The organism is Clostridium porci, from assembly GCF_009696375.1.
Classification (GTDB): Bacteria; Bacillota; Clostridia; order Lachnospirales; family Lachnospiraceae; genus Enterocloster; species Enterocloster porci.
Window position 1 is genome coordinate 1 of sequence record NZ_VUMD01000008.1, and the last position, 115,343, is coordinate 115,343.

The window sequence follows — 115,343 nt, forward strand, 5'->3', positions numbered from 1 at the left end:
TGTGAAGTCCCAACGCCTGTCAGATTTAATTGTTAAATGGTGTATCTGCCCTGTCAACCGGCTGGAATCCATGCAGATAATCAGTAGTGTCATATTCCTGCCATTCACCGGGAGCCGTGTATATCCTAACCTTATGAATACGCCGCATAAGGGCATTCCATGTCACTGTCTGCTCCAAGCGGATATTATGATACTGGTCTTCTAACTTCCAGTTAGAAACGACATACACGAAGTTATAGCAGGCCTGCCGGTTGTTGTACCTTGCAGGGAGTTGCAGAGGGTAAATGTCAAGATAGTTCAGCATATTGCCTATTGGTAAATCACTTCTAAATTCTTCAAAAACTATCACATCTTCCCCGGAATAGGTGTCGAATGGGTGCTTATAATCCGTTACCCGGTATACATTGGAATCGCCGTGATTATCAAGGATATATCTGGACTTTCCAAAGCCGGTTGCACCGCTCACATAGGTTACTAATAGGTTCATGCGCCGTTCTGCCTTGTAGCGGCTGGAAAGTATCTCTAAACGTGCCTTATCAATGTGCTGTAGGTTCAGCAGGTTGTCAGGATTAATTTCCAGAATCTCTACATTCGAATAGCCGTCCTTAATCATCTGGTATAAGTTGGCTAAATCGCTTCTTCGCCCCTGTCCCGTTTGTGGCATGGTTCCCCATTCCTCAAAGGTATCCTTTAAATTTGTGGTTCCCTTTTCCGTATCTTCCCACTTGCCCTCTTTGCGGATATATGCCCGGTTTTCTTCTGCCGTTCCTTGCGCTTCCTCGATATGGGCAGATGGAAAAGCCTTCTTTATGCTGGAAAAATAAACCGGATTCTTAAATTGTGCAAACAGGTGGGTATGCGGGGCTTTTGCGATCTCATCACACATACACCAGTAAATAATATTCTCCCAGCTTGACAGCTTTTCTTTAATCGCCTGATGGGAACAGTTCTTGTGCTTCTCTGGGTTGTTAAATGTTAATTGGTACTTTCGGCTACGCCGATTATTAGTGGTATTTTTCTTTTTGGTTGTCATGATATTTCCTTTCTATGTTCCGGCACAGAGCCGACACAATCGGGGGTATGCCGGAACCATTGATTTTAAAGGATTTTTTGTAATTTTGACACTGACACCGAAGTTGTGGTAATACTAACAACTTCGGCATGGGAGCAGGGGATTGCCCCTGCTCCACGTCCAGAACGCCTTACGCTTCGCACGGCGATCTGGACGCTTCATAGCGTGTTACTCCTGCGATAATATCCGATTCCAGTAAGTCCATGCGGTTAATTGCAGGAACACGGATAGCATGGAAATCAGAGCCATTGGAAAGCATGTAGCCGGTTCCTCTAATGCGGTCTGGGAGCATTTCAGAACGGAAGTCAGAGAATAACATTTGCTGACTTTCCTTGGACATGTTTCCAAGACCGATAGCAAGATTGAAGTTGTCTCTGGCGGTTCCAAAAGTGCTGGCATCTGCCCTTTGCTGACTAATGATAACTTGCAGGTTAAAACTGCGCCCCATCATCAGAAGCCTTGATAGGTCTTGCATGGCATTTGCGGCGGCTTTTTTGTCGGTACTTAAAGAACTGATGAACGAAGCCCATTCATCAAAATATAGTATAGTAAAATGCCGGTCAGAGTTTCCCTGCTGTCGTTCTGAGAGCATGTTGCTGATTTTCTTTAAGCCATCCGCACAGTCCATGAATCGGTAATAATTATCGGCTTTCTGCAAAAACGAATAGTCGTTATCGGCTTTCATATCGCATACAATCAGTTCGCTATCTGAGCAATATCTGGATATTTTCCCTAAAATTAGTTTGCATAAATATGTCTTGCCTGAACCTGTTGCACCCACTACGATAATATGTGGAGTGCGTTCTGGCTTCCAGATGATTTCTTTGCGCAAATTTAATAGGCAAAAAGAATCATCAAGTACAATAGGAATTTCAATATCAATACCCATAGGTGCTATCGTTGAACGTACTGAATACCGGTGCTGCGCTATAAGAATCGTTAATTTTCTCCTCATCATAATCAAGACAGAACGTAACATACGTATGACAGTCTGATGGTTCTCCCATTACATGAAGAAACGTATTCTGCTTTGGCGGACACAATCCATTGATTCCATAGGATGTAATCCTCTGGTTAATGGCTCCCTGCAATACATCCCGGATAGTCAATATATGCTCCGGGATTAAGTTGGTAATTGACAATTTGTTGGCACGATATGTCAGCAGATAGCCGGTGCCGTCCGGCTTAATCTGTATCCGTTGTGCTGGGTTTTCCATAATAATATTGGAAAGGTTCGATGGATTTGCGAGGTTAATCAAGGACGCAAGGCTTTTATCCCGTAAAATATCACCCATAAAGCCGCCCACCTTTTCATAAACAGCATTTGCTTTTGGCATTAAAGCCTTGTACTTCTCTTCAAGAACCTTGCGCCGTTTTGCTTCTCTCTGTTCCCTACCGGACTGAATCCATGCGAAAAACATAGCAATAGAAATACCAATAATCGCTAATTCGCCCATGTGGTTGTCAATAAAGCGGTAAACCGAGAGAAACAGAAAACCAGTCAGTCCTAGAACGGCGGCTATTAACAGTAGGACGATGATAATAGTACCTAACTTCTGAATGGAATTCTTATCCTGAAGTGCGGACTGGGTTTTCTTTGCAGCCTTTTTAATAGATTCATTAGCTGAATGATACAATTCCTGTAATTTCTTAAACATAAGTTTTCCTTTCTGCCCCCGCCATTGGCGAGGGCATTTGATTTCTTTAGGCTTTGGACGGGGTAATATCTACCACCCGTAAATATCCGCCGTTTTTACCTACGCCAAAGTCTGCGTTGACAATATATGATTGATTGACTTCCAACATATTATATTGCTCTTGCGTCAGCCGGAGCGTATCAATAATTTCCCCGTTGTTCTGAACAATATTTCCGACAAAGGCTGTGTGTGAATTTCCGTTGGCGTCTTTCCAGAGTTTCTGGACTTTCCCCAAGAGAAGTACTTTTGCTGTAACTTGCATATCAATTCTCCTTTTTTGTTTTAATTTGTTTATGTCATCATGTCGCGCGTCATGTTGATTTGATGATGTTATCATACCAATTTTGAGGACTTTAGTATCAATGCTTTTGGACTATTTTAGACCATAAAAACAGCCTTGCAACAAATGCAAGGCTGTTACTTTAGATGGTACTTTTTTTCTTAATGGATTCAATCTGCCATTTCAAATAGGAACATATTATTTGTGCGTCTGATTGGCTGAGAGTATATTCCGTACTATCAGTGTTGCCGAATAAAATATAGTCAGCCGTGACCCCGTAAAATTGGCAGCAAGCCATTAAAATCTCCGCGCTCATAAAGCATTCAGCATTTTCAATCCGTTTATACTGCGATTCTGACAAAGTGACGCTTATGTCGTTTTTTCGCCCGCTGGTTAGTTGAGCAACAAGTTGACGAATGCTAAGATTTTTTTCCTGCCTTAAATGAGCCAACGTATTGCCTATTTCATAGGCTCGGTTCTTGTAAATGCTTTCTGCCATTCTATTTTTATAGTTGCTTTTTGCCATTATTTGCTTCCTTTCTGTGACTTTCATATTTTTCATATATTTAAAATCCACAGGGAAACAAAAAAACCTATTATCCCCGCTGGAAAACTTCGTTGATTTAACTGAATCAACGCTAAATTCGAATAAATCGAACCAACAATTTCCACGGGCCAATAGGCGCGCAAGCATATATGCAGGAAAAAATCATCTGCTGTTAATTAAATTTAAATTTTACAAATATAATCACCTCACTGTTTAATAGGTCTATATTAGCACATTTTCAGTATAAAAGCAAGAACTATTTAAAAAATCTATCAATATTATCTATCAATATCCCCTCAAAAATCATTAGTAACTTATCGAATTTCCTGTTCTAATGCGTCAAAAAGGGGGTGGGTGAAGAATTCTCCCAATGTAATCTCAAAGCCATCACATATTTTTTTAATTGTGGATAAAGTAATATTCTTTCGTCTTGAATCAAAGATACTATAAACAGTAGATGGTGTTAGACCGCATATATTTGCAAGCTCATTATATGCTATACCTCTTTCTTTACAGAGTAGTTCAATTCTTTTTGCAGTTGCGTCTTTTACATTCATTTTATTATATCCTTTCTGTTTTAGTTATAAAAAGGATATAATTTTATACGCAATATCGTATACGCTGTTGCGTATATTTAAAAAGTGTGGTAATATGTATCTTAAAGAAACAATAAAATAAAAGGAGGATTTCAAAATGAAATTCACGAAGTTTGCAGTTGTTACCGCAATTTTATCAGCAGTAATGGCGACAAATGTTTTTGCCGGAACATGGAGCACTGGAAAAGGAGAGAATCAAAACAACTGGTGGTATGATAACGGAGACGGTACATACGCAAATAACGGCTGGCAATGGATTGATGGGAATAATGATGGGATAGCAGAGTGCTATTACTTCGATACGAATGGTTGGTTACTGACAAATACTGTGACGCCGGATGGATTTAATGTAAATGCTGATGGAGCATGGGTAAACAATGGACAAGTTGAAACAAAAGTCACGGAACAAACGCCTAATAATGAAACTTCAAATATAGATGGGAAATATACCCATATAGGTTTTTACTATAATGGCGATTTTATAGAGTGGAAACCAGAAGAAGCGGACGCAACTGTAGAATATTATATTTTAACTGAAATTGACCAAAATACAGTAAAAGCAGAGATTTGGGGAGCAGAGGTTCAAGGTTCAGAAGCAATACTTAAAAAAGATGGGGATTCCTATATATTTGAATCTGGTAAGTTAAGTGATTCAGATATCTATTCTGAGTTATATAATGACGGCGCAGACTTACAGCAGTATATTTGTGAACTACGTATTGAAGGAGATACACTTAAAGTAAAAGGAGCAACTTCAGCATCTACCATATGGGATGGTACGCCAACTCGCTGGCAAAAAAACGATAACACAGTCAGTATTTTTAAACGATAAAAGATAAGAAAATAAACAAGAGGTTGATAGAGAAAAACTGTTCTATCAACCTCCTTTACAATTTTGAAACATTATCAACCTCTATAACAAGCAGTAAAGGGGTAAAATGTATCTGCTCCGCAGACCCCTTGACAGCTTTCCTCTCCGATTTCTAAGTTGTAGACAGCCTGTAGACACACGTTAGACAGTATGCGTTCCTCCTTGATTTTATTAGCTTTCCCGACATTGGGAGAGTTCGAATCCCGTCTCGCGCTTTTTTTATTTGTTACCAGTTCCTTTTTTATCGGAAAACTGGTGTAAAATTAGGAACGGTATTGCTCGGCTCCTAAAGCTGTTTCAATAAGTTCTACAGTAATTTTTTTACTCGGCAACAACTGTTTCAGAATATAGAGATATAGAGCACGCTTTTCTGGAATATTTGCAATAACTCATTTTGTTTATTTCTCCAGATCCTTCCTTAAATTGCTTTTCTTGTATTGGTAACAGTATTTTTTACACATCAACAGTATGCCCACTTGCAGCCGAAACATTATAATCGAAATACTATATATTCAAGATATATTTCTTTATTACGAATTATCCTGGAGTTATATCAGTATACATAAAATCAGACCAGACATGAATATCGATCACAATATCCAACGGCTAAGACGTATTGCGAATAGGATATGTCATGAACCAGTCCAAGAGTCCCTTAGTTCTTTTGAATTGTCTGGTTTATTTGGGTGACTGTATTTAAATACTCCATAATCCCAATATGTATGGTCCAAGCCAATTTATCCTGGTAATCCTCTTGTTCCAGCTGCGCCGCTTCCTTATAATTGCTTAAAAATCCGCACTCGACTATTACAATAGGCTCCTTCACATGAAGGAGAAGGTAATAATTGTCATTGGACTTGGCCATCCTCCTGTTGGCATCTCCCATAACATAATCAAAGCGTTTCTGCAATAGCTCCGCAAGTAATTTCCCCTTCTGCGAGTTCTTATAATAAAATACCTGACCTCCTGACACATACTCCTCATGATAGCTGTTCTGGTGGATACTCACCACCAGATCCGGGGCAGCTTCCGTTATAATATCACACCGTTTTCTCATATCTGCCATTTTTTTATAGCTACCGCCGGAGCCGTGAAGTCCCACATCTCTATCCCGGGTGAGAATCACCTTTACATCGGAGGCTTCCAGGTACGCCTTCAACCGTTTAGCGATTTTCAGATTAATATCCTTTTCCAGCTGTCCGTCGATTCCTACTTTGCCTGGATCGTTCCCCCCATGTCCCGCGTCTATGACTACCACCGGTTGCTTCCGATCCGCCTTTGCTCCCTGGGTCTGAACCGTTACCAGTGTTCCTGTCTGCCAAGATATTAATGCCACGATACCAAGCAGCACTATCCCCATAATGGTCTGCCATGCTGATTGCTTCATCAATGGACGCTCCCTAATAACCTTTAATCCAGTATATTCACCCCTTCTCTGGAAAATGAACCTGGTTTCAGTCTACGGTCAGATGATTATAATCCATCACTGCGTCTTCTACAATATATTCCAGATATTCATAGGGAATAATGGGGTAGCAGTACTCCTGCCACAACCTATATCCTGGCTGCTTTACCACCTCCTCCACCACCTCAAAAGCCCTTCCTCCATAGCAAGCTTCATTCATATCTGCATAGGCCTTGGACATCTGCTGCTTCTCTTTCTCTGTCAACTGTACGAAAATCTCTCCTGCTTCCTCCTCTCTGGAATCTTTCATAGCGTCATAGGACTGATTATAAAAAATACGATTCAGAGTGGAAAGACTGTATGTATTAAAATTAATTAGGTTCTTATCCCTTATTTGGCGCTTCTTGGCCCATTTTTCTATATTTACCTTATTTGTATTGTAGGCAAATGTCTCATCCTCCATATACTCCAGCACTCCGTATTGGCATGGAGGCGTAGACAAGGAGCTGGTTACAATTTCATAAATACCTATATCGTTGTTTTGCATAAAATGCTGTACATGAAGGTGACCGCTTAAAAACAATGATATATTATCCCCCTCCAGCATGTCGATGAGCTCACTGCTATGCTCGATGGTACAATCATCTACATAAACCTTGCTCTGATCCAGCAAATTGTGATGAGCCACAGGCAGCAGGATAACTCCCTGGTCTCTGGCTTCTTCAAGCTGCTTCTCAATCCACTGATAGGTCTCTGTTTTAATCATTCCTCCTACCCGGCTCCTGGGAGTATACTGGCATGTATCCAACATTAAGAGCCGCATAGACGGTCCTAAATCGTAGCTATAGCTGAGAGATTTGCTGTCTCTGCTATAAGCCTCCTCATATCCGAAATCCTTGTATATCCTTTCAAAATCTTCCGGTGACGTAGGCTCTGCCGGATATCGGTCTATTCCGGAATAGGCGGCTGCACTATGATTATTTATATCGTGGTTACCAGGAATCACTGCTACTGTAATTCCAGCCTTCTCCACTTCCTCCAGCTTCTTAGCCAGCTCCACATGACTTAGTTTTTCTCCCTGAAGGGTCAAATCCCCGCTAATAACCAGAACATCAGGGCTAAGAAGCTGTATCTCCTCCAATGCCGCATCTGTAATTTCCCGCACATAGTTGGTCAGCTTTCCATCCCCATGGTCTACCATAGCCTGGAACATGTCCCCTTTATCAGTAAGAGAGGCTGCAAGATAATGAATATCTGTCATAATCACGATCCGCTTCCCTCCCTCTAAGGGTTCCGCCTTAACCTTCTTCCCTCCAGAAAATGGCTCTATCTCCGAAGGAGCTGGCTGGGTAGGCTTTAGAGTTTCCGGTTCAGTCAGGGTTTCAGTGACTGGTTCCTTGAAGGACAGGCATTGAGATTCTCCCCCTGTCTGGACGCTGCAACCTGCCATCATCCAGCACCAGACTGCCGCTAAGATTGCGCCTACACTCCTGTTCCATCTTATCATGCTTTTCCCTCTGCTCTTAGTTTGGTAGTGTCAAGTTTTGGACTCTCTATATTGATGTAAGCCTTGTAAAATCGAGGTTTCCAGGCATTTTTACATCCAAAAAGCCTATTCCCCCTCTTGTGTCCTTTTGATGATCAATTATTTTGCTTGCGAATCCCTGCCATGTCCGGGATGAAAGCCCGTTAAATTCAGGCTGTACAGGGATTTCCATTGTTTGGCAGCCCGATCGCTTGATGTCTGCTGCCTTGAAAAATCCAACTATTTTACAGTGGAGATAATATCCCAGATATCCGTGGGTTCAAACCCAAGTCTCCAGCAGGCAACTCCTGCCAGATCCGCATCCCTGACAGCCTTGATCTTAAGACTCATGGACTCCTCCTCCTCCATCCAGATATACTGCTTTCCATCGTTGCCGTCCAGCCCTCCGCGGTAAAGCCCCAACTCATCATCCCAAGTGAGCTCTACATTATTCGCCTCCACCCATTGTTTAGCCTCCTGGATTCCATAAGCTCTGGAAGTGGTGGTATCGCCCGAAACCGTCCATACTCTGGTATAAAAGGGAACTGCATTGATTACCTTCTCCTTTGGTACCTCCTTCAGCGTATCTTCTATGGCTTTTTTTACGAACGAAATAGAGGATACTGGGCCGGCCTCTCCGCCTGAGTAGTGCTCATCATAGCCCATAATAATCACATAATCCGCTACTATTCCCTGCTCTCTTCTGTTAAAATGAGCGGAATAGGAAGAGGGAACCGGATTGTCCACCGACAGCACCAGCCCTTTCTTCCTACAGGATACTGACAATTCTCTGATAAACTGTACATAGTGAGGGCCTGCTTCCGCTTTAAAGCTTTCAAAATCCAGATTAAATCCGTCAAAGCCGTAGGTGTCTGCCTCCTTCATCAGATTTTCTATCAGTTTTTTTCTGGTACTGGTAGAGGACATAAGCGCCTCTGTATCCAGATTTTTAATGCTTTCCTCCGTACTGACATTTTCCACCATAGCCCACACCTTAAGTCCCATATTATGGGCCTTATCTACATATTCCTTACTGGCCAGAGAGGTATAGGTTCCGTCATTGGATTTTACATTAAACCAGGTGGGCACAATTACATTCATATCCCTGGTATTTTCTACAACATTGACCAGATTGGCATTGGCAGCTTCTGTTGTTACCATATGAAATCCCAGACGTACCTTCTCCTCCATAGACAGATTGGTATATACTGGCGCTTCAAATTGACTTTCAGGTGTCACTGTTCCTGCTCCCTCCAGCCTGCGGTTTTCCAAATATCCCACATAACCGTCTTTGGTTCTGACTCTGGCCCACTTATCCATAGACTCCAGCACATCCACCTGATCCCCCGCATACACATCTGTAATAACGGGGCTTTTGATTCCTCCCTTTTCCCTGAGCCGTCCCTCCTTTTTCACCACTGATGTCTCATAGGGCTCCCAGCTGGTATCTACAAACACTCGCTTAATCTGGCTGGTAACAAAAGCCTCTGTCCGTATATCTGTATAATTCAGTACCAACCCCAAAGACAGGAACATCCCCTCTGAAGTTACCTTAAGCAAGGGGCCCTTCTCTCCCATGGCATTCTCATCTGCATATACAATGGTATCCGGCAGGGTATATACCAGAAGCCGCTCTCTCTCATCCCAGTAAAAACGCTGATTGAGATGTTCATTAACCCACTTCACCGGCAGATAGACCTGACCATCCTCGTAAATCCCTCTGGCATCCTGTAATTCATTATCTAAAAGCAAAGCCACTCGACCGTCCTGTATCCTGAATATCTTCTCTTTATCTGCCAGTTCATTGCTTGGCATATACCGTTTTACATATACAAATCCGACGACTCCCCCTGCCAGTACAAAAAGCAGCAGAACCAGCGCTATCATTCCGCAGCCTCGGTCTTTTTTTCTTCTGCTCATTCTTTCCTCCGTCATTATCTGATGGTATTTATTCTATCACAAAATACAGTGAATGGGGCATTTAATTATTTACAATTTGGTTACGGCCAGCATATCTCTTCTGGCACATCCCTCTGCAACCATCCGGCAAAGCATATTTATTTACAGCCTTAAAACTGCTGGGTATTTACCTCTGATAATAGCAAGCCAGGCGACAAGCCCTATGTCCGCCTGGCTTGCTGATGGGGGCAAACGCTCTGCCGGCTTTGGCTGCACAGGCTGAGATGGTACTCATGGCAGCGCATTTGCTTTATCCCCTTATTTTATCATTTCCTTTTCTTGTTGGTGGAAGGCCCCCACAAATTTACCTTATTAAAATGAATTTCATCTAGGCATCCTGGAGAGGCGCCTATGTAATCACCCATATAGCAGCCCCCGTCCTCCCCCATTTCAAATATCCGCTCCCAATCCGATTCTTCCGCCTCCTCTCCATCGACCAGAATACGTCCTCCCTTTTCCTGATACTGCCTTAGCGCTTTCATAAAGGCCTGCTGACGCTTCTTGCTGTCAGCATATTCGCTTTTTGTCATCATACTTTCATCCTCTGGTTACTTACAGGCTCCGACATCAGCTGCCTACAAGGAGGCATATCGTGACATATCTTATAAGCAGCCTTGCCCTATCCCCTTGCTTTTCTTCACAAAATTCGTTCAAACCACTCCATAGCCCTTCTGTCGACTGAAAAGGCATCTACTGAAAGCGGAACCCGAAGCAAAGAAATCCGAAACCGCTTCTCAATCTCTCTTCTGGTGTCCTCACTGCCAAAGGCAGCCGTATATATCCACCCCCTTCTGCGGTTCTCCTCCTCTGCTAAAAGCTCCAAAAATGCCCCCAGCTTCCATTCGTTTAAAGATCCAGCTACCATCTTCACCGTGCATCTGAGCCATTCCGCACGTACAGATGGCCGCATTTCTCCAAAATCAATGATAATCTCATCATAAGTGCCATCCATGCAGGCTGCCAGCACATGTGAGTTCCCATTTTTGTAGTACGTAACCCCAAAAAATGTGTACCTTGTATCTGGTGACTCTACATTCCTTCCATAGGTGCGGCTGAGAATTTCCTCTATCCTTCCAAGGCTTCCATGACCATTCCATTCAATGAACGCTGTCCTGCGCTGAAGGGAGCTGGCCAGATAATTAGCCATCCAAAGGGCCAGGTGTGTTACTCCTGTTCCCCGTCCTGCTCCTACAATTCCAATGACCCTGTATTGGTTTACGGCTTTTTTGCCGCGGTTATAAAGGCCGCCCATCCTTCTCTGATTTTTTCTGCCCAGCCTGTTCTCCCGCCTTTCCTTCCTGAGTTGCCGGCAGCGGCTTCCCAGACTGTCTGCAAACATTGCTTTGCCTCCTCTGTCAGACAAAAAGGGTCTGCAAACTCAGGTACTCCGAAAACCTCCATCCCTGGCCGTTTCCGAATCAGCCCTCTAATCCTGCCTTCAAGTCCCAGCATCTTAAAACGTCCACCGTTCATATGTCGAAGCAGCAAAAGCATTTTTATTCCTTCTTCCTGCTCCTCCTCCAGGGCTTCTGACATTCCCACCACCTTTTCCTGCTCCCACAGGCTTCCGGCCGCTACCGCAAGCAAAGCCACCCCTCCTTTTCTGGCTTCTGCCTTTGCCAGCTGCCAGTCTGTTCCGCAGTCTTTTAATACCATCTGAAACCCTTCCGGTTCTCTGAGTCGAACTGCGGGCCCATACCAGGGTTTCATAAAACACCGTTGCACATTATAAATTCCATAAGCGTCAGGCCGCAGGCTACCAAGCCGTGCCAATGCATGCACTGCCTGAGAACGGTTACATTCTTCATATAATACCTTATACCCCTGTGCTGTAAGATACCGGCACAAGCCAAAGGCAAGATGGGTAGCTCCGGCGCCGGGCCTGCTTCCTGTCAAAACTACATTGAGAGACGGTATTTCCTTAGATTCTTTTTTCACTGGCACTCCTCTGACACAGAGCTGCTCCAAAGCACGTCCTGCTTCCTTGGCGGCGCTGTAACGCTTCTCTCTGTCCGGGTCCATACATTTTCTGATAATCTGCATAAATGCTTCGGTCAAATCTGCCTGGCTTTCTTCTCTCTCCCTTAGGGTTCCTTCTGTCATGAATCGGAGGACTGCACCAATGGCATAAATATCAGTCCTTTGGTCTAATATCTGGTCAGAAGTATATTGTTCAGGAGCTGCGCATCCTACGGTTCCATACCGTTTACGGCTTTCATTGGCCTCCGGGCTCTCTGCTGCGTGATCAAAATCAATGAGCCTTACAGTTCCATCACAGATTATCAGGTTGTTTGGTTGTAAATCCAAATATAGAATTGGGTATTCACCTGCTGAGTGCAGGTATTCTACCAGTCCGCAGATCTGCATACCATAGCGGGCTGCGTCTGCTTCCTGCAGAGTACCCTGACGTGTAATCAGGGTATAGAGAGAATCCCCTTTCAGGTATTCTTCGATTAAATAGAAATACTGGTCGTCTTCCTCTAAATCGTAAATCAAAGGAATTCCAGGATGCCGCAGTTCTTTTAAAATGAGGGCTTCCCTGCGAAAAGCTTCATAGTCCCCATTCTTTCTGGACACACACTTGACAGCCCTGTATTCCTCCAGGCCCAAATGCTCTGCCAGCCATACGGTTCCTGTCCGACCGGTTCCTAAGATATGCAACAGGCGGTATTTTCCAAATAAAACGGTGCTCCTGACTCACCCCTCCTTTGTAGCAATACCATCTCTCATGGCAAGTTTACCCTAATTGCCTCATCTTGTCTATAGTCGATTTAGCATCTATATATGGGGAAGCGATATTTCAAAAAATTAGTCTTCCATAATTTTTTCTTACAATTTCATCTTTATAATTGATATTTTCCCCTGTAATGTAGTATATTTAAATTGTAGAAGTCTATCTTCTGACCTAGTGTCAGATGGACGTCGCCACAGATGACACAGAACAGGAAGTGATCCGATGAAAATAGAACGTATTAACGAAAACCAAATACGATGCACCTTAACCAGCTTTGATTTAAGTGTAAGGAATATCAATCTGGCAGAACTTGCCTACGGTACAGAGAAAGCCAGGAAGCTGTTCCGCGAGATGATTCAGAAAGCCTCTAATGAGGTTGGCTTTGAAGCTGAGGATATTCCTCTTATGGTGGAGGCCATTCCTTTATCCAATGAAAGCATTATGCTGGTGATCACAAAAATTGAGGACCCGGAGGAACTGGATACCCGCTTTTCCAAATTTTCCCCCTTTGCAGAGGATAACCAGACTTCTCTCCTGTCCCAGCTTACCAGCGAATTTCTGGAGGGAGCTCAAAATTCTCTGAACTATCTGGAACCGGATACAGTAGAAGATGCGCGGCAAAAAGAAAATACGCCTGCTGCCAATGCCTCCTCTGCCAAGGCCCAAAAAATGGTAAGCAGCAGCCGTCTCTTCCGCTTTGAAAGTCTGGACCGCGCCAGTGAAGCAGCCAAAGCTGTTCAGGGAATATACGAAGGTATTAATACCTTGTACAAAAAGCCAGGAACACGCCAGTATTATCTGATTATTAAACGCCAAAACTGTACTGACTTGGATTTTTCCAGAGTCTGCAATATTTTGGCAGAGTACAGCGTAAAACTTCCCTATGGGTCTGCGGAGGAGGCCTATTTTAAAGAGCATTATGAAGTCATTATCAGAGAGCGGGCCCTTCAGAATCTGGCACAAGTTTAGGAAAACAGCATAAAGCCTGCTTTCTTTAGAAAAAGCTGCTATGAACCGCAGCGCCCCCGGAAATCTCCGGGGGATTTTTCTGTTCGTTTCTTTTTAATCAGCATTTAAATCATCCGTCTCTTATCCTGGACGCGTTTTCCATTTCTTAATATATTTTGCATCTTCTCCCTGAGATACTATCATGTCTCGTCCGCTGGTTCAAGCCATAATAACACTTTAATAATTTATTGTAAACAAACAGTTCTTGAGAAATCGATAAAGTTCGGTTATCTATCCTGCCAATGCGTTTGTATCTGGACAAATATCCTGAATCATCCGCCTCGGCAAACTCATGCCCGAAACTCTACAGGGCAGAAAAAAGAACGCTGCCCCGGCCCGAAGCACATACACTCCGGCTGTCGGAACAGCGTCGCATTTTTATTTGCCTGCCAGAATCTCATTAATCTGAGAAACCAGAGTGTCACAGTCAATTCCATGAACCATGCAGGCCTCCTCCAGAGATTCTCCTTGAGAAGCAGGGCAGCCCAGACAATGCATGCCCGCACGCATCAGAATCGGGGCAATAAGGTCATCTACCTGAAGCAGCTGACCAATCAGCATACTCTTATCAATCGTCATAAACGATTACCTCCTTAATAAACTGCATTACAGCTTCCATAAAGTAATAGCTGCGCTTCTACCATCATAATACCTAATTCCGTTTTTGACAAGCCCTTCTATCTGGCTTACCACAACAAACCTATAGAATGAACAAACGTTTTATTTATTCGCAACTGTTTGTTCATAAAAAATTCTCACATGCCTTTGTCCTGCCAACTTGCCCTGTCACAATTTCAGCGTCTTTAGCAAAATCCACGGACGAACCATACTCTAAGGCTTGAGCTTCTTCATGACACGCCCCTAGCAAAGAGCTCCCAAAGGCAGATGTCCACTTTGAGAAGCATCACTTCCAACCGGCTGTGGTACGGAATTAAAATTATACCACGCCCCATCAATAAACTGGCTGCCGGTCCTCATGACTCCACTCTGAGGATCAAGATAATACCAAAAACCGTCTTTTAAATCCTTATGCCATCCAGTCTTCATACCAGAATTTACATCAATATAGTACCAGCATCCAGAGGCATTATCGATCACCCAGCCTTCCTTCAAATAACCATTTGCGCCAAAGGCCCACCAGACACCGTCTATCTGCTTCCATGAGATATATTCTATAGCATTTCCCTGACTGTCTGCTAAAGTTTGACCCGTTTCGCAATTTCCTCCTGCGTAGCAATAGCGCCAGCCAGCTTCATCCTTCACCCATCGTCCTGAAGCTGCAGCAGCCGGTTCTGGAACACCGGGCGCCTTGCTGCCGGATACATATCCTCCGCCGCCGGATGTTCTGCCTCCACCGCCGGATGTTCCGCCTCCACCGCCGGATGTTCCGCCTCCACCGCCGGATGTTCTGCCTCCACCGCTTCCGCCAGTTGTTTTATCCCCGCCTCCATCGGACATACTACTGTGATCGGGCGCTTCACCACCCTGCCTCTCTGCTTTCCATGCAATACCCACAGGGGACAAACCCTTTACAGTAAAGCGTATCCCCGCTTCTGTTTCCGTCACCTCAGGATACTCCAGCTGACCCGCCGCAAAGCCGTTTACAGAATCGTCAAACATATGAGTCACAATAAAATCATGGGTGGCTCCGCTGACCCCTGACGGAGCAAAATCTCCATACATAAGTTCGATCGTAACGCCGTCCTTTGGGAAATTATCATTGGTGGCGTCCGTCCACGTACCACCCTTATCGGCAGAGAGCTGGAGCTTCATATCAAAGGTTTTTGTGTTCTCCTCTGTATAGCCGCTTCCTCCCTTAGCTACAAGCTGCTTCTTCAGCGTTTCTGTAAGCTCCGATATAGTAGGATAGATGTTTTTCAGCCTCTCCGGCACTTGGGTAACGGGCTCCTTCACTATCTGCTCTAAAATGGTAATATCAAATGTAATTGTAGTCTTGCTGGGAGCATAGTTAGTATCACCACTATAATCTGCTTCAAAGGTGTACTTCTGCTCTGACAAATCCGTCTGTGTATAAATCGCCCTGCCGTCCACAAGCGCCTGACTGAAGCCGCTGGCTGGCGGATTACTTCCAGTAATATTGGTAAACACTACAGTTCCAGTGGGGCTTACTCCGCCGCCTGCCTTGTCCACTACAGCCGTCAGCGTAACCTGTGGATTTTGGCCTGCTTCAGAAATAGCCTCGGTTATTCTGAGCACAGAGGCTGCTCTCTCAATCCTAAAGTCAGCTGTTGCCTGACCAGTGTAGTCTCCCTTACCCCGGATCTCAACGGTCACAGTGCCTGCATTGGTATGCTGTCCAATTCCATCCTTGCTATGCTTGTAAGCTTCTATCGTATAGTCGGTCATTTCCGTCAGCGCCTTCCCATTGGCTATGATAGCTGGCTTTTGCGCACTGCCATTATAGGTGTAAACGCCTTCTATGGTTATATTCATACCGGCAAGATCCTGTGGCTGTGAAGGCTGACCTCCCGTGCCCTGCTTTAAGGAGGTGATCCATTGATTGCCTACAAGAGTCAGGGTCATTCCCGTCTGGGTCATGTAAGGATGGAAGGTAAAACTATCTGACGGACTGCCTGCCGGAACTGCAATATAGGGCCAGCCATCCTCTGCATAGCCGGAAGTGCTTTTATCCATTGGTCTTACCCTGTCTGTCTGGAACTCCGTTACCCCGCGGATCGTTCCGGTAATTGCCAGCTTATCCTGATCCTTCATTACCAATTTACCGCTTCCATCGCTTCCGGTAAAATCCTTGACTAAAAAGGCATAGTCCTTCTGTATCACTGCAGATAAATCCAGCTCCGCTCCGGCTTCTATGGTTATATCTGTATTTCCGCTTAGCTGAGCAGGCTTTAAGGAGCCACTGCCCACTGTTAGAGAACCAATCTCTACAAGACTGAGATCCCCTACAGAAAAGCTTGTATTAAAAGTAACCTGGGCCGTTCTGTCCACGCCGCCGTATACTTGCTTAACAAAGCTGCCATTCAGGTTAATATCCACCGTGCCCTGGATTTTAAATTTTGAATCAATGCCGGTCCACATTCCATTGGGATTCCCCCCTCTTCTGTCCTCCCTGGCTCCACAGGCATTAATCCTTCCCACATTCCCCTTTGTACCAGGTTCTATCGTAATTGTGGCATCTCCTGTAAAATCACTCTCTACCGTTTCATCATAGGCTCCCAAATCCAAAAAATTACCTGCGTAGATATTTCCAAGATCGTTATCTGTCCCCCGTATCGTAATCTCTCCATGGCCTCCGCCCGCCGGCACCTGGTTCTGAGACTCTGCTATATGCCCGCAGAAAAGATGGATTTCATTGGGCTCTCCCCATGAGGAGCCCTTATATTTTTTAACATTCTCCAATGTAAGGCTGTACCCATTGGCAATAATTGCGTTTCGAACGGAATTATTAAACTCTATAGTAATATTCTGAAAGGTTACATCCGCACCCAGAACAATTCCCGCCGTCCGGAGGTTCAGATGCCCCCCCCCCCTCCACAGTCACAGGCTTGTCAATAATCAGAGGAATGTCGCCTGACGCACCTAAGACATCTACCATAACACTACCCTGTACAATAATCCTGCCATCCTCCGCCACTTTGCTTACAGCAGTCTGGAAATTTTTATAGGGACGCTCCTTTGAACCGTCACCTGTCGTATCTGAGCCTGTTTCAGATAGGTAAACCGTATCACTTTCAACCGCGTCTATGCTGCGGGCCTTCCTTCTGACAGCGGTTGAAGGAGAGGATAGGTCATGCATAAAACCGCTGGGAGGCTCCAGAGATGGTAACGTATAGCCACAGGAAGCATCATGCAGATGGGCACAGTTAAGAGTCTCCTTCTCTTTGGGCGAAGCTGCAGGCCTTGCATTACTTCCGCTGGCGATCTCAGGCTCATCACCATAGCAATCCTCAGTATGGATATGAGAACAGGCAGACACCCCGGAAGATAAACTGCCAGAATCACCATCTTCCTTGTGGTATTCATACTGTCCATCTGAAACGGCGGCATGAGCCGGCCATGGCGCGGCAACGCAGAACAGGCCAACTCCCAGCAGAACGGTTAACAGATTTCGTTTCATAATCATCTTATGGATTACCTCCTATCCTTTCTCTTACTTGTACATCTTGCGCATCGGAACATAACTAAAAGAGTCCTGACCATCCCAGAAGAGCATAGCTGAAAGCGCAAGCTTTAAGCAGCACAAAATGCAGCAGAAAATAGAGAAACCTTGCCCTAATCTCATCACAACCCTATATCCTCTACCAAATTTTCTCCTCCAAAATCAGAAGCGCATCGTATTTCCATAATGTGGATATGATACCATATCAGCCCCAAAATTTCAATAATACATTGCGTTTCTAAGCACCCTTAGCTTTCTTTCTCAGGCAGGCTCCTGTGGTTTGCGCCAGCTTTCCCTCCAAGCAGCAGATCAGAGGACAGCTTTTCTACTTTAATAACCTATAACCAACATTTTAACCAACATTATGAAGGATTGTTAAAAAATATTATCATTAAAAACTATTGACGTGTATACAATGTGCATAATATAATATTTGTTGCAAAAGCAACAGCGTAAACCAACAATTTACAGTAGACTGTAGTTGCCAGAAGGAAGGGCGAAGCACCAAATATTCTTCTGACTGGTATTACTGTGAATGATTTGGTTAACAATAATTTTAATATCAACCCATCAACTCACCTTATGTCACAGGAGGAAAGTCAATGAGAACAGAATGGAACACATTTAAGGGAGGCACTTGGCAGAGAGAAATCAATGTCCGAGATTTTATCCAGAAAAATTATACTCCCTATGACGGCGATGATGCATTCCTGGAAGGCCCCACGAAAAACACGCTGGAGCTTTGGGATCAGGTAATGGATCTGACAAAACAGGAGCGGGAAGCCGGAGGCGTTCTGGACATGGATACCAAGATCATATCCACTATCACCTCCCATGGCCCCGGATACTTAAATAAGGAAAAGGAAACCATCGTAGGCTTTCAGACTGATAAACCCTTCAAGCGTTCCCTTCAGCCCTATGGCGGTATCCGTATGGCAGTGAAAGCCTGCCAGGACAACGGCTATGAGGTTGACCCGGAAATCGTAGAATTTTTTACAAAACACAGAAAAACTCACAACGCAGGCGTATTCGACGCTTACACCGATGAAATGAGAGCCTGCCGCTCCAGCCATATCATCACTGGACTTCCTGACGCTTACGGACGCGGACGCATCATCGGCGATTACCGCCGTGTAGCCCTCTACGGCGTGGACGCCCTCATTGCTGAGAAGAAAGAGGAAAAGGACTCCACCCGTACTACAATGTACTCGGATGTTATCAGGGAGCGGGAGGAGCTGTCCGAGCAGATCCGAGCTTTGGAGGATTTAAAGAAGCTAGGCTCCATCTACGGCTTTGACATTTCAAGACCTGCCGCAGATGTTAAGGAGGCAATTCAATGGACCTACTTTGGATATCTGGCTGCCGTAAAGGAACAGAACGGAGCCGCCATGTCTCTCGGCCGTACCTCTACCTTTATGGACATTTACGCGGAGCGTGACTTAAAAGAGGGCCGCTATACGGAACAGGAAATTCAGGAGTTTATCGACCACTTCATCATGAAGCTGCGTCTTGTAAAGTTCGCCAGAACCCCTGAATATAACGAGCTGTTTTCCGGCGATCCTACCTGGGTAACAGAGTCTATCGCGGGAATCGGCATCGACGGCCGCCACATGGTAACCAAAATGTCCTTCCGTTACCTGCACACCCTTCAGAACCTGGGAACCGCACCGGAGCCGAACCTAACGGTTTTGTGGTCTACGAAACTGCCTGAGAATTTTAAGCGCTTCTGTGCTAAGACCTCCATCCAGTCCTCCTCCATCCAGTATGAAAACGATGATCTGATGAGAGTGACTCACGGAGATGATTATGCCATCGCATGCTGCGTATCCAGCATGAGAGTAGGTAAAGAAATGCAGTTCTTCGGCGCAAGAGCAAACCTGGCCAAGTGCCTCCTCTATGCCATCAACGGAGGCGTAGATGAAATTTCAGGCAAGCAGGTAGGGCCAAAGTACCGTCCGATTACCAGCGAGTACCTGGACTACGAGGAGGTTTTAGACCGCTACAAGGACATGATGAAATGGCTAGCCAAGGTATACGTAAACGCCCTGAACATCATCCACTATAACCATGACCGCTACTGCTATGAGCGGCTCCAGATGGCCCTTCACGACAAAAAGGTTACCAGATGGTTTGCTACCGGAATCGCCGGACTTTCCGTTGTGGCAGACTCCTTATCTGCCATCAAGTATGCAAAGGTAAAAACAGTCCGCAATGACAAGGGCATCGTGGTAGATTATATTGTAGAGGGAGATTTCCCCAAATACGGAAACAATGACGACCGTGTAGACGAAATAGCTTCCAAGCTGGTACACATTTTCATGAGCTATATAAAGAGCAACCACACCTACCGGGGCGGTATTCCAACCACCTCTATCCTGACCATTACCTCCAACGTGGTTTACGGTAAAAATACCGGCTCCACACCAGACGGGCGCAAAGGCGGGCAGCCATTTGCACCTGGAGCAAACCCAATGCATCACAGAGACAGCCACGGAGCTGTGGCCTCCCTGGCATCCGTCGCTAAGCTGCCCTTCAGAGATGCTCAGGACGGTATCTCCAATACCTTTTCTATCATCCCAGGAGCCTTGGGCAAGGATGAGCAGGTATTTATGGGAGACTTGGAAGTGGAATTATCCGGCTGTGCCAGCTGTCAGACGGGAGGCAATCTTGTTGAGGGCCTGGACTCTGAGACTGACATTGAAGAATCCTAAATCCGGCTGCCATAAGCATATGTACTATGAGCCTGCAGGATTACAGTCACTGTATCAACCAGTTATCTAAGAAAGAGAGGACAAAACTATGATAAAAGCAAGCGAATCACAGATCGACAACCTGGTAGCACTCCTGGACGGCTACGCTCAGGAGGGAGGGCACCATCTGAATGTGAATGTATTCAGCAAGGAAACCCTTCTGGATGCTCAGGCCCACCCTGAACAATATCCTCAGCTGACCGTAAGAGTATCCGGCTATGCCGTTAACTTTAACAAGCTGACCAAGGAGCAGCAGGACGAGGTAATTTCCAGAACCTTTCATGGCTCCATATAATTGGACGCAAAAGGCTCCTGTCAGTTGAAAGGAGCCTTTTTTAATGATAAACCAGTGAAAGCATCTTCTGCGCCATCTTAGAAAGGAGCGCTGCAAAATGATAGGACGCATTCATTCCATAGAAAGCTTTGGCACCGTTGACGGGCCAGGAATCCGCATGGTGATTTTCTTAAGCGGCTGTCCCATGAGATGCCTCTACTGCCATAATCCTGACACCTGGGATCCCAAAGGCGGTACTCCCATGACAGTCCCAGATATTTTAAGCCAGTATGAAACTGCCCGGCATTTCTATAAAAAAGGCGGCATTACAGTCAGCGGCGGAGAGCCGCTTATGCAAATTGGCTTTGTTACAGAGCTCTTTGAAGCTGCCAAACAACAGGGCATACACACCTGTCTGGATACCTCCGGCATCACCTTTAATCCGTCCTCTGACGCTCTTATGGCTCGCTTTGACCGTTTGGTTGCATCCACCGATCTGGTGCTTTTAGACATCAAGCACATTGATCCAGAGGAGCACCTTAAGCTTTGCGCCCAGCCTCAGGACAATATTCTTGCTTTTTCCAGATATTTGGAAAATAAGGGGATTCCTGTTTGGATCCGCCATGTAGTTGTTCCCGGCTATACAGATCATCCTGACTATCTGCTGCGCCTGGGGCATTTTCTGGGGACCTTAAAAAACGTTAAGGCTCTGGACGTGCTTCCTTATCATGATATGGGAAAGAAAAAGTACAGGGAAATGGGCCTGTCCTATCCCCTGGAGGATGTATCCCCCCTCCCGAAGGAAAAGGCTCAGGAAGCCCGCAGAATCATTCTCAGGGGAATGAGGGAAGCCAGAGCAAATTGCTCATAAATTAGTGCAATTTTCAACACACCAGGCAGCATTTTCCTCTTGAATAATTAACTGTTATCGTTTAGAATGAAAGAGACAATGTATATCAATCATAAGGAGGTAATCTATCATGGCATATGTAATTAATGACTCTTGTGTAAGCTGCGGCAGCTGTGCTGGAGAATGTCCAGTCAGCGCAATCTCCGAAGGAGACGGAAAGTACGTAATCGACGCTGATACCTGCATCGACTGCGGCACTTGCGCGGCTGTCTGCCCAACCGGAGCTATCGAGGGCTAAGCAAGGTACATAAAGAGCTGCTTCCTTCTGAAATATCTCATAAGGAGGCAGCTTTTATCCAAGAACCGGCATGGTAATATCACACTATTTTTTAAGCAGAGTACCTCTCAGGCATCTATTTTAATGTTTTTGCGGCACTCTCTTAACAGCCTGAATCACAAAAATTATATTTCCTGTATCTCTAAAAAATCTTCTGCTTTAACTCTTGAGAAAGAACCCTTGCCAACAATAGAGCTACCATCCTGTTGATCATTTTTTCACAGCTTTAGTTCTTTCTTATGTTTGTGTGAATAGAAATGGAACTATAAACTAAATTAGATGATCTCAGACTCAAACTGTTTTTATAAAACATCAGAAAAATGAGGCCGCAATTTCATATATATACGTAAATTGGCAATTAGCAGAAGAACCGTTACTGCCCAAAAATAAATTGTATTAAGTGGTCTTTGCCAAAACAAGTCATTAGTAAGTAAACTATCCCTGTAACCATTGACAATATAGTAAACAGGATTGATTTTTAAAACTTGCTCCAGCCATTTTGGATGATTTGGAAACATTTCGGGCGCCCACATGATTGGTGTTAACCACATACCAAACTGCATTAATATACCTACAATTTGTGCCATATCTCTGAAAAACACATTGATGCCTGAAGTAAAATATACAATCGACAAAGAAAATGTAATTGCTGCAAACGAATAATAAATTAATTGCAGCCAACCAAACGTAGGTATTCTTCCATATAACAAAAAAACAATCAAGGTAATAGATAGAAAAATAACATGAACCAAAAAACAGGAAAAAGTTTTTATTACGGGTAGTAATTCAACATTAAAGACCCTCTTTTTTACTAGAAAGCCATACTCAAACAAACAATTTGTTCCATTATTTACGGTTTCATTAATAAAAAACCATGGGGCTGCTTCTATTTTTATACCCTGCGGCTTCGGCTAATTCTCCAATACCAAACTGCAGTAAATCACAAAACCCAACTCCCTTGCTCTTTTTTCATTACCGGCGAATATACTATTCCATGAATACTTCATTTCAAACTATGATTTGATTCCATTTAGAGGAAACGTATATGAAGAAACCCGTTATCTGCATTACTCCATCCCACAACACGGAAACGGATGATTTAAGCCTGCGTCCCACCTATGTTCGCGCTATCTCCTCTGCCGGGGGACTGCCTATTGTCATGACGCTGGAGGCTGAATCAGAGGATCTGGACCAATTAGTAAGTCTTTGCCACGGCTTTCTCTTTTCAGGAGGCCCCGACCCCCACCCCTTTCTCTTCGGCGAGGAGACTCAGCTTCACTGCGGCAATGTATCTGTCATCAGGGATCGTCTTGAGCTGGCTCTGCTGAACAAGGCGATGGCGGCCAGAAAGCCCATCCTGGGTATCTGCCGGGGAATACAGCTTATTAACGTAGCTCTGGGAGGAGATATCTATCAGGATATATCAAGCCAGACCAGCAGCCGCTTTCCCATCGCACATCAGCAGCCCTTTGCCTATACAGTTCCTTCTCACCACGCAAAAGTGACAAAGGATTCCCTTTTGTCTGCAATCGTCTGTGGACAGCAGGAGCTGGAAGTCAACAGCATGCACCACCAGGCCTGCCGCCAGGCCGCTCCCTGTCTGACTGTCAGCGCTTATGCTCCCGACGGCCTTATAGAAGCTCTTGAAATGCCAGAGTACCCTTATCTTCTAGGGGTTCAATGGCACCCGGAATACCTGTGGCAGACAGATAAGGGAGCAGCCAACATATTTAAAAGTTTTATTAACGCCTGCAAAAGCTAAGTCTCCCGAATACACCTTTAAGCCTGCCAAGCTTATCCTTTTACGTAAAAGAAGCACAAAAGACGCCGCTCCACACACTGAATCCAGTTTATGGAGCGGCCTTTGTGCTTACCGGACCTTATAAGCCCATCTTATTTATTATCAATGATCTCACCGGCCATCTGTACCAGCTCCTCAGCCGTCATGGCATTGTCTTTGGACATCATGATGTAATGTACTTCGCCCTCTGTCCACAACACAAACTGTATCCGGCTGTCCTCTACCTGGGCGGAACCGTAAGATACATACAGATCCCCTGCATCCACCAAAGCCTGCTCTTCCTGAGATATCTGGTAATCCGCCGGAACAAAACGGTAGTTGTCACATCTATAGCCCAGGGTAATTTCTCCATGGCTGAAGGTCTCGTCTGCCGTTGTCTCTCCGTCATAAAATCCCCAACTCTGGATATCGATTGTGATGTCAGGCATACCATCCTTTTGGTAGGTCAGACCTAGGCTCTCCGCTGTTCTGATCACATTTTGCTCCTCATCCATCTCCTTATTAGAGACAGGCACTCCATACTCAAAGGTATAACCGTTGGAAAATGTCTCCGGAGCCTTCGTGGCAAAGCCAGCCTTCTGCTCCATATCCTTCAGCTGACCGTAGGCAAACCGATCCTTATGGCTGGATGCGGCAGACATATATGCTGCCTTTCCTGCGGCAATGCCTGTAACTGTACTCAGCATGCAGATAGCTGCTGCTGCGATAATGATATTTCTTGTGCTCCATTTTTTCATTCCTGATTTCTCCTTTATTCTTTCATGAACTAGACGCAGTATCCCTTCCGTATCGGATGAAGGGACCTCTAATAATTCCGCCCGGCGGTTTAAACACTGGTTCAACGCCTCCTCCAGCTTATCTTCTCTGCCCATAGGGCTACCTCCCTTCCAAGGCCTGAGCCTCTGCCAACGCTGCTTTCAGATTCTTTCTCGCTGTATGCAGCCTGGACTTAACCGTCCCCTCCAGGCACCCGGTTGCTTCTGCAATCTCCCTTGTAGACATCTGGTTAAAGTAATACAGCACTACTACCGTTCTCTGCTTCACAGGGAGCGCTTTTACTGCCTCATACAGCATCTCGTCCCTGCTTCGGGCCAGAGTTTCCTCCAGAGGGGAGGCTCCTTCCGGTTCCCAGGTTTCGAACACCTCCTTAACAGGCTGTTCCCGCCCTCTCTTCCTGCAAAACCTCCAGGCTTCCCTAGAAAGGATTTTGTACAGCCATTTGGAAAAATGCTCCGGCTCTTTAAGCTTCTTTCGGTTTATCCAGCAAATTACAAAGGTCTCCTGTACAATATCCTGGCTGTCTGCATAGCTTCCGGAAATGAGATAGGCCATGCGTAAAATCTTAGGATAAAATTCTTTTACCAGCTGATCAAAGGCCTGGCTGTCGTCCTCCATCATCCGGAGCACAAGTCTGCTGTCAAGCTCCTCCATGTCTATCTCCTTACATAATAAATTTAGGTTAATAAAAGCAACCTATAACCCTTTGTTAACTGTAGATTTATACAGAGTATTCCTGTATAAAAGCTGTATTAGATAGAATGTCATCTCCTCTCCTTGAGGCATGTTTTATGACCTTGTTATAGAAAGATTGATGCCTCTGTCTTTCTGTTGTAAATATAGCTTCTGTTATATGTTTCAGCATTCAAAGGACAGGCTGCTCCCACCCATAACGCCGAAAGTCCTCCCGGCAGCTGCATCGGAAGGACAGTTAATCGGTGCACCTGTTATATAGAGGAAGGAAGGTGCGATTTGGTTCATTTTTATTTCAATTTATTGAATCAGAAGTCCGATTTCTAAGAGGTCGCTAATCGGCCGTTTCTATGGCAGCCTTCATCTCACGGATATAGCTGCACACAGGCTCCAGACAGCCTGCGCCATACCGTGCTACCAGCTCTACAATGGCGCTTCCTACAATCACTCCGTCAGATACCTGGCTCATTGTCCGGGCCTGTTCGGGAGTTGAGATTCCAAAGCCAACGGCGCAGGGAATATCGTTCCCCTTCTTAACGGCATCTACCATCTCCTTTATATTGGTGGTAATTTGGCTGCGTACTCCTGTGACTCCTAGGGAGGATACGCAGTACACAAACCCCTGAGACTCCCTGGCAATCACCTGGGCCCGCTCCCTGGAGGTAGGAGCCACCAGATAAATCAAAACAAGCCCATGCCGTCTGCATGCGGGCAGCAGCTCCTGCCGTTCCTCAAAGGGCATATCCGGTACAATCAAAGCATCTATTCCACAGTCTGCGGCACGCTTCATGAATGTATCCACACCGTAGGCGTAAACCGGGTTGATATAGGTCATAAACGCCAGGGGCACCTGAGTTTTCTTCCGTATCCGCTTCACGCTGTCAAAAATTTTGTCAGTAGTGGTCCCCGCAGCCAGAGAGCGCAGATCCGCCTCCTGAATCACCGGCCCCTCCGCCACAGGATCGGAGAAGGGGATACCAATTTCTATCAGATCTGCCCCTGCCTCTGCCATGGCAGGAACCAGCTTCTCCGTCACGCTTAGATCCGGGTCTCCTGCTGTGATAAATGGTATAAATGCTTTCTTATTCTCAAATACCTTCTGAATTTTATTCATGGATCTCTACCCCCCTGTATCTGGCAATTGCCGCCACATCTTTGTCTCCCCTTCCTGAAAGATTGATAACAAGGATCTGGTCTTTTCCCATAGAGGGCGCTGTCTTTCTTGCATAGGCCACAGCATGGGCGCTCTCCACTGCCGGAATAATTCCCTCTGTCCGTGACAGGTACTCGAAGGCGTCCACTGCCTCCTCATCCGTTACAGGCACGTAAAGTGCCCTTCCGCTGTCATAAAGAGCCGCATGCTCCGGCCCGATGCCAGGATAATCAAGCCCTGCGGAGATGGAATATACAGGTGCAATCTGACCGTACGCATCCTGGCAGAAGTAGGATTTCATACCGTGGAAGATACCTACTCTGCCGGTTGTTATAGTCGCTGCATTCTTCTGTGTTTCTACTCCCAAACCTGCTGCCTCGCAGCCCACCAGCTTTACGCCGTCATCCTTTATAAACTCGTAAAATGCTCCGATCGCGTTGCTTCCGCCTCCTACACAGGCTACCACCATGTCCGGAAGCCTTCCTTCCTTTTCCTTAAGCTGCTCCTTAATCTCCCTCCCGATAATACTTTGGAAATCCCTGACCATCATGGGAAATGGGTGAGGCCCCATAACAGAACCGATCACGTAGTGTGTATCCGCAATACGGCTGGTCCATTCTCTCATAGTTTCATTTACCGCATCCTTCAAAGTCTGTGTGCCGCTGACCACAGGGTGAACCTTCGCCCCAAGCAGCTCCATCCGGTATACGTTCAGGGCCTGGCGCTTTGTATCCTCCTTTCCCATGAATATCTCACATTCCATTCCCATAAGAGCTGCTGCCGTGGCAGTAGCCACTCCGTGCTGACCTGCCCCTGTCTCTGCTATGACCCTTGTCTTTCCCATTTTTTTTGCCAGAAGAACCTGGCCCAGGGCATTGTTAATTTTATGAGAACCGGTGTGGTTCAAATCCTCACGCTTCAGGTATATTTTAGCCCCTCCCAGATCCTTTGTCATCTTCTTTGCATAATAGAGCCGGGAAGGCCTGCCCGAATACTCCTTCAGCAGACTTGTAAGCTCGGCTTTAAATTCCGGCTCTTTCTTATATTGTTCATAGGCTGCTTCCAGCTCTGTCACGGCGTTCATCAGAGTTTCCGGTATGAACTGACCGCCGTGTATTCCAAATCTTCCTTTTGACATAGTTGTTTGCTCCTTATCATTTACTGAAACAGGCTTCTGACCGGTTCCAGCGCTCAATTCACTCCGGCCCGGCTTCAGTCTTAGCCATTCCTTCTGTCTTTGTATATTCCGGAGTCAGCTTCCGCAGTGTTCTGACCATCTTAAGTATTTTTCCTCTGTCCTTTCTTCCCTCTGTCTCCACCCCGCTGCTTACATCAACGCAGTAGGGATGACGGGCCACAGCATCTTTTAGATTCCCCGACTGGATTCCTCCTGCCAGAAAGTAAGGCTTTGACAGCTCCGGAATCAGCTCCCAGTCAAAGGAGCGCCCGCTTCCTCCGTATTGTCCTTTTGTATAGGTATCTAGAAGCAGATATTCACAGGGCAGCCTGGCAGCCTCAAGTATCTGCTCCCGGCTTCTGGCTCTTACTGCTTTTATGATGGGAAGGCTGGTATAGCCCTTAAGACGGCGTATATACCCTTCGTCTTCATCACCGTGAAGCTGAATCATGTCAATCACAGGGCCGCCATCCTCCCCTGCCAGCCGGCGTATCTCATGTATCGTTGCATTAACAAATACACCCACTGCCTGAATCCCCGGCTCCAATTCTCTTTTTAGCTGCCGGGCTTTATCTGCTGTAACCTGGCGGCTGCTTCTGGCAAATACGAAGCCTGCGTAATCCGGCATGGCCTCGTTAACAGCCATAATATCTGCAAAGCGGCTAAGGCCGCAGATTTTAATTCTGCATGGTTCCATGTCACTCTCCTTATTACTGACTCAGGCCCTCTGCCGTTGCTTTCAGCGCTGACAGTGCCTTTTTCCTATCTGCTGCCCGCATAAGAGCTTCTCCCACAAGTACCGCATCTACTCTGGCCTCAGCCAAGGCCCTCATATCCTCCCCGCTGTGTATCCCGCTCTCCGCCACAAAAATCGTATCCTTATCCACCAGCCGCCTAAGACGCAGGGCATTGGAAAAATCCACCTCAAAGGTTTTTAAATTCCGGTTGTTAATTCCAATGATCCCAGCTCCCGCCTCTGCCGCCACCGCAACCTCCTCCTCAGAATGGGCTTCCGTCAGCGCGCTCAGCTTAAGCTCCCGGCAGATATTCAAAAATTTTTTTAATTCCTCCTTTGTCAGCAAGGACACAATCAAAAGAACCGCAGAAGCTCCTAGCAGCTTGGCTTCATAAATCTGGTAGGCATCGATGGTAAAATCCTTCCTCAAAAGCGGAAGGCTCACTTCCCTATGGATTTCCTCCAGATACCGGTCATTCCCCAGAAAAAACTCAGGCTCTGTCAATACCGATACAGCATCCGCCCCGGCCCTTTCATATTCCTTTGCAATGTCCACATAAGGAAACTCCGGGGCGATAAGCCCCTTGGAGGGAGAGGCCCTTTTCACTTCACAGATAAAAGAAATTCCCGGCTTTTTAAGAGCCGCCTCGAAGGGAAACCCCTCTGCCTCCTCCTTCTCTTCTGTCTCACTGCAGGAGGCTGGTATTCTTTCACTTCCCCCTTCCCTGCCCATTCTCCCTTCCAGGCTTTTGTAAGCACGCCTTCGCAGCTCTGCTTCAGGCACTTCCCTTTTCCTTTCCTCCACCCGTTTTCTCACTGATGCCGCTATGGTATCCAGTATCATGACTCCTTCCCCTCTCCTGCCTTTACCGGCTCTCCTTCCTCCACTGTATTCGTGGCTGCCACAAACTCCTCCAGCTTCTTTAGAGCCGCTCCCGTATCAATCAGCTCCTGGGCTTTCTTCACACAATCTTTTACGGTACAGTTATCGATTCCCAGATACAGGCTAAGCGCTGCATTTAACACAGTCACATCCCGTTTTGGGCCAGTCATGCTTCCTGACAGTATATCCCTTGTTATCTCAGCGTTCTCCTCAGGCGTCCCTCCTAGAAGCTCCTCCAGCCTGCAGCAGGCCAGACCTACCTCCTCCGGTATCATATCATAAGAGCTAAGGGTTCCGAATCGGATCTCACACACATGAGTCGGCCCTGTAAGAGTGGCTTCATCCAGTCCGTCTCCGCCGCATACTACCATCCCCCGCGTTACTCCAAGATTAGCCAGCACCTGGGCCAAGGGCTCCACCAACGCCCTGCTGTAAACGCCCAGAAGCTGCATTGAGGCTCCTGCTGGATTCGATAATGGCCCCAGAATATTAAAGATGCTTCTGATTCCGATTTCCTTCCTCACAGGAGCTGCGTACTTCATGGAAGAATGGTAAGAGGGAGCAAACAAAAAGCACATTCCTGTTTTCTCCAGAACCACCTCTGCCTGCTCTGCCGTCAGGGCCAGCTTTGCCCCCAGCCGCTCCAGAACATCCGCCGCACCGCTCTTGCTGGATACGCTGCGGTTCCCGTGCTTTGCCACATAAATCCCGCCTGCAGCGGCGATAAAAGCGCTTGTAGTGGAGATATTAAAGGTTCCCGCCTCGTCTCCTCCCGTTCCCACAATATCCATCACAGGAAAAGGAGGCGCAAGCTTCACTCCCTTATCCCGCATCACCCCAGCACAGGCCGTAATTTCGTCGATGGTCTCACCCTTCATTCTAAGAGCGGTCAGGAAGGAAGCTATCTGAGCCTGGGTAGCCCTGCCGCTCATAATTTCCTCCATCACTATCCTCATGGTGTTAAAATCCAAATCCTGCTTTTCTACCAGGCTATGAATTGCTTCCTGAATCATAATCATTCCTCCTACTACATTTTTAATGACAATGCCTTAAATATCTATAAAGCAATAAAATTTTCAAGTATCCTCCTGCCCTCTGGCGTCAGGATGGACTCAGGATGAAACTGAAGCCCATAGACTGGATAGTCCCTGTGCTCTACCGCCATCACTTCTCCCTGCTCGCAATCTCTTGCAACCACCTGAAGGTCTTCTGGAAGATCTGACTCAGACACAACCAGGGAATGATACCTGGCTGCCTCTATAACAGAGGGAGGCCCTTGAAACAGCCGGCTTCCTTCCTTAATCTGAATCTGGCTCTGCTTTCCATGCATCAGTCTTTTTGCATGAACAATACTTCCCCCAAAGGCTTCACATATCCCCTGATGCCCCAGGCAAACGCCCAGAATCGGCATTTCCCCTTTCAGCTCCTGTACCGCTTCCTCCAAAATACCTGCATCCTTTGGATGTCCGGGGCCAGGAGAAAGGATCAGATGGCTGGGGGACATTTTGCGGATCTCCTCTACTGTAATCCTGTCATTTCTCACCACCCGCATTTCCGGCCCCATACTTCCAATTATCTGTACCAGATTATAAGAAAAGCTGTCATAATTATCTATAAGCAGTATCATCTGTCACTTACCTCCCCTGCGTGGATGATGGCGTTCATCACTGCCTTCGCCTTGTTAGCCGACTCCTCATATTCCAGCTCCGGCACGCTGTCCGCCACAATTCCCCCACCTGCCTGAACCGTGACCCTTCCATTCTGCTTTACTGCCATACGGATGGCAATGCAGGTATCCAGGTTACCTGTAAAATCCAGATAGCCCAGGGCGCCTCCGTACACTCCTCTGGGAGTTCCCTCCAGTTCCTCAATAATTTGGCATGCCCGGATCTTAGGGGCTCCGGAGAGTGTTCCTGCCGGAAGGAGAGCTTCCACAGCCGAGCAGCCGTCAAAGCCGTCTCCTATCTCTCCCTCTACCTGAGAGCAGATGTGCATGATCTTGGAATACTTATGAACCATCTGATATTCCGTTACCTCCACAGACCCCATTCTGGCAATCCGCCCGATGTCGTTCCGTCCCAAATCCACCAGCATATTATGCTCTGCCAGCTCCTTCTCATCAGCCATCAGCTCCAACTCCAGCCTTTTATCTTCCTCCTGCGTAGCTCCCCTTGGTCTGGAACCGGCCACTGGAAAGGTTGTAAGCCGCCCGTTATTTAGGCGTACCAAAGTTTCAGGGGAAGTGCTTATAATCTCATCCTGATCGATATTCATATACACCATATAGGGGGAAGGGTTGGTGGTTCTAAGCACCCGATAGGCATTTAGCAGGCTGCCCTCATATACGCTGGTAAACCGTCTGGAAATCACTGCCTGGAAAATATCTCCCTCCAAAATGTACTCCTTCGTCCGTTCCACCATCTTACAGTAATCCTCTTTTGACACGTTGCAGGTAAACACAGGCTTTTCTATAGACGTCAGCTTTTCCAGAGGGCTGGTTTCATTGATCAGAGAAGCAATGGTTTCGATCTCTTTGCAGGCTCCTCCATATTCCTTCATCAAATATTCCAGCTTAAGAGACTCCTTTCCTTCCTGCTTGAACGCACCTGTCTGTCTCTGCCCAGAACGCCTTACCAGTCCTGGCTCAAACGCTCCTTCATCGCCTATCCTTCCTGTTTTCATATTTACCACAATGGCTATTTTCTGTTTCAGATGATCGTAAGCAATCACCTTATCAAAAAGCATCAGGTCGTAATCGTTAGCCTCCCCTCTGGAAATTTGCAGCGCCGGCTCTCCATATTCAATCATAGCATAGGCGAAATAACCTACAAAGCCGCCTGTAAAGGGCGGCTGACCCTTTAGCCTTGGAGCTTGATAGCAGCTCAGAATTTCTCTGAGAACCTGCAGAGGATTACTGGTTGTAATCTGCTGGGAAGGAATCTCCTCCGCCTGACTGTCCAGGCTTACCTGACCACTCTTGCAGGTTACCCGCATCACCGGGTCATATCCCAGAAAGGAATAGCGGCCCCATTTCTCTCCTCCCTCAATGCTTTCCAGAAGGAAAAACCGCCTGCTTTGCCGGGCCAGGCGTCTAAGAAGGGTGATGGGCGTCACTACATCCGCATAAACCTCACTGCTGAGGGGGATAATATCGTATTGGGACGATATATTTAATATTTCTTCACAGCTGGGAATAATCATATCTGCTGGCTCCTTTCCAGATTATTTGCTTGTATGCGTGATTTTTCAGGCTCATTGGCTTCTGCCCTTCATGCCCTAGGGCGAAAAAAGAAAAGCCTCTGTCCCTGCTGACTACCTACTATGGTAATCAGCAGGGACAAAAGCTTTTCAAACAGCTTCTGCGGTACCACCCTGATTGACATCCATCCTGTCCAGTGAACTAAAAAAGCATCAAGTTATCTTCTAACCTGATGCTGTGTTATCGAACAAGAATTAAACATATGTCCGCTTTGTAACGCACCATCATGCGTCCTCCCTGGTAACGGCGGGATACCCGTCAGCCCATACTCCCGATAAAAGCCTTTATTCGGTTTCCAGCTGCCCTTACAGGTCCATTCAAATTATATCCCAACGCTCCCTTACACCAGCCGGAAGCTCTCTGCGCCTGAAACTATAATCCTACTTACTCCTGCTCAACAGTTTTGCATGTTTAATTATCAGTTGTACTCATTATAATCATATCATTTTAAAATGTCAACCTTTTTTTAATATTCAGGCAATATTTTTAAGCTTCATTCAATGCCAAAATACACGCTCCGTCAACCTTCCATTTCCTGCCTGGAAGGGTTTACAGCTTTCTGCCGCATTTGGGACAATATTCAAAGGCCTCCTCTGTCTCATATCCGCAGCCAGGGCACCTCTTATGGGGCCTGAATGTTCCTTGCACCCAGGAATCCCCCCGTCTGCCCTCCTCAACCAACGTCAGATCCGCAGGATCAATGTCCACCTGCCGGCCGTGCAGTATGGCCTTCCCCTTCTCCGGGTTCAGCTCATACAGCGAACCGCAGCAGGTCATTTTCACGTAGAACCGTCTGTTCCACTTAAACAGCGGGACGAAGAAAAAGCTGAAGTACATATAGGTCATAAAAATCTGATAACGTCCATAGCCTCCACATCTGGAGCATATAACTGTCTTTACATAGTCCAGAAGCCTCTGCCCCTGGCTGATTCCTCCTATGAATATCAAAAGCTGTTCTCTCCTTTCAGCCATATAGAGTGCCTCAAACGTCATACAAGGAGACCTTTAGGACACCCTTATAAGGCTGCCACTCATTAACCCTTTACATGTATGCCTTTTTAAGAGCCTTCATAAGAATCTTAGGCTGCCTGTTGTATGGGGTGACAGGACAGATTTTCTTCTTCATATCCATAAGTCCGTATACGGCAATCCTTGCCGCACGGACAGAATACTCCTCTGTAAATACCATATCGTCTGGAATCTCCACGAACTGGCTTACCATTGCAAAGTTGGAGGAGCCTGCCGGGATAACCGGAGGCCTGTCACTGTATTTGCGCGGCTGGAACTGCGCATCTACATATGGCATATAGCAGGGTATGACATTCACTACCGTCTTCATCAGCTCAGCAATCTGCTCCTCCCCAATATGCAGATGGTGAAGGTATTCATTTAAAAGCTCCTGTCCGGTGCAGTCCTTCATAGGCTTCTTCACGTAGTCGCCCAGGGCTTCCGTGTATAAACCATAGCCCCAGAAAATAGTCACATCCTCAGGCTGGTTTACAAAATGAGGCTGGGCTGCCACTACGCTGCTTAAAAGCCAGCTGGAATCCTTAAAGGTCATAAGAGCGCCGCTGCCCGGTTTATTTCCTGTAAAGCTCTCAATGGTTTTTAGGATGGCCTCTCCCTTGCAGGTCACGGTAAAGCTAAGCCAGTTGCTCTCCTCAGGCTTAGAAAAGAAGGGCTCCGGATTCCCAAGCCCCGGCCTCTTAGCTGCAACCTTGGCCCACAGCTCGCCGCTGATTGGCTTCTGAACCGGAACAGGAGCCGGTGTATATAGATCTCCTAACGTAGCGCTGTCTGTCATGCAGGCATTGGTCATAATGCAGATATCCGTACGCTTTAGCTCTACTGTCTCATATAGCAGCCTGTCCTTAGCCGGAGCTCCCGTTTCTCCAGTATCATCTGCATTCTCCACCTTTCGTTTCAAATACAAGGTCTTGGCTGTAATCCCGTGGCCTTCCTCAAAATCAATATCAGTTACCTCGCAATTCTCCACAAACGTGACCCCGGCCTTTCTCAGATAGGACTCCAGAGGCCGGATCACACTATCATACTGATTTAGGGGCGTTCTTGTAACTCCCTCCAACGTTTCAATCCGGCTGAACTCAAATATCATACGGTTCATATAGCGGCGGAATTCAAACAGGCTGCTCCACTTCTGAAAGGCAAAGGTCGTCTGCCACATATACCAGAAATTTGTCTCGAATATGTGAGGCGTCTCCTTGAACCAATCCTGAATCGTCAGATTGTCCAGCTTTTTCTCGTCTGTGGTCAGAAGCTTCAGAAGAGCCATACGATCCGCCTGATTAAAGCCCATTGACTTTACAGGGAGAATCCTTCCATCCTTATCTACCAGCCTTGCCTTGGCGCAGGTGGGATGAGCATGGTCAAACTCCAGAATTTCCTCTGTAACGCTGCGTCCTGGCTGTGCAATGGAGGGAATGGAATCAAAAAGCTCCCAGAAATTCTCATAGGTTTCCTCATTGAGCATACGTCCTCCGCGGCACACAAAGCCCCTCTCAGGAGTTCCGATTCCATCATTGCTGCCGCCTAAAATATGCATTCCCTCATAGATGGTAATCTGCTTTCCCGGAAATTTGCAGTCCCTCACAAGGTAAGCAGCAGCCGCCATGGAAGCCAGACCGCCACCTATCAGATAAGCCTTCCTGTCTCCGTAATCACGGTTATTCATCACCGCTTCCTCGATTGCTGTTATCCGCTTATTCTCCTGCTCCTTTTGGCTGTCCCGCAGCTTCTTCACTGCAATTCCCGCTGCAGCCGCAGCTGCTGTAACTGCCAGGGCTTTCCCTAATTTTCTGTTCATTCACGTACCTTCCTTTCTGTTTGATTATAAATTTTCTAAATTCAGGAAAATCATTCACATTCCAACATCCATAAAAAGTATTGCCCTTACGCCTCTTTTTCAGGCATACCTTGAAAAATAATTGGCAAGCAGCCCAAACTGCTCCAGCGTCAGAGCCTCTCCTCTCACCGAGGGCGGCATACCCAGGCTCTCAATGGCAGCCATAATCGCTTCCTTAGAAAATGACACCTCTGGTGAATTATTCAGACTGTTTTGGAGGGTTTTTCTCCTCTGGTTAAAGGAAGCCCGGATAAGCCGGAACATAAGCCGGGGCTCGTCCACCTGAATGGGAGGCTCCAAATACCGGGTAAGCCGGATCACTGCCGAACCCACATTTGGCCGGGGTATAAAGCAGTTGGGGGGCACATTTGCCACAATGTAAGCCTCGGCATAGTACTGCACAGCCAGAGATAAAGCACCATAATCCTTAGAGCCAGGCCCTGCCTGCATCCGCTGCGCAACCTCCTTTTGCACCATCACCGTAATATTGTCAATGGGAGCCTTGCTTTCAAAGAGGCCCATAATAATAGGCGTGGTAATATAGTAGGGAAGGTTGGCCACTACCTTGACAGGCCTTCCATTATTATACTCCCGAATCAGCTGGTTCATGTCTACTTTTAAAATATCGTTGTTGATTACCCTTACATTAGGGTAGTCCTTCAGGGTTTCCTCAAGAATTGGGAGCAGATTGGCATCTATCTCTACTGCCACTACGCAGCCTCCGCACTCGGCCAGATACTGGGTCATCGTTCCGATACCTGGACCGATTTCCACTACACAGTCTTCTTTTGTAATCCTAGCCGCAGCTATGATTTTATCCAGCACATGAGTGTCGATAAGAAAATTCTGTCCAAATTTTTTCTGAAAGTTAAATTTATGCTTCTGTATGATTTCTATGGTATGTTTGGGATTTCCCAGCGAGCTGTACATATCGTTTCATCCTTATTATTTTCCTTTTGGAATTATGGTATCCCATTCAGATAAAAAAGTCAATTAATTAATGAACGCCCCATAGCATCAAAGGCTCTATATTCAGTAGATTTTCCGGAAGATAAAATACAAGAGTTATTCCAACGGGTAAATGCGATAGCAGATTAAACAAACATCATCCCCTCTAAAGAAAAAACACGATTCCAGCTGCCTTTACAGCCACAGGAACCGTGTTCTATTATGGAGCAGATTGGTAAAGGCCCCTTTTTCAACAGCCTCACTAAGCGCGCTCTGTTTCCTTATCTCAGCTCCTGCAGTCCATATAGCTTAAGCCCATTCTCCCATGTAACCCTTATCACCGTATCCCGATCCACTCCCTTGATCTGGCTGATCGCATCCGCTACATAAGTGAGATTCAAAGAAGAATTCCTCTTTCCTCTGTTAGGCACAGGCGCCAGGTAGGGACAATCAGTCTCCAGAACCATGGATTCCAATGGCGCATACTCCACCACCTCCCTCAGCTTCCTGGCGTTATGAAAGGTTACTACCCCTCCGATTCCCAGATAGAACCCCATATTCAGATACTCCCTTGCCATCTCCTTTCCATAGGAAAAACAGTGAATCACACCTCCCATGTCCCCAGCCTTCTCCTCCTTCATAATATCCAGGGTATCCCTGGCGGCGTCCCGGCTGTGGATAATCACAGGCAGTCCCGCCTCTCTGGCCAAATCCAGCTGACCAACAAACCACTTCTTCTGAATGCCGGTCTCCGGCTCCTTCCAATAGTAATCCAGGCCTATCTCACCCACAGCCTTTACCTTCCTGTGGCTGCACTGAACCTTAAGCCAAGCCATTCCTTCTTCGGAAAGCGTTTCCGTCTCGCTGGGATGGACGCCCACAGCCCCATATATCCACTCACGGCCTTCCGCCAGCCTGAGAGTCGTCCTGCAGCTTTCAAGGCTGGCCGCCACATTCATCACAGCAGCAACTCCGGCCTCCTTTATACTATCTAAAAGAGCCTCTCTGTCTTCGTCAAAGGCTTCGTCATCATAATGCGCATGAGTATCAAATATCATCAGTCTTAAACTCCTTTAGCCATCTATGGCTCTCTTTTAAGGGCTATGAACCAGTCCCAATTCCCAGGCGCACAATCCCATAAAGCAAAATCAAATGCGCCGGGTAAAACACATAGAATAAATATTTTAACTGCATAGCTCCGCGCCTTCCATTGTACAGCACAATGGGCACATAGGCCAAAGCCGATATACAGTAATAGCTGACGCTCTCCACCGCACAGAGTACAATTCCCCCCGCAAGCTGGGCAATATCATTGTGACGGAACCAATACATAGTCACAATGAGAAGTATCCCCACCACATTGTAATCTGCCTGGATAGCCCAGGATAAAACACAGCCGGCAACCAGAGCCGCCCCTCTGGCAGCCGTATTTCTGGTATGCTCCATCACCATCATTACCATCATGCCCAAAAACAAAGTAAAAAGCATATTCTGATAATGGAAATAGAAGGGCGTATGATAAACTGCCAGATCAAAAGGAATCTCAGAAATCACAGCAAAAGCAAGCATCCGCATAGTATAACCCCACCGGTTCCTTGCCCGTACAAATTCCTCCGCCACCAGAAACGCAAAGATAGGGAATGCCAGACGGCCGCAGTAACGGCAGACCTGTCCTGCCACCACCCACATATGCCCCGAAGACGTAGCGATAATGGTCTCGTACATAGCCCGGTTCGTGCTGTGGAGAATTCCTCCCTGAATCACCACAGCCCCTATATTATCCATGAGAATCGCCGCCATGCCAATGAGCTTTAGCTGGTTTCCTGTAAGTCCATGGGCCATCGTGTAGCTTCCATATGACTTGTGGCTGCTTTTTCTTCTGTTCATACTCCATTCCTCTTAAAACAGGCCCTATAATGCCTCTGGTACTTTCATATTTCTCCATCATACTCCAAAATGGAAAAAAATGCAAGTTTCTCCCACTTTCTCCTCTTTTTTGATAGAAAACCGGCTTTGTACACCCATTTATTACAGAAAATTCCATATGAGAGCAGCTTTTATCAATTTCTCCACCGAACCGCCCTTATGCCCATGCAGCCCGCATTCACTCCGGCTTTAAAAAGCCAGACAGCTCTAAAAAGGGAGCAAACCTGCCTCCGGCTGCTCCCATTATACACTACTAAATCAATTTAAGCACTGTTCTTCTTTCACTTAACAAATCTCGGCTCCGGCAGGCATATCCTTCTCCGGCGTCAGCAACGCCAGATTTCCTTTTGCATCCTCCGCACAAAGCAGCATTCCCTCAGACAGCATTCCGGCCAGCCTGGCAGGCTTCAGATTCGTCACAACCATCACCTTCTTGCCAACCATCTCTTCAGCAGAATAATATGCCTTAATGCCGCTTATAATTTGCCGCGTCTGGCTTCCAATCCTTACCTGGGAGCACAATAGCTTCTTGGACTTTGGCACTTCCTCACATCTGACGATCTCTCCTACCTGGAACTGAAGCTTTGCAAAATCATCATAGGTGATTTCCGGCTTTGTCTCAATATCAATTACACGTTCGTCCTCAGCACCTTCTCCCTCTTGACCTGTTTGTACGTCCTCTTCCATATGCATTGCCTCAACCCTTTCCAGCACCTCTTTCACATCCATACGGGCAAAAAGGATCTCCGGCTTATCCGTTACTTTACTGTCTGAGGGATATAAGCCAAACCGGTTCATCTGACTTAGCTCACGCTTATCTGTATTCAGCTGGGTCAGGATCTTCTCTGCAGTTTCAGGCATAAAGCTGGCAAGAAGAGAGGCGCCGATTACAATGGATTCGGTCAGGTTGTAAAGCACTGTTGACAGCCTGTCTTTCGCAGACTCGTCCTTGGCCAGAATCCATGGAGCCGTCTCGTCAATGTATTTATTACATCTTCTGAAAATGTTGAAGATTTCCGAGATTGCGTCGGCTACACGAAGCTGCTCCATCTTGGAATCGACCCTTGCCGCTTCCTCCATAACCACCGTCTTAAGTTCCTCGTCTACCGGCTCTGCGGCGCCCTTATCGGCCACTAAACCGCCAAAGTATTTATTGCTCATGGAAATGGTTCTATTCACCAGATTCCCAAGAATATTGGCCAGATCTGAATTCATACGCTCCACCATCAGCTCCCAGGAGATAACCCCGTCATTATCAAAGGGCATCTCATGAAGCACAAAATAGCGAACTGCATCTACCCCAAAGAAATCTACCAACGTATCCGCATAAAGCACATTTCCCTTAGACTTGCTCATCTTGCCGTCACCCTGAAGAAGCCAGGGATGTCCAAAGATCTGCTTTGGAAGGGGCATGTCCAGAGCCATCAAAAAGATCGGCCAGTAAAGCGTATGGAAGCGGATAATATCCTTACCGATCAGATGAAGCTCCGCAGGCCAGAGCCTGTTGAATCCCTCGGCGCATTGACCATCACAATCATAGCCGATACCGGTAATATAGTTGGTCAAAGCATCCAGCCACACATAAATAACATGCTTGGGATCAAAGGATACAGGAATTCCCCATGAAAAGGTTGTCCTGGACACACACAGATCCTGAAGGCCCGGAAGGAGGAAATTGTTCATCATCTCATTCTTTCTGGACACAGGCTGGATAAACTCCGGGTGTGCGTTGATATGGTCAATGAGCCTTTGAGCATATTTGCTCATGCGGAAGAAATAGGCCTCCTCCCTGGCAGGCTTCACCTCCCGCCCACAGTCCGGGCATTTGCCGTCCACCAGCTGGGATTCTGTAAAAAAGGACTCGCAGGGCGTACAGTAAAGCCCCTCATAATGTCCTTTGTAAATGTCCCCCTGGTCATAAAGCTTTTTAAAAATCCGCTGTACCTGGGCCTCATGATCCGGCTCTGTAGTGCGGATAAATTTATCATAGGAGGTATTCATCAAATCCCAGATCCTCTGAATCTCGGCGGCAGCCTCGTCCACAAATTCCCTGGGGGTTACACCGGCAGCCGCTGCCTTTTCCTCAATTTTCTGTCCATGCTCATCTGTTCCTGTCTGGAAAAACACCTCCCGGCCCTGAGCCCTCTTATATCTGGCAATGCTGTCCGCCAGTATAATTTCGTAGGTATTGCCAATATGAGGTTTTCCCGACGCATAAGCAATCGCCGTGGTAATATAATATGGTTTTTTACAATCCTGACACATCTTTCATTTCCCTCGTTTTCTTTCCGGGCAGCGGCCCAGCAAAGCTCTGAAAGCCCTTTACCCTGGCTGGTTTCGTAACCTTAAGTATAAGCGTTTCCCAGATGTTCGTCAAGACATGAGCCCTGTTTTTTCCAAGAATCGGGCATTTCTGCCATACGCCAGCTCATATCCTCCCTTTTTCCATCATATACTGATACTATGTCAGCATAACCGGCAAAGCGCAACGGAGGATTGATGTAAAAATGAGACAACGGAAACAGACCTGCCTATCAATTATATTAAGCCTGCTTCTGATTGCAGGCCTTCTCACCGGCTGTAAAGGTACGGGGCAGCTGCCGAAGCTCTTACCAAGGTCTGAAACCTCTGCCCAGACTGAAGCTGCTGCCTATGAAAGCTATAGGGAAAACACCCTAAAGGTTCAGCAAGACTTTGACAAGAGGATGGAGGAGCTCTTCCTCAGCGAAGTGGATAATTCCCTCATCACTCTTCACTATACTCTGGCGGACCCTTCTGCCTTGGGAATCACGGACTATGACAGAACTTTAGGCTCCTATACCGTGGAGGATGCCAAAAATGCCGTCAAGGACGCAAAAGCTGTCAAGGTACAGCTGGATGCCATTGACAAACGGCTTCTGCGGGAGGATCAGCTCCTTACACATACAATTTTGTCCTCCTATCTCAATACAATGATTTCCAGCGAAGGAATGGAGCTTTACGACCAGCCCCTGTCCTCCTCCCTGGGGATACAGGCACAGCTTCCCATCCTTCTCTCCGAGTATGCCTTCTATACCAGACAAGACATAGAGGATTACCTCTCCCTCCTCACCTCTATTGACACCTACTATGCTTCCATTGCAGCCTATGAGAAGGAACGGTCTGATGCCGGACTGGGGCTGTGCGATATCAGCCTTGACCGGATTATCAAGTCCTGCAACGCCTATCTCATCGACGCCAACCACAGCTTTATGGCTGAAACCTTTGCAGAACGGCTCAATCAGGTAGAAGGGTTGACCCAGGAGGAGAAGGACGCCTACATAGCTAAAAATCTGGCTGCCATCGACGGGCATTTCGTCCCTGCCTACAAAAGCTTAATTGAAAGCCTCACCTCCCTAAAGGGTACTGGCCTCAACGATAAGGGACTTTATCACTACCCGGAGGGTAAGAAATATTATGAATATCTTGTAAACTCCTACACAGGAACTTCCTTTCAGGATATCCCATCCTTAAAAGCAGCCATCAACGCTCAGATGCTGGACGATCTCACTTCCATGGATAAGCTGCTGGCAAAAAATCCGGAGCTGGCAAAGCAGATGTACTCCTACTCCTTCGCCCTCACGGAGCCCCATCAGATTCTGGAAAATTTAAAAAGCCAGTGCCAGATGGATTTCCCTTCCATTGATGGGTATGAATGTAATATAAAACGTGTACCAAAAGCCCTGGAAAGCATCTTAAGCCCGGCCTTTTACCTCACTGTCCCCATTGACCGGCCTCAGGATAATTCCATCTACATCAACAACGGCATTACCAGCACAAATAAAAATCTGTACTCCACCCTGGCCCATGAGGGCTATCCAGGCCACATGTACCAGACCCTCTATTTCAACAGCCAAAATACAGCTAACATCCGAAAGCTCCTCAGCTTCAACAGCTACTCCGAGGGCTGGGCTACCTATGTGGAATACTACTCCTATGGTCTGGATAACGGCCTGGATAAGAATTTGAGTCAGCTTTTAAAGCACAATGCTGCCTTCACCCTTTCCCTTTATGCCATGCTGGATATCTCGATCCACTATGAAGGCTGGGATTTGAAGCAGATGGCGGAGTATTTAAACCACTACTTCCGCATAAGCGACGGCTCGGTTATCTCTACCATCTACTACGATATTGTAGAGAACCCGGCCAACTACCTGGAATACTATGTGGGTTATCTTGAAATTCTGAATATGCAGAAGGACGCCAAAAAAGCCCTGGGCTCCAGCTATTCCGACATGGAGTTTAACCGCTTTCTCCTGGATCTCGGCCCCGCTCCCTTCAGCGTTATCAGACCTTACTTTAATGAATGGCTGGTCAGGCAGAACAGGCCTGCAGCAAATGGACAGTAAACGAAAAAGCAGAATTTTCATTACAGGAGAATTCTGCTTTTTCTGTATTTATAACGTTCCTCTTAAGCGGTAAGCTCCGGCACCTCTAAAATCCCCCCTTTCCCCTCCCGCACAACCAGAGGAACCAGTTCATCAAAGGAATACAGCTCCCGTCCGTACATAGCCTGGACGACAGCTGCCATATTAACACCCGCCACCAGCCTCATCCTTTTTCCCACCCCCTCTGCCATTAGCTGAACTGCCACATTGAAGGGAGAACCGCCCAAGATGTCAACCATAATCAGAATCTCCTGAGCCTCCAGGCAGGTAATGGCCCATTTTAAATTCTCCCTGAGCTCCTCCACGCCCTGTCCCTTTGTGAAATTCACCCCTTTTATCTCCTGGGGCTTTCCTGCCACCAGTTCGATGGCGCTTAAAATACCGTCTGCATAAGAGCCGTGTCCGGCTACTACGATTCCTGTCACTTAAAAACCTCCTTTATGAGCAGTCATATTTATCCGTAAAAGCCGGTAAATGTCCCCATAGCTGTCAGCATAGCTGCCAGAGCCAGAATGAGCCCCATCAGCTTAAGCGGGGACCACTTCTTCTTAGCATAGAGATAGTATACGCCAAGAGTCAGAAGAAGCGGAAGAAGCCTGGGGAAAATATTATTAATCACTGTATCTGCATCAAAAATAACTTGGCCTGCCAGAGTCTCCCCTGTAGCCGGGTCAAAAACATCCTTTACAATCTGAAGGGGTATGGAGCAACTTACAAAGGAAGCCGTAAGAGCTCCCACTACCAGAAGCCCCAGAAAGTTCATGGAATTGGTAAGTATGTCCATCTTTCCCGTGGCCATAAAGCTGGACATTCCTTCTAATCCGGACCTGTAGCCAAAATAAAACAGCTTTCTGGATAGGATACATGTGAGAACCGGATATGCCAGAAGGTACAGCAGAGCTCCCGTCCACGCCATGGAGGCCTCCACCCCCTGGGAAATAGACAGACAGATAGTCAGCAGAATGGGAAGGATCGTAGCCACCCATAAGGAGTCACCAATAGCCGAGGTAGGGCCGATGAGCGCTACCTTCACACTGCTTATGACCTCAGGAGTACATTTTCCATTGGCATTAGCCTCCTCCATGCCGCATATAATGCCATTGCAGATAGAACCTACCTGGGCCTCCGTGTTAAAAAGGGTTATGTGCCGGGACAGGGCCTCAGCCTTCTCCTCCTTGGTATCATAAAGCTCTTCCACAACAGGAGCTATAGACTGTCCGAATGCCATTCCCAACATACTCTCTGCCTGCTGAGAACAGCCATTCCAGAAAAACCAGCTCCAAAACGCCCTGTTTAATGTCTTCTTACTTAATGTTTTGCTCATATCTGTCCCTCCTTCTGCTCTATCTGATATACGTAATAGATAACTGCCAAAAGAGCTGCAATCACTGCAACTGCCATTGTATTCAGACTAAAATAAGTCACCAACACAAAGCCCAGCAGGAAAATGCAAATCTGCCACTGCTTCTTTAACAGGAAGGAAAGAATAATTCCCATTCCCAAAGCAGCCATCATACCGCCAAAGGTTCCAAGAAGGGTAGTCAGCCATCCGGGAATCATCGACGCGAAATCTCCCTGTGCGGAGGCGGCTGTCATGGATGAAAGCAGAATCACCGCCGGTATAAAACGGCAGGCAAAACCAATTAGCTGCCCCAAAACCAGATTGGGGATATACATTTTCCTGGTCTCACCCTCTTGCGCGTAGCGGCTGGCAATACGGTTTAAGGGAAGGTTTAAAGCGTAGGACAGATTCCACACCATCTGCCCTACCAGTCCTCCGATTCCGGGAAACACAACGGCAAGACCGATGGTCTCAGCTGCCTCCAGTCCCTTTCCAAACACCAGCGCGCCTGCGGCTCCAATATAAGTGGCGTAGGATAAATCCCAGGCTACGGCTCCACCAGGGGTAACATTTCCCATGTACATAATCTGCAGTGGAATGCCTACGAGCATAGCTGTCTGTACATCCCCTATAATGAGACCAACCATAAAGGCAGCCACCAGAGGTCTGCCCAAAGTATACCATCCAATTGTATTTCCTACAATGGAGCCAATGGAGCCCAGATAAATAAATAATGCTACGGCGATTATTTGAATTATGCTCATATCATACTCTCCTTTCATTCACACCTGACAACGGTTCAACCTGACACACTCAGCACAAGATTTCTAGATTGTTTTTTTAAAGGCTTCCCAGGTAGTTTTCAATGATGTAGGCAGCTGATGAAAAAACACCTGGATACCCTTATCCGCAAAATGGTTCAAAGTCTCCACATCACTGTCGCTTAAGTAAAAGATACCTGTAGCCCCATCCAGCTTATGGACGGCATCTGCCTGCTTTGCCAGATTCCCCAGTATAATAGCCTTAGTGTCCCTTATCTCATCCTCAATATCCAAAAGCCGATCCGGTCTCTTTATAATTACCAGACGGTTCCCGCTGCCAGGTCTGCTTAAGACCTCCCTTGCCTCCTCTATAGAAACGATATGAGTTCTATACACAGACGGAACTCCCATTGACATAATGTTCTTAAGCATAGGATTTTTCGCGCTCACATCATCAATTGCCACAATCTCTTTAATCCCCAGTGCAGGGCACCATGCTACAATGGTCTGCCCGTGAATTAACCGGTCATCAATTCTTACATATAAGTCTGCCATCCCTTATCCCTCCCGTTATTAATTAAAATCCTCCGCCTTCCATGTCTGCAAGCACCTTCTTACAAAGCCATTGTTCAAGCTCAGCCGTCGCTCTGCTTCCTCCAGGGAAATCCCAGTCTCTATCATAACAATAGCTGCCTTTATATTCCCCTTTGCCTTGGTAAGGGCTTTCTCCGCTGTTTCTTCCGTGCATTCGCAAGCCATCTGTACAATCCTTCTGGTTCTGTCCTCCAACTTTAAGTTAGTCGCCTTCATATCCACCATCAGGTTCTTGTATACCTTACCGATACCAACCATAGCCGCAGTAGATATCATATTCAGTATCAATTTCTCCGCAGTTCCGGCTTTCAGTCTGGTGGAGCCGGTAAGAATCTCCGGCCCTGCATCCACCTCAATTGCAATGTCAGAGTATGCCGACAGCACTGCAGGCCGGTTGCAGGAAAGACCTACACAGCAGGCTCCATTTTTCCTTGCGTACTCCAGAGCGCCGATACAGTAAGGAGTTCTTCCCGATGCAGAAAGGGCTACCACCACATCCCTTTCACAAACATTGATAGCCTCCAAGTCCCCGGCCCCATCCTCTCTGGAATCCTCAGCCCCTTCTTTTGCCCTTACAAATGCTTGCTCACCTCCTGCTATGATCCCCTTAACCTCGTCCATCGTAGAAAAGGTAGGCACACATTCCACTGCATCCAGAATTCCCAGCCGTCCGCTGGTTCCCGCTCCTGTGTAGATCAACCGTCCCCCCCTGCCAAGAGCATCCACAACTGCATGAACAGTCTTTTCAATCTCAGGTATAACCTCCTTCACAGCCTTATAGACGTTTCTGTCCTCCTCATTCATCACAGTCAGCAGCTCCCGGACGCTCATCTTGTCCAGCTCCAGGGTCTTGGGATTCCTGCTCTCTGTCTTAAGTTCTGACAAAACCGCTTTCTCACCTTCCCTTAATCTTACCATAATCTGTCCTCTATCTGACTGGCATACATATATCCTACTGTTTTCATGGTATTTCCCGACTCAATTTCCCTCACCTTCATATTGACGGTGTAATATGGGATATAAGGGAAATCATTTATCTCCCCCCTAAATACCTGATACTCTTTCAGTGCCTTAAACCACTGGTCAGCCTCCTCGTCCGTAAGACTGAAATATGCCTGAGGAATAAAGCCCTGCAAATCTTCAAAGGTCTCTCCGTATATCAGCCGGATGGGATTTCCTCCCTTTCTTAAATTCTTCACAGCCAGGGTCACGGCATCATGTGTATTGATATGTCTGGGATGCATAGATCCTCTCCAGTGGGTAATAACCAGCTCCACCTTCTCCTCTGCAAAATATCCGGCCAGCTTTGCTGCAAATTCCTCCAGAGAAGGCATATTAGAGGATACATACCCCAGCCATATAGTATCTCCTCCCAACACTCTGGCTGCTCTCTGGTTCTGATCCAGAAGGGCTTTGAGGTAGGCAGTCTTGGCCTCCTCCGTTGCATGGGAATCCTCCAGCCGTCCCTGGGTCACATGGACTAAGGTACAGTGGCTTCCGGCTTTTGCATATTTTAATATCAAAGGCCCTCCCATAAGCTCCGCATCCAGTGAATGAGCGCCGACGCTGACTACACGTTTTGCAACACCCATATCCATTACCTTCCTTTCATTTTTCTCAATTAAATATCCTTTCTGTAATCCTTAAAAGTACGGAATACATGAACTCCATGGCGTTCATAGAACCTGCGCCCCGGCTCATCGGTGGATACAAAATACAGATGGTAAATTCCTCTTTTGGTCATCTCCAGCTGTGCCAAATCAAAGAGAACGCTCCCCACTCCCTTATTTCTCAACCGCTCAGCCGTGCCGATGGGTCCGAACCGCATGGGATTCTCATCGATCATCCGGGTACAAAAACCGCAGATTTTATTTTCCTGATCCAGAGCCAGGAGAATACAGTCCTCCGCCCGGTCATGCTGCATGGTCAGCATACAGTTGCGCTTCCAGCCGCCTCCAAACTCATCCCTTGCAAAATTAAGGAGTTCCACCGCATAGCTGTAATCAAACATTTGAAAACGAAAGCCCGCCTCATTGACCTTTTTAAGCCGTTCCTTTGCCTCCAAGGAAAGCTGGTAGCCGTGAAGATCCTTGCACATAGAATAGCTGATGTTTCCTCCCTTATACCCTTTAGACTGAAAGAAGGCTGCGCTGTCCCTGTAGTTCTCCACATCCACACCAGGAAAGAAATAGCTTGGACTGTAGGCCGCCAGGGTAACGTTCTTTGCCCCCCTGTTTCTTAAGTCTGTCTCTGCCCGGTTCACAAGTTCTGTTCCAATACCTCTGCGCCTGTACTCCTCCGCCACAAACATCACGTTTATCCAGCCTCTGTCCGGTTCAGTTCCCCGCTCCAAATAGGGAAATTTTCTCTTGGTTGCCAGAAGAAATCCAGTGAGCTTCTCCCCCTCAAAAGCTGCATAGCAAAGCTCTGAATCAAAGTTGTCATCCAGCAAGGCCTGCTGCCTGAATTTATGTACGGTAATTGGGTCTGCCGGCAGCGTCTCATTCCAGAGCTTTACCACCTCTCTTTCATATGTTTGGTTATAGGTTTCAATTCTCATATTGACCTCCTTTGCTCTCCATAGTGGGTCTTTGTAATTCTGGCCCATTATAGCCTGGCATCTTTACTTATAAGGTTTCTTCTAAGCTGCTCCATATCGCGCTCATAATTGCTCTTTACATAAGCTGTAAAAAGTATGTCAATCATGTTTAATTGTGAAATTCTGGACGATGTGGCCGCTGTGCGGATAAGCAGCTCCTTGGATGACACATAAAGCCTGTAATCTGCCAAAGCCGTCAGAGCTGTCTCTGTAAACCGCGTTATAGCAATAATTGGTACATCCCTCTCCTTCAGAACTCTAGCACAGGTAATCATCTCTGAGGTAATGCCTGAATAGCTGATAATAATGGCTGCATCATCAGCCGTCATATTCCTGGCACACACCAGCTGGAGATGCCAATCATCATTGCAGGTACTGGGTTTGTTTAGACGCAGCAGCTTCAAATACATATCCCTGGCCGCCAGCAGAGAGGAACCAATGCCAAACAGGCCAATATTTCTGGAACGTTCCAGAACCTTCACCACCTGCCTCAGCACCTCTACATCAACCAGCTTCCTGGTATCCTCCATAGCCTGGATGCTCCGGTAAGTTACCTTATCCACAATATCCTCCAAACTGTCCTCCTTTTGAATTTCTGCGGAAATATCTTTCCGGTTCTCGCTGCGAATAGCATTTTCATAATTAAGCGATGCCAGAAACTCCCTGTATCCACCAAATCCAAGCTTTTTACAAAACCGTATAACAGTGGAGGCTGAGGTATATGCTTTCTCTGCCAGGGCATGGATACTCAGTTCTCCTGCCTCTTCAGGGTATTCCAACAAAAACCGCACCAGATTCCGTTCCGCCCCATTAGCCTGGGGCATGTACTCTTGAAGCCTTACCATTACATTTTTCATCTTCCACCTCGTACTATCTTCATTATATTTTTAGAAATAAAATAGTCAATATAGTCATTGTATTATGAAATATTGTTTCAATCAATGATTTCATTTTGAGGATTCAGAGCCATAATTTGAAGCTTATTTTTGCCATAAGACAAATAAAGCGCGCTGTCCCCCGTCATAAGGACAACGCACTTTAATCTCCTGTCATCACCTGTAATGGCCTTCTCTTATTAGCCCTCCATCTGCCTGCCCAGAAACCCGGCGGCAGTGGAGGCCAGCTTCATTTCCATATCTCCGAACTTAGCCCTTGCTTCCCGGCTCATGAGAGCTACCGCGCCGATAGCATCGCCCTCGCAGATGATAGGAGCTACGACCTGAGCCGTAATCCCCTCCAGCTCCTCGTCCACCAGCTGTATAAACATTTTATCATCCTTTCCTGCCAACACGGTCATTCTCTCATTAATGGCAATCTCTAACTGGCGGCTGATATTGCGCTGAAGCAAATCCTTCTTTGCCCCTCCTGCCACCGCAATCACCTGATCTCTGTCTGTTATGCATACCAGCAGCCCGGTAGACTGAGCCATGGCTTCTGCATACTGAACCGCAAAAACGGTAAGCTCCATCATGGGTGAATATTTCTTAAGAATAATTTCTCCCTCTCTATCGGTAAATATCTCTAAGGGAGTACCTTCCCTGAGCCTTAAGGTACGGCGGATTTCCTTCGGAATAACCACACGCCCCAGGTCATCAATTCTTCTTACTATTCCTGTAGCTTTCATAACAAAATTCCTCCATTAACTGTACTATCCGTTTCTGGAAATAGTATCTGTAGTATGGAGGAATTTATACCTTTATGCTAATACATATTTTTAATTAGCTGCTTACAGCCTAAGCTTTAAGCCTCTATTTAAAACCATGCTATTTCTTATAGTCAAAATCTGGAATATGGCTCCATCTCTCTTTAAAGTAATGAGCGGCCAGCTTGGGCTTTCTGTCCCTGGTAAATAAGCCCTTCTTATTGCCCTGAACCCGCAGAAGACTCTGGCTGGTTGCAAAATCAGCAAAGTTCCAGGCCTGCTCCCCTACTACAAAATCATACGCATCAAATACCCTGTTGTTCATTTTGTAATATTCTACTTGAAATTCCTCTGTATACATAACCGGAGTGGTATCATGGAGCCCCATTACTGTATCAGCTCCGTACTCAGTAAAGACCACCGGCTTTCCTATTTTGCGCCATGCGTCCAGTTCTCTGCGCAGGGCTTTTTCCGGCTCTTCCAAATCCGGTCCGCCAAAATACCATCCATAATAACGGTTTAAACAGATTACATCGCTGAGTTTGGAAGAACAATCTGTCTCCGGTCCGCCTCCCATCTGTACGCTCACCAAGGTACAGGGACGTTTCTGGGGGTCCAGGCTGCGGGCCAGCTCATAGAGGGGCGCAAAATACTCATATGCCCCCTCAGAGTAGGAATCCGGCTCATTGGCAATGCTCCACATCACTACGCAGGCATGGTTCTTATCCCTTGCAATCAAATCACGGATAACCTCCTTATGATGCTCTTGCGTCTTAACTCCATGCTCCTTATCAAAGGTTTTTATCTTCTGTCCGTTGAAGTTAGCGCCTCCCCCAAATTCCAGGTTCACTCCCACTGCCGTGGTCTCGTCAATTACCACGATTCCCTCTTCATCGCACAGACGCATCATTTCCTCACTGTAGGGGTAATGGCTGGTTCGGAAACTGTTTGCTTTCTGCCATTTCATAATGGATATATCCTTTGTGTTCATAGGGAGATTGATGCCTCTTCCCCCAGGAAAGGTGTCCTCATGCTTGCCGTAGCCCTTAAAGTAAAAGGGCTTCTCATTAATCAGGAACCGCGTCCCTTCTACCCGTACCGTCCTTACGCCATAGGGAAGGGTATATACATCCTCTCCAAAGGTTACTCTTACATTATAGAGATAGGCCTTAAGGGGCTGCCACAGCGTTACATCCCTTATGGTTAGAATTCCCTCCTGCCCCTCTGCCCTGGCTGCCAGCCTGCTATCACGGTCAAAAATCTCTACCAGACATTTTCCCTCTCCCTCTGTCTCAATATGGTAGGAAAGCTTTGCATCCTTTCCCTTTACCTGAGCCGTCAAACTAATGTCCTTTATATAACGCTTTGGAGTTGTGTAGATTTTTACCGGTCTTGTGATGCCGCAGTAATTAAAAAAGTCAAAATTGGGGTTGTTCTGGGGCTTTCCATTTTCATTACCGCCTCCAATACCTGCAATCCCAGACAGCATATTGCTCTTTCCGCCTACAGGCAGGGTCGTATAATCAATGATATTGTTCACCGCAACCGTCAGCAGGTTATCTCCCTCTTTCAGAATATTGGTCAGCTCTGCTTCAAAGGGAAGAAAGCCACCCTTGTGTTCGCAGATCAGGCTGCCGTTTAAATATACCTTTGCCTCATGGGTTACGGCCCCAAAGCGCAGCACAATGCGCTGGCTTTTTAAAAACTCAGGCAGGGATATCTGTCTCTGGTAGAAAACCCAGCCATAATGGTCTCTAAAATCCAGTCCTTCCTTTAGATCATTGTAGGAAGCAGGCACCGGCATAGTCATTGGCGCCTTAAGGGGACGTTTAAACCATTCATCTGAAAAGCCTGTGCCGTCATCCAGCTTAAAATCCCAGACGCCGCTTAAATCGCTTAATAATCTTGATGGTGTTAAAACAGGGTATAGCATATCTTTATTCTCCTCTCTTTTCCTTCAATATCTGAGCGTTTTTCTCAACCGTATTTTTATTCAGGGGATATAAGAACCTAAGCCCCAGAGCCAGAAGCAGAAAGCCTGCCGCCGGTACAAGACAGGTAATATTATAAATTCCGTTCACCACACTTGTGTCAAAGGCGGTTGCTGCCGTATAGCCGGCTAGGCTAAGAAGCCCTCCTGTAAGACCGGCGGAAGCCGCCTGTCCCAGCTTTCTGGCAAATGAATACACTGCATAGATCGTTCCATCGGATCTTGTCCCTGTACGTATCTCATCATCATCAATTACATCTGTAATCATACTCCAGCATAGCAAATTAAAAAACGCGAAACCCAGGGTGGCTGCCATGTAAAGCCCAACAAACACCCACACATTTTTCGTATGGAGAAAGAACGCAAGCAGCATAGCTCCGGCTCCCACAAGGGCTCCCATGGTGGACAGCTCCCTCTTGCCGTATGCAGAGGCCAGCCTTACGATCACAGTAGAAAGCAGAATTGTTATAAGACTGGAAAGCATGGTAGCTACTGACATGGCCTCCCGATTGCCAAAATAATTAGGGTATATAAAATTTCCCATACCGCTAAGTGTAAGCTGCGCCAGAAGCAGAAGGAGAGCAGCCACAACAATTCCAATCAGGGCTCTGTTTCCTATCAGAACCTTGAGAAGCTTCTTAAAGGAAAATTTCTCAGTTACCTTCTCCATCTTTACACGTTCCGTTGTCATGACATAACACAGAAGATAGCAGATAACAGCGCCAATGGAGCATGCCAAAGCAGCAGCAGCCATTTTTTCGCCGGAAAGAACTGTATTTCCGTTTGCGTCCTCATAGTAAACTACTAAGGGCAGAACTACACCAATTACGGTACTTGCCAACGTTGCGCCTACGGTACGGAAGCTGGATAAGGAGGCTCTCTGGTTAGGCTCTGCCGTAATTGCAGAAGCCATGGAGCCATAGGGAATATTAATGCTTGTATAAAAGATGCTTCCCCAAAGCAGATAGGTAAAGAGCATCCAGAAGATCTTAAAGCCCATAGGCATATTCTTAAACCATACCGCATACATAAGGAAGGAGGCAAGAGCCACCGGGCCGCACATTCTTCGAAGCCAGGGCGCAAACTTTCCCTTTTTACCCGGCCTGCTTCGGTCACAGATCTGTCCCATAGCCACATCTGTAAAGGCATCCACAACTCTGGCCAGCATCATCATAGCCCCTACCAGGCCTGCGGCAACATCCATTACATCTGTATAAAATTTCATAAGAAACATAGATGACAAAAGAAAAGTGAAATCATTTCCAAAGTCTCCAAACATATACCCCAGACGGTCCATCATGCCAAATGGCCTTGTGGGGCCTGTATTTCTAACCATTGTAAACTCCTCCTTCTGAATCAGCCACTAGCTGTTTGTGTAAACAGTATATACGTTTATATTATCCAGTGTTAGATTAATATTTATTTTAATTGTTAATATTTTTATATTGTTTGTATTTAAAATATATATTATACTATTTAAAGTAAATATTATACTAATTATCAGCACAGAGGAGGCTACAGGCTGATGACAACACATAGCCTTTTAGATTTTACTATAAGCTTTTTTGAAGAAATGCGCATCCACACTTATTTTACAGATGCACCCTATACATGGATGGATCAATATGACCTTGGGCTGCGCTCTACTTTATTGAAAAAACAGGACTGTCTGGCGGCTACCTTTCCCGAACTCGATGAAAATTTTCACACGCAGAATCATGTCTATATAATCCGCGACCTGTTCCAGTGCTATTATCTCTCAATACCTGTTCCCTATACGGAACACAAAACAGTTTTTTTCGCAGGCCCCTTTGCCTTTAAAGCGCCTAAGCGGGACCAAATCCAGCAGCTGATGGAACAGCTTCAGATTCCAGAACAGCATTCCACCTTTCTGATCCAATATTACAGCTCTCTCCCGGTAATCCATGACAAAGGCTGCCTGCGCAGCTTCCTTCACTGCCTGTGCAGCCGCCTATACGGGAAAGAGGGATTTTCTATAAGCTCTCTGAGTCAAACGAACCACATCGCTCTCCATTATGAAACACAGGAAAGCACCGGAAAAAATAAAAATGTTACAGAGAGCATTGAAAAACGCTATGATGCGGAAGAGGCAATGATGGACGCCATCGCTCACGGAGATTATGAAAAGGCAAAGGAGAACATACATGCCCTCCTTAGCTCCGCCCCGGAGCAGCGTCTGCCTGATACCATCCGGGATCGTAAAAATTTTTTAATTATTCTCAATACTCTGTGCCGAAAGGCCGCTCAGAGGGGAAAGGTGCATCCTGTCTATCTGGACGAGCTTTCAAGAAAGCTTGCTTTTAAATTGGAAAATCTCAACACCCTTTCCCAACTGGACGCATTTCCCCATGAGGCGCTGCGCAAGTACAGCCTTTTAGTCCGGAGCTATTCCACTCAAGGCTATTCCCTAGCAGTACAGAAGGTGGTAAACTATATCTCCCTAAATCTTCAGGAAGACTTAAGCCTTGACCGGCTGGCAGAGATATTTTCCTTAAACAAAAGCTACCTGTCCTCCCTTTTTAGGCGGGAAACAGGGCAAACCCTGACGGACTTTGTAATTCAAAAGAGGATGGAGCATGCAATCTGTCTCTTAAATACTACCCCAACTTCCATCCAGGAGATCGCCGCCCGCTGCGGCATCCTGGACTTGAGCTATTTTACCAAGCTGTTCCGCCGCACAAAGGGTATGACCCCCAGCCAGTACAGAAGTATGGTAACCAAAAGGAGCGGAGTATGAATTACCCCGCCCTCTATGCTCTATATTACAGCAAACTGCTCTTTATACGGCTGGAAAGCCATTTGGGGCAGATGAAGAAATGCCAGCCCACCATCAATTATTTGATACAGAAGAACTAAGGGCTGAAAAAGGGTCAAGTACGGGACGGCGGCCATCACCTTTGGCAACCTAAAAGCAGAGCTGAACGAGAAGAATACAGCATATGAAAGACTGTGGAACAAAGATTCTTTTTAAATTTTTAAAATTATCATCTTTACTTTACCCTGATTCCCGTGATATTATAACTCCAAATTAATCATCAAACAGGGAGGCATACATTATATGGAGGACCGCCTGGCTGTCATCAGCTGCATCATAAGCAATCCCAATTCTGTAGCAATTATAAACCATAAGCTTCACCAGCAGTCCAGCCTTATCATCGCCCGCCTGGGAGTACCCTGCAGGGAATACGGCGTATCTGTCATCAGCCTTATAATGCACGGCACCCAGAATCAAATCAGCTCCTTTGCAGGAGAGTTGGGGAAGGTGGACGGCATCAGGGTCAAGTCTATCCAAGTCCCGGTAAACCAGTAAAGAAAAGAGGTATATATATGGAGCACATGGAATTCCTGCTGTCTCTTGTAGCCAATGGCGCCATTATTATTTTTGAGTTTATAGGAGTGGGAATCATCATCTGCTCCGGCCTTATGGGCTTTGTCAAATATGTAAGAAAGGCCCCGGACACCCGCGTCTATCTGGCCAAGGGCCTTGCAATGGGCCTGGAATTCAAGATGGGAAGCGAAATTCTTCGGACAGTAGTTGTACGGGAATGGAAGGAAATCGGAATTGTAGCCGGCATTATCGCATTAAGGGCTGCCCTGACCTTCCTGATTCACTGGGAAATCAAGCAGGAGGAGCAATATTCTTAGAAGATTGGCTTTATTTATATAAAGCGTAAAGGCCGTATCACAGGCAGGCAAGCTGCCTCATGATAGGGCCTTTGTCATTCTCCTGTCTCTAGCTCCTTAGCTTCTCCAGCGCTTCCAATATCTCCTTTGCCTTTACCATCATACACAGACTGTCCTGATTCTTATTCCTTCTGTCAATATAGAGAAAGGCCGGCGCCTCACCCTGAATCAGCTTTAAAGCGCCATAAAAGGAGCTTACAAGCTCCGGCAGCTTCTCTACCTGAAGCCTTGCCTTCTGGTACATGGTAAGTCTTACCTCCTGGCGGTTGATGATCACCTCTGTCACATAAGCCCTGTGGGCCAGCGCCCGTAAGGCTGCAATGCTTAATAAATTATCTACACTCCTGGGAATATCCCCAAAGCGATCCATCAGCTCATCCTGCATATCCATATACTCATCTCCAGTCTCAATGGCAGAAATCCTCTTATAAATATCCAGCTTCTGGTACTCATTTTTAATATAAGAGGCCGGGATATAGGCGTCAATATCACATTCCACCACTGTGTCATAGGACTCGCTCTCAACCTCTTCGCCTTTCAGAGCGCGAACCGCATCATTTAACATTTTACAGTAAAGATCATAGCCTACAGCCTCCATGTGTCCATGCTGCTGGGCTCCAAGAACATTCCCCGCTCCGCGGATCTCCAAATCCCGCATAGCTATCTTGATACCTGACCCCAGCTCCGTAAACTCCCGGATAGCCTGCAGGCGCTTCTCAGCCTCCTCCCTCAAAAGCTTATCCCTTCGATACATAAGAAATGCATAAGAGGTCCGGTTAGAGCGTCCTACCCGCCCTCTCAGCTGATAAAGCTGGGACAAGCCCATCTGGTCTGCATCATGAATAATCATGGTATTTGCATTGGAAATGTCCAGTCCAGTCTCAATAATGGTGGTGGATACCAGCACATCGATCTCCCCATTGATAAAGTCCGCCATAATCCGCTCCAGCTCGTGCTCTCTCATCTGCCCATGGGCAAAGGTTACCACCGCATCAGGCACCAATGCCTGAACCCGGCCTGCCACCTCGTCAATGTCCGTTACTCTGTTATATACATAATACACCTGTCCGTCTCTTGCCAGCTCCCGGTTAATAGCCTCCCGAACCATCTCCTCATTGTACTCCATTACATAGGTTTGAATGGGCGTACGATCCACAGGCGGCTCCTCCAATACACTCATATCCCGGATTCCCGCAAGGCTCATATGGAGAGTTCTGGGAATAGGCGTGGCCGTCAGAGTAAGGACATCCACATTTTCCTTCAGCTGCTTAATCTTCTCCTTATGGCCCACCCCAAACCTCTGCTCCTCGTCTACAATGAGAAGGCCCAAATCCTTAAACTGCAAATCTTTAGATAGAACACGATGGGTACCAATGACAATATCCACCAGCCCCTTGCGCAGATCCTCCAATGTTCTCTTCTGTCTGGCAGGGGTGCAGAACCGGGAAAGCATATCTACCCGCACAGGAAAATCCTTCATTCTCTGTACAAAGGTATTGTAATGCTGCTGCGCCAGTATGGTGGTAGGCACCAGATACACCACCTGCTTGTTGTCCTGAACCGCCTTAAAAGCAGCTCTCAACGCAATTTCTGTTTTGCCATACCCCACATCCCCGCAGATTAGCCGATCCATAATCCGTCTGCTCTCCATATCCTGCTTCACAGCCTCAATAGCATCCAGCTGATCCTCTGTCTCATCATAGGGAAACAGTTCCTCAAACTCTTTCTGCCACACCGTGTCAGAGCCGTACTGGTAGCCCTCCTTCTCCTGACGGGCTGCATAGAGCTTAACCAGATCTTTGGCTATCTCCTGAACAGCGCCCTTCACTCTGGTTTTAGTCTTATTCCACTCCGTTCCTCCCAGGCGGTTAAGCCTGGGCTTTTTGGCATCAGCCCCCGCATACTTCTGTATGCTCTCCAGACGGGTGGCCGGCAGGTACAGGTTTCCTCCGTCCCCATACTCCACCTTGATATAATCCTTTATAACCTTATCCCGCTCAACCTTTTCAATCCCCCTGTAGATTCCCAGTCCGTGTTCCTCATGAACCACATAATCGCCTACGGACAGCTCGGAGAAGCTCTGGATTGCCTTTCCCTGGTAATTTGTCTTTTTCCGGCGTTTTTTCTTCTTCTCTACACCGAACATATCCCCCTCTGTAATAAAGACAAACTTAAGAAGCGGGTATTCAAAGCCTCTGTGAAGATTCCCGTAGGTAACTAGAATCTCTCCCGGCTTTACAGCTTGTTCATTGGCACCATTTTCCTCTGGCATGCCTTCTTCCCGGCCGGCGCCGCCCATTCCCTCCACCCTGTCCGGGCAGTAGGCCCGCAGATCATACCCCCTCAAATCACCTGCCAGACGGCTTGCCCTTGTTCTGGAAGCGGACAGGAGAATCACCCGGTAGCCTTCCTTCTTCCAGCGGGTCAAATCCTTTATCAGCATTTCAAAGCTGTTCTGATAGGAATTCACATTTTTTACATCAATGCTGAACTTGTGATTTATCTTCATTCCGGCCAGCTTTTGATCTAACCCCGTAATCATCACCGTAGAAGGCTTCTGAATCCTGGCCAGCACCTCTGATGCAGGATACAAAAGCTCCGTCTGGCCAGGCAGCAGATAGCCCTTCTCCAGCCTGTGAACCATGCTCTCCCGAAATTCAAGCTCTACCGCTTCCCCCTTTTCCTTCAGCCTTCCTGGCTCATCCAGGAAAAAAACGCTTTCCTCCTTAGGGAAATATTCCAAGAATGAGACCGTTTCAGGGCAGAAATACCTGATATACCCATCCAGCTCCCCTGCTCCCAAACCCTGCTCCAGACCATCACAAAGCTCCCCGATAATACTCTTAATCCGTTGGGCCTCCTCTGGCTTATGCTGTTGCCTTAGCGCCTTCTCATAAATCTTTTCTTCCTCCCTAAGCCTTCGTATCCCCGTTTCCTTCCAGCTCTCGTAAAGAACTGTCTCTGTGGCCGGATAAATCACCGCTCTCTCTAACTGCTCCACCGAACGCTGGCTTTCCAGATCAAAGGTACGGATGGAGTCTACCTCATCATCCCACAGCTCAATTCGTACAGGCACATCCTCTGTAAGGGGAAACACATCTATAATGCCTCCCCGAATGGAATACTGTCCCATGCCATCCACCTGAGCCACCCTCTCATACCCCATAAGGGTCAGGCGCCTGCCCCATGCCTCCAGATCAATCACCTGTCCGTTCTCCACGGTAATTTCATAAGTCTTAAGGCTCTGCAAGGGCAGAAGATGATCCATAAGCCCGTCCATGGTAGTAACCACTACCCCTCCCCGGCTCTCCATCAACTGACGCAGTACCTGGATTCTCTGCCTTGTCAAAAGATTTCCATGAATATCTGCACTATAAAACAGGAGATCCTTCGCCGGATACAGCCATACATCCCTGGTAAAGCTTCGAAAGTCCTCGTAAATCTCCTTGGCTCTGGAATCATCATAAGTTACCACCAGCTTCCAGTTATATCCCCGCTCTTTTCCCAGATAGTACATAAGATGCACCTTCTGGGAATCCAGAGCTCCCGTCACCTGAAGAGGCCCCTGCCCTCTTCTAAGAGCCTCCTCCAGATTATGATACTCCTGTAGCTCCAATAATGGATTTTCCATCCCTTTCCACGCCCTTCCTTGGCTTTCAGCCTCCTGGTAAAATGTCCGTTTAATCTCCCCGCTATGCCCTATGCCCGTTAAACCGGTTCATAGCCTTGTCAGCTCCCTGTGAAATCATCATCTCCACAGCCTGTGCCGCTTCCTCAAAGGCCCCCTCCATGACAGTCCGATCCTCTTTGGAAAACCGGCTCAGCACATAGTCCGCCAGATCCATCTTCTTCGGCTTATCTCCTACACCCACTTTAATCCTTGGAAACTCCTGGGTTCCCAGATGTTCAATGATATTTTTGATCCCATTATGCCCCCCTGCGCTTCCCTTTGTCCGTATTCTCAGCTGCCCCACATCCAGACTGATATCATCATACACAATAATAATATGTTCCCGATCCACCTTATAGAAATCGGCTGCTGCCCTCACGCTTTCTCCGCTCAGATTCATAAAGGTCTGGGGCTTGAGCAGAATCACCCTCTCACCGCCAATCCTGCCTCTGCCGTAGTATCCCCGGAATTTCTTCTCCTCCACCATGATGCCCAGCCGGTCCGCCAGCACGTCTATAACCTCAAAGCCTACGTTGTGACGTGTCTTTTCATATTCCTTTGTGGGATTTCCCAAACCTGCTACAATATACATTGCCCTTCCATCCTCCTCTATCTCCTGCTTCCCTGCGCCAAAGCCAGCTATCTTCTTTAGTATATCCCTGATGCCGTCCATATTCCTGCCCATCCGCCTTCCATTTCATTCCTGATTTTAGTATCCTTCACTCAGACACGCCTTAAAGCGTTAGATATGCCCTGTGGTCATATCTAACGCTTTTTTATGTCTCATCATTTTATCAGATTCTATATAAAAAGTAAAGAAAATAAACGTAACCAGCCAACTACCAGTCAATTTCCGCAGCCAAAGTCTCATGCGCTCTTTCCTCAGTGAAATATCCGCATTTTACCATACGGGCTACCACCTGAGCCTGGCGCTGGGCCGCCAGCCTGGGGCTGACTGTAGGCGCATAGCAGGAAGGCGCATTGGGCACGCCCGCCAGAAGGGTGCTTTCATAATCTGTCATGTCTTCAGGCTCTTTTCCGAAATATCCCTGGCTTGCATCCCCCACACAGTAATAGCCGTTTCCAAAATAAATTGTATTTACATACAGCTCAAGGATTTCATTTTTACTGTAAGACCGCTCCAGGTCAAAGGCCAGAAACATTTCCGCTACCTTGCGCTCCAGCTCCTTTTCCTGAGTAAAATACAGATTCTTTGCCAGCTGCTGTGTCACTGTACTTCCGCCCTCCACAAAGGCGCCTGCCCTTATGTCGTTAAAGGCAGCCCTTGCAATGGCAATCACATCAATCCCTGGATGGCTGTAAAACCGGTGATCCTCTACCGACAGCACTGCGTCCACATATATTTCAGGCAGCTGGTCAAAGGCGGTGTAATTCTCTTTTGCCTGAATGGCAGAAACCTTGTCCTCAAGGCAAACTTCCTCTATGGCTGCCCGGTACATATAGTAGCCCTTGATAAGCGCTCCGCCGCAAAAGCACAAGGCTGCTGCCAGAGCACAGGCTGCCAGGCACTTGAGCATTCTTCTCACCTTCACCCAATCTCCTTCTTTCTGAATATTGATAACCATGAGCAACACTCTGTGTTGCGAATTGCCCAGCACATAAATTGCGCATACCATGTCCCAACAATGCGGTACATTGCGTATTATTTCTCCAAATTTTACGTTTTGCTCATTTCTAAGCATTTACATAATAATCATAACATATCTCCTTTTAATAGTCTTTGAAAAAGCCTTAACTTACACTGACTATTCTCTGACTATTTATGAAAAAATATCGAAAGGGAGCATTTCTTTTTCTTAAGAATTATGCCCCTATCCAGAGGAAAATGCTGCACAAAAAACACGGTTCCAATTGCTATATAGCCCTTTAGAACCGCGCTTATTTTAGAGAGGGGGATTTTTATTCAATTTGCCAGTGAATTTCTATTTTGCGGCATCTCCTTCTCCTTACTTGTCTTCTCTTTCCTTCCAGGCTTACCTCTGACCAGAAGCCTCCGCGGCTCCATTCTCCAAAAGCTCCCTTTCATATTTGTTAAGAATGACCGTCTGAATCATATCCCTGGCGCCGGAGTTAATGGGATGAGCAATATCCCGGTATTCGCCGTCTGCGGTCTTGCGGCTTGGCATAGCAATAAACAGCCCCTTCTCTCCTTCTATCACCTTTATATCATGGATAACAAACTCGTTATCCATAGTGATGGAAACGATGGCTTTCATCTTCCCCTCTTTTTCTACCCGTCTCACTCTCACATCTGTAATCTGCATGCTTTTACCCCCTCTGCCTTATCCCGGCGCCCTCATGGGAAACCGCCTCTGCGCCACAGCCCTTCACAGCTGCGTTCCCCCATGCCTATGAACGCTCTTACAATGTATACCTTTCGTTCTTTTCTATCACAATTTTGATGTTTTCCGGTGATCCGATATGGGTCGTGTTGGCCCGGATGGTATCTCTGCTCTCAACAATACAGTTCTCAATCACTGTATTATCTCCGATATAGACATCATTCAGTATGATAGAATTTCGAATCACACAGTTATTGCCCACATAGGCTTTCTTAAACAGAATGGAATTTTCCACTACACCGTTTAAGATGCAGCCGCTGGATATCAGGCTGTTCCTCACAACCGCTCCCGGATTATACTTAGCCGGAGGAAGATCATCAAGCTTGGTATATACATCTGGATACTCCTTAAAGAAGTAATCTCTTACCTCTTTATTCAGGAAATCCATATTGGTCTTATAATAGGAATCCACAGAAGCGATATTGCTCCAATAGCCCCTCAGCTTGTATGCATAAATCCTCTTAAGATTCTTATAACGCACTAAAATATCATTCACAAGATCGTAGCGATCCTCTGCCGCGCACCGCTCTAAAAGCTCGATGAGCTGTCTTCTTCGAATAACATAGATTCCACAGGATATGGTTGTAGCGTCGGAGGCCATAGGCTTCTCCTCAAAATCCATGATCCGTCCGTCCTCATTCAGCTTTACGCATCCGAATCTTGTAACATCCGTTCCTTCCTCCATATCCTTGCAGACAACCGTGATGTCCGCTTTCTTTTCGATATGGTATTCCAGCACCTTGCTATAGTCCAGCTTGTACACGCCGTCGCCTGCCGCAATTACAACATAAGGCTCATGGCTGTTCTTTAAGAAGGTAAGGTTCTGATATAAGGCGTCTGCCGTACCCCTATACCAGTCCCCGTTCTCTGGAGTAATGGAGGGAGTAAATACGAACAGTCCCCCCTGCTTTCGTCCAAAATCCCACCATTTGGAGGAGCTTAAGTGAAGGTTCAGTGACCTGGAATTGTACTGCGTAAATACTGCCACATTCTGAATATGGGAATTGGTCATGTTGCTAAGTGCAAAATCAATGCTGCGGTAGCTCCCTGCAACAGGCATAGCAGCTACTGCTCTCTTATTCGAAAGCTCCCGCATCCGTTTGCTGTTCCCTCCTGCTAATACGATACCGATCGCTCTCATTTTACGCCACCTGCCTTTATAATGTAATTTCCGCTGGCCAGATATCCCTCCGGATAGTCGCCTGCCTCTGTCTCGCCTGCAATGGCTGTGTTCCTGCCCACCTTAACGCCGTCAGGTATAGTTGAATTTTCACCAACAGTTACAAGGTCAAACTGGTATACCTTGGGGGAATAGGTACTTGGGGCATACTCTCCTACCCCCAGCTCCACCCCGGCTCCAATGGTGACGTGCTCAGCTACAATGGCTTTGTCCACCACCGTTCCAGCTCCAACGGAGCTTCCCTGCATAATAATGGAATCCCGCACAACCGCTCCTTCTCCGATGGTAACGCCGGCTCCAATTACAGAATTGCGAACCTCACCGTAAACCTCTGTGCCTTCTCCGATGATGCTCCTCTCAATATTGGCATTTGGCGAAATATACTGAGGAGGAATCACGTCGCTCTTGGTATAAATCTTCCAATATTCCTCATAAAGATTGAACTCAGGAATAATGTCGATCAGCTCCATATTAGCCTCCCAGTAAGAGCCCAGAGTTCCTACATCCTTCCAGTATCCATTGTACTCGTAAGCAAACTCCCTGTCTCCTCTTGCATGGCAGTATGGGATAATGTGCTTTCCAAAATCACAGCCCGGCTCGTCCTTCATCTTAATGAGGGCTTCCTTCAACACAGACCAGCTGAATATGTAAATGCCCATAGAGGCCAGATTACTTCTGGGAGCCGCAGGCTTTTCCTCAAACTCTATAATGCGGTTAGACTCATCCGTAATCAGAATACCGAAGCGGCTGGCCTCCTCAATGGGAACGGGCATGGCAGCAATGGTGATATCTGCATTGTTCGCTTTGTGATAATCCAGCATAACCTCGTAATCCATCTTGTAGATATGGTCTCCTGACAAAATAAGCACATATTCAGGATTATATGCCTCCATATATTCCAGGTTTTGATAGATTGCATTGGCAGTGCCTGTGTACCAGTCGCTGCCCTTGCTGCGCTCATAAGGAGGCAAAATAGTTACTCCGCCCACATTTCTGTCCAAATCCCACGGAATCCCTATACCAATGTGGGCATTTAAACGCAGCGGCTGGTACTGTGTCAAAACTCCAACTGTATCTACTCCTGAATTAATGCAGTTACTCAGCGGAAAATCAATGATTCGATATTTTCCCCCAAACGATACCGCTGGCTTGGCTACCTTCTGTGTCAAAACTCCAAGCCGGCTTCCCTGTCCACCAGCTAAAAGCATGGCAATCATTTCTTTTTTAATCAACGTTATCACCTCTTGCTGTTGTAATTTTTAGTAATTTTAATTATAGCACAAACTTCATGAATAGTATATAAATTTTTACTTATATTTCAATATTTTTGTGCATTTTTCCGACATTTCCTTTCCGCTCTCTCCATTTAACAATGGATTCTTCGTGAAATAGCATGTCACTCCTTCCTCACCTCTGCTATCGACTCCCCTCCCCCTGAAAAAATCCGGCATTCAGAACAAACTATCATCTCAAACATTGTATCAGAATCACCCCCTTAATATGACTTCCAAATTATCCCATACTTCGACACGAAGATCCTTTTTTCAGGTTTTGTACAGGGCAGATAAGCCTTGAAACATTGAGGAAAATATCTTATAATCACGTTATATGTATTTACCGTTAATTTCCTGTGGAATGGGAGATACTGTAATATATTTTGAGAAGAGAAAAGGAGAATATCAGCCATGGATTTGATTACCGTGAGAGAGCTTTACAAGCATTCAGAGGAATATTTAGACAAAGAAATCACGGTCGGAGGATGGATCCGCAGCCTGCGTGATTCCAAATCCTTCGGCTTTATCGTAGTAAGCGACGGAACCTGCTTTCAGACTCTTCAGATTGTCTACCATGACAACCTGGACAACTTTACCGAGGTTTCCAGGTTAAATGTCGGCACCGCCATCATCGCAAAGGGAACGTTAGTTGCCACACCCGAAGCAAAACAGCCCTTTGAAATCCAGGCTTTAAGTATAACCGTGGAAGGAGCCTCCGCTCCTGATTACCCGCTTCAGAAAAAGCGTCATTCCTTTGAATATCTGCGCACCATCTCCCATCTGCGTCCCCGGACCAACACCTTTCAGGCCGTGTTCCGTGTCCGCTCCCTGATTGCCTATGCCATTCACCAGTATTTTCAGGAGCAGGATTTCGTCTATGTGCATACGCCGTTAATCACAGGCAGTGACTGTGAGGGAGCTGGAGAGATGTTCCAGGTTACTACGCTGGACTTAAGCAATGTTCCCAGGACAGCTGACGGACAGGTGGACTTCAGCCAGGACTTCTTTAGCAAGCCAACAAACCTGACTGTAAGCGGCCAGCTGAATGTAGAAGGCTACGCCATGGCTTTCCGCAACGTATACACCTTCGGTCCTACCTTCCGGGCCGAAAATTCCAACACGGCCCGTCACGCAGCCGAGTTCTGGATGATCGAGCCAGAGATGGCATTCGCGGATTTGAATGACAATATGCATCTGGCTGAGGGTATGCTCAAATACGTGATCCAGTACGTACTGGATCATGCGCCTGAGGAAATGAACTTTTTCAACCAGTTTGTGGACAAAGGTCTTTTAGACCGTCTTCACAATGTATTAGGCTCCGAATTCGGCCGCATCACCTACACCGAGGCAATAGCGCTCCTAGAGCAGCACAACAATAAATTTGACTACAAGGTATCCTGGGGCTGCGACCTTCAGACTGAGCATGAGCGCTTCCTGACTGAGCAGCTTTTCAAAAAGCCTGTATTTGTAACAGATTATCCCAAGGAGATTAAGGCCTTTTATATGAAGCTGAATCCGGACAACAAAACCGTAGCGGCGGTGGACTGTCTGGTGCCAGGCATCGGTGAGATTATCGGCGGGAGCCAGAGAGAGGACGACTATGACAAGCTGGTTGCCCGAATGAGGGAGATGGGTCTGTCCGAGGAGGACTACAGCTTCTACCTGGATCTAAGAAAGTACGGCTCCACCCGCCATGCAGGCTTCGGACTGGGCTTTGAGCGCTGCGTGATGTACCTCACCGGCATGTCCAACATCAGGGACGTAATCCCCTTCCCAAGAACCGTCAATAACTGCGATCTGTAGGCGCCGCAGCAAATACGAACAGGAGGCAGATATGAAATTCATCCATACCGGAGACATTCACTGGGGTATGTGTCCCGACGCTGGCAAGCCCTGGAGCAAGGAGAGGGCCCAGGCTATTAAAGATACCTTCCGTACCATTACGGAAAGCGCCAGAACTATGAATGTGGATTGTCTTTTTGTCAGCGGCGACCTGTTTCACCGGCAGCCTCTGGCAAAGGACTTAAAAGAGGTGGATTATCTCTTTTCCACGATTCCCGATGTGAAGGTCATCATTATTGCGGGAAACCACGACCGGATTCGGGAAAATTCCGCTCTCTTAAGCTTTACTTGGAGTCCCAATGTAACCTACCTCATGGATGAAACCCTGACCTCTGTCTATTTTGAAGATATTAATACTGAGGTTTACGGCTTTAGCTACCACACATCAGAAATCAAGCATCCGCTTCTGGAGGACATCCAGGTTCCTCTGGGAAACAGGATTCAGATACTTATGGCCCATGGCGGAGACGCCGCCCACCTACCCATCAGCTTTAACAGCCTTGAGCTTTCCCCCTTTTCCTATATCGCCCTGGGCCATATCCACAAGCCTCAGATTCTGTCCGAGGAAAAGATGGCCTACTGCGGCTCTCCGGAGCCCCTGGATGTTACGGAGACAGGCGTCCACGGCTTCTACTACGGTGAAATTCACCCTGTAACCAGAAAAGTCACCATACTTCAATTCATTCCTGCGGCACAGGTTCAGTACATTCCACTGGCGGTCAATGTAACCAAAGAAACTACCAATGGAGAGCTGTTTGATCGGATTGCCAGGGAGATTGAAAACAGAGGTGAGAAGCATATATACCGCTTCCGTATCAAAGGCATGCGAGATCCTGAGATTGAATTTGACTTAGAGCAGCTTGCTTCCCGTTTCCGAATTGCCGAAATTATTGATGCTTCTGAACCACAGTACGATTTTCCCGCATTGTTCGCAGAGCACTCCTCAGATATGATCGGCTTCTTCATCCAGGCCCTTCATAAGGACTCCATGAGCCCGGTAGAGAAGAAAGCCCTGTACTATGGGGTCAATGCGCTGCTTCACACCACGGACGAAAGGAGCTGATTCCATGAAAATCATAAGTTTGCACATCGACGGCTTCGGCAAACTCCGTGACCAGGATATGGAATTTCAGGACGGGTTAAATATCGTATACGGCAAGAACGAAGCAGGAAAGTCGACCATACATACCTTTATCAAGGGCATGCTTTTTGGCATCGACCGCCAGAGGGGACGGGCTGCCCGAAACGATACCTACTCTAAATATGTACCCTGGCAGAACAGCGGCACCTACGAGGGATGGATGCGCCTTGAAAGCGAAGGCCAGATCTACCGCATACAGCGCAGATTCCAGAAAAACAATAAGGAGCTGACAATTATCAACGAAACCCTCGGCAAAGAGGAAACGCCCACCAAGGCTCTGCTGGATCAGCTCCGTTGCGGTTTGTCGGAAACCGTGTATGAAAACACCATCAGCATTGGACAGCTAAAATGCGCTACGGAAGGCGGCATGGTGTCAGAGCTGAGAAACTACATCGCCAATTTAAACACATCAGGAAGCATGGCCTTAAATATTACCAAGGCCACCGAATATTTAAAATCCCAGCGCAAAGAGCTGGAAAAGCAGCTGGTGCCTGAGGCGGCCCGCAGCTATACCGCCCTTTTGGGAGAGATACGAAAAATTGAGCAGGAAATATCCTCTCCCCAGTACGCCAACCAGCTGCCTGAATACCGCGTCAAAAAAAGCCAGGTAAAGCAGCAGCTGGAAAGCCGTCAGAAGGAAAAAGAAGGGCTTCTGGAAAAGGCTGCCAAGGGCCGCCAGATTCTGGAGGGCAGCCAGTTTACAGACCAGGAATCGGTTCAAAGCTATGTAAATGAGACCAAACAGCTCTACAGAGAATATGAAAACGCCGCTCAAACCTGTGCAAGAAAATCCCCGGTTATGTGCGCCGTTCTCATGTTCCTTCTCGCAGCTCTCAGCGGAACAGGCGCTGTACTGCTTTTGTTCGCTCCTCAGCTTATAAACTCGTTGAGCCTGCCTGTTCCAGCGCCCGCCGCTGCCGGTGCTCTGGGTACGGCTGCAGTGATTGCTTTTGTTATCGCCATTGCTGCCCTGAATAAAAGGGTAAGCTATAAGAAAAAGCTGGACACCAGCGCCCGCCTTCTTCAGGAGATATTTGCAAGGCATCTGGGGGACTCCTCCATATCTGACAAGGCAATGAACAATCTGGAAGCCAGGATGACGGAATTTCTCAGGCTTAGCAAGGCCGTAACTCAATCAGAAGACACCCTGGCTAAGATTACAGGAGAAATCCAAACGCTCCAGGCCTCTCAGGAGCTTTTCGGCGAGGAAATGGAGCAGCAGCAGCGGATTCAATGGGAGCTGGAAAAAAAGCTGGAGTATTTGGCAGACTGCAAAAATAGGGCCGACTCTTTAAGAAAGGTTCAAACAGAAAACCAGCGGATTCAGGAGGAGCTGGATGCCATTGATCTTGCCCAGGATACCATGACCGCCCTGTCCACCACCATCCGCGATTCCTTCGGCTTGTATCTGAACAAGGCCGCCTCCGAATTAATCGGAGGCATTACCGGAGGCATCTATACCAGTATGAGCATTGACGAGAACCTTGACGTATTTATGAATACCCCTGGGAAGCTGGTTTCCATCGATCAGGTAAGCAGCGGCACCATGGATCAGATTTATCTTGCAGTCCGCCTGGCCGCCGCAAGACTGGTGCAGGACGGCAGAGATCGTATGCCTCTCATATTTGACGACAGCTTTGTACTCTATGATGAAGACCGTTTAAAAACAGCCTTAAAATGGCTGGCAAAAACATATGATAATCAGATTATCATATTTACCTGCCACCAGAGAGAGGCTCAGCTGCTCACAGCAAATCAGGTGAAATACAATCTGATAGCAATATAGCATTATGACCGCATTGATAGGATACTCCTAAGCAGGACATCCAATTATAAAAATCTGCTTAGGAGTATTTTTATGTCCATCTAAAATACATGAAAGCAAAGCGAAAAAAACACGGCTCTGCTTTTATAGACCGGAACCGTGTTTTTATTATACAGCATTTTCTAAATCCTTTGGATAGCAGTCAAGGCGCTTGATGGAACATTTGGGCACTCCCACTTATTGCTATACTGTGCTCTGTGCCCGCTTATATAGCTCCATAGCCTCCGTCAGATTAGAGGCAGACCCATTTTGGAAAAGCTTCAGCAGCTCAGTCAGACGATCCGGCTTCAAAAATTCATTTCCCAGATAGGGGCCGTAGGTATCTGTAATGTGAAGGTTTTGTTCCTTAATACTGCTTTCCAGCTTTTTAAGCGCCTCAGCAGCCTCCTCACAGGACGTTTCCAATTCATCCAGGCGCTTCCTGTTATTCTCCATAATCTCATCGGAGATAATATTCTTTGTGACATTCTCAAAGGTTATGAGGGCATCCCGCTTCTTTGATACGAGCTCGCTTAGCTCCTGCTCCGCCTGGGCAATCTCATCATCGTATTTTTCAAGATCATAGAAAGCCTCATCTCCATCCCTCTGAATGCTTCTGGTGATCACCTTGATTTTCTTGCGGTTCGATCTTAAGGTATTGCGAATATCCCGTCCCCGCTTTAATGTATCCTGATAACGAAGCCTGGTTCGGTTCCCTACCATCACGTAGGCTCCCCCTATTAACAGCACATCCGCGAAGTATATAGCTGCCAGCATCCACATCTGCCTCTGCTGTATCAGGAGGAAATATATGCCGCAGGGAACTGCCAAAAAACACAGCACCAGCGTCAAAAGAAACAGCCCTATCTCCCTAAGCCCTCTGGGATAATAAAGAGCATAATAAAAGGTACTTCTGCAAAAGGCCGGCGCCTGGTTCTTTTGAAACAAAGTTCTCATCTGCACCTTCAGCTCCCGGTTGTGCTCCCGAAGCTGGCTGGTCTCCTCAGCAATCCGCTCCTTCATCCCCTGGCTCTTGGCCTTTTCTCTCTTGACCCTCACCCTTTTAAGCCGCTCCTGACCCTTGCCTATCTCCTTGTCATAGCTGGAATTAATCTCATCCAGACGCTTTCGGATGGTCTGCTGAATGGAATCCTCCACTTCCTTTCTGGCCGCCGCAAGCTCACTCTCCCGGCGCACCTCCTCGTCTGACAGCTGTCCGGCCGTATTCTGGTCACAATTCAGACGGTACACTGCATCCCTGGCATCTCCCAGAAACTTTGTATAGTCAGTAATAGCCTGTCCCACCTGTATATCCTCCGTTATTTTTCAAATAGTTTGTAAATTTTCACTCTCAATTAAAGTATATCTTACTACAAATAGTCATAAGCTACAAGATATGTTACAAAAAATTCAATTATGACTAAAATATGTCCTTTTAAATCTTGCCATTCAATGATATACTAGACCATATTTATACGCAAAAAGGGAGACGGAGCATGTTCAGAATGTGGGGAAAACTAATAAAAGACAATCATCTGCTGAAGGATACCATCATTGAACGTTGCAGCGATTCCTTATCCAGAACCCAGATGGTATTCGATGCGTTAGAGACTATTTGCTATGAGCTCGACCTTAGTAAGCCTCTGTGGCTGGATGCCAATGTCCGGGAGTTTAAGCGCCATAACAAGACCCGGTTCACACAGGATAATTTTATCGAACAGCTTGACTTTGATTATCTGGAAATTCATGTAATAGAGGAATAGCCTTCCAATACCTCTTAGAAGAGGATGTGGTCAAACAGGTCTTTACACAATACTTAACTAAAAAACACGGTTCCATCTCTATGAATCACCTGGAACCGTGTCTTTCTGTTTCTGAAAGGTTGATTTTTATTTATTCTGCTATTTCGTTTCTATTTTACAGCAGTCCATTCTAATCTCCTTATAGTTTGCTACAGCCTTTTAAGCAGTTCTTCTCTCTGATCCTCATATCCAGGCTTTCCAAGAAGCGCGAACATATTCCTCTTATAGCTCTCCACACCAGGCTGGTTAAATGGATTGATTCCCAGTATGTATCCACTTACCCCGCAGGCAAACTCAAAGAAGTAGAATAGCTCTCCCAGATAAAACTCATTCTGCTCCGGCACCTTAACCATCAGGTTAGGCACATTGCCGTCTGTGTGAGCCAGGATGGTGCCATTCATGGCGCTCTTATTTACAAAATCAACACTCTTCCCTGCCAGATAATTCATACCGTCGGTATCCACGTCCTCTTTATTCAGGAGAATCTCAGCAGGAGACTCCTCCACATTAATCACTGTCTCAAACAGTATACGTGCTCCGTCCTGGATGAACTGTCCCATAGAATGAAGATCGGTGGTCAGATCCACAGCCGCCGGGAAAATTCCCCGCTGATCCTTTCCTTCGCTTTCGCCGTAAAGCTGTTTCCACCACTCGGATACATAGTGAAGGCTTGGCTCATAGTTCGCTACAACCTCCACAGCCTTCCCTTTTCTAAGAAGGATATTGCGCACTGCTGCATAGAGAAGGGCCGGGTTAGACTCATAAGGAGCCTCCAGAGCTTTCTTTCTGCCAAAAGCCGCACCCTCCATCAGCTTATCGATATCTGCTCCGCTAACTGCAATCGGAAGAAGGCCTACAGCGGTCAATACGGAAAAACGCCCTCCTACATCGTCAGGCACAACGAATTCCTCATAACCCTCTTCGTCTGCCAGATTTTTAAGGGCTCCCTTTGCCTTGTCTGTGGTTGCGTAGATGCGCTTGCCTGCCTCTTCCTTTCCATATTTTTCAATGAGCATTTCCTTAAATACACGGAATGCGATAGCAGGTTCTGTCGTGGTGCCTGACTTGGATATGATATTAACTGAAAAATCCTTTCCATCCAGTACCTGCTTTAAATCCCTTATGTATTTACTGCTGATGCTGTTTCCCACAAAATAAATCTCAGGTGTCTTACGAACGCTTTTAGGCAGTACATTATAAAAGCTATGTGACAAAAATTCAATGGCTGCTCTGGCTCCCAGATAGGAACCGCCTATACCTACCACCAGCAGAACGTCTGAATCCCTCTGAATCCTGGCCGCTGCCTTCTTAATCCTTGCGAACTCATCCTTATCATAGTCTACCGGTAAATCAATCCATCCCAGAAAATCGTTTCCGGCGCCAGTCTTATTCAGCAAGGTGGCCTTTGCAGCCTCCACTGTAGCTTTAAAATTCTCCATTTCCTCCGCGGACACAAAGCCTGCTGCCTTGGAATAATCAAATGTTACTTCCTTTCCCATATTCGCGCTCTCCTTTTCTTCAGTTCACAGATTTCCGTCATCTGCGATGCTCTATAATGATGCGGTAAAGCCGCTGATCGATTAAATTATATCATAAATTATGGTTTAATACCATTTTTTTTACAGCACCCGGCAATTTTTAAGAAATAAACTCCTTCAGCAGCTCTCCCAGCACCCGCTTTTGCTCCGGGTTTAAATCCTGCAGCCAGTTCTCCTTGCTGTTCTTGTCTCCGCCATACTCTCTGCTTGCAGCCATCTGCTCAAGGCTGCGCCTGCTATTTGTATTATTTGAACGGCGATCTCTTGCAATGGAGCGTACAGCCGCCGGTTCTCTGCGCTCCTCCTCCGCTGTAACGGCAGGACCATGCTCTGTCGCGCCCTCCCGGTTCATTCTCGGCCACATCACATTTTCCAGGTAATCCTGGAGACAGGTAAGAAGCTGCTGGCGTCTTGCTTCCAAATTCACCCCATAGTCCACCAGCATGGTAAGCATGCCTGACAGGATACCGATGGTGCCGTAGAGCACTATATAATAATTATCACTTCTATACCAATAGGAGAGGAAGGCTGCACCGCCTCCTGCCAGGAAGCAGAGAAGTGTCAGCTGCCCTGACAGGTTGTCCATGCCTCTAACGGACATTCCTCCCATCCGAAGCCCATATAGCTGGCGTTCCAGATATACACGTGTGTTGCTCATTCCCTGATTGATTCGGTATGTATCCTCCGCGTTCTGTTTTAATGTACGCAGACACCTGTTTTTGGTCAATGCCATATTAGCGCTTTCTTTAATTAGTCGTTTGTAGAAGCTTCCCGCCATGAGTCTGGAAAATACTCCAGCCAGGCAGATGGCTGCCAGCGCATAGAGCGCATGGCCCGTTTGCAAAAAGCTCATCATAGTATAATTCCCCTTTCTTCCCGGATTCTATCCCGTATCTATATATGATATTTGCCGCGGACTTTGCCGCTTGCAGGGAAACACCCCTGCAGTCAGGCGTCTCCCAGTAAGGACAATTATAGCAGGGGATTTTTATTTGGGAAGTTGAGAATCCCTAGAATCGTTCGTCAAATTCTCCTAAAAATCGATTATGAGGCGTAAGAATCTGCCTTAAAGGAAAAGGAGCAGGTGCTTGCTTTCCTTGTTTAAGCCTATTAGAAAAATAAACCTCCCGGAATTTCTTCCTGAGAGGTTTATCTGCCATTTAAAAGGTACGGATCATTTCGGTCACAAGTCTCACTGAATGGATGATGGCCTGAGCCTCAAAGGCAGGATAATCCATGACCGCACTGTCATCCGCCTTGTCCGAGATCGCTCTTATAATAAGAAATGGAATATGATTCAGATAGCAGGCCTGGGCGATTGCGGCCCCCTCCATCTCAGTACAGCAGCCTCCAAAGGTTTCCGACAGCCATACTTTTTTATTCTGCTGGGATATGAACTGATCCCCTGTCACTACCCTGCCTGTAAAAACCTGTATATCTGGATTTACTTTCGCACAGCATTCCTTTGCGTGGCGAAGTAAATCCTCATTTGCTTTAAAGGCCAGTGTATCCAGACGAGGCACCTGACCCAGCTCATAGCCGAAATTGGTGGCGTCCATATCGTATTGCAGCGCGTCCTCTGAAAGGACAATATCGCCGATGTCAATCTCAGCCTTTAAAGAACCAGCAATCCCTGTATTAATCACAGCATCTGCCTTATATAAATCTGCCAGGATTTGAGTACACATGGCGGCATTGACCTTGCCAATGCCGGATCGGACAACCACTACGCCTCTTCCCCCCAGCTTCCCCTTATAGAAATCCATAGAAGCCCTGGCTTCAACCTCTATCTCTGTCATCTGGTCTTTTAATTGAACCACTTCCTCGTCCATGGCTCCGATAACTCCTAACATAACGCTCTCCTTCCCACCCTATCGGGCTTGTATATCCACTATTATAACGAAAGAACAGAGATTTTCAAGTGGAAACCCTGTTCCTCTTGACATTCTTTTTATCATAGGGCATAATCTCATATACATTGTTAAATTTAGGAGGCGCATTTACATGAAATATAAAACACAGGGAGTCTGTGCCCGGGAAATATCCTTTGAGGTAAGGGATAATAAGCTTTATAACGTAACCTTTACAGGCGGCTGCTCCGGCAATACCCAGGGCCTTGGAAGGCTGGTTGAGGGAATGGATGTGAAGGAAGCCATTCAGAGACTTGATGGAATCCACTGCGGCCCCAGGTCTACCTCCTGTCCGGATCAGCTTGCTAAGGCATTGAAGCAGTTTAACACGCACTAGCGGCGGAACGGATACAGGGTTAAGAAAAAAGCCGCTTCCTGGCATTGCATTGATATGCTCCCTTTAGGTAAACAGTTAAAATCTGCTTAACGGGACGTACACCATTGCATATCAACCGGGAACTGGCTTTTTTCTTAGTGAAACTGACTTTCATTTATTTTTCAAGCTTAATGCCTGCTGTTGTCGGACTAAACCCTTCCACTGCTCCAAGAGAGTATGCGGCGAAGGCGCCTCTTAATCTGTAATACTCACCTTTTTTCTGCTTCTGAAAGACTATATCCACTGACGGCGTTATCAGGCCGTCAGGAAAATCCTTTTTATAAAACTCTGCGTCATAATAAGTCACTTGCCTCCAGCGTTCATCTGATTCGTCCCAATGATCTAAATAGATAGAAATATAAACTTCATCCACCGGATATTGCATGTATGCAACAGCAAGCGCCCCAATGTTTCCGTCTCCCTTATCTGTTATCAGCAAGTCAGCAGACACGAAAAAATCCCCTCGAAAAACTGCATGCTCCGATGCTTTGCTCTGGGACACTCCTTCAGGCAATAATTCTGAATGTTCATCTACCGACGTATAATCAGCCGGGTTAAACGGCTTAGCAAAGGCATTTACTGATATTGTCATAACTAATATAAAGCTTATGATTGACAAACATAATTTTTTCATCCGATCCTCCTGAAAACATTAAAAGCTTAATCGTTCAACTATTTTTATAAACTCCTCTTCCTCTATCGTTGCATACAATCCATAATAACCTCCGTCTATAACGATAGAGGTTTCATATCTTGTCATGCCATTTTTTAAGGCTTCCTGCTTAACAGTAAATTTTTTATTCAGCCATTTATTAAAGATAACCATATCGTTTTTAAATTCAGATTTATGATCATACGAAACTGCTCCGTCAAACTTCGTCTGTGTAAAGCCAACCGTTGCTCCTTGATAATCAAATACCATGAAAGCATATCCATCGTTTATTTCCAAGGACTTAAACTTCATGCCCTCAGGTGCATATGACATCATTAATGGTTTAATCCCTAATTTACTTTCAATTCTTGTATATGCATCATCTTCACTATTTACATCAGCCTTGTAGGAGTCATTAACCAAAACTTTTACTTGTCCTCTTCCAATATTAACCTCCCGGTAAAAGTAAGACTTCGTCCCCATAGCCACAATACATCCTCCGCCTGCCAGGACGGAAGCGGTTAGTCCAACCGCCGCCACCTTCTTCCAGCCGAATCTTTTTCCCACAACCTTTCCTGTACCCTTTTTCCGCTCAGCGCCTAAGCGCTCCTTTAGAATTCTGTTCCAGATAATGTCAGCCTCTCCGTCAGGCCCCTTGGGAATCACGGAGTCATCCAGCTGACTTGCCGCCTCAAATTCTTTTAAAAGCTTCTCATCCGGGCAGTTACACAACTCCAGAATCTGAAAGACTTTGGAGCTTTCATTCTCTGAATCGTTTATATATTTTTCCACTTGACACCTCTGTTATCAAATCCCCTAAATTTTCCTCATACTTTAGGGTTGACTTTTTGCGCTTTATGCTTACTATAAATAGTAAACGTTTATAAACGGATTTTTCCCTGCTATGAAATAACACTCAGGAGGTTTTTATGAAAAAAATCATCTTAACCGGCGGCGGCACAGCCGGTCACGTTACTCCCAATCTGGCACTGCTCCCTTCTCTTAAGGAGGCAGGTTATGATATCCGCTATATTGGTTCTTACCAGGGCATAGAACGCAATCTGATCGAAGGCGCAGGCATACCCTACGACGGCATTTCCTCTGGAAAGCTTCGCAGATACTTCGACGTTAAGAATTTTTCCGACCCATTCCGGGTTCTCAAGGGCTATGTGGAAGCACTCCGGCTCATCAAACGCTATAAACCGGACGTAGTATTTTCTAAGGGCGGCTTTGTTGCTGTACCTGTGGTACTGGCTGCCAAACATTTTAAAATCCCGGTAATCCTACACGAATCTGACATGACTCCAGGACTGGCTAACAAGCTCTGCATCCCTTCCGCCACGAAGGTCTGCTGTAATTTTCCTGAAACCCTGAAATATCTTCCTGAGGACAAGGCTGTCCTTACAGGTTCTCCTATCCGGGCTGAGCTATTACAGGGCAACCGGCTTTCTGGCCTATCCTATGCCCACCTCTCAGCTAACAGACCGGTTCTCCTGATTATTGGCGGAAGCCTGGGCTCCGTTGCTGTAAACACTGCTGTCCGCAGGATTCTTCCTGCCCTTCTTTCAGATTTTCAGATTATACATATCTGCGGCAGAGGGAATCTGGACAAAAGCCTTATAGGTACAGCAGGATATGTACAATATGAATATGTAGACGCCCCCTTAAAGCATCTCTTTGCCGCCGCGGACGTGGTTATATCCAGAGCAGGGGCTAATGCCATCTGCGAATTGCTGGCGCTCAGAAAGCCCAGCCTTTTAATTCCGCTATCCGCCCAAGCCAGCCGGGGGGATCAAATTCTCAATGCCAACTCCTTTGCTAAGCAGGGCTACAGCAAAGTTCTTGAGGAGGAAGCTATCACAGATGCTTCCCTGTATGCTGCCATAAAGAAGCTTTATGACTGCCGAAGCGCCTTTATTCGGGCTATGGAGCAAAGCCCTCAGGTCAATGCAGCCGCAACCGTTACTGCCATCATTGAAACCTGCGTTCAATCGTCAAGGCCAATTCTCATTTGAAATAAGCTGTTCCAGATATTTTCGAATACGACTCACTCTGGAGTAACACGCCTTTTCCGAAATATCCAATATGGCGCAGACCTCCTTAGTGGGCCGGCCCTGCAGCATCTTGAGAACTGCCACTTCACGCCAGCTCTCAGGCATATTATCAATTTCATTCATAATAGCCTGACATCTTTCCTTGCTGGAGACATAGGACGCCAGATTCCACGCCTTGTCCCGTTCTGGATAATCCTCGCTGTTATACGTTTTCTCATCCAGCTCCCCATAACTTCTGCACTTCATCTTCCTGTGAAAATCCATACAGCGGCTTTTCAGAATCTTTATCAGAAGCATCCTCATATTATCCAGAGGCAGACTCAGAGAATAATCATAGCGGGCGTATGCCACAAATGTATCCTGCACCACATCATCAATATAGTCTACTGGTACATCATTCACATAGGCCATCTTTCTCAGCGGTGTCTGAAACTCACGGTACATTGCATCAAACCGCTCTCTTTCTTCCGTATCCATCCTTTTATCCATTATATGCTCTACTCTACAGACTTTTTTTTATTGTTTCTGCAACTTCCTCTAATTCCTCTGACGTAATTTCGCCCGGAATCCAGCTTACCATCGAAGGGCCATCCTCATATCTGGGAATGACATGCATATGAAAATGAGATACTGTCTGCCCTGCTGCCTTTCCATTATTCTGAACCAGGTTGAACCCTGCACAGCCCAGAGCTTTCTTCATTGCAGCTCCAATTTTTGCTCCCAAAGGCAGCACCTTGGCCGCAATTCCTTCATCTAGCTGGCATACATCTTCAAAATGCTCCTTAGGCAAAATAAGAGCATGTCCCCTGGAAGCAGGCCCCAGATCCAAAATTACCCTGAACTGCTCATCCTCATACAGAGTAGCAGAGGGTATCGTTCCGCCTGCAATCCTACAAAAAATACAGTTGTCATCTGTCATCTTGAAAATCCTCCTTTACTGTGGTTCATCTTGCCATTCTCCTACATTTCACCTTCTTCCCAGCCTTCCTCTCCCTGGCTTGCGGTACATAACAGCAGCCAGAAAAAAGCCTGCAAGTAAACCGCCCAAATGCGCAGCATTGTCCACGCCTTTAGACGTAAAGCCATGATATAATGTAAGTAAAACCATAAATCCCAGCTGACGGCTGGTAAGCCCCCCAAGCTGTCCATGGTTCACAGCAACTGCATAGATAAGGCCGCCTGCTGCCCCAAATATAGCTCCGGAAGCTCCCGCAGACACATCTGCCTGTTTGTATATATGCTGAAACTGGACACAGGCAGAGATAATATTCGCCAATAAGCCAGATAGAATATAAAATACCAAATACTTTATATGTCCTAAAGCCATTTCAAGACGTTCCCCAAGAACGGACAGAACCAGCATATTGTTCACCAGATGACTCGCGCCAAAGTGCAGAAACATAGCAGTTAACAGCCTGTAATACTCTCCTTTGGAAAGCACTAAAGGCAAATAAATAGCGCCCCATTTTACCATAAAGCCGGCATCTTCCGTAGAGCCAATCATTTCGAGAAACACAAAAACGAGTACATTAAGCGCAATCAGCATTACATTAATGTATGCCCTGCCATTCTCCCTGTAAGCGTTCATCTATTTCCCCCAAAACTGCCAATAATACCCTATATTACCACATTTACCAAGTTTTGTTAAGTGGGTATCACGCAATATAGTTAAATTTATATCAACCTCTTTATTATGTAGCAGGTATTTGTAATTTTCTGAATTTAAAAAAATACATAACCTATTTCCGCAATATAAATTTCATCTCCAGGCTTTATCTCAACTGTTTCATTTGCCTCCAAACTATAATTATTAACTCTGGTACCGTTTGTAGAATTCAGATCTGTGACCAAATATCGTTCCTCCTCTTTGTCGATACGAAGATGAAACCGGCTTACTGTATCCTTTGAAAGGACATAATCAGCCAGCTCCTTATTTTTTCCTATAACGAAAGGATAGTATCCTATAAGAATATCCTCTCCCCCAGGCTGGAGAGCTGTAAGCCGGCAAAGCGGGGAGCTGTATGAAGGCTCTGATAAAAGAGCGGTTTGAAATGTTTCTTCGGTATTCTTATTCAGCTGATGCTCTGGAACAGGGCCCCGCTCAGGCGATCCCCAGGATTTTGGCTCATTCTCAATATGCTGGATATACATATGGCTGGCGGGAGCCGGCGGGCTTTCATCTACATCCTCATAAAGAATTTTCCAGGAGCTATCCTTTCTTTCTTCCTCCAACACACAGAGCTTTTCTTCTTTCCCCTGCATAAGGCCAAATTTTACCATAAGCACATCTCCCAACATCAGAAGGGACAGCAGTCCAATGTCTATTGCCAGAAGTATGTATCTAAACTCCAAAAGAGCCTCCTTACCTTTCATTGCCCAGATAAATGCAGGAAGGAAAAGCACTACCGGCAGCCATAGCAGAAGCTGCTTTTTAAAAGGCAAACAGGGCTTTTGAATGTCCACAGCGGAATCTGATAAATCTGCGGCCATCCCTGGAGGCTGAACCAGGCTCCCGCTGCCGCAATATTCCCTGCTCTCTCCCTCTTCCTTCTGATTATCCACTGCGGCATCCCAATCTCCTGCTGCATAACTCTCCTTCATTCCCTCTGCCGCAGTAAGACGAAGCAAATCCTCCATTGTAACGTTCTCCTTGAGGCTCTCCTGATACAATCCATAGGCCAGAACCACACACTCCCTGTCCTTATGATCAACCCTCTTAAGAATGTACTGCAGAAAGTGGCTTAGCTGATCCTGAAAATCTCCCTCATTCTCTGGCGCCAGGCATACTCCCAGCCGGAAAAGCTCTGGCTCCATATAGATATAATCCGGCTCCAGAAGGATTCCTTCCTCTCTCAAAAGAAACGCTTCCATCCGTGTCAATGTTGAATGCAGCTGCATCAGAATTGTACAGATCTCATTTTTTGTAATAAACCGTTTTTCCAGCAGACGGCTTAAGGGCTGCCTAGATGTTATGTCATAATAGTATAAAGGCTGTCCCTCCTGATACTTAATCCTCATCTTCAGCAGCCCTTGAATATGATTTTCTTCCAGCATCCGGGCTTCATAACCGGCTGCTTCTTTATTCTCTGGTTCCACCACCAGATAATTGCGCTTCATCTCCCGTCGATAGCTTATCTCCATCTTTATCCCCCAGGCTTTCAATCAATGTAATCTGCCGTAGAAACCGCTCCGGCCGAAATTCCCTGCTCTCTATTCTTTTCCTCCAATTACTGCCCCGGCCTTCTCCCTGTATCCGGCCAAAGCTGTTCTTCAAAGAAATTTGGCAGGAGGGAAAGGACATACGCAGTCCCATATTCTCCTCTGCCTCTAAACCAATCACTTCTATATCCATATACCGTTCATGTCTGCCTTTTTCGACTGCCTCGTGAAGATTCATAGCGCCTTTGGTTTCATCATGAAGCCGTCCCGCCTCATGGAGCGTCACAGCCACAGACAGAAGCACTACAACCATTACACCAGCCGCCTCCACCGTAAGGCTGCCTGGTAAGCCTTTTCCTTTCCCACTCATAAAAGCATCACCCCCAATCCTGCCGGTACCGCAAAAGCCAGAAAAGGGAGGGACAATTTTCTTATATTGGCGCTCCCCTCCCTATCCCTTACTAAATTCAAGGCAGCAATCACGCCTCCAGCTATCAGGCAAAGAAAGAGGCTTGCCCAAAGCAGCTCCAGATTGCGCCAGAATCCAAGATAAATTCCAGATACTACAAAAAACCAGCCATCCCCCCTACCCACCGCCTCTCTTGTAACGGCAGACAATATCAGCAGGAGAAGGCCTATTCCCATCGCCGCCCCTATGTCGGCCCAATAGCTTCCCAGAAGGAGCCAGGCTCCCGGCACAGTACAGCCTTGAAACGGTTTTTCCATAACCAGCCCCACTCCCCGAAGAATACCTCCAAATATACCAAAGCCCAGAAACACATTAACTTTTATCCTCCGATACTTATAATCCTGCCAGCCAGCAACGCCAAGCAGCAGCAAAAACCCGGCTCTTAGCAGCATAACCAATATTTTTATTCCTGTCATGTTTTCCTCCAACTTACTTACCTCCGCAATAAGAGCATGCTCCCATATGATCCACCTGAGATAGAGGCACCTTTTGGACATAAGCGATAATAGAGCTGCAATTTCTATAAGCATGGTAGCTTTTCCCATAAGGCATAACGTATACCATACCTATGCCCAAGCCAGCTCCACATCTCCTACAAGGCACATATCTTGCTCCCGACTGGTTTTGCATCTCTTGTGCGGAACCTGCCGGTACTGCCTTCAGATTATTATAAAGGTAATGGCAGGCTCTCTGTCTGTGGTAACGGGTAGAGTTCTTTCCTATGAATACCATCTCCTCCTGCTCTCCAGTGCCTCTATGCCCCCCTTTATGGCTCCCTCCCTCGGCCCCTGTCCACATCCTACGGCTGCACACCTGCGTTACAGAAATGCTGTCTAGGCCCAGAACAGCAAATGGGAGCCTCATCTTATAACTCATCTCAATATGTACCATATCATCTGTTCCTATGTCCGTACCCTGGAATGATACATGCTGCATCCAGCTTTTATCTATTTGCGCTAAAATTCTGGAAGCTGCATAGGCCGTTCCTAGAGCAGCGGCCGCAGCCTTTTTGTCTGCTCCCTGGAGATCCTCTGTCCCATTTACCGCTCTCTCAGTATCTACCACATCTTCACCTATATTTCTAAAGCAAGCATCTACGTAGGCAAAAAGGCTCAGCTCTTCCCCTACGGATTCCATCACCGCCTGAATCTGTCTCTGCCGATCCATGATCCGCAAAGGCATGATGAGGCATATACTTGAGAATAAAAATAACGATAAGCACATGGCGGCTTCCAGAGTCAGGCTTCCCCTAAAGGTCCGGGAGGCCCATGATAATGCTCTTTTTCTGAAGGTTATTTTAATATACAGACAACGCGGGCAGCTTAGCCGTACTTGGAGAGGTGCGGTTTTTATACCTGTTTTATTTGTCCTATGAGCGCACGTATTTTCTTTTTTATATTCCTTCTCAAAAAAGAGCATCATCATAAGCCTCCCTTCTTCTATTTCCCTTCTAGGTAGCTCCCGGATACCTCCATATTCGTATCATATCTCAGCCCACCGCTTCCATCCTGGCTTTTCCACAATCCCGCTGCCAAAAAGACATGTTTTCCACTGACCTTCACCTCCATATCCACCATGCAGGCACATCGTTCCAATCTAAATCCAGGCTGACTTCTTCTAATGTTCATCTGCATCACATCCATCATGCGGTAGACCATCTCTGTTGCATATCCTGCCAATATCAGCATTCTCAGGTATCCCTTATAATCCGTCCCCCTTCCCTTTCCTCCTGCTTCTGCCGGCTCCTTATCTCCCAGCACGTTGCTTCTTCCTATATCCAGAAGCCCTTCCAAACCCAGGTTCCACTCTTCCCTGGTTTTAAAAAGGGGAACCTTTTCCTTATTGAGCAGATTTCTCACATCCAAAAGCGCTTCTCCCAATGCCCAGACTGTCATAATAAAAAAGGATACAACCGGAACCAGAGGCATAAAGCCTGAAGCGCCTACAATTACCATTGCCAGCATCCTGGCTTCCTGGCGTTTTTCGGAATCGGAAAGAATATGTACCAGGTTCAGCCCCTGACGCACTGCTGTCAAAAGGGTCAAAACCCCGGCCAGATTATCCTTATCTCTCTCCTTTCCCTGCAGGATATATTCCAGCTCATACAAGGTATCCTCTGGCATTTCCTTCTCAAATGTCCGAAAAAATCGTAAGGCATATTCTCCAATCAGCAGGCGGTCTACAAGGCTGCGTACACCGCTGATCCATCTGCTGTCTGAGCTGCCCGATCTGAACATTCCCCTGGCATCACCGCCTGAAAAGCCGCTGCCAGCAGGCTGATCCCCTCCTTTGGGATCGGTTTCTTTTCCAGCTCCCCTGCCTTTAGAGGGCGCTGCTTCAAGCTCTATTTTTTCCCCGGAAATAACCGTTCCCTCTGGAAGAACCAGCTCCATCAGGCCTCTGGACACCAAATCCCTAATTTTTTTCAGAATACCCTCTGTCTCCTTATCCTTTACACCAAATTCAACGCCCAGAGAAAGGATTCCATATTCGCTCCACATGGAAGATACCGGCTCCCACAGCTCCTCCTCTAATTCATCATCCTCATCCTCAGGCTCCCAGCCATCAACATACTCTATTACAGCTTCAGCATCCTGCATCACCCCCTCAATCCACTGAATACGGGCAGAGCTCAGGACTTTAAGCTCCGCGATTGCTTTTCGCCTCTCACCTCCGGCAGATACATATGACTCATACTGCCGTATTTCATCCTCCAGGGCTGCCCTTATCCCCTCTCCCAGCTCCTTTTGCTCTTCCTCAAATCTTTTCCGGCTTTCCTTAAGATTTCCGCTTAACTGATCTGCCTGTTTCTCATAGGCATCTACCAGCCTCGGCAGGTTCTCAAGTTCCTTTATGATATTCCTAGCATGGGCTATGAACCTATCCCCGTCCAGCTCCTCCAGACAGTCCCGCCCCCTTTCCCATTCTTCCGTTTGAGCCTCAAGCCTCACATTAATATCCTCCAGCTTATGCTCCAAACGTACCGCTTCCTTTGTATGAACTGAATACAGCTCAGATATACGACTGACGCTATCTCCTTCCTTACAGGACTTTAAAAGGCTCTCAGCCTCTTTCTCTGTCAAGGCATCCCATACAACCCCTGCAAGTCCATATTTCATATACTCCAGTATCTCCTGCTCCATATAGCGTCCGTTTCCTTCTGTGAGAGCTGCCAGATCCCTAACCTGGGCTCCCTCTATTATCATGGGATACCAGTTCTTTCCCTTAAGGCATCCCTTGAGAAACCCCTCCATCTCCCTCTCCAGGCCTTCCGCCTCTTCATACTCTAGTCCCAGTATCCGGTACTCCCTCCACAGCTTCCTGTGGTACTGGCTCATGAGAGAATCCATGGACGCATTGACTGCCATTCTCTGACTGCATCTGGCCCCTGCGGTTCTGGCCGATTCAACCAGACCGCAGAGAAGCGCACACACACTAACCAGAATCATCGCCAGGAATACGGTGATTTCCCCCCTCCTGTCCATTAGTACACCTCTTTCGACTGGCTGTTAATCTCCTTGAAAATATTTTCAAGCAAGACTGTAATCTGCTTCTTAAAGATGATCACTAAACCGATTAGAACCACCAGAACTAAAACCAGCTCAATAACGCCGACTCCATCCTCCTCCACAAAAAAAGCTTTCAGCTCCTTTCTCAATTTCATTTCTCCACCTCCTTTCCTGTATCAACAGCCATGAACAGGTTCCGATCCTTACCGAAACTCCATCAAGGCCGGGACTGCAATCATGATCATAACAACAGTCAGCATCATAAACAGGGGCAAAAGAAGCTTAGTTCCCGCCTCCTCGCCAAGCCTTCTGGCCTGGTGCTTTCTCTGTTCAAACGCCTCAGTCATCTCTATTTTCAAGGTATCTCTTAAATTTCTGCTCCCGTTCTTTCTGTTCTGCTCCAAAAGTCCGGAGAGCTTCATGTAATGCTGTAAACCACAGCGCCTTCCAAATTCCGAAAAGGCCTGTCCCTCGGACACACCGCTTTTCATCTGGCAGGTGGTCTCATACATTTCCTCATATACAAATCTGCTCCTGCGCCTACCTGCCTCCACCATCTGCCGGTATTCCAGGGCAATCTTATCCCAGGCAGTCCGTATACTCATACCTGCTCCCAAAAATATAATCAACCGTGACAATACCTCTGAATAGTCCATAAGCATCTGCTGCTTGCGTTTGGTTTCCCTCCGCTTCACATCCTGCTTTTCCTTAGCCTTCAAAAGCACAGCACCGGCAATCCCCAGGGCTGCCATGGGCCAGAAGGCTGATTCCCGGCTGCTTTGGTAAGACAGCTCCCTTCCCTGAAAAAACCGAGGCAGCTCCATATGCCCGGACGTATTCTGGCGGGTATCCTCACTCCTTAAAAGCTCCAGAAATTCTTCCGTCCGCATTTCATCCTGAGCCAAGCGAGGCGGCTTTACTACTATCTCGATCAAATAGTCCTCCGGCCATCTGCCGTCTGTCATCCTTACCTCCAGATGGAGCTTCCTTCCTTCTTCCCCAAGTCCGGCTCCATTGACCTTGCCAAAGGAATCCAGAATTTCCGGCTCCTCTGATTCCCACCGCAAACGCACACCATAGTCGCTGAGACTGGTAATTAGATTTAAGTCCTTTCTTACCTCCTGGAGGGATGTATTTTCTCCCAATATATAGGAAGGGAGCTCTTCCAATATTCTTTCATACATCTGGTGAGCCTCCTTTCTGGTATACACCCTCTCTCCCAGCTCAACTCCCAGAAGCACCGGCTCATCCTTCAGCCCTTTTACAATAAGCTCATAGGCAACCTCTCCCTGGCCATACCCCTTTCGTTCCAGGATATAACCGTCATTTAAAGGCTGCTCCATTCTGGCTGCGGCCTCTGCTCCAGCTCCCAGAAGAAGGCCCAGAACAATACAAAGAATCTGCTTTACAGGGAGAACAGGAGACCTTTCCTTCCTCCATTGGGAGAACTGTTTCCTTGCCATCTGCCTTCCCCCTTTCTCCTAAACCTCAATGTCCAGTATCCTTCCTGCCAGAACAATCGCTCCTGCATACAATACCAGGCAGAGGCTCATAACTGCCCTCCCCATCCAGGTGCTGTACATCACATGAAAAAATCCAGGAGAAGATACATCAATATACAGGACAATCACAAAAGGAATACCATTCATCAACTTCTGTTCAAATACCTTGGAGGACGTCATTGTATGTATCTCCTCCTGAACCTGAACCTTGTCCCTTATAATTCCTACTGTATAATTAATAATTTCAACTAGCTCTCCTCCACTTCTTCTGGCTGCTGAAAAGACCTGAGCAAAATTGTCCACATCCTCCAACCCGCTCCGTGCCCCCAACTCCATTAAAAGCTGCTCCACAGGCCGGTTCATCCTGACCCCTGTGCAAAGAAGCCTGAACTCCCTGACAATCATACACTGGCTCCCATAAAGCAACTCCAGCTCCTGAACACTCATGGTCAGTCCATTCTCCAAGGAATATCCAGCACTGAGAAAGGAGGCCAGAACCAGAATCCCTTCCTTGAATTGAAGTCCAAGCTGCCGGAAACGCTCTTTTTTAAGAGCCTCCCGCTTATACAGAGGATATAAGGCTCCCAAAGGCGCCAGTACAATAAATATGGCAACGCTGCGGTAGAAGGTATAGGCTGCCAGGCCGCAGGCCCCTAAGCCCAAGGCTCCGTACAGTCCCCATTCCTTAATGGAAAGCCTGTAGTCTCTGTAATCCTTAATTTCCAAGGCTTCAGAAGGGTTCTTCCAGCCAAGGGCTTTCCTTATTCCTCCTTTTTTTCTAGCAACACCCTGCTGCCGCCAGCTTTTCCCTGTCTTTAAGCTCTCCTGTTTGTTTGAGCTTTCCTTCTTTCCTCTCATACTCAAATAGTGGTTCCAGCTCCACCGCTCCATGCCTGCACCCTCCGATTTCCTCGATTGAAAGCACCCTCCGGCTGCCATCCCTAAGACGGCCAAGATGAATACTAATATCCAATGCTGATGCGATCTGATTCCTGATTGCCTCCAAAGGCAGCCTCGCAGCCATAAGAACCATCGTTTCCAGACGGCTCATCATATCCCTGGGACTGTTTCCATGGCCTGTAGACAGAGATCCTGCATGCCCGGTATTCATGGCCTGAAGCATGTCCAGGGCTTCCCTGCCCCGTACCTCCCCCACTACAATTCTGGAGGGATTCATACGGAGAGCCGCTCTTATCAACTGACTCATGGTAATCTCACCTTCACCCTCTGTATTGGCATTTCTGGTTTCCAGACGCACCAGGTTGGGTATCTGGGTAATTTGCAGCTCCGCTGAATCCTCAATGGTAATCACCCGTTCCTGAACCGGAATATAGGAGGAAAGAGCATTTAAAAAGGTGGTCTTACCTGAGTTAGTGCCTCCGCTTATAAATATGTTATATCCAGACTCCACCAGCTTTTCCAAAAAAATCGCCGCCTCCTCTGTCAATGCTCCAAACCGGATTAGCTTCTCCATGGTAATAGGCTCCGGAAATTTTCGTATGGTAACTGCCGGACCATCGATAGCGATGGGAGGCAGCACCACATGAACCCTGGAGCCATCCTCCAGCCTGGCGTCCACAATAGGGGAGGACACGTTTACCACCCTGTTTACACGGCTTACTATCTGCTGAATAATATCTTCCAGCTGCTCCTGCCTCTCAAAATGACGATCCCACAGCTCTACTTGTCCCCGCCGCTCTACAAATATATTTCCCGCTCCATTGACCATAATTTCCGAAACTTCCCTGTCATCAATCAGTTCCTGCAGTATATCCAGCCTCCGGAAGCTGTCAAAAAGGCTTCCCCTAAGCCAAATCCGCTCCTTAAGGGGCAGAAAGCTCTCTCTCCCCTGCTCTCTGATGACAGCATCAATACGCTCCAACAGCTCCTCATCCTCCATATGGCAGCGATCCTGCATTTCCTCCATAAGCCGCCCCCGAAGCAAAGCCCGGTCATTTTCTCTGCGTTCTCTCTTCTCACCTTCCATACCCTTTGCCTTCCTCCCCAGTCCGGTCTGCTTCACATATCTCCATCTGCCTCCCCTGCAGCATCTGCCGCACATAATCCCCCAACTCTCCCCATAACAGCTGCTCCAGATAATTTCCCTGCTTTCCAAAGGCACTGTTGTAAGGAAGCTTAAGCCTGTGAATCCGCTCCATCACCACTCCCTCATCTGCTGTCTTTAGGTACTCCTCAAACTCCTCCAGCTTTGCCCTGGACACACAATCATTCCTAACCGGCATGTAGATCACATCACAGATCTCCAGCAAAGGAAGGGCCTCTCTGCCCATATGTCCCATATCTAAAAGCACCTTATCGTATCCGCTTTCTCTGGCAATTTTTTCTATCAGCAGAGCCATATCCTGGGACGTCACCTGATTGAGATCCTCCCCATACCGAACCGGCGGAATATACTCCAGCTTCTCCCAGCTGTATATCATAGACTTAAGCTTCATCCAGTGATATTCCCCTTGGCGGTACAGGTAGAGCACGTCTGATAAATCTCTCTCATGCTCTTTCCCCATCAGCTTAGAAAGCCCCGAATAAGCCTCCAGGCTCAGATACAGCACCGCCTCCCCCTTAGACAGAAGCTGCCCCAACGCAAGAGCAAAGGAGGTTTTCAAACACCGGTTTACAGGAGAAAATATACCCAGCACTGCAGCTTTCCCCCCAAAAAGAGCCAGGTCAGGCGCCATGGCTCGATCACAATAGCAAGCCATCACCTCTCTCATAATCCCATCTCCTGACTGGTATTTGTAAATCGAAGGCCGGTTCTCCTTCATCTCCGCCGCATCTCCCTCACACAGCTGAATCACCTGCCTGGCTCTCACGCTGTCAGCTAAATCTCCGGCCTTCTCATCTACCAGCAGTATCTCTATTTCATGATCTGTTCCATAGCCAACAAGCCGTTCCCTGTCAGAAAATGCCATTGCCGTGAAAGGCACCTTCACTTTTTCATTTACATAATCCGCAAATCTGGTTGCAAAATCAATATCTGCATCAAAAACTGCCATTACCCGAATCATCCTACTTTGCTCCCTCTTTTATCCTTAGCTGCCACCTTGCAGCCTTCTTCCCCTGCCAGATGTTAAGCTGATAAGCCACCCTGCCTCCATTTATCCCATCCACAAAATTGTAATTAAGGCTCCCATCCACAGGCAGGCCCCCAAAGGAATCACACACCCTGTCCCATCTCTCTCAAGCAGATAATATGGCTCTGGCCTTTTGCTCTGAAACACATCCCTGATATAGGCGAATAAATACAAAAATCTCTGACAGGTACTGCCATACCGCAGCATCCTTACAAGGGCCAGAACAGCCCCCAGACATAACCCCACTCCGATTGCCACGGCCCCTCTCCTTCCTCCCATGGCCGCAGCTATAACTGCCATCAGCTTGACATCTCCTGCTCCTGTCATACGCAGCAGAAAGAATGGGAATCCCAGCGCTCCTGTAAGCATCAGCCTCATCCAAAATCCTACGGCTGCCAAAAGGGCAGCCGTCCAGCCGCTGCCGCCCCAGGCTTCCCAAATCAGGCCTCCCAAGGCCATCATACCTCCTATAGCTAAACCACCGTTCGGTATACGATGCTCCTTCAGATCGCTGACAGCGCAAACTGACAGACATGTAACTAAAACAAATTCAGAAAAGCCCGACGCTGCTACCTCCCTTCATCACTTTTTTATCTCTCCAATGGAAAATCCTGCCTGAATCAGGCCATTTACTATTACCCTTGATATTATTAAGCCTTATGATAAGACTCTGTGAATGTTTCTTTATTATGCCTTATAATTTTCAAAATGTCAATAGCATGTAACAAAATAATTTCCCCCCTGCTTTTAAAATAATCTCGATTACCATATTTCCTTGACCTTTCTTGCTTACAATGGTAAAATATATTTGGTTTATTTTTTTAAACGAATGGAGAACTGACAGATGACCACAGCCCAGGAATTACAAAAGAAATTTCATATCTGCATGCCCCTGTTTATTGCTCTGGGAGATGAAATGCGTCTGTCCATTATAGAGGCTCTGACTGAAGCTGCTCTGGACGGCAGCAAACAGCCGGGGCCTATTGAATTTGACCATCATGGGCTGAATGTAAATGAGATAACCAGGCGAACCAGCCTTTCCAGGCCTGCCATCTCCCATCATTTAAAGATTTTAAAGGATGCCGGGCTTGTGGGCGTGCGTCAGGAGGGCACAGCCAACTACTATTACCTGACGCTAAGGGAATCCAACCGAAAGCTGATGGAGCTGGGATACCGTCTTGAAGAATTTATATATTAAACGAATAAGATCCCATTTTCCAGATATACTATTTTTATCAATATCTGGGAGATGAAATTATGTTTGATTTTTTAAAGGCAGTGAAAGAGACAGCCGCTGCCAGAGCCGTTGGCCTTCAGATGCAGCAGGCTCAAAAACAGGCGGTTCCTGCCAGAGGCATTAAGGCTTTGACAGCAGCCGGAGCATATCGGATCAAGCCGGAGCAACTGCATCTAAGGCGGGAGATCCATAAGAGCCAACGGGCCATAGATGCAGCCAGAAATCACTTTGAGGAGGCTGTGGACCCAACGCTCATTGACTGCTACATTTATGAGCTGAATGCGGCCCAGCTCCGCTATCAGTTTCTGCTTCGGAAATTCAAAAGCCAGGAGGAATAAGCCCTCCTGGCAAATACGATACTACATAAAAGATTGGGAGGAAAACAATATGAGCGCTTGGTATGAGCGGGGAATTTTCTATCATATCTATCCCCTTGGAATGACCGGGGCCCCAAAGCACAACAATGCAGCAGAGATAACCAATCGTTTCAAAGAGCTGAGCCTATGGATTCCCCATATAAAGAAGCTGGGCTGCAATGCTCTTTACATAGGACCTCTCTTTGAATCTACCAGCCACGGCTACGACACTAGAGATTACAAAAGGACAGACCGGCGGCTGGGAGATAACGAAAGCCTTAAAGACTTTGTTAAGGAGTGTCATAAAGAAGGCATCAAGGTTGTGGTCGACGGGGTATTCAACCACACCGGGCGTGAATTCTTCGCTTTCAGGGATCTTCAGGAAAAGCAGGGGAGCTCAGCCTACAAGGACTGGTACAAGGGCGTAAGCTTTGATTGGCAAAGCCCTCTGGGAGATCCCTTCGGCTATGATGCCTGGCAGGGGCATTTCGAACTGCCCTGCTTAAACCTTTCAAACCCAGAGGTAAAAGAATACCTGTTTGATGTTATCCGCTTCTGGGCGGAAGAATTTCATATTGACGGCATCCGTTTGGATTGCGCCAATGTCCTGGACTTTACCTTCATGAAGGAAATGCGCCGGGTAACAGAAGGCATTAAGCAGGACTTCTGGCTGATGGGAGAGGTTATCCATGGAGACTACAGCCGTTGGGTCAACAGGGAAATGCTTCATTCAGTTACCAACTACGAACTGCACAAAAGTCTCTATTCCGGCTTTAATGACCACAACTTTTTTGAAATTGCCCACAATGTACGGCGGCTGGAGGCTATCCACCAGAAGCTTTACACCTTTGTGGACAATCACGACGAGGATCGGATTGCCAGTAAGCTAACTAATAAAGAGCATCTATTTCCCGTTTACCTCTGTCTTTTTACATTGCCTGGAATTCCCTCCCTCTACTATGGCGGGGAATGGGGAATTGAAGGCCGGAGAACCTGCACCAGCGACGAAGCCCTGCGCCCGGCCATTTCTGTTACTGACGAACCCAGGCTCCACTGCCCTCTGACCGGCCTGATTGAAAAGCTGGCACATATCCACGCTAAGTACCCGGCATATCAAAATGGCCGTTATCAGGAGCTTCTGCTGACGAACCGGCAGTATGCATTTGCCCGCCAGGGCGAAGGGCCGCTGATGATCACAGCCGTTAACAATGATGACAGGGAGGCCCATCTTTCCATCCCTGTACCGGTTTTTGGCAGGCAGGCTGTGAATCTTATGGCTGAGGCAGAGGAAGCTTCCATTCTCCCAATTACAGACGGGAAGATTCACATGAAACTTAAGGGCAACTGGGGAACCATCCTGGAAATAAAGGGGGAAAACTGATATGGCTGTAAAGAAACGAAAAACTACCAACGAGGAACCATTATCCAAAACCAGGAAACCAGACGCTCAGACCGGCTCTATTTCCCAGGAGTTAGGCAAAACGCAGACCACTGGCTTTATCTCCGGCCTGGACTGCTACTTATTCGGCGCAGGCACTCACTATGACATCTACCAGAAGCTGGGAGCCCATCCCAAAACCTACCAGGGAAAGGAGGGGATCTACTTTGGTGTCTGGGCTCCTCACGCTAAAGCCGTACATCTGGTAGGCGATTTTAACGGCTGGAATCCAGAGGCCAATCCTATGAGCAAGCTGCCTGACTCCGGAATCTGGGAATACTTTAACCCTGGTATGAAAACAGGTGAGCTCTATAAATTCGCAATTACGACTGAGACAGGCAAAATTCTTTACAAAGCGGATCCCTTCGCCTTCAGAGCAGAATACCGTCCGGGAACCGCCTCTGTCACAACTGACATCCGGGGCTTTAGCTGGACAGACCAGGCCTGGCTGTCAGCCCGCAGGCAGGCCGACCTGAGAAAAATGCCCATAAGCATTTACGAGGTTCACCTGGGTTCCTGGCGGAAACAGGACAGAGAGGAAAAAGACGGCTTCTATACATATGGAGAAGCCGCCCATGAGCTGGCGGCTTACGTAAAAGAGATGGGTTACACCCACGTAGAGCTAATGGGCATTGCGGAGCATCCTTATGACGGCTCCTGGGGCTATCAGGTGACGGGATATTTCGCTCCCACCTCCCGCTACGGCACACCCAAGGACTTTATGTACTTTGTAAACTACCTTCACAAGCACGGTATCGGTGTGATTCTGGACTGGGTACCCGCTCATTTTCCAAAGGACGCACATGGTTTGGCCGACTTTGACGGCAGGCCCTGCTTTGAGTATGAGGATCCCAGAAAAGGCGAGCACCCGGACTGGGGCACCAAGGTTTTCGACTACGGCAAGCATGAGGTGAAGGATTTCTTAATCAGCAATGCTCTCTACTGGGTGGAGCAATACCACATCGACGGCCTTCGGGTAGATGCCGTGGCATCCATGCTCTATCTGGACTATGGCCGCCAGGAGGGACAATGGGTTCCCAACAAGCACGGCGGAAACCAGAATCTGGAAGCCATTGAATTTTTCAAGCACTTAAACAGCGTTGTACAGGGACGCAACCACGGGGTTCTGATCATTGCCGAGGAATCCACAGCCTGGCCCAGGGTAACGATGCCGCCTGAGGAGGACGGCCTGGGCTTTACCTTCAAATGGAATATGGGCTGGATGCATGATTTTCTGGAGTACATGAAGCTGGATCCCTACTTCCGCAAGTACAACCACAATCGGATGACCTTTGGACTTACCTACTTTACCAGCGAGAACTATATTCTAGCGCTTTCTCATGATGAGGTGGTTCACCTGAAATGCTCCATGATTAACAAGATGCCCGGACTAGGCCAGGATAAGTTCGCCAACCTGAAGTCTGGCTACACCTTTATGATTGGACATCCCGGCAAAAAGCTGCTATTTATGGGGCAGGATTTCGGCCAATACCATGAATGGGATGAGAAGGCTGCCTTAGACTGGTATCTCACCAAGGAGCCGGAGCACCAGGAGCTGCAAAGCTATGTTAGAGATCTGCTTCACCTTTATAAGAAATATCCTTCTCTTTACCGTCAGGATACGGACTGGAACGGCTTCCAGTGGATGAATGCCAATGATGGGGACAGAAGTATTTTCAGCTTTGTAAGACGCGATGAGACAGGAAGGAAAAATCTTCTCTTTGTTATCAGCTTCACGCCTGTTGAACGGCCCGATTACCGGGTAGGCGTTCCCAAACGAGGCAGATACACCCTTTTGCTGGACAACCGCAGGGGGGCCTACAAGCTGGCTGAGGCTCCCATCTACACCTCCTCCAAAGGAGAGTGCGATGGACAGCCCTACGCCTTTGACTATCCCCTTCCTGCCTACGGCGCAGCAATTTTCCGTTTTTAACAGACAAGCATACATCCCATAGTGAACTGTTGCGGGCCTGAAAGTACGTTAAATATTTATCAATTAAGCTCTGTACTTTTTGCCCTCATTGTAGTAAAATAAAATCAGCACGGCAGATAGACCGCCGCAGCATGGTTTATAATGTGTGGAAGGAGAGTATAATTATGGCAAAACAATTAATTTCCAGTACCGCAAAAAAGTCCGTTTATCGTGACGGAGAAACTGTCATCAAGGAGTTCTGCGAGGGCTTTCCGAAGGCCGAGGTATTTAACGAGGCTCTGTGCAATGCCCGTGTAGAGACCATCCAGGCTCTGAATGTTCCCAAGGTTCTTGGAGTATCCATGGTGGATGGCAAGTGGTCCCTTATCAAGGAGTACGTAGAAGGCAAAACGCTGGAGCAGCTTATGGACGAGAACCCAGACAGGCTGGAAGAATACATGGAGCAGATGGTTGATCTGCACATTCAGATTCATTCCCAAGCCTGCCCTCTTCTTAACAAGCTGAGAGAGAAGACCAGCCGCGCCCTGAAGAACGAAGAACAATTAGACGATAGTCTGCGCTATGAGCTTAGAAGCAGACTAGACGGTATGCCAAGACACACCAAGCTATGTCACGGCGATTTCAACCCTTCTAACATTATTGCAGGCGATGACGGCAAGCTTTATGTCATTGACTGGGTACATGCCTCCCAAGGTAATGCAAGCGCTGATGTCGCCAGAACCTACCTTCTCTTCAGCTTAAAGGATAAAAAGAGAGCCGAGCTGTATATGGAAATGTTCTGTGACAAGACAAATACAGACAAACGCTATGTGCAGGGATGGCTTCCCATCGTGGCAGCCGCCCAGCTGGTTTATAAGCGTCCTGAGGAGAAGGAGCTGTTAGAAAGCTGGATTAATGTATTTGAGTACCAATAAGCATCTGCTTACATAGTATGCAGCCTATGGAAAATCCCCCGGAATCCGGGGGATTTTCTGACGCAGCCGTCTTAGCCGCCTTCTGCCACTGCTGATGCTGCACTGCTCATGACCAGCATAATAAAGCATATGCTTACTGACAAGCCCAATATTTGCAAGCTAAATTACCTGCCTTTTCCTTTTCTGAATTGAATATTTATAAAAGCCGCCTTAAACCGGTTTAAAATAATTGGTTTCTTCGTGGAAATCTGATGCTGTTTATTCCCCGATCCATGACTCCTCTGATTAACCGGAGCCAATACGCTATAGGCCACATAGTTTCACACTCTAAAAGAATGCTGCAACATAAAATTTAACAAAAATGTTACCTAAAGCTGACGGTCTATTTTATACTATAAATAATACACAAAACTGCATAATCTATTTTGTATATATGTTACATTATTAGGCAAAACAGAAATTTCTTCGTGAAATTTTTATCATTCTATTTTCTCCGATTCTTCCTATGAGCAGTCCTGAACTGAATCCTGCTTCGTCTCCCCACTGTTCTTTTCCTTACCCGAAGGCAGGGTTATCCCTGGTGACTCCAGATCCGGCAGAACCTTATCTACCTTATGCTCAACCCGCTCTATAGGGAAGGATACCATAGCCTTAAACAAATCTCCGTCAATCATAATCTGAAACACTCCTTTTTGAAGCTGAATCAGGCTCTTCGCAATGGAAAGTCCCAGACCACTACCTTCTGTAGTTCTGGACACATCCCCTCTCACGAAACGCTCCGTAATCTCATCAGGACTTATATTCAGAGGATTTTCAGATACATTCTTTATAATAAAAATTGCTTTCCCATCCTGCTCCACTACATCTGCATAAACCCGGCTATGCTCCATGGCATATTTTACCGCATTGGTATAAAGATTTTCCAGTACCCTCCACAGCCGGCGCCCGTCTGCCCGGATGATCAGAATATCATCGGGGACATTGCATACCAGCTCCAGCTTCCTCATAGCGAATCTCTCCTCAAACTCACCATTGGTCTGCTGAACCAGCTCTACAAGGTCAATATCCGATACCTCCAGCTTCATATTGCCGGAGCTGGCCTTGGAAGCCTCCACTAAGTCCTCTGTCAGAGTTTTAAGACGCTGGGACTTTTGATCCAGTACTTCCAGATAAGCCGCAATCTTTGGGTCCTGGATTCTCTCCCTCTTAAGCAGATCCACATAATTGATAATAGATGTCAGAGGCGTCTTGATATCATGGGATACATTGGTAATCAGATCTGCTTTAAGCCGCTCGCTCTTAACCTTCTCCTGAAGCGCCCGTTCCAGACCTGTACTGATATTATTAATATGCCGCCCCATATCCTTCTCTTTTCCTGAGAGCAGCGCGACGCTGATCTGATAGCTGGTATCACCCTTGGCTATATTACTGACGGCCTCATCCAGACGGTCCCTCTGCACAGCTTTTCTAAAGAGCTGGTGGTATATCCAGCCATTAAGCCCCACAAATACCGCAATGCATATGTAAAACAGAATCCGATAACTCAGCTTCTCTTCCCGGAAAACATACATAAGCAGGATACCGCAAATCATGGCTGAACTGATCCCCACAAACATCAGATAGCACAATCCCGTCCTCACCGCATAGGAAGCATGTCCTATATAATCCTTAGAAGCCTCCAGAGCCAGCCTGACCACACTGGTTTTCCACAGCGTTCTGGCTTTATACCGCCGGATTAAGCTGAAGCTGCAAAATACAATACTGGCATAAAGAATCAGCCTATTTATCATCTTACTCCAGTAAAGCCACTGACTTTCCTCAAAGAACAGGCTCATAAGCCGGTTTCCCACATACCTGCCCACATAAAGAGCCACTGCTGTCGCTGCCACCCACAAAGGCAGGAATACCTCTATGTAAATTTCATCCAAAGGAAAGAGCCGTATATCCGTGCTTCCCTCCTGCACATGACCTGACAAAATTACCAGAAATACCAGAGTAAGCAACGCCCCGGCGCTTCCTGCCGCTGCCCCCGCCATACCTGTTATAAAATTACTTCTGGCCTCTCTGTACTCAGCCGCCTCCATGGAATAGGAATCTGTATTGGGGTAGGAGGTATCCACTGCCACTGCAAGATAATACCGATCGTTATCACCGGGGTTCCAAATCTCCAGGTAGGAAGCTACATCTACTGGAATCACAGCCAGATTGCTCTCCATTTTGATACTATTGCCAGGCACATAAAGATATTTTCCGGACTGCATAATTTCTTCCTTGGTCTTATCCGGCACATTCGTATAGATCTTTTCAGTTCCCTGATCGGTTGTATAGACAATTCGGAACTGAAGATTGGTCTGCTTCTCCACATAATTATAATAAATTGAATAATATTCCCCCAGATGCTCCAATATATCCAGAGCCAAATCTTCCTTTGTCATACGAACGGGTATACCATCTCCGTTGATAAATTCTGGATTATAGGCCTGGTAATCAATGGTAAGCTCCTTATCGGAGTCATCATCTTCCTCCATGGATATAGGAGAGCCTGTAAGCATAAAATTGTCATCCAGATAATACCCTCTGGTTTTGGCATAGCGAACGATCTGATCCAGTGTATAGGTTTGCTTCCGTGCGCCAGGACCATCGGTATAGACCACGATAGGCTTATGCATATCCAGCTTTCCGTTCGTCTCAAACATATCCCGGTAGCCTACATAGGTAAACAGCTTGCTGATATCATTCTGAAGCTGGGAACAGAAGGAGTCTGAATCTTCATACGCCTCATTATAAATCCATTTGATCCCCTTCCCATAATTGGCATTTAAGTACATAGCGCTGATTCCCGCCACTGCTATGAGCACAAACATCACATGCAGCAATGTCAGCACCTGCTTTCTGAGCCTGAAGCGGTTTCTGTCCTCTGTCATACAATCACCTACTGCTTTTCAATCTTATAGCCTACGCCCCACACCACCTTCAGATATTTCGGCTCTCTGGGATTAATCTCAATTTTCTCCCGAATATGGCGGATATGAACTGCCACGGTATTATCTGCTCCAATAGCCTCTTCATTCCAAATTTGCTCATAAATTTCATCTATAGAAAAAACCTTTCCTGCATTCTTCACCAGGAGCAGGAGGATATTATACTCAATGGGAGTTAGCTTGATAAATTCCCCATCTACAGAAACCTCCTTATTATCATCATTAATCTGGAGACCACCGCACTTGTATACCTGCCCCTCTGCCTGCTGGTTTAAGTTCCCAAGCTGTGTGTAACGGCGAAGCTGAGACTTTACCCTGGCAACCAGCTCCAGAGGGTTAAAGGGCTTTGTTATATAGTCGTCTGCTCCAATATTAAGGCCCAGGATTTTATCTGCGTCCTCAGACTTGGCAGAAAGAATAATAATAGGAATACTGCTGCTCTCTCTCACCTTAAGGGTGGTTCGGATTCCATCCAGCCCTGGCATCATTACATCCACAATCAGCAAATCCGCCTCATGATCCTCCAGATACTCCAACGCCTCATATCCGTCATAAGCCTTTATCACCTGGAAGCCCTCTCCTGTAAGGTAAATATCAATGGCCTCTACAATCTGCTTGTCATCATCACACACCAGTATCGTCTGCATACCTGCACCCTCCTTCTTACTATCTCACTGTCCATCTTATCTTTAGAAAATTCTCCACGCACAAATAAAGTTGTTGGCCCACCATTGGCTCAAGCTTCTGTGCACCACACGTCCATTACTAGAGGAGGCATCAATGATGGTGCCGCCTCCAGCGGCTATCCCCACATGGCCTCTTACTACTACAATATCACCTGCCTGTATATCATTGAAGTTGGTAATCTTCGTATACCTTCCTACATTTCTCCAACCGGCGGAAGTCAGATAGCTTTGGTTTACCCCCACCTGATTCAGGCACCAGTATACAAAGCCGGAGCAGTCAAATGAATTGGGGCCCTTGGAGCCCCATACATATGGCGCTCCCACCTTCGAGGAGGCCACAGATATGAGGGCAGATACACCGCTGCCTGCAGGTGCGTTCACTGACGGCGCAGGCTTCTGTGCGGGCTGTGAGGAGCCGCCTCTTGTGCCGGAACCGCCGCGGTTATTGGAGCCGCCGCCTGTGTTGCTGCTGCCCGGCGCAGGCCGTCTTACATTATCCCCTGTAAGCTTTGCCATCGTTTGAAGTCCTACAAGCCCATCTGAGCTAAGTCCATTGCGATTCTGGAAATTTTTCACTGCCCGCTCTGTAGCTTCGCCGTAATATCCTGTCACATTAGAAGATGACAAATAGCCATACTTCTTCAAAAGCTCCTGAACCCTTGTAACAGAATCCCCCCGTTCCCCCAGCATCAGACCGTTGGCTCTTGCCTCGGAACTATTCAGCGCCACCCTGGTGGATGGTCCCAGATAACCATCCACAATCAGGTCGTTGCGAGCCTGGAACTGCTTTACAGCTACTGCCGTGTCATCGCCATAGGCTCCATCGGGAGTGGTCGTCAGATATCCCAGCTCCTTTAGACGCTCCTGACAAGCCAGCACCACATCACTCTTTTCTCCATAAGACAGGAAATTAGCTTTGATCTCATCACTGTATATAAGGTTAATGGTTTTCTGTCCAACCTTGCCGTCCTGCTCCAGTCCGTTGACCTCCTGAAGCTTTAGCACCGCAGTCTCGGTGGAGTCCCCAAAGTTGCCTGTAACCAAATCTGCTGAAGCCAGATAGCCCAACTCATATAGCCGCTGCTGAATCCGCTGAATATCGTCACCCTGAGTTCCCTTGGACACCGCGTAGTATTTTGCGTCCGGAGACATAATAGCATCCCATGTGGTATTTCCCACTATACCATCCATAGGCAGCTCGTTCTGTCTTTGGAAATGCTTTACTGCCATCCGGGTCATCTCTCCATAATAGTCCGTAGGCTCATCATTATCCATAAAGCCCAAATCCATCAAGCGCTGCTGCAGTTTCTTTACAATCTCATGACGCTCTCCAATACGCAAATATTCCGGCACTGGCTCTACATCTCCCAGATCCACATCTGTAAGATTAGGGAGAACCTGTCCCTCCAGGCCCAAAGGCGCAATGGTTTCCGGAACCTGCACAACCAGCGCCTCCGAGGCAGTAGAGATTCCCGGTCCCTCTACGGGAACCGCCTGCTCTGCCTGACATCCTGACAACATAGCCGTCAAAGCCAACAAGCCCGCCGCCTTTGTATAGACAATATATTTCCTGTATCTTCTATTCCATCTCATGATGCAATGTATCCTTCCTAACCTTTTCCTTCGTTCACCGTCAAAAAACTAAGTCAAATACTCCGCAGCAAGCTGTGGGGCATTTGACCCTTGGGGCAGTTGCCAATTAGACATGCGGACAAAGCCTTGACTCCTTGCTCGCAATAATCAAATTTATTCTAACATATTTCCTAAGGAATGGCGATATGTAAATTAAGGTTTTAAGAAAATTGAAAGCTGTATAAAAAAAATATTTTTTATTTATAAAGCGGTGGCCTCACCTCCAGCAATCCGTTTGAAGTAGTCCTCCAAGGTGTCTTCCCATAGATGGGCATCCGACACGATCAAACTGCTCTGTACGAATTGCTGAATCACCGTTCCGGTGTCTACTCCAGCACCTGGTATGGCAGTTCATTGATCATCTGAATTTCAAAATTGCGAATACCGAACCGTGTGTTGAGGATGCGGGCGGCTGCCTGAGCATCAGAAACGGTGAAATGCAAGTATTTTCCCTCGTATTATATAGTAGCACCTGCAAAGATGCTCTAACCATGGTCAATGATGCCAATGTCGTCAGCCAACAGAAAGCGATCGGAAGAAATGTGACTGGAAATCAAAATGGTTTTCCCTCTGGCATCGCAGAGTTCTCGAATGAAGTTCCGCACCTTTGCAATCACGATTGGGGGCAGACCGTTAATTGGTTCATCCAAAATCAAAAGTTCCGGGGCGTACATAACAGCAAGGGCGATTGCAAGCCGCTGTTTCATGCCAAGAGAGTATTGCGAAAACAACTTCTTATTTCGAAACCTTTTCAGCGGTTTGTTCATGGGTTGGATTTACCGGAATGCCAGGAAAGCCCTGATAAAAAATGCTAGAATTCCTTTCATACTTTTCTATAACAAATCAGCCCGCCATAAGGCGAGCTTATTTAAGAATGTTTATTTACAGGCTGTCTGTGAATTACATTTTTAGGACTGCCCCTACTATATTTTTCCTGCTTGATTCCTCCATTTTCTAATAATTTGCTCCAAGTCTGCCCACTCGTTATTTACGATTCTGCATCTTCTTTCCACTGCGTCCAAATCTTTTTCTCTTAAAAAATGGAACCTTAGCAGCCGCGGCCTCTGCCTGTCCCCCCTTCTGATACGTTCTTAAGGTTTCATCCAGACGGCGGAAGCGCTCTTCTTCCTTTTGATCGGATGCCTGGAGAAGAAACTCCAGTTCCTTTCCCATCTTATCATTCACCAGATAACTAATATCCTGGCTTAGCTTTTCATTATTAACCTCTAAGGCCCGTCCGATGATCAGGTTCATAATCTGCTGAAACTGCTCCATCTTTTCCTCTGTGGCAGCTACAGAAAATCCCTCGTTCTTTACAGCTGCCAGTCCTGTTCCAACCTCCTCTGTCTTAAGCTCTCTCAATGCCTTGTCCATATCCCGCTCCAGAATCTCGTCAGTCAGCTGAACCTGCCCTTTTTCCTTTTTCTTTAGCACCTGGTTTAAGGCATGCTTGATTGCCTTCAGCTGATACCCCTTTTCTTTTAAGTTCTTTACCTGCCGAAACAGCCGGATATGTAAATCCGTATAATAGCGATGCCCCATTTCGTTGCGGGGAATATCAAGCTCCAGCTCCTCCTCCCAGTACCTCAATACATGGGCCTCCACATCAACCTTTTTGGACGCATCCGATATCAGATAATGTACTTCATCCATAGCCATTCTCTCCTTCACATCTTGGGTGTGCCTTTCATCCACAGACACTCCGGGCATGTCCTGCCTTATTATTATATCTATGCGTTGAGAATGGACATTATACCTGTTCCTAAGAAATTTTCTAAGAGAAATAAGCGCCTCGGCTGGCAACCAATATCTTTTATGGATCTCGCAGTTTTTCCTCCGTCTATGGAAAAATATCGCCAGATATGATACAGCGCTGGTTCAGTGATACGCGAAAGCGTGGCAGAACGCCGATCCGAACCATGTGCATCTCCCGGAGGAGTACCATAGCCGGAGGATATGGTAGAATGAAGCAAAGCAGAGGAACTCCAGACCAAAAGGGTTCGAATAGAAAAGGCTTATTCCTGAACTCCCCCAGCCTGAGGCCGGGCCGCATTCACAAACTTAGTATATTCCGGCTTCCAGATTAAGGTAACTGTTCCAATCGGACCGTTACGCTGTTTGGCAATTATCACCTCAGCCTCGTTAGGGTGCTCCGTATCCTTGTTATAATAATCATCGCGGTACAGAAACATAACCACGTCCGCATCCTGCTCAATGGCTCCGGACTCCCGAAGATCCGACAGCATTGGCCTGTGATCCGTTCGTGTTTCACAGGCGCGGGACAGCTGGGACAGGGCAATCACCGGAGCATTCAGCTCACGAGCCAGCGCCTTTAAGGATCGGGAAATCTCTGAAATCTCCTGCTGGCGGTTTTCCCCGCCTCCCTTCCTGCTTCCGCTCATTAGCTGCAAATAGTCGATCATCACAATACTTAGCCCGTATTCCAGCTTCATCTTTCTGCATTTGGAGCGAAGCTCCGAAATGGAAATGCCCGGCGTATCATCAATAATCAGCTTGGAATTGCCGATAACGCCGATTCCCTCTACCACCGCGTCCCAATCCGAATCCGTCAAAGTACCGGTACGCAGCTTCTGGGAATCCACGTTTGATTCCATAGAAAGCATGCGATTGACCAACTGCTCCTTGGACATCTCCAGACTGAACACCATACAGGGCAGGCCCCTTCTCACCGATATGTGGTCTACCACATTCAGCACAAAAGCAGTCTTTCCCATAGAAGGACGGGCGGCAATCAGTATAAAATCAGAAGGCTGAAAGCCTGACAGCTTATAATCCAGATCAATAAAGCCAGAGGGAATCCCCGTAACTGTTCCCTGGTTCTTATAAGCGTCCTCAATCTTCTCCAAAACATTGATGGCTACCTGCTTGATAGGCATAAACTCCTGGCCGCTTCGGTTTTGAAGAAGGTTAAAAATAGATTTTTCCGTATCTGCCAGAATACTCTCAAGAGGTTCCTTTCCTGTATAGCAGGTATTGGCAATTTCCTCTGTTATCTTAATAAGCCTTCTTAAGACTGCTTTCTCACTTACAATGTTAGCATAGGACTTTACATTCGCCGAGGTAGGCACCATGGTAATAATATCCCGGACATAGTCCAAGCTGCTTACCTCAGGAGGAACATCCTTCTCCTTGAGGCGGTTTTGAAGGGTTACCAGATCCACAGGCTTGCCCTCATTGAACAGCTCCACCATGGCGTCAAAAATAATGCCATACTGCTTCTGGTAAAAATCGCTGCCCGTTATAATCTCCGACGCGGCGATTACAGCCTCTCTGTCCATCAGCATAGAGCCGATAACCGACTGCTCCGCCTCCAGGCTGTGAGGAAGCACCCGTTTCATCAGGGTTTCTTCCATATTCTAACACTCCTTATATTACGCTTCCACTACCTTGACTGCCAGCCTTGCGGTTACATCCTTGTGAAGCTTAATGGGAACCTCAAAGCTTCCGATCGACTTAATGGGATCATTCAGCACAATTTTCTTCTTATCAATCTCAAGGCCCAGCTGATCGCCGATAGCCTTTCCAATCTCCTTGCTGGACACAGAACCAAAGGCTCTTCCTCCCTCTCCAGCTTTAATAGATAGGGTAACGGAAGCCTCCTCAAGCTGTTTGCCCAGCTCTTTGGCTGCCGCCAGCTGTTCAGCCGCAACCTTAGCTTCATTTGCTTTCTGGAGCTTTAAGTCGTTCAGGTTCTTGGGGGTAGCCTCCACCCCCAGCTTTTTGGGTAAAATAAAATTCCTGGCGTAGCCGTCATTAACCTTAACAACCTCTCCCTTTTTTCCTAAAGCCTTTACATCCTCTAATAATACAATATTCATTTTCAACTTCCTTTCTTAATTGCTTTCTATCCAGGGGACGCCTTTGGGCGAGGCTCCTTTCCTCACTGCCTTGCACAGTATTTCTCTAGGAGACCTCTCCCTCCTCCAGCATCTGCCCGATAACCTCCTTTAACCGCGCTTTCGCCTCTTCGATGGAAACGCCTTCTATCTGAGCGCCTGCTATGGTTCGGTGGCCTCCACCCCCCAGCTTCTCCATCATCACCTGCACATTGACCTCATCAATGGAGCGGGCGCTAAAATAAACGGTTCCATTGTACTCTGTCAGCACCACCGAGGCCTTAATCCCGCGAATTTCCAAAAGCTCGTTGGCAGCCTGTGCTCCGATAATCGTGGGACTTTCCAGCCCTTCAGCCGGACATTGGCTGATAGCAAAGGCGTCCTTGTAAACCTCCGCTGCCCTTACTGCCTCAGCCTTTGCCTGATAATCCCTCATATTTTCCCGGAACAGCTTCCGCACTCTGGTAATATCCGCACCGCTTCTTCTTAAAAATGCAGCTGCCTCAAAGGTACGAACACCTGTCTGATTGGTAAAATTCTGAGTATCTATCACTATACCTGCGTACATAGCATCTGCCTCAGCAGGCCTTACCTTGATGCCGTCGGCAATGTATTGAAGCACCTCCGCCACCATTTCGCAGGTAGAGGAAGCATAGGGCTCCACATAGGAAAGAACCGCGTGCTTGATAATTTCACTGCTGGTCCTGTGATGATCCAGCACCACCACTGTCTTAACCATCTGAAGAAGTCTTGGCTCGTCGGTAATGCTGGGGCGGTTCACATCCACTACCACCAGCATAGCGCCTGGATCTGCCAGCTCTGCAGCCTGTTCTCCTTTCAGGAACATATCCTCCGGATACTCCCCATTCCCTATAAACCGCTCCATCATAGGACGTACCGAGGAGGTTACCTCGTTGACCACGATATTAGCCTTCTTATTCATAGAAACCGCAATGCGGTAAATTCCCACCGCAGCACCAAAGGAATCAATATCCGCCAGCCGGTGCCCCATAATCAGCAGCCGGTCCTTATTTTCCATCAGTTCACGCAATGCGTGAGCCTTGACGCGGGCCTTGACGCGGGTAGTCTTTTCCATCTGCTGGGCCTTACCGCCGTAGTATAGAATCTTTTCCCCATCCTTCACCACTGCCTGGTCGCCTCCCCGTCCCAGGGCCATGTCGATGGAGGTTCTGGCATAATCGTAATTCTGGCAGTAGCTCTCCCCGTTCATACCGATGCCAATGCTTAGGGTAACAGCCATATCATTTCCAATATTAACCGTCTTTACATCCTCCAGAATCGAAAAGCGCTCCTCCTGAATCCGGGCCATATACTGCTGTTTAATAACAAAGAAATACTTATCCTTCTCAATCTTCTTTACAATACCGTTGATACCGGCAATATATTTACTTATCTTACGGTCAATAAGCGCAGTAAGCAGTGAGCGGCGCACCTCCTCCACACTTTCTAATGCCTCGTCGTAGTTATCCAGGTAAATGAGGCCTGCCACCAGCTTTTGATCGGTAATCTGCTGCACATACTTAAGGGTCTGTGTCTCATCCAGCAGATAGATGGCCGTTACAAAGGAGCCCTGCCCCTCCAGCCCGTTGTCCTGAACCGCTGCGTTCAGCCGTCCCACCTCTACCTGCTTTAAATCCACTCTGTATTTACGATCCCCGAAGGCGCTGTGTATGCTGATAAGCTCGCCGCCGGTTGCCAGCATTTCCTTTGTAATCTCAGGAAACATAGATGTAATATTTTTCCCCGAGGACTTATCGCCCTCCAGAACTGCGGCAAACTCCCGGTTCATCCAAAGCAGATACCCGGATCCGTCCGCTACCGCATAGGGCATCAGCATCTCTTCCATCAGGCTCTGCCGGCTCTGGTCATAGGCAGTGGAAAATTCTATCAGTCCTGCCAAAATCCCTCTCCGCCTTGAACAGTAAAGCCACATAGCTATTCCAATATAAACAAGCGTAAACGCGGACACTATGATACCGGCCTTCACCGATACAGCCCCTACGACAGCAGTCAATATAATCAAAAGGACCGACAAAAACAGCGGCCATTGCAGGTACGCCTTAAACGTGCCCCGCACCTTTCCCTTATCTTTCATAGTCCTCCTCCAATCATATCTAGACAAAATATGCCTATCTTATGAATTATAACATATCCACAGCCATTCGTCCATGGAAAATACAAGAGAGGACAGGAAACCGAAAAAATACTGGAGAAGACAGGAAAGCGCGCTTACCTTCTTTTATCTGGATGGCGCCTCCTTCCTTCTGAATAACCGGCAACAGGCTGCTCCTTTTTGGTTTCCTCTCCAAAAAAATTCAGTGCATAAAAATTCCTAAACCTCTTGATTTTTCACTATCTGTGTGGTATTATAGTCACTACTTGCTAACAAGATATATGGGCGAATTCCCGAGTGGCCAAAGGGGACAGACTGTAAATCTGCTGCTAATAGCTTCGGTGGTTCGAATCCACCTTCGCCCATTTGCGTACCGGCTTCAGCTTAAGGGCATCAGTGCAGAGCGCGTAAAGGCCCTTGTTTTCAGCTGTGATACGCATTTAAGTGCGGGTGTGGTGGAATAGGCAGACACAAGGGACTTAAAATCCCTCGGTAGCAATACCGTGCCGGTTCAAGTCCGGCCACCCGCATTAGATAATGATAATCCGAATCCGGTTCCAATCGGGGACAGCTTCGGATTTTTAGTATATCTTTAATGCGAAAAGCAAAATCGGCGGTTCAGTGTGATACCGCCGATTTTGTCATACACTCCTTTTCTTCTCTGTTTCTTTTGCCCTTTGTGCTTTCCATTCTTTAAATTCTTTCTGCCCTTCTGGGCTTTCAAAGACAGAGAAGTTAACACTTTGAGAATTGTATTTTTGCAATTTTCCTGTACAATGGAGTTATGCAGAGGAGGTGCGTGTCTATGGCTTTACCCGGAACACCCGGACAGCGGATTTCAGATTTATGTAATGGCTACCCTGTTACTCAAAAAGAGCATGAAGCGGAGATTGAGAAAATCAAGAGCATGCTCCTTTCTATCCTGTGGGACATTAAACAAGAGATTGACAGCAAAGAACTGCCGGGAGAAACCGTTGCCACTGCCATGCCTCAATATATCCAGAGCGCTGCAAAGAAGCAACAGCAAAAATTTCGAATCGATGTAACAACCTTGGTTACGTAACAGATTGAAAAGGTCATGCCGCTGGACGATACGGCTATTATAAAACATAAAGCTGCAAGAAATCATCATAAAGGAGAATAATTAGTAGGAACCGTTTTTTTTATGTATTGTTTTAGTAGGTATTTGTGCAATAGGTATGTTAGAAAAAAAATAGTAGGGAAAATCAACCCATTTTGGATTGCAGTTGGGTCAATGAGAATTGCAGCTTTGTTTATGATTATACTGACTAGTGCTTCAAATACTATTATGGCTTTTGCAATTTTACAGGGAATGACTATGGTTTCAGAAGAAGTAATTGAGTCTCAATATATTAAAGTGATTGATAAAAATGATATTTCGAGTGTATTATCATTTATGAGTGCATTACGAAGCATCTTAACAACAGTAGTTTTATTTATTATTTCAAAAACCATTACAGATGACAATATGAGTAGTTTTTTCAAATACACGGTTATTGCCTATTTGATAATTGTAATTTCTTTGCTTAATTGGAAGAAAAGATTTGGAGGAGAAAGATGATCAACTTTTCAGTACCGGCTAATTACACAAAAAATCAATTAGTCGAGTTAAGTAAATTAAATAATGAGTCTGTAAATGGAAGACGAATCAAGGAACTATATGGTTCAATGCCGGGAGCTCCGGTAGGAACAATTCGCCCTGCGGCAACTTTACCTCAAATAACTGAAACAGAGTTATTAGATTATATAACTGATGCCAAGAAATAGGATTTTGAATTTGATTATATTATGAACAGTACGGTTTCCGATGGCATAGAGTATTCAAAAGAAGGTAAGCAGAAGTTGAAAGTATTTGTAGAGAGATTACTTAATGCAGGTGTGAAAAGAATAACAGTTTCTACGCCATACCTCATCAGGTTTATTAAATATCACTATCCAAGCTGTCACATTACTGCTTCAATCTGTGCTGAAATAGAGTCTGTCCAAAGAGCAAAAGATTTTGAGGCAATTGGAGCGGATATGATAGTACCTGCTAAAGATTTAAACCGTGATTTTGATATTTTAGAAAAACTTGTAAATAATACATCAATGGATGTAAAGGTATTATGTACAACACCTTGCCTATATAAATGCAGTGATTTATATTATCATATGAATTTATCTGCCGTTAGAGATAATGCACTTGCTAGTTCATTTGTAAGAAAAGGCGAATTTTTATCGTATACTACTCCTCGGTGTCAAAGAAGACAACTGGAGGAAGTCGAAGAATATATTAAATCCCCATGGATAAGACCTGAAGATGTAGAGGCATATGCAAAGATTGGCGTTCATAACTTCAAATTAGATGGTAGAGATAAAAAGGAAGAATATAATATAAATGTGGCACAAGCATATATGCAGGGTAATTATGAAGGCAATTTATTATATTTAATGCAATGGTTTTACCCGAAGGACAGAGAAGAATTGAAGCGTGAAAAAAATGATGAGTTTTGGCGACTAGGAGTTTATGTTGATAATAAGAAATTAGATGGCTTTATTTCAAGATTTTCTGATAGAAGAATTCCTTGTACTTCTGGATGCGATAAGTGTGATTATTGCAAAACTTGGGCGATGAAAGTTGTTGAATTGCAGAAAGAAAATGTCGAGGAGTATTTATCGTTGCTTGTAAAAACAGAAGAAGAAAATTTCTCAGTATGAGGTGGCGATTATGAATCATTTAGGAACGATTGAATTGGCATCAAGCAGATTAACATTAAGAAAGTTTTCGATTTCCGATGCCGAAATGTGCTATCGAAACTGGACATCGGATGAGAAGGTTGCAAGATATTTAAGGTGGAGACCACACGAAAATGTAGGAGAAACCGCAAGGATCATCGAAAATTGGAATGATAAATATACAGATGTAACATTTTATCAATGGGCTATTGTTTTAAAAGACGATCCTTCACTGGGACCGATAGGAACTATAAGCGTCAATAAATATGATGATTGCATTGACATGGTTCACTTAGGGTTTTGTATTGGCAGTAAATGGTGGAATAAAGGAATAACAAGTGAGGCATTATACCTAGTTATACAGTTTATGTTTGAAAAAGTGAAAGCAAATCGCATTGAATCATGGCATGATCCCCAAAACATATATTCTGGAAAAGTGATGGCAAAATGTGGGATGAAATATGAAGGCACATTAAAATCTGGAGATTATAGTAATAGAGGAATTGTGGACGCTTGTGTGTATGCAATTATTGCAAACGAGCGTGTTTGAAAGAAGCTGTAACTCCATATCTACTTCTTGTGGTAAAACTGTTTCGGTAATGTAAACTATTTTATGTAAACTTCTTGGTTTGATGTAAAATACGTAGCGGTAACTTCAATAAATTTTGTTGCAAGGGCTGAATGGCAGCTTTGCTATTCAGCCCCTTACGCATCTTATTAGCATGAATCCGGTTCCATGTCAAGGGCACCCGCTTTTGCGGGTGTACACCTCAATAGCGGTACTACCTCCTAACATGAGGTAATGCCGCTACCATTTTTCCATCCGATATTCTGAATCACAGATGGTCAGAATCTACCCTTCGTGAATCTGATAAGCTGTAACCGCCCCATCTTTCCACGAAATATCTACTGTCTTATTTCCCTTTATGCGCAATCCTTTTACACTGCCTTCACTCCATTTTGGCGGCAATGCTGGCAGCAGTTTCACTTCCCCGCCACGATCCTGTACAAGCATATCCGCGATTGCCGAAGTTCCTCCAAGGTTTCCGTCAATCTGAAAAAACAGCGGCGGATGCGCATCCCACAAGTTGTCATAGGTAGACTTCTCCAACAATTTCCTCATGTAGGAGAAAGCCTTTTCCCCATCACCTAACACTGCATAGAGCTCTGCTGCCCATGCACAGCTCCACCCTGTCTGACCGCTTCCATTTTCCATGCGGCAGTCTAAAGATTTTTTTGCCGCATCAACAAGCTCTTTATTCTCACAGAATAATTCTCCTGGAAAAAGGCCATACAGATGTGACAGATGTCTATGTCCTCTCTCTTTTTCTCTAAAATCTTTATACCACTCTTGGAGTCTTCCATCTGCCCCCACACAGTATGGATACAGTTTCTGTTCTACCTTGTCCACCTCTCCAAGAAGCCCTTTTGCTTCCTCCAGAATATGTCCCCACTCCTTCGCACTCTCGTCACATTTACGTTCTGCATACACACCCTCTTCACACGCACAATCCACAGCCCTGCGGTAATTGAGAAACACCTCTCTAATCAGCGACATATCCAAGGTAGAGGCCATAGACACCGCCCGGTAACGTCCCGGCATTTTGGGGTCTTCAAACCGATGTTCCGGGGAGGTTGATGGATTTACCACATAATATTCCCCAAATGGAACAAGCCAATCTAAGCAAAATCGCACGGCGCCTGTAAGAAGCGGAAGCACAGTCTCCTTCAAAAGTTCTGGCTGGGGCCTGTACTCATACGCGCGCCATACTTCCTGACAAAGCCATATTCCTCCCAGAGGGAACCACGCATACTCGCTGCAGCCCTCATGGGATGTCCCTCCTCCAAAGGGCATACCAACGGGATTGGTCGCATACCAGCCATCCACATTGTGATTGACAGAATATCCACGACACCCACAATACTTTTGCGCTGTCTCCTCCCCGGATTTTGCAAGCCGCTTCATCCAACTAACATATGGCTCCAGACATTCTGACAGATTGCATTTTTGTACCGGCCAGTAGTTCATCTGAGCATTAATATTCGTCGTCCAATTTGAACTCCATGGCGGCTGCATTTCCCAGCACCAGATTCCCTGAAGTGTAGCCGGAAGATTCTCCTTTCCCCTCGAAGAGCTAATTAGCAGATATCTTCCATATTGAAAATAAAGGGCGAACAATGGATGATCCTCCTGACCGTTTCTCAACGCTTTCAGGCGTTCATCTGTGGGGAGCTCCGGCTGTTCTCCCAAGTCAAGACTGACTCTGCTGTACAGACTTTGATAGTCCTTCACGTGTCTTTCCTTTAACTGGGCATAGCTTCCCCCAGTCTCAAGTTCTTTCACCGCCGTGAGTACGATCGTAAGCTGTGTAGGCTTTTCAATGCATATTTCCTCTTTCACATATATCTCGCCGGTTCCGTTTTCTAGGCTGTCACTTTTCTCCTGAGGGTTATAGGCTCCGTTCTCCACCGCCCTGACCGTACCGTCTGTTTCCATCACTTTGACAAGGACCTGAAACTTCTTTCCTCTTTCTCCCCATATAATAGGAGTTTTATTTTTTACATAGTTCGGGTCAACATGCTCAGGGCATTGAAAGTAATACATCACGGTATCTTGTTCTAACAGTTTGGTTCCGTTCTTCTTAAGCTCACTTTCCAGGCTGATTCTCACTTCTGGCAGAGGCTCGTCTGATTCAATGTGTATCACCATACACGCATCAGGATAGCTGCAAAAATACTCTTTTCGTATTTCTCCTCCTGCCGGCGTCTTCATGCGTGCCCAGGCAATCCCGGTATCAAGCGTAAGCCCTCTCTCATATTCTGTAACGCCAATTTTTCCGCGGGGATCACAGGACGAAGAATCTGCCGGCGGCGGATCTGTTTCTCGCTCTGTTTTCCACTCCGATGCACATGTCTCCAGATTCCAGATTTCCAGTGCCGGAATATCCACATGCAGCGTGCCAAGCGGCAGATAGCTCTCCGTAAACTCTCCCAGAAGATGCTTTTCCAGAAGTTCCTCGGCTTTTGCATAATCCTCCTCTGCCACCGCACTGCGCACCTGATCTAAATATTGTTTTTTTGTCCCATTGGCATTTCTCATCTGCTTCTCCCCCGGATATCCCGACCAGAGAGAATCCTCATTGAGACAGATTCTCTCAGCTCCAGGATCAGCAAAAATCATTCCTCCAATTCTTCCATTCCCGATAGGAATACATTCTTTCCAGCTTTTGGCCGGCTGCCTGTAAAACATTTTCATTCTTCTATTGCATACCATACGATTCCATTTGGCTCCATCTCGATATCAAAGCTGCTTCCATCTCCACGGTAGATCACTGTCCTCTGCAACTTATCCGTATTGTTTACCACACAGTATTTATTGTTTTTTGGATAGGCATGTACATCCACATTGTAATTTGTGCTGAACCATTTATTCAGTTCTTTCTCACTGTGACAGCTCCAAAGTATGCAGCGGTATAATATCCGGCTGTTCTCAAAGCTGTAGGGCAAACCGCTGATATACACGGAACGCCCTCTGCCAAATTCATTAACCGCCATCTGGACTTCCTTCTCTCTTTGTACAAGCACTGTGGCCCCCTCCAGAGCATAGATATTCTTCTTGCCCTCTCCGAAATCAACGGTATCTGTATCCTCCAGAATAAAATGCCTATGCTCCTCCCAGTTATACTTATCATATCCCAAAGTAAAGCCTCTTTCTTCCTCCACCCCAAAAACTTGCGCAAGCTGGAAGAAATGTCCCTGATACTGGTGTCCTGACGGCTCTCCCACACCAATGATGCCGCCGCCATTGTACACAAACCTGCGGACAGCCTCTATGATCCTAGGATTTGCCCACCACTCGCCTCCGGTATGCGCGGTGTCTGCATCTCCCACGTTAATCAGCACATCAATATGATCAAGTATAGACGGCTCGTCCAAAATATCCTGAAAACTGATAAATGAAACATCAAACGGAGCCCCGGAAAGCGACTCGATAATACCGGCATAAGAATAATTCTGCTTTTGGTAAAGTGCATGATGTACCATATGACATCCCCAGGCTCTCATTTTGCCCCAGCAGTTAAGTACGGCCACCTTTTTTGCACAATACGGAGTTGTCCCTTTGACATTTTCATACAGCGTGCGAAACTCATCACATACCTGTCCCACATACTCAATAAACTCCGGGAATTTGAGCGCCAATTTCAGATAGCCTCCATATCCAATCCTGTCAATCGGTTTTCTAAGAATCGCTCTTCTCGCGGTCACCCAATTATATTTTGCCTCTTTGACCGGATCGCCACCCTCGCAGAATACGTCTGGAAAAAAGTACGGCAAAAGACGCCCTTCTGTATATTTTACTCCTTCAATATCGCTGATCAGTCTGAGTGTAGAACCATTTCCCACACTTCCCACAACCGCGTCTAAGCCTAAGGTCTTGAACTCCTCCATGAATGGCTCTGTACCGATCCAGTGATCTCCTAAAAACATCATTGTCTTTTTCCCATACTCGTGTGTAATATCCACCATCTCTTTTACGATCTTGGCTACTTCCTGTCTCTGGAAAGCCTGAAAATCTTTATATTCCTTGCTCGGTATACGATACTGGTTATTATAATATCCCTGATCAATAATATATTCTGCCCGGAACTTATAACCTACCTCTTTTTCGAACTGTTCCAAAATATATGGACTTACAGAGGCTGAGTATCCATACCAGTCCACATATTTTTCTCTTGCCAGCTCATCAAATATGAGCGTAAACTGATGGAAAAAAGTAGTGAAGCGGAGAACATTCACATAGGGGTGTTCTTCTATAAATGTTTTCAGCCTTTTGAGCGTATACTCATGTGTCTTGGGCTGCCTCACATCAAATGTGATCTGGTGCTCCACGCCTTCCCATGAATTAGTGACCGCATTGTACATATGCACTGGATCCCACATAATATACGCGAGAAAGCTTACTGTATATTCGTGAAATGGTACCGTTGTGATGGTCACTCTCTGCTGCGCCTCATTATACTCCCACTGATCTGCCGGCACGCTCTCTCCGGTTGTCCGGTCGATTACTTCCCACCAGCGTTTTATGTCGTCGCGTATATTCGGAGTGAGCATATCCGGATAGAGTCCCTTCATGATCCTAATCTCCAGTATATCTGACTCGGCAGTATAGAAAGGTGTCATCAGATACATCTGCTGGATTTCATCAGGATTTGCCTGCGCCCAGGCATTGTCCTTGCGCGTTGTATAATAGGTGGAATATATCTCCGCCTGTATACCTTTTAGCTCATCCGGGAAATCAGTTCCATCACAGTCACGGATCGCGTCTGCTCCCCATTTCTTTATCAATTCCATTGTTTCCTGTACCACATCCAAGTCTGTAGGAATGGTCACAAGTCCTTTTGATCGTTCCATCAAAGCTTTCCTCTTCCATCTTTCTTAATCTATGTTATTTAAATTTGCTGTTATAAAAAGCCAAAAGACTTACAAGTCCCGCAAGACCTGCGAGCATAGTGAAAAGCCCCTTAGGTCCCACATTCTTTTGCCCTACTGCAATAAGTGCAACACACATGATAAAAATAAGGGCGGCAATAATACCCGTCACTATCTTTTTGGTTCTTTCTTCCATATGATAACCTAACCTTTCAATCCGCCAAGAGTCATGCCCTGTGTCAGTTTCTTCTGTACGCAGATATACAGAATAAGCGTCGGCAGCATAACGATCACAAGTCCGGCATACATCTGTCCGTATTCGACCGCTGATTTTTGAGCTGCCATCAAGTTCATCAGTCCTACCGGAAGAGTTTTCAGCTCCGGCTTCGGGAGCAGTGTCATCGAAATAATATACCCGTTCCAGAACGCCAGGAAGTTGAACAAAATGATCGTGACAATACTGGGCTTTGCCATTGGGAACATAATCTTTGTCATCGTTGTAAAATATCCCGCCCCATCTACATATGCAGCCTCCTCATAGTCCCTTGCCAATGTCCTGAAATAACCGGACAGAAGATAAATCGTAAAGGGCAATGACGTGGAAGTATATACAAGAGCCAATATAAAAAGGTTATTCAGGAAAAATGTATTTCCCGTGATCTCTCTTATCCCCCTGTCCCAATTATTCAGCATAAGAAAAATAGGCACTACAATATAACTCACATTGATAAACAGTCCCGCCATAAACAGGATATTCCAGAATTTCCCCGTGGGGAATTTGAATCTGGACAGCACATAAGCCGCCGGCAGCGCGATAATAATAAGCAAAGCGATTCCAAGCGCTGTGACAACGACCGAGTTCAGCATATAAGAACCCATGCTCGCTTTTTGCCACGCGTCGGCAAAGTTCTGAATATACAGTGTTTCCGGAAGCGTCCATGGATTTCCGTAAAATTCTGAATTCTGCTTTACTGATGCAACAAACACCCACACCACTGGTATAATTATTATAACTGCAAGGAGGAGCAGGCAAATATAAACCAGCACGTTTGCCGGTGTTACTGTCTTTTTACTTTTCTTATTCATATTCACTGATTCTCCTTCCTAAAATTCTATATCAGGCCGTTTTGTAGCCACATTTAATATTCCTGCCAGTGCAAAGGAGAACAAGAATACCATTACTCCGATGGCCATACCATATCCATAGGAGGAGTTCGTGTACGCCTCCTGGTACATATAGCTTAAGAACACGTTGGAAGCTCCGTCCGGTCCGCCGTTTGTCATAGCTTTTACGAGCAGGAAACTCATATTGATCGTGCTGATAACAAAAAAGGTCAGCGTCGTCCTGATATTTGACCAGATCAGCGGTAT

Annotated in this window: 108 protein-coding genes, 2 tRNA genes and 1 pseudogene (1 of these 111 running past the window's edge); 30 read left to right on the top strand and 81 right to left on the bottom strand. The window is 46.7% G+C overall.

The features are described from left to right. Positions 1-25 precede the first annotated feature (25 nt). The 6 genes from FYJ39_RS10160 to FYJ39_RS10185 form a co-directional block, all read right to left on the bottom strand. Positions 26-1,033: a hypothetical protein gene (locus tag FYJ39_RS10160; protein ID WP_154472366.1), complete on the bottom strand. Its 1,008-nt coding sequence runs from the start codon at positions 1,031-1,033 to the stop codon at positions 26-28. Positions 1,034-1,202: 169 nt separating this feature from the next. Next, a complete protein-coding gene (locus tag FYJ39_RS10165; RefSeq protein ID WP_195840410.1) occupies positions 1,203-1,961 on the bottom strand; it encodes an ATP-binding protein in 759 nt (252 codons plus the stop codon). Then, entirely contained in the window at positions 1,951-2,730 is a 780-nt protein-coding gene (locus FYJ39_RS10170) for a hypothetical protein (RefSeq protein WP_154472368.1), read from the bottom strand. Before FYJ39_RS10170 ends, FYJ39_RS10165 begins: the two co-directional genes overlap by 11 nt. Positions 2,731-2,776: 46 nt before the next feature. Next, the gene (locus FYJ39_RS10175; protein WP_154472369.1) at positions 2,777-3,031 is read right to left on the bottom strand and encodes a hypothetical protein; all 255 of its coding nucleotides are present in this window, start codon (positions 3,029-3,031) and stop codon (positions 2,777-2,779) included. A 160-nt stretch (positions 3,032-3,191) separates the two neighbouring features. Then, entirely contained in the window at positions 3,192-3,575 is a 384-nt protein-coding gene (locus FYJ39_RS10180; protein ID WP_195840411.1) for a helix-turn-helix domain-containing protein, read from the bottom strand. Between the two features lie 335 nt (positions 3,576-3,910). Further along, positions 3,911-4,153, bottom strand: coding sequence for a helix-turn-helix domain-containing protein (locus FYJ39_RS10185; RefSeq protein ID WP_154472371.1), 243 nt, complete (start codon positions 4,151-4,153; stop codon positions 3,911-3,913). A 136-nt stretch (positions 4,154-4,289) separates the two neighbouring features. Between FYJ39_RS10185 and FYJ39_RS10190 the strand changes: the two genes are divergently transcribed. After that, entirely contained in the window at positions 4,290-5,024 is a 735-nt protein-coding gene (locus FYJ39_RS10190; RefSeq protein ID WP_154472372.1) for a hypothetical protein, read from the top strand. A gap of 694 nt (positions 5,025-5,718) precedes the next feature. On the opposite strand, the gene FYJ39_RS10195 is transcribed toward FYJ39_RS10190, so the two are convergent. The 6 genes from FYJ39_RS10195 to FYJ39_RS10220 form a co-directional block, all read right to left on the bottom strand. After that, entirely contained in the window at positions 5,719-6,450 is a 732-nt protein-coding gene (locus tag FYJ39_RS10195; protein WP_154472373.1) for an N-acetylmuramoyl-L-alanine amidase, read from the bottom strand. Between the two features lie 67 nt (positions 6,451-6,517). Continuing rightward, the gene (locus FYJ39_RS10200; protein ID WP_154472374.1) at positions 6,518-7,975 is read right to left on the bottom strand and encodes a metallophosphoesterase; all 1,458 of its coding nucleotides are present in this window, start codon (positions 7,973-7,975) and stop codon (positions 6,518-6,520) included. A gap of 258 nt (positions 7,976-8,233) precedes the next feature. Beyond that, the gene (locus FYJ39_RS10205; protein WP_154472375.1) at positions 8,234-9,913 is read right to left on the bottom strand and encodes a glycosyl hydrolase family 18 protein; all 1,680 of its coding nucleotides are present in this window, start codon (positions 9,911-9,913) and stop codon (positions 8,234-8,236) included. Between the two features lie 305 nt (positions 9,914-10,218). Then, positions 10,219-10,485, bottom strand: a complete 267-nt coding sequence (locus FYJ39_RS10210) for a hypothetical protein (protein ID WP_154472376.1) — start codon at positions 10,483-10,485, stop codon at positions 10,219-10,221. Positions 10,486-10,589: 104 nt separating this feature from the next. Then, a complete protein-coding gene (locus FYJ39_RS10215) occupies positions 10,590-11,204 on the bottom strand; it encodes a hypothetical protein (RefSeq protein ID WP_235919791.1) in 615 nt (204 codons plus the stop codon). Further along, positions 11,168-12,613: a serine/threonine protein kinase gene (locus tag FYJ39_RS10220; protein ID WP_235919792.1), complete on the bottom strand. Its 1,446-nt coding sequence runs from the start codon at positions 12,611-12,613 to the stop codon at positions 11,168-11,170. Before FYJ39_RS10220 ends, FYJ39_RS10215 begins: the two co-directional genes overlap by 37 nt. A 295-nt stretch (positions 12,614-12,908) precedes the next feature. Between FYJ39_RS10220 and FYJ39_RS10225 the strand changes: the two genes are divergently transcribed. Next, positions 12,909-13,655 carry an adaptor protein MecA gene (locus FYJ39_RS10225; protein WP_154472378.1) on the top strand — a complete coding sequence of 249 codons (747 nt, stop codon included), beginning with the start codon at positions 12,909-12,911 and terminating at the stop codon, positions 13,653-13,655. Positions 13,656-14,072: 417 nt separating this feature from the next. On the opposite strand, the gene FYJ39_RS10230 is transcribed toward FYJ39_RS10225, so the two are convergent. The 3 genes from FYJ39_RS10230 to FYJ39_RS10240 all read right to left on the bottom strand — a co-directional run bounded on the left by FYJ39_RS10230 (position 14,073) and on the right by FYJ39_RS10240 (position 17,799). After that, the gene (locus FYJ39_RS10230) at positions 14,073-14,273 is read right to left on the bottom strand and encodes a DUF1858 domain-containing protein (protein WP_154472379.1); all 201 of its coding nucleotides are present in this window, start codon (positions 14,271-14,273) and stop codon (positions 14,073-14,075) included. Positions 14,274-14,555: 282 nt separating this feature from the next. Next, the gene (locus tag FYJ39_RS10235) at positions 14,556-17,075 is read right to left on the bottom strand and encodes an Ig-like domain repeat protein (protein ID WP_154472380.1); all 2,520 of its coding nucleotides are present in this window, start codon (positions 17,073-17,075) and stop codon (positions 14,556-14,558) included. Between the two features lie 46 nt (positions 17,076-17,121). Next, complete coding sequence (locus tag FYJ39_RS10240) at positions 17,122-17,799, bottom strand: hypothetical protein (RefSeq protein WP_154472381.1); 678 nt, start codon at positions 17,797-17,799, stop codon at positions 17,122-17,124. Positions 17,800-18,437: 638 nt separating this feature from the next. Between FYJ39_RS10240 and pflB the strand changes: the two genes are divergently transcribed. The 4 genes from pflB to FYJ39_RS10260 all read left to right on the top strand — a co-directional run bounded on the left by pflB (position 18,438) and on the right by FYJ39_RS10260 (position 22,007). Next, positions 18,438-20,546, top strand: a complete 2,109-nt coding sequence (pflB, locus tag FYJ39_RS10245) for a formate C-acetyltransferase (RefSeq protein ID WP_154472382.1) — start codon at positions 18,438-18,440, stop codon at positions 20,544-20,546. A gap of 88 nt (positions 20,547-20,634) precedes the next feature. Beyond that, on the top strand, positions 20,635-20,880 hold the full coding sequence (gene grcA3, locus FYJ39_RS10250; RefSeq protein WP_154472383.1) for an autonomous glycyl radical cofactor GrcA3: 246 nt from the start codon (positions 20,635-20,637) through the stop codon (positions 20,878-20,880). A 97-nt stretch (positions 20,881-20,977) separates the two neighbouring features. Continuing rightward, the gene (gene pflA / locus FYJ39_RS10255; RefSeq protein WP_154472384.1) at positions 20,978-21,730 is read left to right on the top strand and encodes a pyruvate formate-lyase-activating protein; all 753 of its coding nucleotides are present in this window, start codon (positions 20,978-20,980) and stop codon (positions 21,728-21,730) included. A gap of 109 nt (positions 21,731-21,839) precedes the next feature. Beyond that, a complete protein-coding gene (locus FYJ39_RS10260; RefSeq protein ID WP_154472385.1) occupies positions 21,840-22,007 on the top strand; it encodes a DUF362 domain-containing protein in 168 nt (55 codons plus the stop codon). Positions 22,008-22,348: 341 nt separating this feature from the next. On the opposite strand, the gene FYJ39_RS10265 is transcribed toward FYJ39_RS10260, so the two are convergent. Then, positions 22,349-22,942 (bottom strand): ABC transporter permease, encoded by a 594-nt coding sequence (locus FYJ39_RS10265; RefSeq protein WP_328597546.1) that lies wholly within the window; start codon positions 22,940-22,942, stop codon positions 22,349-22,351. 149 nt (positions 22,943-23,091) lie between these two features. Here FYJ39_RS10265 and FYJ39_RS10270 point away from each other — a divergent pair, with 149 nt between their 5' ends. Beyond that, a complete protein-coding gene (locus FYJ39_RS10270; protein ID WP_154472387.1) occupies positions 23,092-23,808 on the top strand; it encodes a gamma-glutamyl-gamma-aminobutyrate hydrolase family protein in 717 nt (238 codons plus the stop codon). Positions 23,809-23,939: 131 nt separating this feature from the next. Here the strand turns inward: FYJ39_RS10270 and FYJ39_RS10275 are convergent, their stop codons facing one another. The 15 genes from FYJ39_RS10275 to metG form a co-directional block, all read right to left on the bottom strand. Further along, complete coding sequence (locus FYJ39_RS10275) at positions 23,940-24,719, bottom strand: hypothetical protein (protein ID WP_154472388.1); 780 nt, start codon at positions 24,717-24,719, stop codon at positions 23,940-23,942. 4 nt (positions 24,720-24,723) lie between these two features. Then, entirely contained in the window at positions 24,724-25,278 is a 555-nt protein-coding gene (locus FYJ39_RS10280) for an RNA polymerase sigma factor (protein ID WP_154472389.1), read from the bottom strand. Between the two features lie 373 nt (positions 25,279-25,651). Next, positions 25,652-26,431: a tryptophan synthase subunit alpha gene (trpA, locus tag FYJ39_RS10285; protein ID WP_154472390.1), complete on the bottom strand. Its 780-nt coding sequence runs from the start codon at positions 26,429-26,431 to the stop codon at positions 25,652-25,654. Next, the gene (trpB, locus tag FYJ39_RS10290; RefSeq protein WP_154472391.1) at positions 26,424-27,608 is read right to left on the bottom strand and encodes a tryptophan synthase subunit beta; all 1,185 of its coding nucleotides are present in this window, start codon (positions 27,606-27,608) and stop codon (positions 26,424-26,426) included. Before trpB ends, trpA begins: the two co-directional genes overlap by 8 nt. A 58-nt stretch (positions 27,609-27,666) precedes the next feature. Continuing rightward, complete coding sequence (locus FYJ39_RS10295; RefSeq protein ID WP_154472392.1) at positions 27,667-28,344, bottom strand: phosphoribosylanthranilate isomerase; 678 nt, start codon at positions 28,342-28,344, stop codon at positions 27,667-27,669. Between the two features lie 13 nt (positions 28,345-28,357). Beyond that, positions 28,358-29,227 (bottom strand): indole-3-glycerol phosphate synthase TrpC, encoded by an 870-nt coding sequence (gene trpC / locus FYJ39_RS10300; RefSeq protein WP_154472393.1) that lies wholly within the window; start codon positions 29,225-29,227, stop codon positions 28,358-28,360. After that, positions 29,224-30,279, bottom strand: a complete 1,056-nt coding sequence (gene trpD / locus FYJ39_RS10305; RefSeq protein WP_154472394.1) for an anthranilate phosphoribosyltransferase — start codon at positions 30,277-30,279, stop codon at positions 29,224-29,226. The genes trpC and trpD overlap by 4 nt, the downstream gene beginning before the upstream one ends. 44 nt (positions 30,280-30,323) lie before the next feature. Continuing rightward, positions 30,324-30,893 carry an anthranilate synthase component II gene (locus FYJ39_RS10310; protein ID WP_154472395.1) on the bottom strand — a complete coding sequence of 190 codons (570 nt, stop codon included), beginning with the start codon at positions 30,891-30,893 and terminating at the stop codon, positions 30,324-30,326. After that, positions 30,890-32,467: an anthranilate synthase component I family protein gene (locus tag FYJ39_RS10315; protein ID WP_154472396.1), complete on the bottom strand. Its 1,578-nt coding sequence runs from the start codon at positions 32,465-32,467 to the stop codon at positions 30,890-30,892. The genes FYJ39_RS10310 and FYJ39_RS10315 overlap by 4 nt, the downstream gene beginning before the upstream one ends. 607 nt (positions 32,468-33,074) lie before the next feature. Continuing rightward, a complete protein-coding gene (locus FYJ39_RS10320) occupies positions 33,075-33,497 on the bottom strand; it encodes a zinc-ribbon domain-containing protein (protein ID WP_353847298.1) in 423 nt (140 codons plus the stop codon). Between the two features lie 70 nt (positions 33,498-33,567). Continuing rightward, complete coding sequence (locus tag FYJ39_RS10325; RefSeq protein WP_154472397.1) at positions 33,568-35,349, bottom strand: oleate hydratase; 1,782 nt, start codon at positions 35,347-35,349, stop codon at positions 33,568-33,570. A gap of 99 nt (positions 35,350-35,448) precedes the next feature. Next, a complete protein-coding gene (gene rsmA, locus FYJ39_RS10330) occupies positions 35,449-36,318 on the bottom strand; it encodes a 16S rRNA (adenine(1518)-N(6)/adenine(1519)-N(6))-dimethyltransferase RsmA (RefSeq protein WP_154472398.1) in 870 nt (289 codons plus the stop codon). A gap of 299 nt (positions 36,319-36,617) precedes the next feature. Beyond that, positions 36,618-37,394, bottom strand: coding sequence for a TatD family hydrolase (locus FYJ39_RS10335; protein ID WP_154472399.1), 777 nt, complete (start codon positions 37,392-37,394; stop codon positions 36,618-36,620). 43 nt (positions 37,395-37,437) lie between these two features. Then, on the bottom strand, positions 37,438-38,223 hold the full coding sequence (locus FYJ39_RS10340) for a TraX family protein (RefSeq protein WP_235919793.1): 786 nt from the start codon (positions 38,221-38,223) through the stop codon (positions 37,438-37,440). 324 nt (positions 38,224-38,547) lie between these two features. Next, entirely contained in the window at positions 38,548-40,527 is a 1,980-nt protein-coding gene (gene metG, locus FYJ39_RS10345) for a methionine--tRNA ligase (protein WP_154472400.1), read from the bottom strand. Positions 40,528-40,769: 242 nt separating this feature from the next. On the opposite strand from metG, the gene FYJ39_RS10350 reads away from it, so the two are divergent. Beyond that, positions 40,770-42,629 (top strand): DUF885 domain-containing protein, encoded by a 1,860-nt coding sequence (locus tag FYJ39_RS10350; protein WP_154472401.1) that lies wholly within the window; start codon positions 40,770-40,772, stop codon positions 42,627-42,629. Positions 42,630-42,691: 62 nt separating this feature from the next. On the opposite strand, the gene FYJ39_RS10355 is transcribed toward FYJ39_RS10350, so the two are convergent. The 11 genes from FYJ39_RS10355 to FYJ39_RS10405 all read right to left on the bottom strand — a co-directional run bounded on the left by FYJ39_RS10355 (position 42,692) and on the right by FYJ39_RS10405 (position 52,932). Then, entirely contained in the window at positions 42,692-43,093 is a 402-nt protein-coding gene (locus tag FYJ39_RS10355; protein ID WP_287847710.1) for a PTS sugar transporter subunit IIA, read from the bottom strand. A gap of 29 nt (positions 43,094-43,122) precedes the next feature. Continuing rightward, a complete protein-coding gene (locus FYJ39_RS10360) occupies positions 43,123-43,992 on the bottom strand; it encodes a PTS system mannose/fructose/sorbose family transporter subunit IID (RefSeq protein WP_154472402.1) in 870 nt (289 codons plus the stop codon). Next, on the bottom strand, positions 43,989-44,774 hold the full coding sequence (locus FYJ39_RS10365; RefSeq protein WP_154472403.1) for a PTS sugar transporter subunit IIC: 786 nt from the start codon (positions 44,772-44,774) through the stop codon (positions 43,989-43,991). The genes FYJ39_RS10360 and FYJ39_RS10365 overlap by 4 nt, the downstream gene beginning before the upstream one ends. Before the next feature lie 63 nt (positions 44,775-44,837). Further along, positions 44,838-45,326 carry a PTS sugar transporter subunit IIB gene (locus FYJ39_RS10370; RefSeq protein WP_154472404.1) on the bottom strand — a complete coding sequence of 163 codons (489 nt, stop codon included), beginning with the start codon at positions 45,324-45,326 and terminating at the stop codon, positions 44,838-44,840. 18 nt (positions 45,327-45,344) lie between these two features. Then, positions 45,345-46,283, bottom strand: coding sequence for an N-acetylmuramic acid 6-phosphate etherase (gene murQ, locus FYJ39_RS10375; protein WP_154472405.1), 939 nt, complete (start codon positions 46,281-46,283; stop codon positions 45,345-45,347). After that, the gene (locus FYJ39_RS10380) at positions 46,277-46,957 is read right to left on the bottom strand and encodes a PIG-L deacetylase family protein (protein ID WP_154472406.1); all 681 of its coding nucleotides are present in this window, start codon (positions 46,955-46,957) and stop codon (positions 46,277-46,279) included. Before FYJ39_RS10380 ends, murQ begins: the two co-directional genes overlap by 7 nt. A 29-nt stretch (positions 46,958-46,986) precedes the next feature. After that, a complete protein-coding gene (locus FYJ39_RS10385; protein ID WP_154472407.1) occupies positions 46,987-47,925 on the bottom strand; it encodes a GNAT family N-acetyltransferase in 939 nt (312 codons plus the stop codon). A 47-nt stretch (positions 47,926-47,972) separates the two neighbouring features. Further along, positions 47,973-48,821 (bottom strand): MurR/RpiR family transcriptional regulator, encoded by an 849-nt coding sequence (locus FYJ39_RS10390; protein ID WP_154472408.1) that lies wholly within the window; start codon positions 48,819-48,821, stop codon positions 47,973-47,975. 218 nt (positions 48,822-49,039) lie between these two features. Next, positions 49,040-49,588, bottom strand: coding sequence for a stage V sporulation protein T (gene spoVT / locus FYJ39_RS10395; protein WP_154472409.1), 549 nt, complete (start codon positions 49,586-49,588; stop codon positions 49,040-49,042). Between the two features lie 139 nt (positions 49,589-49,727). Then, positions 49,728-51,539, bottom strand: coding sequence for a beta-glucuronidase (uidA, locus tag FYJ39_RS10400; protein ID WP_154472410.1), 1,812 nt, complete (start codon positions 51,537-51,539; stop codon positions 49,728-49,730). Positions 51,540-51,543: 4 nt separating this feature from the next. Next, entirely contained in the window at positions 51,544-52,932 is a 1,389-nt protein-coding gene (locus FYJ39_RS10405; RefSeq protein ID WP_154472411.1) for an MFS transporter, read from the bottom strand. A 189-nt stretch (positions 52,933-53,121) separates the two neighbouring features. On the opposite strand from FYJ39_RS10405, the gene FYJ39_RS10410 reads away from it, so the two are divergent. The 4 genes from FYJ39_RS10410 (at position 53,122) to FYJ39_RS10420 (ending at position 55,262) form a co-directional block, all read left to right on the top strand. After that, a complete protein-coding gene (locus FYJ39_RS10410; RefSeq protein WP_154472412.1) occupies positions 53,122-54,354 on the top strand; it encodes a helix-turn-helix transcriptional regulator in 1,233 nt (410 codons plus the stop codon). After that, positions 54,351-54,473, top strand: coding sequence for a hypothetical protein (locus FYJ39_RS21210; protein ID WP_268890669.1), 123 nt, complete (start codon positions 54,351-54,353; stop codon positions 54,471-54,473). Before FYJ39_RS10410 ends, FYJ39_RS21210 begins: the two co-directional genes overlap by 4 nt. A gap of 202 nt (positions 54,474-54,675) precedes the next feature. After that, positions 54,676-54,927, top strand: coding sequence for a TM1266 family iron-only hydrogenase system putative regulator (locus FYJ39_RS10415; RefSeq protein WP_154472413.1), 252 nt, complete (start codon positions 54,676-54,678; stop codon positions 54,925-54,927). 17 nt (positions 54,928-54,944) lie between these two features. After that, positions 54,945-55,262, top strand: coding sequence for a DUF1622 domain-containing protein (locus FYJ39_RS10420; RefSeq protein WP_154472414.1), 318 nt, complete (start codon positions 54,945-54,947; stop codon positions 55,260-55,262). An 88-nt stretch (positions 55,263-55,350) separates the two neighbouring features. Here FYJ39_RS10420 and mfd read toward each other — a convergent pair whose 3' ends face one another. The 6 genes from mfd to FYJ39_RS10450 all read right to left on the bottom strand — a co-directional run bounded on the left by mfd (position 55,351) and on the right by FYJ39_RS10450 (position 63,746). Beyond that, entirely contained in the window at positions 55,351-58,932 is a 3,582-nt protein-coding gene (gene mfd / locus FYJ39_RS10425) for a transcription-repair coupling factor (RefSeq protein ID WP_154472415.1), read from the bottom strand. A 61-nt stretch (positions 58,933-58,993) separates the two neighbouring features. Beyond that, positions 58,994-59,563 (bottom strand): aminoacyl-tRNA hydrolase, encoded by a 570-nt coding sequence (gene pth, locus FYJ39_RS10430; RefSeq protein WP_235919807.1) that lies wholly within the window; start codon positions 59,561-59,563, stop codon positions 58,994-58,996. A 247-nt stretch (positions 59,564-59,810) separates the two neighbouring features. After that, a complete protein-coding gene (locus FYJ39_RS10435; RefSeq protein WP_328597540.1) occupies positions 59,811-60,524 on the bottom strand; it encodes a transglycosylase domain-containing protein in 714 nt (237 codons plus the stop codon). A 441-nt stretch (positions 60,525-60,965) separates the two neighbouring features. Then, complete coding sequence (gene spoVG / locus FYJ39_RS10440; RefSeq protein ID WP_154472416.1) at positions 60,966-61,256, bottom strand: septation regulator SpoVG; 291 nt, start codon at positions 61,254-61,256, stop codon at positions 60,966-60,968. A 97-nt stretch (positions 61,257-61,353) separates the two neighbouring features. Beyond that, positions 61,354-62,475 (bottom strand): glucose-1-phosphate adenylyltransferase subunit GlgD, encoded by a 1,122-nt coding sequence (glgD, locus tag FYJ39_RS10445; RefSeq protein ID WP_154472417.1) that lies wholly within the window; start codon positions 62,473-62,475, stop codon positions 61,354-61,356. Continuing rightward, positions 62,472-63,746, bottom strand: a complete 1,275-nt coding sequence (locus FYJ39_RS10450) for a glucose-1-phosphate adenylyltransferase (protein WP_154472418.1) — start codon at positions 63,744-63,746, stop codon at positions 62,472-62,474. The genes glgD and FYJ39_RS10450 overlap by 4 nt, the downstream gene beginning before the upstream one ends. Positions 63,747-64,199: 453 nt before the next feature. Here FYJ39_RS10450 and asnS point away from each other — a divergent pair, with 453 nt between their 5' ends. From asnS to FYJ39_RS10465, 3 genes are read left to right on the top strand one after another with little or no spacing between them, the layout of a single operon-like run. Then, complete coding sequence (gene asnS / locus FYJ39_RS10455; protein WP_154472419.1) at positions 64,200-65,591, top strand: asparagine--tRNA ligase; 1,392 nt, start codon at positions 64,200-64,202, stop codon at positions 65,589-65,591. A 31-nt stretch (positions 65,592-65,622) separates the two neighbouring features. Then, on the top strand, positions 65,623-66,693 hold the full coding sequence (locus FYJ39_RS10460) for a metallophosphoesterase family protein (protein ID WP_154472420.1): 1,071 nt from the start codon (positions 65,623-65,625) through the stop codon (positions 66,691-66,693). A gap of 4 nt (positions 66,694-66,697) precedes the next feature. Then, positions 66,698-68,557 (top strand): ATP-binding protein, encoded by a 1,860-nt coding sequence (locus FYJ39_RS10465; RefSeq protein WP_154472421.1) that lies wholly within the window; start codon positions 66,698-66,700, stop codon positions 68,555-68,557. 222 nt (positions 68,558-68,779) lie between these two features. Here the strand turns inward: FYJ39_RS10465 and FYJ39_RS10470 are convergent, their stop codons facing one another. Further along, positions 68,780-69,880, bottom strand: a complete 1,101-nt coding sequence (locus FYJ39_RS10470; RefSeq protein ID WP_328597541.1) for a hypothetical protein — start codon at positions 69,878-69,880, stop codon at positions 68,780-68,782. Positions 69,881-70,071: 191 nt separating this feature from the next. Here FYJ39_RS10470 and FYJ39_RS10475 point away from each other — a divergent pair, with 191 nt between their 5' ends. Beyond that, positions 70,072-70,338 carry a hypothetical protein gene (locus FYJ39_RS10475; RefSeq protein WP_154472422.1) on the top strand — a complete coding sequence of 89 codons (267 nt, stop codon included), beginning with the start codon at positions 70,072-70,074 and terminating at the stop codon, positions 70,336-70,338. Positions 70,339-70,526: 188 nt separating this feature from the next. Here FYJ39_RS10475 and FYJ39_RS10480 read toward each other — a convergent pair whose 3' ends face one another. From FYJ39_RS10480 to FYJ39_RS10490, 3 genes are all read right to left on the bottom strand, one after another. Continuing rightward, positions 70,527-71,876, bottom strand: a complete 1,350-nt coding sequence (locus FYJ39_RS10480; protein ID WP_154472423.1) for a glucose-6-phosphate isomerase — start codon at positions 71,874-71,876, stop codon at positions 70,527-70,529. Between the two features lie 139 nt (positions 71,877-72,015). Beyond that, a complete protein-coding gene (locus FYJ39_RS10485) occupies positions 72,016-72,771 on the bottom strand; it encodes a hypothetical protein (protein ID WP_154472424.1) in 756 nt (251 codons plus the stop codon). A 304-nt stretch (positions 72,772-73,075) separates the two neighbouring features. After that, positions 73,076-73,768, bottom strand: coding sequence for a 5'-methylthioadenosine/adenosylhomocysteine nucleosidase (locus tag FYJ39_RS10490; RefSeq protein ID WP_154472425.1), 693 nt, complete (start codon positions 73,766-73,768; stop codon positions 73,076-73,078). A gap of 151 nt (positions 73,769-73,919) precedes the next feature. Between FYJ39_RS10490 and FYJ39_RS10495 the strand changes: the two genes are divergently transcribed. Further along, positions 73,920-74,162 (top strand): TIGR03905 family TSCPD domain-containing protein, encoded by a 243-nt coding sequence (locus FYJ39_RS10495; protein ID WP_154472426.1) that lies wholly within the window; start codon positions 73,920-73,922, stop codon positions 74,160-74,162. Between the two features lie 154 nt (positions 74,163-74,316). On the opposite strand, the gene FYJ39_RS10500 is transcribed toward FYJ39_RS10495, so the two are convergent. Next, complete coding sequence (locus FYJ39_RS10500; protein WP_154472427.1) at positions 74,317-74,835, bottom strand: DUF6147 family protein; 519 nt, start codon at positions 74,833-74,835, stop codon at positions 74,317-74,319. A gap of 18 nt (positions 74,836-74,853) precedes the next feature. Next, on the bottom strand, positions 74,854-75,645 hold the full coding sequence (locus FYJ39_RS21390; RefSeq protein WP_154472428.1) for a DUF4367 domain-containing protein: 792 nt from the start codon (positions 75,643-75,645) through the stop codon (positions 74,854-74,856). Between the two features lie 137 nt (positions 75,646-75,782). On the opposite strand from FYJ39_RS21390, the gene FYJ39_RS10510 reads away from it, so the two are divergent. After that, positions 75,783-76,868 carry an undecaprenyldiphospho-muramoylpentapeptide beta-N-acetylglucosaminyltransferase gene (locus tag FYJ39_RS10510; protein ID WP_154472429.1) on the top strand — a complete coding sequence of 362 codons (1,086 nt, stop codon included), beginning with the start codon at positions 75,783-75,785 and terminating at the stop codon, positions 76,866-76,868. Here FYJ39_RS10510 and FYJ39_RS10515 read toward each other — a convergent pair. The 14 genes and pseudogenes from FYJ39_RS10515 to FYJ39_RS10580 all read right to left on the bottom strand — a co-directional run. Next, positions 76,848-77,396: an RNA polymerase sigma factor gene (locus tag FYJ39_RS10515; protein ID WP_235919794.1), complete on the bottom strand. Its 549-nt coding sequence runs from the start codon at positions 77,394-77,396 to the stop codon at positions 76,848-76,850. The genes FYJ39_RS10510 and FYJ39_RS10515 overlap by 21 nt on opposite strands. A gap of 13 nt (positions 77,397-77,409) precedes the next feature. After that, on the bottom strand, positions 77,410-77,826 hold the full coding sequence (locus tag FYJ39_RS10520; RefSeq protein ID WP_154472430.1) for an HIT family protein: 417 nt from the start codon (positions 77,824-77,826) through the stop codon (positions 77,410-77,412). A 48-nt stretch (positions 77,827-77,874) separates the two neighbouring features. After that, a complete protein-coding gene (locus tag FYJ39_RS10525; protein ID WP_154472431.1) occupies positions 77,875-78,495 on the bottom strand; it encodes a rhomboid family intramembrane serine protease in 621 nt (206 codons plus the stop codon). A gap of 134 nt (positions 78,496-78,629) precedes the next feature. Then, on the bottom strand, positions 78,630-80,048 hold the full coding sequence (locus FYJ39_RS10530) for a DUF6382 domain-containing protein (RefSeq protein WP_154472432.1): 1,419 nt from the start codon (positions 80,046-80,048) through the stop codon (positions 78,630-78,632). Continuing rightward, positions 79,987-80,436 carry a hypothetical protein gene (locus tag FYJ39_RS10535; protein ID WP_235919795.1) on the bottom strand — a complete coding sequence of 150 codons (450 nt, stop codon included), beginning with the start codon at positions 80,434-80,436 and terminating at the stop codon, positions 79,987-79,989. The genes FYJ39_RS10530 and FYJ39_RS10535 overlap by 62 nt, the downstream gene beginning before the upstream one ends. Next, positions 80,433-80,951: a prepilin peptidase gene (locus tag FYJ39_RS10540; protein WP_195840412.1), complete on the bottom strand. Its 519-nt coding sequence runs from the start codon at positions 80,949-80,951 to the stop codon at positions 80,433-80,435. The genes FYJ39_RS10535 and FYJ39_RS10540 overlap by 4 nt, the downstream gene beginning before the upstream one ends. 13 nt (positions 80,952-80,964) lie before the next feature. Beyond that, entirely contained in the window at positions 80,965-81,759 is a 795-nt protein-coding gene (locus tag FYJ39_RS10545) for a hypothetical protein (RefSeq protein WP_235919796.1), read from the bottom strand. A 215-nt stretch (positions 81,760-81,974) separates the two neighbouring features. After that, positions 81,975-84,020, bottom strand: a complete 2,046-nt coding sequence (locus FYJ39_RS10550) for a DUF5702 domain-containing protein (RefSeq protein WP_154472434.1) — start codon at positions 84,018-84,020, stop codon at positions 81,975-81,977. Beyond that, positions 84,020-84,199 (bottom strand): Flp1 family type IVb pilin, encoded by a 180-nt coding sequence (locus FYJ39_RS10555; protein WP_154472435.1) that lies wholly within the window; start codon positions 84,197-84,199, stop codon positions 84,020-84,022. Before FYJ39_RS10555 ends, FYJ39_RS10550 begins: the two co-directional genes overlap by 1 nt. 48 nt (positions 84,200-84,247) lie before the next feature. Beyond that, positions 84,248-85,507 (bottom strand): type II secretion system F family protein, encoded by a 1,260-nt coding sequence (locus FYJ39_RS10560; RefSeq protein ID WP_154472436.1) that lies wholly within the window; start codon positions 85,505-85,507, stop codon positions 84,248-84,250. 18 nt (positions 85,508-85,525) lie between these two features. Next, positions 85,526-86,437: a type II secretion system F family protein gene (locus FYJ39_RS10565; protein ID WP_235919797.1), complete on the bottom strand. Its 912-nt coding sequence runs from the start codon at positions 86,435-86,437 to the stop codon at positions 85,526-85,528. Next, positions 86,325-87,473 carry a CpaF family protein gene (locus FYJ39_RS10570; RefSeq protein ID WP_407923837.1) on the bottom strand — a complete coding sequence of 383 codons (1,149 nt, stop codon included), beginning with the start codon at positions 87,471-87,473 and terminating at the stop codon, positions 86,325-86,327. The genes FYJ39_RS10565 and FYJ39_RS10570 overlap by 113 nt, the downstream gene beginning before the upstream one ends. Before the next feature lie 49 nt (positions 87,474-87,522). Next, on the bottom strand, positions 87,523-88,572 hold the full coding sequence (locus FYJ39_RS10575; protein ID WP_154472438.1) for a P-loop NTPase family protein: 1,050 nt from the start codon (positions 88,570-88,572) through the stop codon (positions 87,523-87,525). Between the two features lie 90 nt (positions 88,573-88,662). Next, positions 88,663-89,175, bottom strand: a pseudogene (locus FYJ39_RS10580) (prepilin peptidase); the annotation flags it as partial. A gap of 307 nt (positions 89,176-89,482) precedes the next feature. On the opposite strand from FYJ39_RS10580, the gene FYJ39_RS10585 reads away from it, so the two are divergent. The 5 genes from FYJ39_RS10585 (at position 89,483) to FYJ39_RS10605 (ending at position 94,516) form a co-directional block, all read left to right on the top strand. Continuing rightward, a complete protein-coding gene (locus FYJ39_RS10585) occupies positions 89,483-89,836 on the top strand; it encodes an ArsR/SmtB family transcription factor (RefSeq protein WP_154472440.1) in 354 nt (117 codons plus the stop codon). Between the two features lie 59 nt (positions 89,837-89,895). Then, complete coding sequence (locus FYJ39_RS10590) at positions 89,896-90,213, top strand: YaaL family protein (protein ID WP_178258775.1); 318 nt, start codon at positions 89,896-89,898, stop codon at positions 90,211-90,213. Positions 90,214-90,262: 49 nt separating this feature from the next. Further along, positions 90,263-91,612: an alpha-amylase family glycosyl hydrolase gene (locus FYJ39_RS10595; protein ID WP_154472441.1), complete on the top strand. Its 1,350-nt coding sequence runs from the start codon at positions 90,263-90,265 to the stop codon at positions 91,610-91,612. 1 nt (position 91,613) lies between these two features. Further along, a complete protein-coding gene (gene glgB, locus FYJ39_RS10600) occupies positions 91,614-93,602 on the top strand; it encodes a 1,4-alpha-glucan branching protein GlgB (RefSeq protein ID WP_154472442.1) in 1,989 nt (662 codons plus the stop codon). Positions 93,603-93,766: 164 nt separating this feature from the next. Continuing rightward, complete coding sequence (locus FYJ39_RS10605; RefSeq protein ID WP_154472443.1) at positions 93,767-94,516, top strand: phosphotransferase family protein; 750 nt, start codon at positions 93,767-93,769, stop codon at positions 94,514-94,516. Positions 94,517-95,019: 503 nt separating this feature from the next. On the opposite strand, the gene FYJ39_RS10610 is transcribed toward FYJ39_RS10605, so the two are convergent. The 8 genes from FYJ39_RS10610 to FYJ39_RS10645 all read right to left on the bottom strand — a co-directional run bounded on the left by FYJ39_RS10610 (position 95,020) and on the right by FYJ39_RS10645 (position 105,788). After that, positions 95,020-97,440, bottom strand: a complete 2,421-nt coding sequence (locus tag FYJ39_RS10610; protein WP_154472444.1) for a sensor histidine kinase — start codon at positions 97,438-97,440, stop codon at positions 95,020-95,022. An 8-nt stretch (positions 97,441-97,448) separates the two neighbouring features. Then, a complete protein-coding gene (locus tag FYJ39_RS10615; RefSeq protein ID WP_154472445.1) occupies positions 97,449-98,144 on the bottom strand; it encodes a response regulator transcription factor in 696 nt (231 codons plus the stop codon). Between the two features lie 42 nt (positions 98,145-98,186). Continuing rightward, entirely contained in the window at positions 98,187-99,776 is a 1,590-nt protein-coding gene (locus FYJ39_RS10620) for a C40 family peptidase (protein ID WP_154472446.1), read from the bottom strand. Positions 99,777-100,300: 524 nt separating this feature from the next. Continuing rightward, the gene (locus FYJ39_RS20905; protein ID WP_235919798.1) at positions 100,301-100,582 is read right to left on the bottom strand and encodes an ATP-binding cassette domain-containing protein; all 282 of its coding nucleotides are present in this window, start codon (positions 100,580-100,582) and stop codon (positions 100,301-100,303) included. A 217-nt stretch (positions 100,583-100,799) separates the two neighbouring features. Next, on the bottom strand, positions 100,800-101,468 hold the full coding sequence (locus FYJ39_RS10630) for a MerR family transcriptional regulator (protein ID WP_154472447.1): 669 nt from the start codon (positions 101,466-101,468) through the stop codon (positions 100,800-100,802). 362 nt (positions 101,469-101,830) lie between these two features. Further along, entirely contained in the window at positions 101,831-103,189 is a 1,359-nt protein-coding gene (gene dnaB, locus FYJ39_RS10635; RefSeq protein ID WP_154472448.1) for a replicative DNA helicase, read from the bottom strand. Between the two features lie 18 nt (positions 103,190-103,207). Continuing rightward, positions 103,208-103,654, bottom strand: coding sequence for a 50S ribosomal protein L9 (gene rplI / locus FYJ39_RS10640; RefSeq protein WP_154472449.1), 447 nt, complete (start codon positions 103,652-103,654; stop codon positions 103,208-103,210). Between the two features lie 85 nt (positions 103,655-103,739). Then, positions 103,740-105,788, bottom strand: coding sequence for a DHH family phosphoesterase (locus FYJ39_RS10645; RefSeq protein WP_154472450.1), 2,049 nt, complete (start codon positions 105,786-105,788; stop codon positions 103,740-103,742). Between the two features lie 301 nt (positions 105,789-106,089). Here FYJ39_RS10645 and FYJ39_RS10650 point away from each other — a divergent pair. From FYJ39_RS10650 to FYJ39_RS10680, 7 genes are all read left to right on the top strand, one after another. Next, a tRNA-Tyr gene (locus FYJ39_RS10650) sits at positions 106,090-106,171 on the top strand. 81 nt (positions 106,172-106,252) lie between these two features. Then, positions 106,253-106,336: transfer RNA gene (locus tag FYJ39_RS10655), tRNA-Leu, on the top strand. A 275-nt stretch (positions 106,337-106,611) separates the two neighbouring features. After that, complete coding sequence (locus FYJ39_RS10660) at positions 106,612-106,869, top strand: hypothetical protein (RefSeq protein ID WP_154472451.1); 258 nt, start codon at positions 106,612-106,614, stop codon at positions 106,867-106,869. A 102-nt stretch (positions 106,870-106,971) separates the two neighbouring features. Further along, on the top strand, positions 106,972-107,388 hold the full coding sequence (locus FYJ39_RS10665) for a hypothetical protein (RefSeq protein WP_154472452.1): 417 nt from the start codon (positions 106,972-106,974) through the stop codon (positions 107,386-107,388). Further along, a complete protein-coding gene (locus tag FYJ39_RS10670; protein ID WP_154472453.1) occupies positions 107,385-107,594 on the top strand; it encodes a hypothetical protein in 210 nt (69 codons plus the stop codon). Before FYJ39_RS10665 ends, FYJ39_RS10670 begins: the two co-directional genes overlap by 4 nt. A 75-nt stretch (positions 107,595-107,669) precedes the next feature. Next, positions 107,670-108,524, top strand: a complete 855-nt coding sequence (locus FYJ39_RS10675; protein WP_195840413.1) for a U32 family peptidase — start codon at positions 107,670-107,672, stop codon at positions 108,522-108,524. A 10-nt stretch (positions 108,525-108,534) separates the two neighbouring features. Next, on the top strand, positions 108,535-109,092 hold the full coding sequence (locus tag FYJ39_RS10680) for a GNAT family N-acetyltransferase (protein WP_154472455.1): 558 nt from the start codon (positions 108,535-108,537) through the stop codon (positions 109,090-109,092). Positions 109,093-109,395: 303 nt separating this feature from the next. Here FYJ39_RS10680 and FYJ39_RS10685 read toward each other — a convergent pair whose 3' ends face one another. The 5 genes in view from FYJ39_RS10685 to FYJ39_RS10705 are tightly spaced (at most 34 nt apart) and all read right to left on the bottom strand, a layout consistent with a single transcriptional unit that may run on beyond the window. Beyond that, positions 109,396-111,792, bottom strand: coding sequence for a glycoside hydrolase family 95 protein (locus FYJ39_RS10685; RefSeq protein WP_195840414.1), 2,397 nt, complete (start codon positions 111,790-111,792; stop codon positions 109,396-109,398). A 2-nt stretch (positions 111,793-111,794) separates the two neighbouring features. After that, entirely contained in the window at positions 111,795-113,954 is a 2,160-nt protein-coding gene (gene gnpA, locus FYJ39_RS10690; RefSeq protein ID WP_154472457.1) for a 1,3-beta-galactosyl-N-acetylhexosamine phosphorylase, read from the bottom strand. 34 nt (positions 113,955-113,988) lie between these two features. Further along, positions 113,989-114,168, bottom strand: coding sequence for a DUF6903 family protein (locus FYJ39_RS10695; RefSeq protein WP_154472458.1), 180 nt, complete (start codon positions 114,166-114,168; stop codon positions 113,989-113,991). Positions 114,169-114,176: 8 nt separating this feature from the next. After that, positions 114,177-115,058, bottom strand: a complete 882-nt coding sequence (locus FYJ39_RS10700; RefSeq protein WP_154472459.1) for a carbohydrate ABC transporter permease — start codon at positions 115,056-115,058, stop codon at positions 114,177-114,179. An 18-nt stretch (positions 115,059-115,076) separates the two neighbouring features. Beyond that, a protein-coding gene (locus FYJ39_RS10705; RefSeq protein WP_154472460.1) for a carbohydrate ABC transporter permease crosses the window boundary here: on the bottom strand, positions 115,077-115,343 show its end. The gene runs 624 nt beyond the window's last position; only the last 267 of its 891 coding nucleotides appear in the window; the start codon falls outside the window, past its right edge — the gene reads right to left on this strand; the stop codon is at positions 115,077-115,079.

Bases quoted from the DNA above. Each gene is read 5' to 3' on its own strand.
- trpD (WP_154472394.1), bottom strand. From the start codon at position 30,279: ATGATTCAGGAAGCAATTCATAGCCTGGTAGAAAAGCAGGATTTGGAT.
- FYJ39_RS10215 (WP_235919791.1), bottom strand. From the start codon at position 11,204: ATGGGCGGCCTTTATAACCGCGGCAAAAAAGCCGTAAACCAATACAGG.
- FYJ39_RS10560 (WP_154472436.1), bottom strand. From the start codon at position 85,507: ATGGCAAGGAAACAGTTCTCCCAATGGAGGAAGGAAAGGTCTCCTGTT.
- FYJ39_RS10570 (WP_407923837.1), bottom strand. From the start codon at position 87,473: ATGGAGGAAATGCAGGATCGCTGCCATATGGAGGATGAGGAGCTGTTG.
- uidA (WP_154472410.1), bottom strand. From the start codon at position 51,539: ATGCTATACCCTGTTTTAACACCATCAAGATTATTAAGCGATTTAAGC.
- FYJ39_RS10350 (WP_154472401.1), top strand. From the start codon at position 40,770: ATGAGACAACGGAAACAGACCTGCCTATCAATTATATTAAGCCTGCTT.
- FYJ39_RS10200 (WP_154472374.1), bottom strand. From the start codon at position 7,975: ATGATAAGATGGAACAGGAGTGTAGGCGCAATCTTAGCGGCAGTCTGG.
- spoVT (WP_154472409.1), bottom strand. From the start codon at position 49,588: ATGAAAGCTACAGGAATAGTAAGAAGAATTGATGACCTGGGGCGTGTG.
- FYJ39_RS10555 (WP_154472435.1), bottom strand. From the start codon at position 84,199: ATGAAATTGAGAAAGGAGCTGAAAGCTTTTTTTGTGGAGGAGGATGGA.
- FYJ39_RS10205 (WP_154472375.1), bottom strand. From the start codon at position 9,913: ATGAGCAGAAGAAAAAAAGACCGAGGCTGCGGAATGATAGCGCTGGTT.
- asnS (WP_154472419.1), top strand. From the start codon at position 64,200: ATGGATTTGATTACCGTGAGAGAGCTTTACAAGCATTCAGAGGAATAT.
- FYJ39_RS10565 (WP_235919797.1), bottom strand. From the start codon at position 86,437: ATGGAGCGGTGGAGCTGGAACCACTATTTGAGTATGAGAGGAAAGAAG.
- FYJ39_RS10460 (WP_154472420.1), top strand. From the start codon at position 65,623: ATGAAATTCATCCATACCGGAGACATTCACTGGGGTATGTGTCCCGAC.
- FYJ39_RS10525 (WP_154472431.1), bottom strand. From the start codon at position 78,495: ATGAACGCTTACAGGGAGAATGGCAGGGCATACATTAATGTAATGCTG.
- FYJ39_RS10175 (WP_154472369.1), bottom strand. From the start codon at position 3,031: ATGCAAGTTACAGCAAAAGTACTTCTCTTGGGGAAAGTCCAGAAACTC.
- FYJ39_RS10575 (WP_154472438.1), bottom strand. From the start codon at position 88,572: ATGATTCGGGTAATGGCAGTTTTTGATGCAGATATTGATTTTGCAACC.
- glgB (WP_154472442.1), top strand. From the start codon at position 91,614: ATGGCTGTAAAGAAACGAAAAACTACCAACGAGGAACCATTATCCAAA.
- FYJ39_RS10240 (WP_154472381.1), bottom strand. From the start codon at position 17,799: ATGATTATGAAACGAAATCTGTTAACCGTTCTGCTGGGAGTTGGCCTG.
- FYJ39_RS10685 (WP_195840414.1), bottom strand. From the start codon at position 111,792: ATGTTTTACAGGCAGCCGGCCAAAAGCTGGAAAGAATGTATTCCTATC.
- FYJ39_RS10610 (WP_154472444.1), bottom strand. From the start codon at position 97,440: ATGACAGAGGACAGAAACCGCTTCAGGCTCAGAAAGCAGGTGCTGACA.
- metG (WP_154472400.1), bottom strand. From the start codon at position 40,527: ATGTGTCAGGATTGTAAAAAACCATATTATATTACCACGGCGATTGCT.
- FYJ39_RS10415 (WP_154472413.1), top strand. From the start codon at position 54,676: ATGGAGGACCGCCTGGCTGTCATCAGCTGCATCATAAGCAATCCCAAT.
- FYJ39_RS10485 (WP_154472424.1), bottom strand. From the start codon at position 72,771: ATGATGAGCTTTTTGCAAACGGGCCATGCGCTCTATGCGCTGGCAGCC.
- FYJ39_RS10620 (WP_154472446.1), bottom strand. From the start codon at position 99,776: ATGAGATGGAATAGAAGATACAGGAAATATATTGTCTATACAAAGGCG.
- FYJ39_RS10190 (WP_154472372.1), top strand. From the start codon at position 4,290: ATGAAATTCACGAAGTTTGCAGTTGTTACCGCAATTTTATCAGCAGTA.
- grcA3 (WP_154472383.1), top strand. From the start codon at position 20,635: ATGATAAAAGCAAGCGAATCACAGATCGACAACCTGGTAGCACTCCTG.
- FYJ39_RS10695 (WP_154472458.1), bottom strand. From the start codon at position 114,168: ATGGAAGAAAGAACCAAAAAGATAGTGACGGGTATTATTGCCGCCCTT.
- pflB (WP_154472382.1), top strand. From the start codon at position 18,438: ATGAGAACAGAATGGAACACATTTAAGGGAGGCACTTGGCAGAGAGAA.
- trpB (WP_154472391.1), bottom strand. From the start codon at position 27,608: ATGTCAAAAGGAAGATTTGGAATACACGGCGGTCAGTTCATACCGGAA.
- FYJ39_RS10615 (WP_154472445.1), bottom strand. From the start codon at position 98,144: ATGCAGACGATACTGGTGTGTGATGATGACAAGCAGATTGTAGAGGCC.
- FYJ39_RS10225 (WP_154472378.1), top strand. From the start codon at position 12,909: ATGAAAATAGAACGTATTAACGAAAACCAAATACGATGCACCTTAACC.
- FYJ39_RS10475 (WP_154472422.1), top strand. From the start codon at position 70,072: ATGTTCAGAATGTGGGGAAAACTAATAAAAGACAATCATCTGCTGAAG.
- FYJ39_RS10665 (WP_154472452.1), top strand. From the start codon at position 106,972: ATGTATTGTTTTAGTAGGTATTTGTGCAATAGGTATGTTAGAAAAAAA.
- FYJ39_RS10315 (WP_154472396.1), bottom strand. From the start codon at position 32,467: ATGATTATTCCCAGCTGTGAAGAAATATTAAATATATCGTCCCAATAC.
- FYJ39_RS10500 (WP_154472427.1), bottom strand. From the start codon at position 74,835: ATGAAAAAATTATGTTTGTCAATCATAAGCTTTATATTAGTTATGACA.
- trpC (WP_154472393.1), bottom strand. From the start codon at position 29,227: ATGATACTGGATACCATAGCGGCATCAGTGAGAAAACGGGTGGAGGAA.
- FYJ39_RS10230 (WP_154472379.1), bottom strand. From the start codon at position 14,273: ATGACGATTGATAAGAGTATGCTGATTGGTCAGCTGCTTCAGGTAGAT.
- FYJ39_RS10420 (WP_154472414.1), top strand. From the start codon at position 54,945: ATGGAGCACATGGAATTCCTGCTGTCTCTTGTAGCCAATGGCGCCATT.
- FYJ39_RS10510 (WP_154472429.1), top strand. From the start codon at position 75,783: ATGAAAAAAATCATCTTAACCGGCGGCGGCACAGCCGGTCACGTTACT.
- FYJ39_RS10295 (WP_154472392.1), bottom strand. From the start codon at position 28,344: ATGGAACCATGCAGAATTAAAATCTGCGGCCTTAGCCGCTTTGCAGAT.
- FYJ39_RS10670 (WP_154472453.1), top strand. From the start codon at position 107,385: ATGATCAACTTTTCAGTACCGGCTAATTACACAAAAAATCAATTAGTC.
- FYJ39_RS10535 (WP_235919795.1), bottom strand. From the start codon at position 80,436: ATGAGTGGGAAAGGAAAAGGCTTACCAGGCAGCCTTACGGTGGAGGCG.
- gnpA (WP_154472457.1), bottom strand. From the start codon at position 113,954: ATGGAACGATCAAAAGGACTTGTGACCATTCCTACAGACTTGGATGTG.
- FYJ39_RS10160 (WP_154472366.1), bottom strand. From the start codon at position 1,033: ATGACAACCAAAAAGAAAAATACCACTAATAATCGGCGTAGCCGAAAG.
- FYJ39_RS10335 (WP_154472399.1), bottom strand. From the start codon at position 37,394: ATGATATTTGATACTCATGCGCATTATGATGACGAAGCCTTTGACGAA.
- FYJ39_RS10645 (WP_154472450.1), bottom strand. From the start codon at position 105,788: ATGAAAGATAAGGGAAAGGTGCGGGGCACGTTTAAGGCGTACCTGCAA.
- FYJ39_RS10530 (WP_154472432.1), bottom strand. From the start codon at position 80,048: ATGGAGATAAGCTATCGACGGGAGATGAAGCGCAATTATCTGGTGGTG.
- FYJ39_RS10320 (WP_353847298.1), bottom strand. From the start codon at position 33,497: ATGGCTGAAAGGAGAGAACAGCTTTTGATATTCATAGGAGGAATCAGC.
- FYJ39_RS10165 (WP_195840410.1), bottom strand. From the start codon at position 1,961: ATGGGTATTGATATTGAAATTCCTATTGTACTTGATGATTCTTTTTGC.
- mfd (WP_154472415.1), bottom strand. From the start codon at position 58,932: ATGGAAAATCCATTATTGGAGCTACAGGAGTATCATAATCTGGAGGAG.
- FYJ39_RS10365 (WP_154472403.1), bottom strand. From the start codon at position 44,774: ATGAGCATAATTCAAATAATCGCCGTAGCATTATTTATTTATCTGGGC.
- FYJ39_RS10630 (WP_154472447.1), bottom strand. From the start codon at position 101,468: ATGGATGAAGTACATTATCTGATATCGGATGCGTCCAAAAAGGTTGAT.
- FYJ39_RS10385 (WP_154472407.1), bottom strand. From the start codon at position 47,925: ATGAGAATTGAAACCTATAACCAAACATATGAAAGAGAGGTGGTAAAG.
- FYJ39_RS10360 (WP_154472402.1), bottom strand. From the start codon at position 43,992: ATGAGCAAAACATTAAGTAAGAAGACATTAAACAGGGCGTTTTGGAGC.
- FYJ39_RS10465 (WP_154472421.1), top strand. From the start codon at position 66,698: ATGAAAATCATAAGTTTGCACATCGACGGCTTCGGCAAACTCCGTGAC.
- FYJ39_RS10585 (WP_154472440.1), top strand. From the start codon at position 89,483: ATGACCACAGCCCAGGAATTACAAAAGAAATTTCATATCTGCATGCCC.
- pflA (WP_154472384.1), top strand. From the start codon at position 20,978: ATGATAGGACGCATTCATTCCATAGAAAGCTTTGGCACCGTTGACGGG.
- FYJ39_RS10680 (WP_154472455.1), top strand. From the start codon at position 108,535: ATGAATCATTTAGGAACGATTGAATTGGCATCAAGCAGATTAACATTA.
- FYJ39_RS10270 (WP_154472387.1), top strand. From the start codon at position 23,092: ATGAAGAAACCCGTTATCTGCATTACTCCATCCCACAACACGGAAACG.
- FYJ39_RS10340 (WP_235919793.1), bottom strand. From the start codon at position 38,223: ATGAACAGAAGAAAAAGCAGCCACAAGTCATATGGAAGCTACACGATG.
- FYJ39_RS10370 (WP_154472404.1), bottom strand. From the start codon at position 45,326: ATGGCAGACTTATATGTAAGAATTGATGACCGGTTAATTCACGGGCAG.
- FYJ39_RS10495 (WP_154472426.1), top strand. From the start codon at position 73,920: ATGAAATATAAAACACAGGGAGTCTGTGCCCGGGAAATATCCTTTGAG.
- FYJ39_RS10605 (WP_154472443.1), top strand. From the start codon at position 93,767: ATGGCAAAACAATTAATTTCCAGTACCGCAAAAAAGTCCGTTTATCGT.
- glgD (WP_154472417.1), bottom strand. From the start codon at position 62,475: ATGAGAGCGATCGGTATCGTATTAGCAGGAGGGAACAGCAAACGGATG.
- FYJ39_RS10325 (WP_154472397.1), bottom strand. From the start codon at position 35,349: ATGAACAGAAAATTAGGGAAAGCCCTGGCAGTTACAGCAGCTGCGGCT.
- spoVG (WP_154472416.1), bottom strand. From the start codon at position 61,256: ATGCAGATTACAGATGTGAGAGTGAGACGGGTAGAAAAAGAGGGGAAG.
- rplI (WP_154472449.1), bottom strand. From the start codon at position 103,654: ATGAATATTGTATTATTAGAGGATGTAAAGGCTTTAGGAAAAAAGGGA.
- FYJ39_RS10275 (WP_154472388.1), bottom strand. From the start codon at position 24,719: ATGGGCAGAGAAGATAAGCTGGAGGAGGCGTTGAACCAGTGTTTAAAC.
- FYJ39_RS10210 (WP_154472376.1), bottom strand. From the start codon at position 10,485: ATGATGACAAAAAGCGAATATGCTGACAGCAAGAAGCGTCAGCAGGCC.
- rsmA (WP_154472398.1), bottom strand. From the start codon at position 36,318: ATGTACAGCTCGCTGGGAAATCCCAAACATACCATAGAAATCATACAG.
- FYJ39_RS10280 (WP_154472389.1), bottom strand. From the start codon at position 25,278: ATGGAGGAGCTTGACAGCAGACTTGTGCTCCGGATGATGGAGGACGAC.
- FYJ39_RS10480 (WP_154472423.1), bottom strand. From the start codon at position 71,876: ATGGGAAAGGAAGTAACATTTGATTATTCCAAGGCAGCAGGCTTTGTG.
- FYJ39_RS10545 (WP_235919796.1), bottom strand. From the start codon at position 81,759: ATGTGCTTATCGTTATTTTTATTCTCAAGTATATGCCTCATCATGCCT.
- FYJ39_RS20905 (WP_235919798.1), bottom strand. From the start codon at position 100,582: ATGAACAAACCGCTGAAAAGGTTTCGAAATAAGAAGTTGTTTTCGCAA.
- trpA (WP_154472390.1), bottom strand. From the start codon at position 26,431: ATGAATAAAATTCAGAAGGTATTTGAGAATAAGAAAGCATTTATACCA.
- FYJ39_RS10595 (WP_154472441.1), top strand. From the start codon at position 90,263: ATGAGCGCTTGGTATGAGCGGGGAATTTTCTATCATATCTATCCCCTT.
- FYJ39_RS10405 (WP_154472411.1), bottom strand. From the start codon at position 52,932: ATGGTTAGAAATACAGGCCCCACAAGGCCATTTGGCATGATGGACCGT.
- FYJ39_RS10410 (WP_154472412.1), top strand. From the start codon at position 53,122: ATGACAACACATAGCCTTTTAGATTTTACTATAAGCTTTTTTGAAGAA.
- FYJ39_RS10380 (WP_154472406.1), bottom strand. From the start codon at position 46,957: ATGGGTGTTGCAAAACGTGTAGTCAGCGTCGGCGCTCATTCACTGGAT.
- FYJ39_RS10515 (WP_235919794.1), bottom strand. From the start codon at position 77,396: ATGGATAAAAGGATGGATACGGAAGAAAGAGAGCGGTTTGATGCAATG.
- FYJ39_RS10550 (WP_154472434.1), bottom strand. From the start codon at position 84,020: ATGGACAGGAGGGGGGAAATCACCGTATTCCTGGCGATGATTCTGGTT.
- murQ (WP_154472405.1), bottom strand. From the start codon at position 46,283: ATGGTAAGATTAAGGGAAGGTGAGAAAGCGGTTTTGTCAGAACTTAAG.
- FYJ39_RS10540 (WP_195840412.1), bottom strand. From the start codon at position 80,951: ATGACAGGAATAAAAATATTGGTTATGCTGCTAAGAGCCGGGTTTTTG.
- pth (WP_235919807.1), bottom strand. From the start codon at position 59,563: ATGTATATTGTAGCAGGTTTGGGAAATCCCACAAAGGAATATGAAAAG.
- FYJ39_RS10700 (WP_154472459.1), bottom strand. From the start codon at position 115,058: ATGAATAAGAAAAGTAAAAAGACAGTAACACCGGCAAACGTGCTGGTT.
- FYJ39_RS10590 (WP_178258775.1), top strand. From the start codon at position 89,896: ATGTTTGATTTTTTAAAGGCAGTGAAAGAGACAGCCGCTGCCAGAGCC.
- FYJ39_RS10260 (WP_154472385.1), top strand. From the start codon at position 21,840: ATGGCATATGTAATTAATGACTCTTGTGTAAGCTGCGGCAGCTGTGCT.
- FYJ39_RS10310 (WP_154472395.1), bottom strand. From the start codon at position 30,893: ATGATACTGCTTATAGATAATTATGACAGCTTTTCTTATAATCTGGTA.
- FYJ39_RS10185 (WP_154472371.1), bottom strand. From the start codon at position 4,153: ATGAATGTAAAAGACGCAACTGCAAAAAGAATTGAACTACTCTGTAAA.
- FYJ39_RS10195 (WP_154472373.1), bottom strand. From the start codon at position 6,450: ATGAAGCAATCAGCATGGCAGACCATTATGGGGATAGTGCTGCTTGGT.
- FYJ39_RS10390 (WP_154472408.1), bottom strand. From the start codon at position 48,821: ATGAAAAATGTAATGGTAAGGCTTCAAGAGTACATGCCCCAGGCTAAT.
- FYJ39_RS10170 (WP_154472368.1), bottom strand. From the start codon at position 2,730: ATGTTTAAGAAATTACAGGAATTGTATCATTCAGCTAATGAATCTATT.
- FYJ39_RS10180 (WP_195840411.1), bottom strand. From the start codon at position 3,575: ATGGCAAAAAGCAACTATAAAAATAGAATGGCAGAAAGCATTTACAAG.
- dnaB (WP_154472448.1), bottom strand. From the start codon at position 103,189: ATGGAAGAAACCCTGATGAAACGGGTGCTTCCTCACAGCCTGGAGGCG.
- FYJ39_RS10660 (WP_154472451.1), top strand. From the start codon at position 106,612: ATGGCTTTACCCGGAACACCCGGACAGCGGATTTCAGATTTATGTAAT.
- FYJ39_RS10520 (WP_154472430.1), bottom strand. From the start codon at position 77,826: ATGACAGATGACAACTGTATTTTTTGTAGGATTGCAGGCGGAACGATA.
- FYJ39_RS10490 (WP_154472425.1), bottom strand. From the start codon at position 73,768: ATGTTAGGAGTTATCGGAGCCATGGACGAGGAAGTGGTTCAATTAAAA.
- FYJ39_RS21210 (WP_268890669.1), top strand. From the start codon at position 54,351: ATGAATTACCCCGCCCTCTATGCTCTATATTACAGCAAACTGCTCTTT.